This window comes from Actinoplanes sp. NPDC049599, from assembly GCF_044465625.1.
Classification (GTDB): domain Bacteria; phylum Actinomycetota; class Actinomycetes; order Mycobacteriales; family Micromonosporaceae; genus Actinoplanes.
In genome coordinates this window covers 43,761-155,593 of record NZ_JBITLX010000020.1, presented here as the reverse complement: position 1 = coordinate 155,593, position 111,833 = coordinate 43,761, and the positions used below count along the sequence as shown (strand labels likewise).

The 111,833-nt window shown below is 74.0% G+C and carries 108 protein-coding genes, 1 pseudogene and 1 riboswitch (1 of these 110 only partly in view); of the genes and pseudogenes, 51 read left to right on the top strand and 58 right to left on the bottom strand.

Translation table 11 applies throughout. The annotated features are described in order from the left end of the window. From mycP to ACIBQZ_RS29830, 6 genes are all read left to right on the top strand, one after another. A protein-coding gene (gene mycP / locus ACIBQZ_RS29855; RefSeq protein WP_396092136.1) for a type VII secretion-associated serine protease mycosin crosses the window boundary here: on the top strand, nt 1-1,128 show its 3' portion. Its footprint begins 78 nt before the window's first position; 1,128 of the gene's 1,206 nt are visible here — the last part of the coding sequence; the start codon falls outside the window, past its left edge; its stop codon occupies nt 1,126-1,128. Between the two features lie 130 nt (nt 1,129-1,258). Next, entirely contained in the window at nt 1,259-1,714 is a 456-nt protein-coding gene (locus tag ACIBQZ_RS29850) for a DUF6817 domain-containing protein (RefSeq protein ID WP_396092166.1), read from the top strand. A gap of 63 nt (nt 1,715-1,777) precedes the next feature. Then, nucleotides 1,778-2,728, top strand: coding sequence for a GlxA family transcriptional regulator (locus ACIBQZ_RS29845; protein ID WP_396092135.1), 951 nt, complete (start codon nt 1,778-1,780; stop codon nt 2,726-2,728). Between the two features lie 4 nt (nt 2,729-2,732). Then, on the top strand, nt 2,733-3,350 hold the full coding sequence (locus tag ACIBQZ_RS29840) for a DJ-1/PfpI family protein (RefSeq protein WP_396092134.1): 618 nt from the start codon (nt 2,733-2,735) through the stop codon (nt 3,348-3,350). 81 nt (nt 3,351-3,431) lie between these two features. Then, nucleotides 3,432-4,610 carry an FIST signal transduction protein gene (locus tag ACIBQZ_RS29835; protein ID WP_396092133.1) on the top strand — a complete coding sequence of 393 codons (1,179 nt, stop codon included), beginning with the start codon at nt 3,432-3,434 and terminating at the stop codon, nt 4,608-4,610. A 9-nt stretch (nt 4,611-4,619) separates the two neighbouring features. Next, a complete protein-coding gene (locus ACIBQZ_RS29830; protein WP_396092132.1) occupies nt 4,620-6,836 on the top strand; it encodes a putative bifunctional diguanylate cyclase/phosphodiesterase in 2,217 nt (738 codons plus the stop codon). 728 nt (nt 6,837-7,564) lie between these two features. Here ACIBQZ_RS29830 and ACIBQZ_RS29825 read toward each other — a convergent pair. Further along, the gene (locus tag ACIBQZ_RS29825) at nt 7,565-8,473 is read right to left on the bottom strand and encodes a dihydrodipicolinate synthase family protein (protein WP_396092131.1); all 909 of its coding nucleotides are present in this window, start codon (nt 8,471-8,473) and stop codon (nt 7,565-7,567) included. A gap of 71 nt (nt 8,474-8,544) precedes the next feature. On the opposite strand from ACIBQZ_RS29825, the gene ACIBQZ_RS29820 reads away from it, so the two are divergent. Beyond that, a complete protein-coding gene (locus ACIBQZ_RS29820) occupies nt 8,545-9,489 on the top strand; it encodes a LysR family transcriptional regulator (RefSeq protein WP_396092130.1) in 945 nt (314 codons plus the stop codon). A 260-nt stretch (nt 9,490-9,749) separates the two neighbouring features. Here the strand turns inward: ACIBQZ_RS29820 and ACIBQZ_RS29815 are convergent, their stop codons facing one another. The 5 genes from ACIBQZ_RS29815 to rox all read right to left on the bottom strand — a co-directional run bounded on the left by ACIBQZ_RS29815 (nt 9,750) and on the right by rox (nt 14,099). Continuing rightward, a complete protein-coding gene (locus ACIBQZ_RS29815) occupies nt 9,750-10,136 on the bottom strand; it encodes a hypothetical protein (protein WP_396092129.1) in 387 nt (128 codons plus the stop codon). A gap of 185 nt (nt 10,137-10,321) precedes the next feature. Next, nucleotides 10,322-10,741 (bottom strand): hypothetical protein, encoded by a 420-nt coding sequence (locus ACIBQZ_RS29810; protein WP_396092128.1) that lies wholly within the window; start codon nt 10,739-10,741, stop codon nt 10,322-10,324. A 4-nt stretch (nt 10,742-10,745) separates the two neighbouring features. Further along, a complete protein-coding gene (locus ACIBQZ_RS29805) occupies nt 10,746-11,645 on the bottom strand; it encodes an MBL fold metallo-hydrolase (protein ID WP_396092127.1) in 900 nt (299 codons plus the stop codon). Nucleotides 11,646-12,008: 363 nt separating this feature from the next. Continuing rightward, nucleotides 12,009-12,554, bottom strand: a complete 546-nt coding sequence (locus tag ACIBQZ_RS29800; protein WP_396092126.1) for a MarR family winged helix-turn-helix transcriptional regulator — start codon at nt 12,552-12,554, stop codon at nt 12,009-12,011. Between the two features lie 105 nt (nt 12,555-12,659). Next, a complete protein-coding gene (gene rox / locus ACIBQZ_RS29795; RefSeq protein ID WP_396092125.1) occupies nt 12,660-14,099 on the bottom strand; it encodes a rifampin monooxygenase in 1,440 nt (479 codons plus the stop codon). 264 nt (nt 14,100-14,363) lie between these two features. On the opposite strand from rox, the gene ACIBQZ_RS29790 reads away from it, so the two are divergent. The 3 genes from ACIBQZ_RS29790 to ACIBQZ_RS29780 are packed head-to-tail and all read left to right on the top strand — an operon-like array spanning nt 14,364 to nt 15,350. Beyond that, nucleotides 14,364-14,690 carry a PadR family transcriptional regulator gene (locus ACIBQZ_RS29790; RefSeq protein ID WP_396092124.1) on the top strand — a complete coding sequence of 109 codons (327 nt, stop codon included), beginning with the start codon at nt 14,364-14,366 and terminating at the stop codon, nt 14,688-14,690. Continuing rightward, nucleotides 14,687-15,043, top strand: a complete 357-nt coding sequence (locus ACIBQZ_RS29785; RefSeq protein ID WP_396092123.1) for a DUF1048 domain-containing protein — start codon at nt 14,687-14,689, stop codon at nt 15,041-15,043. The genes ACIBQZ_RS29790 and ACIBQZ_RS29785 overlap by 4 nt, the downstream gene beginning before the upstream one ends. Before the next feature lies 1 nt (nt 15,044). After that, a complete protein-coding gene (locus tag ACIBQZ_RS29780) occupies nt 15,045-15,350 on the top strand; it encodes a DUF1048 domain-containing protein (RefSeq protein WP_396092122.1) in 306 nt (101 codons plus the stop codon). Between the two features lie 11 nt (nt 15,351-15,361). Here ACIBQZ_RS29780 and ACIBQZ_RS29775 read toward each other — a convergent pair whose 3' ends face one another. Beyond that, a complete protein-coding gene (locus ACIBQZ_RS29775; RefSeq protein WP_396092121.1) occupies nt 15,362-16,126 on the bottom strand; it encodes a maleylpyruvate isomerase family mycothiol-dependent enzyme in 765 nt (254 codons plus the stop codon). Nucleotides 16,127-16,179: 53 nt separating this feature from the next. After that, a complete protein-coding gene (locus ACIBQZ_RS29770; protein ID WP_396092120.1) occupies nt 16,180-16,509 on the bottom strand; it encodes an ArsR/SmtB family transcription factor in 330 nt (109 codons plus the stop codon). A 146-nt stretch (nt 16,510-16,655) separates the two neighbouring features. On the opposite strand from ACIBQZ_RS29770, the gene ACIBQZ_RS29765 reads away from it, so the two are divergent. Beyond that, nucleotides 16,656-18,560: a SulP family inorganic anion transporter gene (locus tag ACIBQZ_RS29765; protein ID WP_396092119.1), complete on the top strand. Its 1,905-nt coding sequence runs from the start codon at nt 16,656-16,658 to the stop codon at nt 18,558-18,560. Here ACIBQZ_RS29765 and thrS read toward each other — a convergent pair. Then, nucleotides 18,551-19,795 (bottom strand): threonine--tRNA ligase, encoded by a 1,245-nt coding sequence (gene thrS, locus ACIBQZ_RS29760; protein ID WP_396092118.1) that lies wholly within the window; start codon nt 19,793-19,795, stop codon nt 18,551-18,553. The genes ACIBQZ_RS29765 and thrS overlap by 10 nt on opposite strands. Before the next feature lie 305 nt (nt 19,796-20,100). On the opposite strand from thrS, the gene ACIBQZ_RS29755 reads away from it, so the two are divergent. Then, nucleotides 20,101-21,813: a sulfatase-like hydrolase/transferase gene (locus ACIBQZ_RS29755; RefSeq protein WP_396092117.1), complete on the top strand. Its 1,713-nt coding sequence runs from the start codon at nt 20,101-20,103 to the stop codon at nt 21,811-21,813. Between the two features lie 41 nt (nt 21,814-21,854). Further along, complete coding sequence (locus ACIBQZ_RS29750) at nt 21,855-22,211, top strand: DUF6204 family protein (RefSeq protein ID WP_396092116.1); 357 nt, start codon at nt 21,855-21,857, stop codon at nt 22,209-22,211. A gap of 636 nt (nt 22,212-22,847) precedes the next feature. Here the strand turns inward: ACIBQZ_RS29750 and ACIBQZ_RS29745 are convergent. The 3 genes and pseudogenes from ACIBQZ_RS29745 to ACIBQZ_RS29735 all read right to left on the bottom strand — a co-directional run. Next, entirely contained in the window at nt 22,848-23,723 is an 876-nt protein-coding gene (locus tag ACIBQZ_RS29745; RefSeq protein WP_396092115.1) for an aldo/keto reductase, read from the bottom strand. A gap of 23 nt (nt 23,724-23,746) precedes the next feature. Then, nucleotides 23,747-24,760, bottom strand: coding sequence for a beta-ketoacyl-ACP synthase 3 (locus ACIBQZ_RS29740; protein ID WP_396092114.1), 1,014 nt, complete (start codon nt 24,758-24,760; stop codon nt 23,747-23,749). A 238-nt stretch (nt 24,761-24,998) separates the two neighbouring features. Beyond that, nucleotides 24,999-25,109 (bottom strand): annotated as a pseudogene (locus ACIBQZ_RS29735) (VOC family protein); the annotation flags it as partial. Between the two features lie 142 nt (nt 25,110-25,251). Between ACIBQZ_RS29735 and ACIBQZ_RS29730 the strand changes: the two are divergent. Further along, nucleotides 25,252-27,117 (top strand): GTP-binding protein, encoded by a 1,866-nt coding sequence (locus ACIBQZ_RS29730; protein ID WP_396092113.1) that lies wholly within the window; start codon nt 25,252-25,254, stop codon nt 27,115-27,117. A 3-nt stretch (nt 27,118-27,120) separates the two neighbouring features. Here ACIBQZ_RS29730 and ACIBQZ_RS29725 read toward each other — a convergent pair whose 3' ends face one another. Continuing rightward, nucleotides 27,121-27,588 carry a heme-degrading domain-containing protein gene (locus tag ACIBQZ_RS29725; RefSeq protein WP_396092112.1) on the bottom strand — a complete coding sequence of 156 codons (468 nt, stop codon included), beginning with the start codon at nt 27,586-27,588 and terminating at the stop codon, nt 27,121-27,123. A 148-nt stretch (nt 27,589-27,736) separates the two neighbouring features. Here ACIBQZ_RS29725 and ACIBQZ_RS29720 point away from each other — a divergent pair, with 148 nt between their 5' ends. Further along, entirely contained in the window at nt 27,737-28,528 is a 792-nt protein-coding gene (locus tag ACIBQZ_RS29720) for an endonuclease/exonuclease/phosphatase family protein (protein ID WP_396092111.1), read from the top strand. 9 nt (nt 28,529-28,537) lie between these two features. On the opposite strand, the gene ACIBQZ_RS29715 is transcribed toward ACIBQZ_RS29720, so the two are convergent. Then, nucleotides 28,538-29,032, bottom strand: coding sequence for a GNAT family N-acetyltransferase (locus ACIBQZ_RS29715; protein ID WP_396092110.1), 495 nt, complete (start codon nt 29,030-29,032; stop codon nt 28,538-28,540). Between the two features lie 76 nt (nt 29,033-29,108). On the opposite strand from ACIBQZ_RS29715, the gene ACIBQZ_RS29710 reads away from it, so the two are divergent. From ACIBQZ_RS29710 to ACIBQZ_RS29700, 3 genes are read left to right on the top strand one after another with little or no spacing between them, the layout of a single operon-like run. Continuing rightward, nucleotides 29,109-29,558 carry a MarR family winged helix-turn-helix transcriptional regulator gene (locus tag ACIBQZ_RS29710; RefSeq protein ID WP_396092109.1) on the top strand — a complete coding sequence of 150 codons (450 nt, stop codon included), beginning with the start codon at nt 29,109-29,111 and terminating at the stop codon, nt 29,556-29,558. A gap of 16 nt (nt 29,559-29,574) precedes the next feature. Further along, nucleotides 29,575-29,994 (top strand): organic hydroperoxide resistance protein, encoded by a 420-nt coding sequence (locus ACIBQZ_RS29705; protein WP_396092108.1) that lies wholly within the window; start codon nt 29,575-29,577, stop codon nt 29,992-29,994. A gap of 13 nt (nt 29,995-30,007) precedes the next feature. Beyond that, nucleotides 30,008-30,829 carry an alpha/beta fold hydrolase gene (locus ACIBQZ_RS29700; protein WP_396092107.1) on the top strand — a complete coding sequence of 274 codons (822 nt, stop codon included), beginning with the start codon at nt 30,008-30,010 and terminating at the stop codon, nt 30,827-30,829. On the opposite strand, the gene ACIBQZ_RS29695 is transcribed toward ACIBQZ_RS29700, so the two are convergent. The 4 genes from ACIBQZ_RS29695 to ACIBQZ_RS29680 form a co-directional block, all read right to left on the bottom strand. Next, the gene (locus ACIBQZ_RS29695) at nt 30,826-31,782 is read right to left on the bottom strand and encodes a tyrosine-type recombinase/integrase (RefSeq protein ID WP_396092106.1); all 957 of its coding nucleotides are present in this window, start codon (nt 31,780-31,782) and stop codon (nt 30,826-30,828) included. The genes ACIBQZ_RS29700 and ACIBQZ_RS29695 overlap by 4 nt on opposite strands. Nucleotides 31,783-31,887: 105 nt before the next feature. Continuing rightward, a complete protein-coding gene (locus ACIBQZ_RS29690) occupies nt 31,888-33,186 on the bottom strand; it encodes a methyl-accepting chemotaxis protein (protein ID WP_396092105.1) in 1,299 nt (432 codons plus the stop codon). Between the two features lie 122 nt (nt 33,187-33,308). Next, nucleotides 33,309-33,719, bottom strand: a complete 411-nt coding sequence (locus ACIBQZ_RS29685; protein WP_396092104.1) for a VOC family protein — start codon at nt 33,717-33,719, stop codon at nt 33,309-33,311. Between the two features lie 5 nt (nt 33,720-33,724). Continuing rightward, nucleotides 33,725-34,174, bottom strand: coding sequence for a helix-turn-helix transcriptional regulator (locus tag ACIBQZ_RS29680; RefSeq protein ID WP_396092103.1), 450 nt, complete (start codon nt 34,172-34,174; stop codon nt 33,725-33,727). Nucleotides 34,175-34,281: 107 nt separating this feature from the next. On the opposite strand from ACIBQZ_RS29680, the gene ACIBQZ_RS29675 reads away from it, so the two are divergent. From ACIBQZ_RS29675 to ACIBQZ_RS29665, 3 genes are read left to right on the top strand one after another with little or no spacing between them, the layout of a single operon-like run. Next, nucleotides 34,282-34,704 (top strand): MarR family winged helix-turn-helix transcriptional regulator, encoded by a 423-nt coding sequence (locus ACIBQZ_RS29675; RefSeq protein ID WP_396092102.1) that lies wholly within the window; start codon nt 34,282-34,284, stop codon nt 34,702-34,704. A 32-nt stretch (nt 34,705-34,736) separates the two neighbouring features. Then, complete coding sequence (locus tag ACIBQZ_RS29670) at nt 34,737-37,073, top strand: ATP-binding protein (protein ID WP_396092101.1); 2,337 nt, start codon at nt 34,737-34,739, stop codon at nt 37,071-37,073. After that, entirely contained in the window at nt 37,073-37,765 is a 693-nt protein-coding gene (locus ACIBQZ_RS29665) for a VOC family protein (protein ID WP_396092100.1), read from the top strand. The genes ACIBQZ_RS29670 and ACIBQZ_RS29665 overlap by 1 nt, the downstream gene beginning before the upstream one ends. A gap of 12 nt (nt 37,766-37,777) precedes the next feature. Here the strand turns inward: ACIBQZ_RS29665 and ACIBQZ_RS29660 are convergent, their stop codons facing one another. Together ACIBQZ_RS29660 and ACIBQZ_RS29655 are read right to left on the bottom strand one after the other, a co-directional pair. After that, the gene (locus tag ACIBQZ_RS29660) at nt 37,778-38,308 is read right to left on the bottom strand and encodes a SigE family RNA polymerase sigma factor (protein ID WP_396092099.1); all 531 of its coding nucleotides are present in this window, start codon (nt 38,306-38,308) and stop codon (nt 37,778-37,780) included. Further along, nucleotides 38,305-38,895: a permease-like cell division protein FtsX gene (locus ACIBQZ_RS29655; RefSeq protein WP_396092098.1), complete on the bottom strand. Its 591-nt coding sequence runs from the start codon at nt 38,893-38,895 to the stop codon at nt 38,305-38,307. Before ACIBQZ_RS29655 ends, ACIBQZ_RS29660 begins: the two co-directional genes overlap by 4 nt. A 195-nt stretch (nt 38,896-39,090) precedes the next feature. Between ACIBQZ_RS29655 and ACIBQZ_RS29650 the strand changes: the two genes are divergently transcribed. Continuing rightward, nucleotides 39,091-39,789, top strand: coding sequence for a hypothetical protein (locus tag ACIBQZ_RS29650; RefSeq protein WP_396092165.1), 699 nt, complete (start codon nt 39,091-39,093; stop codon nt 39,787-39,789). Between the two features lie 38 nt (nt 39,790-39,827). Further along, nucleotides 39,828-40,634, top strand: a complete 807-nt coding sequence (locus tag ACIBQZ_RS29645) for a lysophospholipid acyltransferase family protein (RefSeq protein ID WP_396092097.1) — start codon at nt 39,828-39,830, stop codon at nt 40,632-40,634. Here the strand turns inward: ACIBQZ_RS29645 and ACIBQZ_RS29640 are convergent. After that, nucleotides 40,621-41,448: a M55 family metallopeptidase gene (locus tag ACIBQZ_RS29640; protein ID WP_396092096.1), complete on the bottom strand. Its 828-nt coding sequence runs from the start codon at nt 41,446-41,448 to the stop codon at nt 40,621-40,623. The two genes, ACIBQZ_RS29645 and ACIBQZ_RS29640, sit on opposite strands and share 14 nt — an antisense overlap. A gap of 72 nt (nt 41,449-41,520) precedes the next feature. On the opposite strand from ACIBQZ_RS29640, the gene ACIBQZ_RS29635 reads away from it, so the two are divergent. Next, entirely contained in the window at nt 41,521-42,042 is a 522-nt protein-coding gene (locus ACIBQZ_RS29635) for a hypothetical protein (RefSeq protein WP_396092095.1), read from the top strand. A gap of 30 nt (nt 42,043-42,072) precedes the next feature. Here the strand turns inward: ACIBQZ_RS29635 and ACIBQZ_RS29630 are convergent, their stop codons facing one another. Continuing rightward, entirely contained in the window at nt 42,073-42,618 is a 546-nt protein-coding gene (locus ACIBQZ_RS29630) for a LuxR family transcriptional regulator (RefSeq protein WP_396092094.1), read from the bottom strand. Next, complete coding sequence (locus ACIBQZ_RS29625) at nt 42,615-45,620, bottom strand: LuxR C-terminal-related transcriptional regulator (protein WP_396092093.1); 3,006 nt, start codon at nt 45,618-45,620, stop codon at nt 42,615-42,617. Before ACIBQZ_RS29625 ends, ACIBQZ_RS29630 begins: the two co-directional genes overlap by 4 nt. A gap of 199 nt (nt 45,621-45,819) precedes the next feature. Here ACIBQZ_RS29625 and ACIBQZ_RS29620 point away from each other — a divergent pair, with 199 nt between their 5' ends. The 5 genes from ACIBQZ_RS29620 (at nt 45,820) to ACIBQZ_RS29600 (ending at nt 51,857) form a co-directional block, all read left to right on the top strand. Then, nucleotides 45,820-47,514 (top strand): dynamin family protein, encoded by a 1,695-nt coding sequence (locus ACIBQZ_RS29620; protein ID WP_396092092.1) that lies wholly within the window; start codon nt 45,820-45,822, stop codon nt 47,512-47,514. After that, entirely contained in the window at nt 47,511-49,346 is a 1,836-nt protein-coding gene (locus ACIBQZ_RS29615) for a dynamin family protein (protein WP_396092091.1), read from the top strand. The genes ACIBQZ_RS29620 and ACIBQZ_RS29615 overlap by 4 nt, the downstream gene beginning before the upstream one ends. 43 nt (nt 49,347-49,389) lie before the next feature. Continuing rightward, nucleotides 49,390-50,016: a hypothetical protein gene (locus tag ACIBQZ_RS29610; RefSeq protein ID WP_396092090.1), complete on the top strand. Its 627-nt coding sequence runs from the start codon at nt 49,390-49,392 to the stop codon at nt 50,014-50,016. 87 nt (nt 50,017-50,103) lie between these two features. Next, nucleotides 50,104-51,477, top strand: a complete 1,374-nt coding sequence (locus ACIBQZ_RS29605) for an MFS transporter (protein ID WP_396092089.1) — start codon at nt 50,104-50,106, stop codon at nt 51,475-51,477. 17 nt (nt 51,478-51,494) lie between these two features. Continuing rightward, entirely contained in the window at nt 51,495-51,857 is a 363-nt protein-coding gene (locus ACIBQZ_RS29600; RefSeq protein ID WP_396092088.1) for a GntR family transcriptional regulator, read from the top strand. Nucleotides 51,858-51,920: 63 nt separating this feature from the next. Here ACIBQZ_RS29600 and ACIBQZ_RS29595 read toward each other — a convergent pair whose 3' ends face one another. The 8 genes from ACIBQZ_RS29595 to ACIBQZ_RS29560 form a co-directional block, all read right to left on the bottom strand. Next, on the bottom strand, nt 51,921-52,124 hold the full coding sequence (locus ACIBQZ_RS29595) for a ferredoxin (protein ID WP_396092087.1): 204 nt from the start codon (nt 52,122-52,124) through the stop codon (nt 51,921-51,923). Continuing rightward, nucleotides 52,121-53,329, bottom strand: a complete 1,209-nt coding sequence (locus tag ACIBQZ_RS29590) for a cytochrome P450 (protein WP_396092086.1) — start codon at nt 53,327-53,329, stop codon at nt 52,121-52,123. Before ACIBQZ_RS29590 ends, ACIBQZ_RS29595 begins: the two co-directional genes overlap by 4 nt. An 85-nt stretch (nt 53,330-53,414) precedes the next feature. Continuing rightward, nucleotides 53,415-53,840 carry a DUF3626 domain-containing protein gene (locus tag ACIBQZ_RS29585; protein ID WP_396092085.1) on the bottom strand — a complete coding sequence of 142 codons (426 nt, stop codon included), beginning with the start codon at nt 53,838-53,840 and terminating at the stop codon, nt 53,415-53,417. After that, nucleotides 53,794-53,997, bottom strand: a complete 204-nt coding sequence (locus tag ACIBQZ_RS29580; protein ID WP_396092084.1) for a hypothetical protein — start codon at nt 53,995-53,997, stop codon at nt 53,794-53,796. The genes ACIBQZ_RS29585 and ACIBQZ_RS29580 overlap by 47 nt, the downstream gene beginning before the upstream one ends. Beyond that, a complete protein-coding gene (locus ACIBQZ_RS29575; protein WP_396092083.1) occupies nt 53,994-54,839 on the bottom strand; it encodes an undecaprenyl-diphosphate phosphatase in 846 nt (281 codons plus the stop codon). The genes ACIBQZ_RS29580 and ACIBQZ_RS29575 overlap by 4 nt, the downstream gene beginning before the upstream one ends. 55 nt (nt 54,840-54,894) lie before the next feature. Then, nucleotides 54,895-55,866 (bottom strand): tyrosine-type recombinase/integrase, encoded by a 972-nt coding sequence (locus ACIBQZ_RS29570; protein ID WP_396092082.1) that lies wholly within the window; start codon nt 55,864-55,866, stop codon nt 54,895-54,897. A 13-nt stretch (nt 55,867-55,879) separates the two neighbouring features. Beyond that, the gene (locus tag ACIBQZ_RS29565; RefSeq protein ID WP_396092081.1) at nt 55,880-57,472 is read right to left on the bottom strand and encodes an ABC-F family ATP-binding cassette domain-containing protein; all 1,593 of its coding nucleotides are present in this window, start codon (nt 57,470-57,472) and stop codon (nt 55,880-55,882) included. A gap of 184 nt (nt 57,473-57,656) precedes the next feature. After that, entirely contained in the window at nt 57,657-58,520 is an 864-nt protein-coding gene (locus tag ACIBQZ_RS29560; protein WP_396092080.1) for a sigma-70 family RNA polymerase sigma factor, read from the bottom strand. A 318-nt stretch (nt 58,521-58,838) separates the two neighbouring features. Between ACIBQZ_RS29560 and ACIBQZ_RS29555 the strand changes: the two genes are divergently transcribed. Further along, nucleotides 58,839-59,363: a 2'-5' RNA ligase family protein gene (locus ACIBQZ_RS29555; protein WP_396092079.1), complete on the top strand. Its 525-nt coding sequence runs from the start codon at nt 58,839-58,841 to the stop codon at nt 59,361-59,363. Between the two features lie 21 nt (nt 59,364-59,384). Here ACIBQZ_RS29555 and ACIBQZ_RS29550 read toward each other — a convergent pair whose 3' ends face one another. Then, a complete protein-coding gene (locus tag ACIBQZ_RS29550; RefSeq protein WP_396092078.1) occupies nt 59,385-59,807 on the bottom strand; it encodes a VOC family protein in 423 nt (140 codons plus the stop codon). Nucleotides 59,808-59,876: 69 nt separating this feature from the next. Between ACIBQZ_RS29550 and ACIBQZ_RS29545 the strand changes: the two genes are divergently transcribed. The 6 genes from ACIBQZ_RS29545 to ACIBQZ_RS29520 all read left to right on the top strand — a co-directional run bounded on the left by ACIBQZ_RS29545 (nt 59,877) and on the right by ACIBQZ_RS29520 (nt 66,498). Continuing rightward, on the top strand, nt 59,877-60,878 hold the full coding sequence (locus ACIBQZ_RS29545) for an NAD-dependent epimerase/dehydratase family protein (RefSeq protein ID WP_396092077.1): 1,002 nt from the start codon (nt 59,877-59,879) through the stop codon (nt 60,876-60,878). Next, nucleotides 60,875-61,498 carry a class I SAM-dependent methyltransferase gene (locus ACIBQZ_RS29540; protein ID WP_396092076.1) on the top strand — a complete coding sequence of 208 codons (624 nt, stop codon included), beginning with the start codon at nt 60,875-60,877 and terminating at the stop codon, nt 61,496-61,498. Before ACIBQZ_RS29545 ends, ACIBQZ_RS29540 begins: the two co-directional genes overlap by 4 nt. A gap of 187 nt (nt 61,499-61,685) precedes the next feature. Further along, a complete protein-coding gene (locus ACIBQZ_RS29535; protein WP_396092075.1) occupies nt 61,686-63,278 on the top strand; it encodes an IucA/IucC family protein in 1,593 nt (530 codons plus the stop codon). After that, nucleotides 63,275-64,894, top strand: coding sequence for an IucA/IucC family protein (locus tag ACIBQZ_RS29530; protein WP_396092074.1), 1,620 nt, complete (start codon nt 63,275-63,277; stop codon nt 64,892-64,894). Before ACIBQZ_RS29535 ends, ACIBQZ_RS29530 begins: the two co-directional genes overlap by 4 nt. Continuing rightward, the gene (locus tag ACIBQZ_RS29525; RefSeq protein ID WP_396092073.1) at nt 64,881-66,038 is read left to right on the top strand and encodes an alanine racemase; all 1,158 of its coding nucleotides are present in this window, start codon (nt 64,881-64,883) and stop codon (nt 66,036-66,038) included. Before ACIBQZ_RS29530 ends, ACIBQZ_RS29525 begins: the two co-directional genes overlap by 14 nt. A 1-nt stretch (nt 66,039) precedes the next feature. Further along, nucleotides 66,040-66,498, top strand: coding sequence for an NUDIX hydrolase (locus tag ACIBQZ_RS29520; RefSeq protein ID WP_396092072.1), 459 nt, complete (start codon nt 66,040-66,042; stop codon nt 66,496-66,498). Here ACIBQZ_RS29520 and ACIBQZ_RS29515 read toward each other — a convergent pair. The 3 genes from ACIBQZ_RS29515 to ACIBQZ_RS29505 all read right to left on the bottom strand — a co-directional run bounded on the left by ACIBQZ_RS29515 (nt 66,461) and on the right by ACIBQZ_RS29505 (nt 69,074). Further along, a complete protein-coding gene (locus tag ACIBQZ_RS29515) occupies nt 66,461-67,219 on the bottom strand; it encodes a class I SAM-dependent methyltransferase (RefSeq protein ID WP_396092071.1) in 759 nt (252 codons plus the stop codon). The two genes, ACIBQZ_RS29520 and ACIBQZ_RS29515, sit on opposite strands and share 38 nt — an antisense overlap. Then, on the bottom strand, nt 67,216-67,713 hold the full coding sequence (locus tag ACIBQZ_RS29510) for a peptide deformylase (RefSeq protein WP_396092070.1): 498 nt from the start codon (nt 67,711-67,713) through the stop codon (nt 67,216-67,218). The genes ACIBQZ_RS29515 and ACIBQZ_RS29510 overlap by 4 nt, the downstream gene beginning before the upstream one ends. A 107-nt stretch (nt 67,714-67,820) precedes the next feature. Beyond that, nucleotides 67,821-69,074, bottom strand: coding sequence for a chorismate-binding protein (locus tag ACIBQZ_RS29505; RefSeq protein WP_396092069.1), 1,254 nt, complete (start codon nt 69,072-69,074; stop codon nt 67,821-67,823). 121 nt (nt 69,075-69,195) lie between these two features. Here ACIBQZ_RS29505 and ACIBQZ_RS29500 point away from each other — a divergent pair, with 121 nt between their 5' ends. Further along, on the top strand, nt 69,196-69,396 hold the full coding sequence (locus tag ACIBQZ_RS29500; RefSeq protein WP_212986528.1) for a DUF5999 family protein: 201 nt from the start codon (nt 69,196-69,198) through the stop codon (nt 69,394-69,396). Between the two features lie 52 nt (nt 69,397-69,448). On the opposite strand, the gene gcvP is transcribed toward ACIBQZ_RS29500, so the two are convergent. Next, nucleotides 69,449-72,250 carry an aminomethyl-transferring glycine dehydrogenase gene (gcvP, locus tag ACIBQZ_RS29495; protein WP_396092068.1) on the bottom strand — a complete coding sequence of 934 codons (2,802 nt, stop codon included), beginning with the start codon at nt 72,248-72,250 and terminating at the stop codon, nt 69,449-69,451. Nucleotides 72,251-72,327: 77 nt separating this feature from the next. Next, a riboswitch (glycine riboswitch) is annotated at nt 72,328-72,415 on the bottom strand. Between the two features lie 59 nt (nt 72,416-72,474). Between gcvP and mgrA the strand changes: the two genes are divergently transcribed. From mgrA to ACIBQZ_RS29465, 6 genes are all read left to right on the top strand, one after another. Further along, entirely contained in the window at nt 72,475-73,485 is a 1,011-nt protein-coding gene (gene mgrA / locus ACIBQZ_RS29490; protein WP_396092067.1) for an L-glyceraldehyde 3-phosphate reductase, read from the top strand. Beyond that, on the top strand, nt 73,482-74,156 hold the full coding sequence (locus tag ACIBQZ_RS29485) for a DNA polymerase beta superfamily protein (protein WP_396092066.1): 675 nt from the start codon (nt 73,482-73,484) through the stop codon (nt 74,154-74,156). The genes mgrA and ACIBQZ_RS29485 overlap by 4 nt, the downstream gene beginning before the upstream one ends. Continuing rightward, nucleotides 74,153-74,902 carry a DNA polymerase beta superfamily protein gene (locus ACIBQZ_RS29480; RefSeq protein ID WP_396092065.1) on the top strand — a complete coding sequence of 250 codons (750 nt, stop codon included), beginning with the start codon at nt 74,153-74,155 and terminating at the stop codon, nt 74,900-74,902. The genes ACIBQZ_RS29485 and ACIBQZ_RS29480 overlap by 4 nt, the downstream gene beginning before the upstream one ends. Nucleotides 74,903-75,016: 114 nt before the next feature. After that, nucleotides 75,017-75,364: a hypothetical protein gene (locus ACIBQZ_RS29475; protein ID WP_396092064.1), complete on the top strand. Its 348-nt coding sequence runs from the start codon at nt 75,017-75,019 to the stop codon at nt 75,362-75,364. A 26-nt stretch (nt 75,365-75,390) separates the two neighbouring features. After that, nucleotides 75,391-76,035, top strand: coding sequence for a nucleotidyl transferase AbiEii/AbiGii toxin family protein (locus tag ACIBQZ_RS29470; protein WP_396092063.1), 645 nt, complete (start codon nt 75,391-75,393; stop codon nt 76,033-76,035). Between the two features lie 141 nt (nt 76,036-76,176). Further along, complete coding sequence (locus ACIBQZ_RS29465) at nt 76,177-76,626, top strand: DUF1203 domain-containing protein (protein WP_396092062.1); 450 nt, start codon at nt 76,177-76,179, stop codon at nt 76,624-76,626. Here the strand turns inward: ACIBQZ_RS29465 and ACIBQZ_RS29460 are convergent. After that, the gene (locus ACIBQZ_RS29460; protein ID WP_396092061.1) at nt 76,593-77,162 is read right to left on the bottom strand and encodes a hypothetical protein; all 570 of its coding nucleotides are present in this window, start codon (nt 77,160-77,162) and stop codon (nt 76,593-76,595) included. The two genes, ACIBQZ_RS29465 and ACIBQZ_RS29460, sit on opposite strands and share 34 nt — an antisense overlap. Before the next feature lie 333 nt (nt 77,163-77,495). On the opposite strand from ACIBQZ_RS29460, the gene ACIBQZ_RS29455 reads away from it, so the two are divergent. Then, nucleotides 77,496-79,994, top strand: a complete 2,499-nt coding sequence (locus tag ACIBQZ_RS29455; RefSeq protein ID WP_396092060.1) for a DEAD/DEAH box helicase — start codon at nt 77,496-77,498, stop codon at nt 79,992-79,994. Here ACIBQZ_RS29455 and ACIBQZ_RS29450 read toward each other — a convergent pair. Further along, complete coding sequence (locus ACIBQZ_RS29450; RefSeq protein ID WP_396092059.1) at nt 79,972-81,738, bottom strand: sensor histidine kinase; 1,767 nt, start codon at nt 81,736-81,738, stop codon at nt 79,972-79,974. The two genes, ACIBQZ_RS29455 and ACIBQZ_RS29450, sit on opposite strands and share 23 nt — an antisense overlap. Next, entirely contained in the window at nt 81,735-82,430 is a 696-nt protein-coding gene (locus ACIBQZ_RS29445; RefSeq protein ID WP_396092164.1) for a response regulator transcription factor, read from the bottom strand. The genes ACIBQZ_RS29450 and ACIBQZ_RS29445 overlap by 4 nt, the downstream gene beginning before the upstream one ends. A 157-nt stretch (nt 82,431-82,587) precedes the next feature. On the opposite strand from ACIBQZ_RS29445, the gene asnB reads away from it, so the two are divergent. After that, complete coding sequence (gene asnB, locus ACIBQZ_RS29440) at nt 82,588-84,507, top strand: asparagine synthase (glutamine-hydrolyzing) (RefSeq protein ID WP_396092058.1); 1,920 nt, start codon at nt 82,588-82,590, stop codon at nt 84,505-84,507. A gap of 36 nt (nt 84,508-84,543) precedes the next feature. Beyond that, on the top strand, nt 84,544-84,876 hold the full coding sequence (locus ACIBQZ_RS29435) for a cold-shock protein (protein WP_396092057.1): 333 nt from the start codon (nt 84,544-84,546) through the stop codon (nt 84,874-84,876). Between the two features lie 120 nt (nt 84,877-84,996). On the opposite strand, the gene ACIBQZ_RS29430 is transcribed toward ACIBQZ_RS29435, so the two are convergent. Further along, the gene (locus ACIBQZ_RS29430; RefSeq protein WP_396092056.1) at nt 84,997-85,878 is read right to left on the bottom strand and encodes an EamA family transporter; all 882 of its coding nucleotides are present in this window, start codon (nt 85,876-85,878) and stop codon (nt 84,997-84,999) included. Nucleotides 85,879-85,960: 82 nt separating this feature from the next. Between ACIBQZ_RS29430 and ACIBQZ_RS29425 the strand changes: the two genes are divergently transcribed. Beyond that, nucleotides 85,961-86,824: a LysR family transcriptional regulator gene (locus tag ACIBQZ_RS29425; RefSeq protein ID WP_396092055.1), complete on the top strand. Its 864-nt coding sequence runs from the start codon at nt 85,961-85,963 to the stop codon at nt 86,822-86,824. A gap of 78 nt (nt 86,825-86,902) precedes the next feature. Here the strand turns inward: ACIBQZ_RS29425 and ACIBQZ_RS29420 are convergent, their stop codons facing one another. The 15 genes from ACIBQZ_RS29420 to ACIBQZ_RS29350 form a co-directional block, all read right to left on the bottom strand. After that, nucleotides 86,903-88,489, bottom strand: a complete 1,587-nt coding sequence (locus ACIBQZ_RS29420) for a PP2C family protein-serine/threonine phosphatase (RefSeq protein WP_396092054.1) — start codon at nt 88,487-88,489, stop codon at nt 86,903-86,905. A gap of 28 nt (nt 88,490-88,517) precedes the next feature. After that, nucleotides 88,518-89,138: a class I SAM-dependent methyltransferase gene (locus ACIBQZ_RS29415; RefSeq protein WP_396092053.1), complete on the bottom strand. Its 621-nt coding sequence runs from the start codon at nt 89,136-89,138 to the stop codon at nt 88,518-88,520. A 62-nt stretch (nt 89,139-89,200) separates the two neighbouring features. After that, on the bottom strand, nt 89,201-89,590 hold the full coding sequence (locus tag ACIBQZ_RS29410) for a response regulator (protein ID WP_396092052.1): 390 nt from the start codon (nt 89,588-89,590) through the stop codon (nt 89,201-89,203). 12 nt (nt 89,591-89,602) lie between these two features. Beyond that, nucleotides 89,603-92,044, bottom strand: a complete 2,442-nt coding sequence (locus ACIBQZ_RS29405) for a sensor histidine kinase (protein WP_396092051.1) — start codon at nt 92,042-92,044, stop codon at nt 89,603-89,605. 206 nt (nt 92,045-92,250) lie between these two features. Then, the gene (locus ACIBQZ_RS29400) at nt 92,251-92,808 is read right to left on the bottom strand and encodes a MerR family transcriptional regulator (protein WP_396092050.1); all 558 of its coding nucleotides are present in this window, start codon (nt 92,806-92,808) and stop codon (nt 92,251-92,253) included. Nucleotides 92,809-92,946: 138 nt separating this feature from the next. Next, nucleotides 92,947-93,411, bottom strand: a complete 465-nt coding sequence (locus tag ACIBQZ_RS29395) for a bifunctional nuclease family protein (RefSeq protein WP_396092049.1) — start codon at nt 93,409-93,411, stop codon at nt 92,947-92,949. A gap of 163 nt (nt 93,412-93,574) precedes the next feature. Continuing rightward, nucleotides 93,575-94,255, bottom strand: a complete 681-nt coding sequence (locus ACIBQZ_RS29390; protein WP_396092048.1) for a MerR family transcriptional regulator — start codon at nt 94,253-94,255, stop codon at nt 93,575-93,577. Nucleotides 94,256-94,317: 62 nt separating this feature from the next. Further along, on the bottom strand, nt 94,318-94,770 hold the full coding sequence (locus ACIBQZ_RS29385; RefSeq protein ID WP_023362861.1) for an FHA domain-containing protein: 453 nt from the start codon (nt 94,768-94,770) through the stop codon (nt 94,318-94,320). 201 nt (nt 94,771-94,971) lie between these two features. Then, the gene (gcvH, locus tag ACIBQZ_RS29380; protein WP_396092047.1) at nt 94,972-95,352 is read right to left on the bottom strand and encodes a glycine cleavage system protein GcvH; all 381 of its coding nucleotides are present in this window, start codon (nt 95,350-95,352) and stop codon (nt 94,972-94,974) included. Nucleotides 95,353-95,380: 28 nt separating this feature from the next. Further along, the gene (locus ACIBQZ_RS29375; RefSeq protein WP_396092163.1) at nt 95,381-96,259 is read right to left on the bottom strand and encodes a DUF881 domain-containing protein; all 879 of its coding nucleotides are present in this window, start codon (nt 96,257-96,259) and stop codon (nt 95,381-95,383) included. 996 nt (nt 96,260-97,255) lie between these two features. Further along, entirely contained in the window at nt 97,256-97,588 is a 333-nt protein-coding gene (locus ACIBQZ_RS29370; protein ID WP_184994733.1) for a small basic family protein, read from the bottom strand. Further along, nucleotides 97,588-98,484 carry a DUF881 domain-containing protein gene (locus ACIBQZ_RS29365; RefSeq protein WP_396092046.1) on the bottom strand — a complete coding sequence of 299 codons (897 nt, stop codon included), beginning with the start codon at nt 98,482-98,484 and terminating at the stop codon, nt 97,588-97,590. Before ACIBQZ_RS29365 ends, ACIBQZ_RS29370 begins: the two co-directional genes overlap by 1 nt. Then, a complete protein-coding gene (locus tag ACIBQZ_RS29360; RefSeq protein ID WP_396092045.1) occupies nt 98,481-99,137 on the bottom strand; it encodes a CDP-alcohol phosphatidyltransferase family protein in 657 nt (218 codons plus the stop codon). Before ACIBQZ_RS29360 ends, ACIBQZ_RS29365 begins: the two co-directional genes overlap by 4 nt. A 239-nt stretch (nt 99,138-99,376) precedes the next feature. Then, a complete protein-coding gene (locus tag ACIBQZ_RS29355) occupies nt 99,377-101,338 on the bottom strand; it encodes a VWA domain-containing protein (protein WP_396092044.1) in 1,962 nt (653 codons plus the stop codon). 63 nt (nt 101,339-101,401) lie between these two features. Continuing rightward, nucleotides 101,402-102,826, bottom strand: coding sequence for a magnesium chelatase (locus ACIBQZ_RS29350; protein WP_396092043.1), 1,425 nt, complete (start codon nt 102,824-102,826; stop codon nt 101,402-101,404). Between the two features lie 101 nt (nt 102,827-102,927). Here ACIBQZ_RS29350 and ACIBQZ_RS29345 point away from each other — a divergent pair, with 101 nt between their 5' ends. Together ACIBQZ_RS29345 and ACIBQZ_RS29340 are read left to right on the top strand one after the other, a co-directional pair. Further along, nucleotides 102,928-103,743, top strand: a complete 816-nt coding sequence (locus ACIBQZ_RS29345) for a PhzF family phenazine biosynthesis protein (RefSeq protein WP_396092162.1) — start codon at nt 102,928-102,930, stop codon at nt 103,741-103,743. A gap of 23 nt (nt 103,744-103,766) precedes the next feature. Continuing rightward, on the top strand, nt 103,767-105,401 hold the full coding sequence (locus ACIBQZ_RS29340) for an ABC-F family ATP-binding cassette domain-containing protein (RefSeq protein WP_396092042.1): 1,635 nt from the start codon (nt 103,767-103,769) through the stop codon (nt 105,399-105,401). Here ACIBQZ_RS29340 and ACIBQZ_RS29335 read toward each other — a convergent pair. Continuing rightward, complete coding sequence (locus ACIBQZ_RS29335; protein ID WP_396092041.1) at nt 105,391-107,010, bottom strand: glycoside hydrolase family 10 protein; 1,620 nt, start codon at nt 107,008-107,010, stop codon at nt 105,391-105,393. The two genes, ACIBQZ_RS29340 and ACIBQZ_RS29335, sit on opposite strands and share 11 nt — an antisense overlap. Nucleotides 107,011-107,042: 32 nt before the next feature. Between ACIBQZ_RS29335 and ACIBQZ_RS29330 the strand changes: the two genes are divergently transcribed. Next, nucleotides 107,043-107,945: an NAD(P)/FAD-dependent oxidoreductase gene (locus tag ACIBQZ_RS29330; RefSeq protein WP_396092040.1), complete on the top strand. Its 903-nt coding sequence runs from the start codon at nt 107,043-107,045 to the stop codon at nt 107,943-107,945. On the opposite strand, the gene glgA is transcribed toward ACIBQZ_RS29330, so the two are convergent. Continuing rightward, nucleotides 107,927-109,150 (bottom strand): glycogen synthase, encoded by a 1,224-nt coding sequence (gene glgA / locus ACIBQZ_RS29325; RefSeq protein ID WP_396092039.1) that lies wholly within the window; start codon nt 109,148-109,150, stop codon nt 107,927-107,929. The genes ACIBQZ_RS29330 and glgA overlap by 19 nt on opposite strands. Before the next feature lie 29 nt (nt 109,151-109,179). Next, entirely contained in the window at nt 109,180-109,557 is a 378-nt protein-coding gene (locus tag ACIBQZ_RS29320; RefSeq protein WP_396092038.1) for a sigma factor-like helix-turn-helix DNA-binding protein, read from the bottom strand. A 180-nt stretch (nt 109,558-109,737) separates the two neighbouring features. Here ACIBQZ_RS29320 and glgC point away from each other — a divergent pair, with 180 nt between their 5' ends. Beyond that, nucleotides 109,738-110,970 (top strand): glucose-1-phosphate adenylyltransferase, encoded by a 1,233-nt coding sequence (glgC, locus tag ACIBQZ_RS29315; protein ID WP_396092037.1) that lies wholly within the window; start codon nt 109,738-109,740, stop codon nt 110,968-110,970. The last annotated feature ends 863 nt before the right edge of the window (nt 110,971-111,833 follow it).

Genomic DNA, 111,833 nt, shown 5'->3' with positions numbered 1-111,833 from the left:
GCCTTCGCCTGCCAGAGCCTGCCCGCCCCGGCCAAGGTCAGCGCGGCGGTGCCGTACGAGACGCAGCTGTTCGCCCCCGAGCGGCTGGCACCGTTCGCCACCGGCGCCGGTATCCGCATCGCGGTCGTCGACTCCGGCGTGGACGCCGGCCACCCGCAGCTCGACGGCCAGGTCGCCGCCGGCCGCGACTTCCTGCACGGCAACGCCACCGGCCGGCAGGACTGCGTCGGGCACGGCACCGCCGTGGCAAGCGTCATCGCCGCCCGGCCCGTCGCCGGCGCGGGCCTGCGCGGGCTGGCGCCCGGCGCCACCATCGTGCCGGTGCGGGTCAGCGAGCAGACCGACACCGAGCAGCAGAACGGCGAGCCGGCCAGCCCGGCCAGGTTCGCCACCGCGATCGACTGGGCGGTCGACGAGGGCGGCGCCGACGTGATCAACATGTCGCTGGTGATGACCGACGACGACGACCGGGTGCGGGCGGCGGTCGCCCGCGCGACCGCCGCCGGGGTGATCGTGGTGGCCGCGGCCGGCAACCACGGCCGGCCCGACGAGGCCAACCCGCGGCCGTACCCGGCGTCCTATCCGGACGTGATCGGGGTCGGCGCGATCGGCCCGGACGGGGTGGCCGGCGACTTCTCCCAGCACGGCGACTATGTGGACGTGGTGGCGCCGGGGGTCGGTGTCACCCTCGCGGCGCGCGGCGAGGGGCACACCCGGGGCGACGGCACCAGCTACGCGGCGCCGTTCGTGGCGGCCACCGCGGCGCTGGTCAAGCAGCGGTTCCCGGCGCTGACCCCGGCCCAGGTGGCCCGGCGGATCTTCGCCACCGCCGACCCGGCACCCGGCGGGCGGCGCAGCGAGCGGTACGGCTTCGGGGTGCTGAACCCGTACCGGGCGCTGACCGAGACGCTCGGGCCGGAGACCCGCCCGGCGCCCGCGCCGGCAGTCATGCACACCGAGGACCCGGCGGCCGTCGCGCTGGCCGCCCGGCGCGACCACGCCCGCGACATGTCCCTGCTGGCCGCCGCGATCGGCGCCGGCGTGGTGCTGCTGGTGGTGCTGGTCACCGCCGCGCTGCGCCGGGGCCGGCGCCGCGGCTGGCGCCCGCCCGACCCCGAGCTGCCCTGACCGCGCTGCCCCCTGCGAGGTGATCATGTCCGTCCTGACCCGGGAGCAGACATCATGAGCACCGCCCAGACGGTCCGGGCCTGGCTGCGCGAGCGCGGCGCCGAGCGGATCGCGCACCCCCGGCGGCACCCTGTACGCCCACCTGGGCCGGGTCCACGACCGGCTGGGCGCGCTCGGCCACGACCCGCAGGTGCGGCTGGCCGGGCTGGCCCACGCCGCCTACGGCACCGACGGCTTCGACCGGAGCCTGCTCGAGGTCGCCGACCGGCACCTGCTGCGCGCGCTGGTCGGCGACCGGGCCGAGGCGCTGATCTACCTGTACGGCGCCTGCGACCGGTCCCGCACCTGGCGGGCGCTGCCGCAGACCGGCCGGGTCCGGGACCGCTTCACCGGCGCCGAGCACACCCTGGCCCCGGAGCAGCTCGGCCCGTTCACCGATCTGAGCATCGTCAACGAGCTGGACGTGGCCGAGCACGACCCGGGCTTCGTCACCCGGCACGGCGACTACTTCCGCGACCTGTTCGCCACCTGGGCGCCGCTGGCCTCGCCGCCGGTGCTCGCCGAGGCCCGCCGCGTGCTGGGGTGATGGCAGGAATCGTCATGGTTGTGGCCTGGACGCCACCACGGCCGGCCCGCCAGCATCGAGGTCATGGGGGACCGCCGGATCGTCGCCGTCGTCTACGACGGCTTTCAGCTGCTCGACCTGGCCGGCCCGGCCGACGTGTTCGCCACCGCGGCGCTGATCGCCCGGGGCGGCTACCGGCTGGAGGTGGCCGCCGCCGCGCCCGGAGCGGTCCGCGCCCACAACGGCGTCAGCACCACCGCGGTCGGCTTCGACGAGCTCACCGACATCGACACGCTGCTGGTCACCGGCGGGCTGTCCGCGCCCCGGCAGCTGCACCTGGCCGGCCCGATCGCCGCCCTGGCCCGCCGCGCCCGGCGGGTCGCCTCGGTGTGCAACGGCGCGCTGCTGCTGGCCGAGGCCGGCCTGCTGGACGGCCGCCGCGCCACCACCCACTGGCTGATCGCCGGGGACCTCGCCGCGCAGTACCCGCGGGTGCGCGTCGACCCGGACCCGATCTACCTGCGCGACGGTCCGGTGTGGACCTCCGCCGGGGTCACCGCGGGCATCGACCTGGCGCTGGCGCTGGTAGCCGCGGACCACGGCGCCGCGCTGGCCGCCGACGTGGCCCGCGGCCTGGTCGTCTACCTGCACCGCCCGGGCGGGCAGAGCCAGTTCAGCACCCCGATGCGCGCCGCCGCACCGAGCAGCGAGACGCTGCGCGAGCTGCAGGCCTACATCGACGCCAACCCGGCCGCCGACCTGTCGGTGCCGGCGCTGGCCCGGCGCACCGCGATGAGCGAACGGCACTTCTCCCGCATCTTCACCCGCCAGGTCGGCATGTCCCCCGGCCGCTACGTCGAGCACAGCCGCGCCGACGCCGCCCGCCGGCTGCTGGAGTCCACCGACGCGCCGCTGGCCCGGATCGCCCGCGACTGCGGCCTCGGGCTGCCCGAGACGCTGTACCGCACGTTCCGCCGGCGCTGGCGGGTCTCACCGGCCGACTACCGCCGCCGTTTCCAGCAGAGAGAGGCCTGAGGCCATGCACGTCGCGATCCCGCTGTACCCCCGGTTCACCGCCCTGGACGCTGTCGGGCCCTACACGGTGCTCGGCTTCGCCCCCGGGATCACCGTGACGTTCGTGGCCGCGGCGCCCGGCCCGGTGACCGACGACCTGGGCAGCCTGACGCTGACCGCGACCGCCGGCTACGCCGCGCTGGCGCACCCGGACGTGATCGTGGTGCCCGGCGGCCCCGGCACCGCCGAGGCGATGGCCGACACCGGGCTGCGGGACTGGCTGGTGGCCGCCCGCGCGCGCTGGACGACCTCGGTGTGCAGCGGCTCGTTCCTGCTGGCGGGCGCCGGTCTGCTGGCCGGGCGCCGGGCCACCAGCCACTGGGGGTGGCGCGACGGGCTCGCCGCGTTCGGGGCGCAGCCGGTCGAGGAGCGGGTCGTGATCGACGGCCCGGTCATCACCGCGGCCGGCGTCTCGGCCGGCATCGACATGGCGCTGACCCTGCTCGCCCGGCTGCGCGACGACAACACCGCCCGGGCCGTGCAGCTGGCCATGGAGTACGACCCCGACCCGCCGTTCGCCGCGGGCTCGCCGCGCTGCGCGCCGCCCGGGCTGGCCGAGCGGGCGCTCGCGCTGATCCGCTGACCGGCGGCGGGCACGCTCATGCCCGGGGCCCGGCTGCCGATAGGAGTCATGACCACTGTCCGGCGAGCAGAAGGAGCGGCCATGCACGAGTCCCGGGAACGCTGGTTCGGCGTCGGGCGCAGCCTGCTGAGCGACCCCGCCGCCGCCGGTGCCGCCGCCGCCCGGGACGCCGTCGCCGACCGGCGGGCCACGCTGCTGGTGGTCTTCGCCTCGCTGCCGTACGCGACCCAGGCGATGGCCGAGGCCGCGCACCGGGCCGCCGGCGGCGACGTGCCGATGATCGGCTGCTCCACCGCCGGCGAGTTCAGCCCCGACGGGCGCGGCGAGACCGTGGTCGTGCTGGCGTTCGGCGGCACCGGCTTCGTCACCTCCGTACGGGCCGTGCCGGAGGGCTCGTGCGACCTGCGCGAGGCCGGCATGCGCGCGGCCAGCTGCCTCGACGACATCGACCGGGAGTTCCGGACCGTGCTGCTGCTCGGCGACGGGCGCAGCAGCGACCAGCAGGAGATGGTCCGGGGCGCGTACGCGGTCGCCGGCGCCGGCGTCCCGCTGATCGGCGCCTGCGCGGCCGACGGGCTCACCCAGACCTCGACCCGGCACTTCTTCAGCGACGGCACCGGCGTGCAGGTGCTGACCAACGGGGTGCTGGCCGCCGCGCTGGGCTCCGACGCGCCACTGGGCCTGGGCCTGGCGCACGGCTGGCGCAAGACCGGCGAGCCGATGGTGGTCACCCGCAGCCACCAGGGCAAGATCTTCGAGCTGGACGGCGAACGCGCGCTGGACGTCTACGTGCGGCGCAGCGGGGCGAGCCCGGACCTGCTCACCGACCCGGCCGCGTTCTTCGGCTTCGCCACCGTGCACCCGCTCGGGCTGTCCCGGCGCACCGGTGAGGACCTGCGGGTGATCTTCGCCGCGGACGTCGAGGAGGGCTCGATCTCCGGGCTCGCCGACACCCCCGAGGGGGCGATGGCCTGGTACATGGAGGCCGACCCGGACGCGGTGACCGGCGCGGCGGCCGCGGCCGCCACCGCAGCCGTCGACGCCCTCGGCGGCGCCGACCCGCTCGGCGTGTTCGTCTTCGACTGCTGCGTGCGCGGCCTCGCGCTGGGCCCGGAGGGTACGGACGCCGCCGGCAAGCAGCTCGCCGAGGCGCTCGGCGACGTGCCGTTCGGCGGCTTCTACAGCAACGGCGAGATCGTCCGGACCACCGGCGCCAAGGGCATGCACCATCTGACCGTCGCCGCGCTCGCCGTCAGCTGATCGCCGGGCATGGGCAGCAACTGGTCGACGCTCCAGCTGACCGAGTTCTTCAGCGCCATCACCCGGGCCGGCGACGAGGCCGGCGCCGCCCAGCTGGCCGTGGAACGCGCCGCCGAGGCCACCGAGGCGGAGATCGCCGCCGTGCTGTCCGGCGGTGAGCTGCTCGCCTGCCTCGGGCTGGGCCGGCAGACCCGCACCGACACCCTCAGCGGCGTCACCCCGGCCGTCGAGACCCTCACCGTGCCCGGCCTGGGCACCTTCCACAGCACCGTGCACCCGCTCGGCGGCGACACCGACGGCCAGCTGATGCTCGGCCGCCGCGAGGGCGGCTTCGAGGCCGAGGAACGCCAGATGCTGCAGGGCATGGCCCGGGTGCTCGGGCTGGCGCTGCGCGGGCTGCGCACCCTGGCCGCCGAGCGTGACCTGCGCCGCGACCGCGAGCAGCAGGCCGAGGCCCGGCTGGTGCTGGTCACCGCCCTGGAAAAACGCGAGCAGCTGCTCGAGACGCTGCTGCAGATCCAGCGGGCGGTCAGCCAGCGCGCGCCGCTGCAGGAGATCCTCGACTCGGTGACCCGGGGCGCCTCCGCGGTGGCCGACGGGGCACCGGCCGCGCTGGTGCTGCGCGACGCCGACAACCCGGGCGAGACGCTGGTCGCGTCGCTGACCCCGGGACACGAGCACGCCCGGCACGACCCGGTGGTGCTGGGCGCGGCGCTGCGGGCGATGCGCAAGGACCACCCGGTCGACCAGGACGCGGTGCTCGCCGCGCCGGTGCACGTCGGCGGGGACGTGGCGGGCAGCCTGGTGCTCGGCCCGGTGGCGGCCACGGTCCGGGCCCAGGAACGCCGCGACGTGCTGGCCGCGTTCGCCGAGCAGGCCAGCCTGGCGCTGACCGGCGCGCACTCGATCGCCGCGGTCCGGCAGGCGTACCACGACGGGCTCACCGGGCTGCCGAACCGGACGCTGTTCCTGGAACGGCTGGACCGGGCGCTGGACGTGAGCGCCCGCTCGCGCGCCCGGATCGCCGTCCTGTTCCTCGATCTGGACCTGTTCAAGCAGGTCAACGACACGCTCGGGCACGCCGCCGGCGACGAGCTGCTGCGCGGGGTGGCCGGCCGGCTGCGCGCCGCGGTCCGCGGCGGCGACATGGCCGCCCGGCTCGGCGGGGACGAGTTCGCGATCCTGCTGGAGCCGGTCGACGACCCCGCCCAGGCCGGCGAGATCGCCGAGCGGATCAGCGCGGCGGTCGCGCAGCCGTTCACGATCGCCGGCAAGGAGGTGCTGACCCGGGCCAGCATCGGCATCGCGCTCAGCGACCCGGGCACCGCCGCCGGCGACGACCTGGTCCAGGACGCCGACGTGGCCATGTACCGGGCCAAGAAGAGCCGACCGGGCAGCTACCTGCTGTTCGAGCCGGGCATGCGCAGCGAACTGCTGCGCCGGATGGAACTGACCGCCGAGGCGGCCCGGGCGTTCGAGGCCGGCGAGTTCCGGCTGGCCTACCAGCCGATCGTGGCGCTGCCGGACGCCCGCCCGGTCGCCGTGGAGGCCCTGCTGCGCTGGACCCACCCGCGCCTGGGCGCGATCCCGCCGGCCACGTTCGTCCCGCTGGCCGAACAGAGCGGCCTGATCGTCGCACTGGGCCGCTGGGTGCTGCGCGAGGCGTGCCGGGAGCTGGCCGGCTGGCGCGCGCACGGGCTGCCGGAGCTCACCGTCAGCGTCAACGTCTCCGGCCGGCAGCTGGCCGACGAGCGGCTGGTCGCCGACGTGCTGGCGGTGCTGGCCGAGACCGGCCTGCCGCCGGCGTCGGTGACCCTGGAGGTCACCGAGACCGCGCTGATGCGCGACCCGGGCCAGGCGCTGCGGCGGCTGCGGGCCCTGCACCGCACGGGCGTACGGCTGGCCGTCGACGACTTCGGCAGCGGCGCCTCGTCGCTGGCCCACCTGGGCCGGCTCCCGATCGACCAGCTGAAGATCGACAAGTCGTTCATCGACGGGCTGACCGGCGACCGGCGCCGGCTGGCCATCGTGCGCAGCGTGCTGGAGCTCGGCAGCACGCTGGAGCTGCAGACCGTGGCCGAAGGGGTCGAGGACCCGGCGCAGCTGGCGGCGCTGTGCGGGCTGCCGTGCGACCTGGCCCAGGGTTTCCTGTTCGCCGAGCCGATGCCGGCCGCCGAGATCCCCCGCTTCGCCGCCCGGCACCGGCTGCTCGGCGCGGCCCGCTGACCCGAGCAGCCGATCCCCCACGGAGCTCAGTAACCGTTCGCCGCGGCACCCCCGACGGGATCTTGTCAGGCACCACCCGGTCGACCTTCGCCATTAGCTGCCGTCGCAGCCTCAGCGGCGGCATTCCTGCAGATCTTGATGAGCTAGAACGTTCCAGAAGTCTTTTGCGTGGTTGGTGTATCGGGCGATGGCAATAGCCCGCCGGAGTGACGTGGGCCGCGCGCCGACCGCCACCGACGCGCAAGATTTCGATCTTGTTGATGTGGGGTGAGCTCCGAACCTTAAGTCCACAAGATCGACAATTCACTGCCCGCTTCGTGACTTTTACGCCCTTTGTTCCCTTAGGAGTTCTGCGATGTGAGAATCCTGCTCAATATGTGGGCCAGTGCTGCGGGTCCGGCGGTGGGCAGGCCTCCGGCAATGCTTGGCGCGGCCGTTTCGGCGCGGCAGAAGCGTGTCGCCCGTCCGGGGGATGGCGATCGATCATCACAACAGCCATGCAAAAGACTCCCAGCCACACCACACGGCTCCAAGGTCCACCAATTGCGCCCCTTTCCTCCTGAGATGAACTCGGCAACGGGGGACCGTGATCCAGAAATGGCGAAAGTGGGGCACCCGCAGGTCGGTGCTGTTGTGCATGGACATGCAGCTGGCGCCGGCCCGCTGGACGCGTACGTCAGCGTGCGGTAACCATCTGCGCCGGCTGCGCCTAGCCGACGCCGGCCCGATCAGCCGATCTGCGCCGGCTGCGCCCGGCCGACGCCGGCCCCGATCAGCGGCCGGTCGAGTTGCTCCAGGGCCGCCCGGACGCTTCCGGCCGCGGCCGGGAGCAGCGGCAGGCGCACCGCCGGGGTCGGGATCCGGCCCCGGGCGTGCAGCACCCCCTTGATCACGGTCGGGTTGGGCTCGGCGAAGGCCGCCAGCGCCAGCCCGGTGAGCGGGCCACCCAGCGCCCGGGCCCGTACCGGATCGTCGGCCTGCCAGGCCCGCACCAGCGCGACGAACCGCTCGGTCGCCAGCTGCGCCGAGGCCAGGATGCCGCCGTGCGCGCCCAGCGCGAGCAGCGGCGAGACGAACGCGTCGTCGCCGCCGAGCACCGCGAACCCGGGCGGCGGGTCCGCCAGCAGCTCGACCGTGGCGGCGTCGATGCCGCCGGCGGCCAGCTTGATCCCGGCCACCCCCGGGATCGCGGCGAGCCGCCGCAGCGTCGCCGCCGACAACGGCTGCCCGGTCCGGTACGGCACGTGGTAGACGATGACCGGCACCGGGCCGGCCGCGGCCAGGGCCGAGAAGTACGCGACGACCCCCTCCTCGCCGGGCCGCAGGAACGGCGGCACCAGGCTCAGCACCGCCCGCACCCCGGCCCGCGCCGGCACCGCCCGCACGGCGTCGACGGTGTTTGCGCCGAGCACCAGCGGGGCGTCGTGCTCCCGGCACACCCGCGCGACGACGTCCACGACCGACCGCTGCTCGGCCGGGGTCAGCGCGGCCGGCTCACCGGTGGTGCCCAGCGCCACCAGACCGGCCGCGCCGCCCGCCAGCACGTCGTGCGCCAGGGCCGCCAGGGCGTCCAGCGCCACCGCGCCGGCCGCGTCGAACGGGGTGATCAGCGGTACGTACACACCGGAGAACGTCATGACCTCAGCCTGTGCCCATTCATGTCATAAGGTCCAGTTCCTATTGCTGCACCAAACCGTAAGCTCAGCTGATGCTGGAAGTCCGGCGCCTCCGCCTGCTCTGCGACCTCGCCCGCCTCGGCACGATCGCCGCCGTCGCGCAGGCCCACACGTACACCCCGTCCGCGGTCTCCCAGCAGCTGTCGGCGCTGGAACGCGAGGCCGGCCTGCCGCTGCTCGAACGCACCGGCCGCGGCGTCACCCTGACCCCCGCCGGCCGGGTCCTGGTCCAGCACGGCGAGACCGTGCTGGCCGCTCTGGAACAGACGACGACCGCGCTCGCGGCCCTGGCCACCGGCCTGTCCGGCCCGCTGCGCATCGGCGCGTTCCCCACCGCGGTCCGCACCCTGCTGCCGGCCACCCTGGTCGCGCTGGCCGCCCGGCACCCCGGGCTGGAGCTGATGGTCACCGAGCTGGACCCGGCGGCGGTCCCGGACGCCCTGCGCGAGCACCGCCTCGACGTGGGCCTGGTGCACGACTACGACATCGTCCCGGTCCGGCCCGACCCGATGATCGACACGGTGGCGCTGCTGGACGAGACGGTCTACCTGGCCCTGCCCGCGACCGGCAGCGGCTCGTTGCGCGAGCAGCGCGACGCCGACTGGATCCTGGCCAGCCCCGGCACCCTGTGCCACGAGGTCACCCTGAACGTGTGCCGGGCGGCGGGCTACACCCCGCGGGCCCGGCACCAGGCCGACGACTTCACCACGGTGCTGGCCCTGGTCGCCGCCGGCCAGGGCGTGGCGCTGGTGCCGGAACTGGCGACGGTCAAACCGCCGCCGGGGGTGTGGCTGGTGCCGCTGCCGACGCGGCGGCGCACCCGGATCGCGTACCGGCAGGGCGCGGCGGCCCACCCGGCGGTGGCCGCGTTCATCACCGAGATCCGCACCGCGAGCAGCGCGTACGGGTTGCCTCCGGCACTGCCGGGCACGAGGATCACCCCGAACAACTCCCGCCGGTCCGGAGAGCCGCGGTGAGCCTCCGCGGGCCCCGCTTCCCGGCGTAGGTCCGGGCGACGTCGGCCTCGCGCCTCGGCCGACCCCAGGTGCGGGCACAGTGATCACCGTGCGCAGCAGCCGCGACCGGGTCACGCCGCCTGTCGGGTCCGCTGAGCGACGCGAGCCGGTCCACCGGGCCCGGCTGGGCCTGGCGACGCCGTCTGCCAGGTCCGCAGCAGGCGCGTCCGGGCCGACCACAACGTCTGCCGCGGCCGGTCAGCGGCGCGCGCCGGTCATACCTAGGCCGCGCCGCTGATCAGCTGCTCCGCCCAGGGTGGCCGGAGCAGGGCGATCAGGATGAGGGCGGCATCGATGGCGATCCCGGCCACCAGCGCGTTGTTCCAGAACGCCACCAGCAGCGCCGCCGACAGCAGGCCGCCCACCACGGTGAGCACGGGCCAGGCGGCGGACAGGCCGGGAACGCCCCAGACCGCCAGAGCGACCAGGGCGAAGCCCGCGACGCTCGCCGCCACCAGCGCCAGCCCGAGCGGGCGGCGGGCCGCCTCCGGAACCAGCCACGGCCGGTCGAAGGTGAACTCGGGCACGTCGGGGGCGAGGTAGAGCAGGTGCACCAGCCCGTGCGCCAGCAGCACGATCCCGATCGAGACACGGACGAAGACGATCATCGAGGCCTCCTCTGGGACGTCGACCCGCTCAGCCGCCAGCCGACCACCGCCGGGCACGCGCGGACAGAGGATGAGGTCCCGGATCGGGCATCCGTTCGGATAATTACCGTATTGCCATTACCGGTAATCCATTAATCCGCCCGCACCTCCGAAACGGACAAAACGCCGGTACATCATAATGACAGTTATGGTGTAGTCCGCGGGGCCGACGACGAGGGATCGGCTGAGCGGCGCACGGCCTCCATCGCCAATGAGGTGTAGGGCTGCCCGAGGTAGGCGGTGAGCAGCACCATCAGCTCGGTGAGGGCTTCCTCGTCCAGCCCGGTGCGGTGGGCCAGCGAAAGGTAGGTGGACAGGCGCACGTCGGTCACGTTCTGGGCGACCAGCGCGGTGATGACGGCGATGCTGCGGTCCCGGTCGGTCAGGTGATGCCCCTGCCAGCCGGGGCCTCCGGCGGCTTCGAACGCTTCCCGGGTGTACGCGGCGCCGGCGTGCTCATTCATGACGCGTTCGGCCTCGGCCGGAACCATGCCGAAGTTGCGGGCGTAGACCTCCCGTCCGGCGGCGGCGCGAGCGCTCATTTCGTGCGCGGGAACGGTCGGCATGGCGTCAACTTTCTGTCGTGGTGGTCGGTGCGGTCCGAGGCCGGTCGGGTTGTCCGGCCGCCCGTGCCGACAGCAGTGGGATTCCCCGGTAGGAGTCGAGGTCGTGGGCGGGGACGACCTGCATCAGCCCGGCGACGGCGATCATGCGCAGGAGGCCTTGCCGGAGCTGTTCGGGATCGCTGTCGGCGAGTTTGCTCAGCAACCAGGGGCGTTCGACGCGACGGCGGATGCCGTCGATCTGCCAGGTGAGGTCGCCGACAAAGGCATACCTCTGCGCGGTGGGCAGGGTGACGAAGACGATGACCGAGCCGGTGGTGTGGCCACCGGCGAGGGCGATGACCACCGAGCCGTCGCCGTACACGTCGTAGCTCGACGCGAAACCCAGGTACGGCCCGTCGTCGAACCCGTACTCGTGAATCTCGTGACCCTGCGACACGCTGCGGTAGACCTTGCCGTCCGGATCGGTGGCCGCATATCGGCGCTCGGGGGCGTTCATCCAGATGGGCGTGCCGTGCAGGCCGTCGAGCCCGCTGACGTGGTCCCAGTGGGAGTGGGTCGGCAGCACACCGAGCAGTCGATGACGGTCGTAGCCGATGGCGTCCAGCTGACTGCTGACCGTCAGACCCGGTTGGTGCGGGGCGCGGACGAAGCGCGGCAGCATCGCGATGTGCGCGGCGACGCCGGCGCCGAAGCCCGCATCGATCAGCAGGTCACCGCGGGGGTGCTGCACCAGCACCGCCGACGAGGCGAAGTGCCGTTTGTCGCCGAACGACCCGCCCTTGAAGGCGAAGGCCGCGCGAGTCAGGTAGGTGCCGGTCGGCAGGTGGTGGATGGCCAGTTCCGCCGGCGGGGAGGCAGCGGGCAGCGGCTGTGGCCACGGGCCGGGTTCGGGAAGAGGAGGCATGCCGAAACCCTACGAGGTGAGATCATCTGAGTCAAGAATATCTCTGCCCAGACGATTACCTGGCCCGCCTGACCGGCCGTCACCCCCGTCGGTGCCACGATCCGGTGATCCGCCCGAGGGCCGGCGGCCACCGAGGCGCGCGGGCCTCGCACCCGGACGAAATACGCCGCGGCGAGCAGGAACACCACGAGCGCCGTGAAGACGTTGATACGTACCCCGCGAATGGTGTTCGCGGGGTCGATGCGCAGCGTTTCTATCCACAGTCGCGTCACGGGACTGGGGATGGCGGCCAGGGTCACGGCCGGCATTCTCGATCGTGAAGCTGCCGCGCGCCGTGCGATGAGCCGGCCGACCTGCAGGCCGTCACAGGCAGGAGCCCCGGTCCTCGCTGTCGCCGATGATGGCGAAGAGCATCTGGCGCAGCGACGCGATGTGCTCCTGGCTGAAGCCGTCGAGCACCGAAGCCTCGACGGCGGCGCTGGCCTCGGCGACCGTGGCGCGGAGGGCTTCGCCGTTCTCGGTGATCTCCGGGATGCGGAGACGGCGGTCACCGGGGGCGTTGCGGCGAACCACCAGGCTTCTGCGCTCGAGCCGGTCGAGCTGGCTCATCAGGGTGGTCTTGTCCAGGCTCAGCGACTTGCCGAGCTCTCCCTGGGTGAGGCCGGGGGTCTTGTCAAGTGCGCTCAGCACGATGTATTCGCGCAGCGTGAGTCCGTGCCTCTCGGCCTGTTCGCCGGTGGCGTTGTGCATGTGCTGAGCTGCTCGGTGCAGCAGCCAGGTGAGCTCGGAGTCGAGCGATGGTCTGGGCCCTGGGGCTTCTGCGTCACTAACCGTCAATGCGATCTCCCAGAAACTCGAAGCGCTGTCAGGAGCCGGGGTGGCGGCGACCTCCGTGCCGAAAGTTATCATGCAAGAAATTCTCGGGCAAGACGTTCTTGTTTGGGACGTTTGGTGCCGCCTGGCCCGTCCGGGGAGTTGAACATCTGCCGGTCTCACGGAGCCAGGACACCGACGTCAGGTGGCGGGCCGGCCGAACCAGCGGCCGAGCTGGCCGTTCAGGTCCTGCTGATCGTCACCGATCCAGGCGACGTGGCCGTCCGGGCGCAGCAGCACCCCCGGAGCCTCCAGCTCGGCGGTGGGATCCGCCAGGTGATCCACCCGGTCCGACCAGCCGCCGACGGTCAGGCGTCCGGTGCGGTCCAGCAGCAGGCCGCGGCCGCGGTGCAGCAGGTCGTACAGGTGGCCCTGTTTGATCTTGATGTCGCGCAGGCGGCGGCCGAGCAGGTCCGGGCCCGCGCCGAAGTCGTAGCGGATGCCGATCGCGGTGATCTTCTCGAGCAGGCGGCGGTTCACCTCGTTGAGGTCCATCAGGTCGGTGAGCAGCCGGCGCACCGCCCGCGGGCCCGGTTCGGGGGAGAGCAGTTCCATCTGGGCGCGGGTGTTGTCCAGCACGTCCGCGGCGACCGGATGGCGTTCGGCCTGGTAGGTGTCCAGCAGGGTGGCCGGCGCCCAGCCGCGGATCTGCGCGGCCAGCTTCCAGCCGAGGTTGAACGCGTCCTGGACGCCCAGGTTGAGGCCCTGTCCGCCGATGGGTGGATGGATGTGTGCCGCGTCGCCGGCCAGCAGCACCCGCCCCACCCGGTAGCGGTCGGCCAGCCGGGTGGCGTCGCCGAAGCGGGACAGCCAGCGCGGGGAGTGCACGCCGAAATCGGTGCCGGCGACGGCGCGCAACCGGTGCTGGAAGTCCTCCAGGGTGGGCGGTCGCGCGCGGTCGCTGACGCCCGCGGCGGGCACGACGACGGTGTAGCGCCCGGCGCCGGCGGGCCGGAGCCAGAACCGCTGATGGGTCTCGCGGACCTCGGCCACCGTGGCGGCGATCTCCTCCGGCGGCACGCCGACTGCCATCTCGCCCATCAGCGTCTCGGTCCGGGCGGGCTCGCCGGGGAAGCCGACGCCGAGCAGCTTGCGCACCGTGCTGCGGGCGCCGTCGCAGCCGACCAGGTAGCGCGTCCGCAGTTGTTCCCCGTCGGCCAGCGCGATGGTCACGCCGTTGTCGTCCTGTGCGAAACCGGCCACCGTGCAGCCGCGCCGGACCTGCGCGCCCAGGGTGATCGCGTGGTTTTCGAGCAGGTCGACGATGACCGGCTGCGGGATCCCGAGCAGATAGGCGTGCGCGGAGTCCAGGCCCTCGGGCACGGGTTTGGTGATGGCGGCGAAGAAGCCGGCGGCCGGGCGCCGGCGTCCGCGTTCGAGAACGCGCTCCAGCAGCCCGCGCATGGCCATCAGCTCGATGCTGCGGATGTGCAGTCCGACGATGCGGACGAACGACGCGGGCTCGGTGTCCTTCTCCAGGACGAGGACCCGTACGTCGTGCCGCCGCAGTTCGGCGGCCAGCATCGCGCCGGTCGGCCCGCAGCCGGCGATGATCACGTCGAAGGTGAGGGGGAGGGGCATGGCGTTGCCTTTCGGGAGTGCCGCGTTTCGGGCGCTCCCGGCGACACCTACGTCAGTCGCCCGACCGTGACGGCCTGGGGGAGCACCCACATCGATCCAGCGGTCATGGGTCTCACCTCCTCGGGCGGCGTCTCGGTCACCGGCAAGCTACAAGCCCGGGCATCCCCACGTCCACCAAATTTCCCGGCCCGAATGTCGGTACTCGGTGGTACCGTATACCGGTACTCGGTGGTACGAGGTACCACGGACCGGCGAGGAGCGGTGATGGACGACCTGACGGAGATGCTCAAGGGCACACTCGAAGGCTGCGTGCTCCAGATCATCGACCGCGAGCAGACCTACGGCTACGCCATCACCCGCCGGCTCAACGAGCTCGGCTTCGCCGACGTCATCGAGGGCACGGTCTACACCATCCTGCTGCGGCTGGAGCGCAACGGGCTCGTCCAGGTGACCAGACGGCCGTCCGAGGTGGGCCCGCCGCGCAAGTTCTACGCGCTCACCGACGCCGGCCGGAAGCACCTCGCGACGTTCTGGACGAAATGGCAGTACGTCTCGGCACGCATCAACCAGCTCAAGGAGGGCGGGAGATGAGCTTCTGGGAAACCATCACCGGCAGCGACCTCACCAGGCAATGGCACCGGTTCGACGCCCGGGCGCGGGCACTGCCGGCCGATCATCAGGCGGCGTGGGAACAGATCACGGTCCACCTCTACCCGTACGCGGACTTCACCGGCCGCAACCTCACCCCGATCCTCGACGCCGCCCTGAGCCTGCTCGAAGAGGCGGCGGCGGACGGCCAGAGCGCCCACGAGGTGTTCGGCGACGACATCGCGGGATTCTGCACGGCGCTGGCCGGCGGGGCGGGCGCCCGGACCTATCGCGACCGGTGGCGCGAGCAGTTGAACAGCAATGTCGCCCGGAAACTGGGCCGGCTAGGAGGCTGACATGAGCATCCAGGACATCATCGAGGGCAAGAAGCAATGGCGGGCGCACGTGGCCCGGGTCAAGGCACTGCCGCCGGACTACCGGATCGTCTACCACGAGATGCAGAAGTACCTGTTCAAGGTCGGGCCGGTCGAGCTGGCCGACGGGCGCCTGCTGCCCGGGATCGTCGACTTCTTCGCCGAGGGCGTCGCGGCCGGCAAGGGCGTGCTCGAACTCGTCGGCACCGACGTGGCCGCCTTCTGCGACGACCTGATCAAGGACTCGCCCACCTACGCGGATGCGTTCCAGGAATCCCTCAAGAGGTAGCCCGGCGTGTCCTACGCGCCGGGGTCCCAGGCGATCAGCTGGTCGAAGATGCGCGTGTCGCCGTCGATCTTCACGGCGTCCGGCCCCAGCCGGCCGTAGCAGAACAGGACCAGATCGCTGGCCGGGCCCGTGGCGGAGACGTCCGCGCCGGCTGTGGGCGCGGACAGCCGGGTGACCCGGGCGCCGTCGGCCGACAGCGACAACCGCCACGAGCGGCCCTCGGTGGCGTGGTAGTCGACCACTGCGGGCTGGTGGGGCCACGCCGCCGTGGTGGCGCAGCAGGTGAACTGGAAATCCTCGACCCCGTCGAGCGCCACCGGTGCGGGCAGCGGCTGCGGGTCGCCCAGGGCCAGCTGCGCGTCGTACGTGTGCACCGCGATCTCCTGGAGCTGGTGCCGGGCGACGGCGCCGCAGGTGCGCGGCGACTGCGACCGCCTCCACCAGGCCCAGCTGCCGCGCTCCGGGCCGGCCTCGCGCAGCGCGTCCAGCATCGCCTGCGTCGCCGTGGCCAGCCAGGCCAGCAGGGCGTCGCGCTCCTGCGGCGCGGGCGTGCCCTTCTCGGTGGACTTCGTCGCGGTGTCGGGGCCGGCGGCGATGGTGGCGGCCCAGGCGTGGCGGCCCTCGCCGATGTGCCGGGCCAGGTCGGCCAGCGTCCATCCCGGGCAGCTCGGCACCGGCACGTCGAGGTCGGGCGCGGCGGCGATCGCGGCGCGGAACGCGGTGGACCGTTCGTCGATCAGCTGCAGCAGCTCGGGGAACTCCAGGTTCGTGTGCACCCCGGATGTCTATCACCGCCGTGCGACATCGGACAGCAATAAACCCCGGGCGCTCAGCCGGCGTGCAGGTCGCGCAGCAGCTCGGCCTGGCCGCTGAGCACACCGGACAGGATCCGCCGGGCCACCGCCAGCAGCTCCGCGACGTGCGGGCTGGTCAGGGCGTAGTAGACGGTGGAGCCCTGCTTGCGCGTGACGACGACCAGGTTGGCCCGGCGCAGCACGGCGAGCTGCTGGGACAGGTGGGCCGGCTCGATGCCGACCTCGGGCAGCATCTCGGCCACGGAGTGCTCCCGGTCGCTGAGCAGTTCCAGCACCCGGATGCGCGACGGATGGCCGAGTGTCTTGAAGAACTCGGCCTTCAGCTGGTACAGCGGCGTGCTCACCGTCACCCCCTCGGTCGTCCCATGCTGCCAGGCGGGCGAGTGAGGGATCGCACCCGGTCGGCGCCCGCGCCAACGACTGCGGAGTTGCTAATCTTCGCAAGTAGTAAAGTCTAGTGCGGTGAACGCCTCCCAGGAAGGAACCTCCGGTGGTGGGTGCACGGATCGCCGGTCTGCTGCCGCAGCGCAGCGACTGGTCGGCGGTACGCCGTTCCCCGCGCGGTGACCTGATCGCCGGGCTGACGGTGGCCGTGGTGGCGCTGCCGCTGGCCCTGGCGTTCGGCGTGACCTCCGGGCTGGGCGCGCAGGCCGGCCTGGTCACCGCGGTCGTGGCCGGCGCGGTGGCCGCGGTCTTCGGCGGCTCCAACCTGCAGGTGTCCGGGCCCACCGGGGCGATGACCGTGGTGCTGGTCCCGGTCGTGCAGCGCTTCGGCGCCCGCGGGGTGCTCATGGTCGGCGCGATGGCCGGGCTGGTCCTGATCGGCCTCGCCGTCGCCCGCCTCGGCCGCTACGTGCGGTATCTGCCCACGCCCGTGCTCGAAGGCTTCACCGCCGGCATCGCCGTGGTCATCGCCCTGCAGCAGCTGCCCGCCGCGCTCGGCGTCACCGGCGCGCACGGCGACAAGGTATGGGCGGTCGCCTTCGACGCGGTCGTGCGCTTCGCCGGCGAGCCGCATCCCGCCCCGGTCGCGGTCGCGCTGGGCGTCGCGGCCCTGATGCTCCTCGGCGCACGCTGGCGTCCCGGGCTGCCGTTCTCCCTGCTCGGCGTCGCCGCCGCGACCGTCGTCGCGGAGGCCCTGCCGCTCGGGCTGGCCCGGATCGGCAGCCTGCCCTCGGCGGTTCCGTCGCCCTCGCTGAGCTTCATCGACGTCCACGCCGTGCGCACGCTGCTGCCGGCCGCGCTGGCGGTCGCCGCGCTGGCGGCGCTGGAGAGCCTGCTGTCGGCCACCGTCGCCGACGCGATGAGCGTCAACGAACAGCACGACCCCGACCGGGAACTGTTCGGCCAGGGCCTGGCCAACCTCGCCGCGCCGGTGTTCGGCGGCATCCCGGCCACCGCCGCGATCGCCCGCACCGCGGTCAACGTGCGTGCCGGGGCCCGGTCCAAACTCGCGTCGCTGACCCACGCGGTGGCACTGGCGGTGATCGTGCTGGCCTTCGGGCCCCTGGTCGGGCACATCCCGCTCGCCGCGCTGGCCGGGGTGCTGCTGGCCACCACGGTGCGCATGGTCGAGGCCGGCTCCCTGCTGGCGCTGGCCCGCGCCACCCGCGGCGACGCGCTCGTGCTGATCCTGACCTTCACCGTGACCGTCGCCCTGGACCTGGTCACCGCCGTCGCGGTCGGCATCGGGGTGGCGATCGTGCTGGCCCTGCGCGCCGTGGCCCGCACCGCCCGGCTCGAACAGGTGCCGCTCGAGCCGGGCGACCACAGCGCCGAGGAACACGCGCTGCTCGCCGAGCACATCGTCGCGTACCGGCTGGACGGGCCGCTGTTCTTCGCCGCCGCGCACACCTTCCTGCTCCAGCTGTCCGAGATCGCCGACGTGCGGGTGGTCATCCTGCGCATGTCGCGGGTCTCGACGGTGGACGCGACCGGGGCGCACGTGCTCGGCGACGCGATCAACCGGCTGCGCCGCCGCGGCATCACCGTGCTGCTGTCCGGCATCGCCCCCGGCCACGAGGAGATCCTCGACGCCCTCGGCGTCGCCGAGCAGCTGCGCCGCGACGGCCAGGTCTTCACCGACACCCCCTCGGCCATCCGGTACGCCCGCAGCCACGTCCTGCACCACCACGGCCCCGACCGGCCCCCGCCCCCGGCCACCACCCACCACCAGGGCCCCGACAGTCCCCCGCCCCCGGCCCCCGCGCATCACCAGGACCCCGACGGTCCCCCGCCCTCGGCCCCCACCCACCCCGAAGGCGCCAACGGGTCCCCGCCCCCGGCCCCCGCGCACCCCGAGGACGACAACGGGTCCACGCCGCGCCGCTGGGAGCCGCAGACCGCCCCGTTCCGGCCCCCGGCGCCCGGCACGTCCCCCCGCGACTACTGCTGATCCGCCCCGGCCGGCAGCAACTCGTGGCAGCGCGCCGCCACCACCGCACCGACCAGCGCGATCGCCTCCCCGTACGGCATCGCCGGCAGCTGCCAGCCGTCGCGCAGCCGCAGCGCCACCCGCCCGTCCGGCGCCTCCCGCGGCCCGATCACCGCCACGTACGGGATCTTGCGCTGGGCCGCGTCCCGGATCCGCGCCCCGAGCGAGCCGTCCGGCGCGACCTCCACCCGCAGCCCGGCGCCGACCGCCTGCCGGGCGAACGCCGCGGCGGCCCCGGCCTGCTCCGCGCCGACCGGCACCGCGCTGATCTGCACCGGCGCGTACCAGACCGGGAACGCCCCGGCGTGGCACTCCAGCAGCGCCGCGAACAGCCGTTCCATCGAGCCCACCAGGCTGCGGTGCACCATCACCGGCACCGATCGCGCGCCGGCGGCGTCGGCGTAGGACAGGCCGAACCGGGCTGGCTGGAGGAAGTCGATCTGGATGGTCGCCAGCGACAGCTCACGCCCGGCCGGGTCGGCGACCTGCACGTCGATCTTCGGGCCGTAGAACGCGGCCTCGCCGGCGACCGCGGCGTAGTCCACCCCGGCGTCGTCCAGGGCCTGCCGCAGCATCCGTTCCGCCAGCTCCCAGGCGTCGTCGTCGCCGGCGTACTTGCCGCCGGCGCCGCGCAGCGACAGCTGGTAGGACGACACCGGCAGGCCCAGCGCGGCGTGCGCCCGGCGCATCAGCTCCAGCACCGCGGCGACCTCCCGGCCGACCTGCCCGGCCGGGCAGAAGATGTGCGCGTCGTTGAGCTGGATCGACCGCACCCGGCTCAGGCCGCCGAGCACCCCGGAGCGCTCGGCGCGGTACATGCCGCCGAGCTCGGCGATCCGCAACGGCAGGTCCCGGTACGACCGCGACCGCGACTTGAAGATCAACGCGTGATGCGGGCACAGGCTGGGCCGCAGCACCAGCGCGTCGCCGTCGTCGTCGCCCAGCGCCATCGGCGGGAACATGTCGTCGGCGAAGTTGCGCCAGTGCCCGGACAGCTCGTACATCTGGCGTTTGCCCAGCACCGGCGAGTAGACGTGCTGGTAGCCCGCGCGGCGCTCGAGCTCGTGCAGATAGCACTCGACCTCGTAGCGGGCCGCGGCGCCGGCCGGCAGCCAGAGCGGCAGCCCGGCGCCGATCAGCGGGTCGGAGTCGAAGATGGCCAGCTCGCGGCCGAGCTTGCGGTGGTCGACGGACATCGGTACCTCCTGGTTCGGGCCCGGCAACCACCCAGGACGCCAAACGGCCCCGGGCAGACGCCCGGGGCCGTTTGATGCGCTGGGATCGGATCAGCGCGACAGCTCGCCGGGACACCCCGGCGTCGTCGTGACAGATCCGCGAGAAGACATGCGATCACGGTACGGACGCCGCGCGCGCACCGGCAAAGCGTTTTCCGCGGCCCGGCGGCCCCGGGTCCGTGATCCGACAGCCGGCACTGTCAGATCCGGTGGGTACAGTGCGGTTCATCAGGGGGTCACACCGCAGCCGGTAAGGATTCGTCGGGTTGTCGTTCTTCACGCGCTTTCGCCGCAGGCCGGAGGCACCGGGCAGCGTGCGCCGCGCCGCCGCCGCGGCGCTGTCCGTCCTGGCCGCGGTCCTGGTCTTCCTGGCCCTGGTCGTGCCCGACCAGATCACCCGGCTGCCGGCCGGCTCGTCGGTCCCGGCCGCTTTCGTACGCCTGCCGATCGAGGCGCTCGCCGCCCTGGCACTGCTGCTGGTGCTGCCCGCCCGCGCCCGCGGCGTCGTCGCGGGCGTCCTCGGCGCCGCGCTGGGCCTGCTGACCGTCGTCAAGGTCATCAACATGGGGTTCTTCACGGTCCTGGCCCGCCAGTTCGACCCGGTGCTGGACTGGCCGCTGTTCGCCGACGGCTACCGCTTCGTCAAGAGCTCGGTCGGCCGGCCCGGCGCGCTCGCCGCGGTCGCCGGCGTGATCCTGCTGGCCGTCGCCGTCGTGGTGCTGATGACCCTGGCGGTGCGCCGGCTGGCCAGGGTCGCAGCCGCGCACCGCACCGCCGGGGTCCGCGGCGTCGCCGGGGTCTCGGTGGCCTGGCTGGCGGTCGCGGCGCTGGGCACCTCGTTCGTGCCGGGGGTCTACGTCGCCTCCGACACCGCGGCCGTGCTCGCCTACGACAACGTCCTGAAGGTGCCCGCCGCGGTGCAGGACCGGCGCGAGTTCGCCGCCGAGGCCGCCGCCGACGCGTTCCGCGACGTGCCCGCCCCGGAGCTGCTGACCGGGCTGCGCGGCAAGGACGTCGTGTTCGCCTTCATCGAGAGCTACGGGCGCTCCGCGATCGAGGATCCGAAAATCAACCAGCGGGTCACCGCGACCCTGGCCGACGGCACCCGCCGGCTCACCGCGTCCGGCTTCTCCGCCCGCAGCGGCTTCCTGACCTCGCCGACCAGCGGCGGCGGCAGCTGGCTGGCCCACTCGACGTTCCAGTCCGGCGTGTGGATCAACAACGAGCAGCGCTATCGCAGCCTGGTCTCCGGCGACCGGCTGACGCTGACCAGCGCGTTCCGCAAGGCCACCGGCTGGCAGACCGTCGGCGTCGAGCCCGGCATCACCTACGCCTGGCCGGAGGGCCGGTTCTACGGCTTCGACCGCATCTACGACTCGCACACCCTGGGCTACCACGGCCCGGCGTACGGCTGGGCGACCATGCCCGACCAGTTCACCCTCAAGTCGTTCACCGACCAGGAGTACACCCGCCCGGAACGCGACCCGCTGATGGCCGAGCTCACCTTCGTGTCCAGCCACACCCCGTGGGCGCCGATCCCGGCCCTGCTCGACTGGGACGAGATCGGCGACGGCTCGGTCTACACCGCCCAGCAGCGCGGCGCGGCGTCGGCGGGCGAGGTCTGGCAGGACGCGGCCCGGGTCCGCGCCGAGTACGCGAAGTCCGTCAAGTACTCGGTCGACAGCCTGGTCTCCTGGGTCCAGGAGTACGGCGACGACAACCTGGTCCTGGTCTTCCTCGGTGACCACCAGCCGGCCCCGATCGTGGTCGGCGCCGGCGCGAGCCACGACGTGCCGATCTCGATCGTCGCCCGCGACCCGGCGGTGCTGGACCGGGTGGCCGGCTGGGGCTGGACCGCCGGCATCCAGCCCGGCCCGCAGGCGCCGGTCTGGCCGATGCAGGCGTTCCGCGACAAGTTCCTGACCGCGTTCGGCCCGCAGAACGACCCGCCCCGCCCGCAGTCCCCGCCGAAACGCTAAACCGCTGGAACCGGCACCGGCCCGGCGTCTACGGTCGCCCGATGAGCACTCGCCCCATCCGGATCACCGTCCGTGGCGCCTTCGCCGGCCTCACCGCCGAGCAACGCGCCGACCTGCTGTCGCGGGCCGCCGAGCACGACATCGCCACTGCCGCGTACACCCCGGAGGGCTCGCTGACCTACGACGTCGCGACCCGGCCGTTCTTCACCTTCCGCTTCGCCGACACGGTGGCCGGGGAACAGGACATCCCGGCCGCGGTGACCCGCGCGCAGGCCACGGCCGCCGCCCGGCTGACCGGGCGCGGGCTGGGCTTCAAGAACCTCACCTCGCACGCGGTGGACATGTCCCAGGTGCCCCTGGGCAAACGCGGCCGCAGACTCGCCGCCCGCACCGACTGACCCGGGCCGCGGCAGGCCTGCGGGGCTTGCGGTGTTCGCGAGCTGCACCCGCCGCGACAGTTGAAGCGTCGGGCGCCGGCCGTCCAGCGGGGACGGGTCCAGCCCCGCGCCGAGTCGGTGATCCAGAGACTTCTCAGCGCTGCCGGCCCGGCGAGCAAGGACAGATCAGCGCTGCCGGCCCGGCGAGCAAGGACAGATCAGCGCTGCCGGCCCGGCGAGCGGGGACAGATCGGACCGGTGCGTCTTGTTGCCGACCACGGAGACGGCCGGCGGGCTCGCCGCAGCCCGACAGGGACAGCCGGTTCAGGTCGTGCAGCGCACCGGGCAGCGCCGGGTCCCACGAGGGTCACCTGGGTGGTCTTGCCGGAGCCGGCGTCCCGCGCAACAGCACCCGCGCGGCGTCGCCGAGGGCCGGCTCGGCCCGGACCGAGGGGCTGTCATCACCGTCGTCCTGGCGCAGCCCGCGCGGGCTGCCAGCGGAACACCCCGCGGCGCAGCTCATTCAGCCCGGCGCGGTGCGCGATCCCGGGCATCTGCCGGCGCCGGCGGGTGGCCATCAGCGCGGGGCTGACCTCGTCGGCGAACACCGCCGCGTGTCGCAGCCGGCCGGAAGACGGAACCGCGCGAGGGTCCCGGTCACAGGGTCGCGAGCTGCTCCGGGCTCAGGCGCAGCCCGGCCGCGGCGACGTTCTGCTCCAGGTGGGTCACGCTGCCGGTGCCGGGGATCACCAGCACGTGCGGTCCCTGGTGCAGCGCCCAGGCCAGCCGTACCTGCTGGGCGGTGGCCCCGTGCGCGGCCGCGACCGCCTGCACCGCCTCGTTGCGCTCCGGGCCGGCGCCCTTCTCCCGGGCGTCGCCCGCCAGGGTGAAGAACGGGACGAACGCGATGCCGCGCTCGCCGCAGGCGCGCACCAGTTCGTCGTGGCCGCGGCGGTAGTCCAGGCCGTAGCTGTTCTGCACGCACACCACCGGGGCGATGGCCTGCGCCTCGTCCAGGTGCGCGAGCGTGGCCGCCGACAGGCCCAGGTGCCGGATCAGGCCCTGCTCGCGCAGTGCCGCCAGCGCGGCGAACTCCGCCGCGCAGCTGCCGTGCCCGGGCCCGCGCAGCCGCAGGTTGACCAGGTCGAGGTGGTCGCGGCCGAGCCGGCGCAGGTTCTCCTCGACCTGGGCGCGCAGCTGCGCCGCGCCGCGCGCCCAGCCTTCCTCGCCCGGCCCGACCTTGGTGGCGATCAGCAGATCATCCGGGTACGGCCACAGCGCCGCCCGGATCAGCTCGGTGGCGTACCGCTTGTCCCCGGCGCCGACGCCCAGCGTGCCGCCGGGGGAGACGTAGAACGCGGCCGTGTCGAGGTGGTTGACGCCCAGCTCCACCGCCCGGCGCAGCACCCGGACCGCGGGCCGCGGGTCCGGGTCGACGGTCAGGCGCATCGAGCCGAAGCCCAGCCGCCGGACGGTGTGCCCGCCCAGCGTCCACGTCCCGGCCGCGCCGGCGTCGATCTTGTCGGTGGGCATCGCGCCAACCTAGCGAAGGCCGGCTACTCGGTGGCGACCACGTCCAGCTGCGGCCAGGTCAGCAGCGCCGAGCCCCAGGTCAGGCCGCCGCCGAACGAGGTCGCCAGCAGCCGGTGGCCGGCCTGCAGCGCGTCGGTGCGGCAGGCGTCGCCCAGCGCGAGCGGGATGGACGCCGCGCCGGTGTTGCCGACCGTGGCCACGTTGCCCAGGCACCGGTCGGCCGGCACCGCGAGCTGCTCGGCGACCCGGTCCAGGATCCGCTGGTTGGCCTGGTGCGCCACGAACCGGTCCACGTCGTTGACGGTGCGCCCGGCGGCGGCGAGCACCTTCAGCGACGAGGCGGTCATGTGCTCGACCGCGCGCCGGTACACCTCCTGGCCGGAGATGCTCCAGTGCACCCCGTCGGAGCCCGGTGCGGTGCGGGCCCGCTGCCGGCAGCCGCCGGCCTCGATCCGGATCAGGTCCGCGGCGGCGCCGTCGCTGCCCAGGTCGAACGGCCCGATCGCGCCGGGCTCGCCGGCCTCACCGGCGCGCAGCACGACCGCGCCGGCCCCGTCGCCGAACAGGATCGCCGGGCCGCGGGTCTCCGGGGTGTGCTCCAGGAAGTACGAGTTGGTCTCCGCGCCGATCAGCAGCACCTTCTCGGCGATCCCGGCGGCGATCAGCCCGGCGCAGGTGGCCAGGCCGTACACGAAGCCGCTGCACACCGCGGCCAGGTCGAACGCGGCGGCCGGGGCGACACCGACGCGCCAGGCGACCTCCGGGGCGGTGGCCGGGCTGAGCCGGTCCGGGGTGGTGGTGGCCACCACGACCGCGTCCACCGCGTCGGTCTGCGCGGACTTGAGCGCGTTGCGGCCCGCGGCGGTGGCCAGGTCCGCCGTGGTGGTGCCCGGGTCCACGATCCGGCGCTGGGCGATGCCGGTGCGCCGGCGGATCCACTCGTCGCTGACGCCGAGGGCCGGCGCCAGCTCGGCGTTGGACACCGTGCGACCGGGCACCACGGTGCCCAGCCCTTGCAGTACGGCGACTCTGCTCACTTCTCTCCTTCGCGGGGCGGTCCCTGGCGGTGGCGCGACATTCAGCATCGGCTCCGTCGGGCAGTACCCGCGTCCCACCGCCGCACACCGCCCGGGAAATCCGTCGTTCGGGTGCCCGGCCGCGGTTGCGCAGCACCGCTGTCACCGTATGTCGAAGGGCCGTGACCAGCACAGGCTCTACTCGGCGGTAGCAATGCCAACGTGGGCAGCGCCACCCTTTCCGGGCCCGCGGCGGCGGTTACCCGGCGGTAAGGCCGCGCTCGGCGGCGCTGCGCTCGACGCAGAACTCCTTGCCCTCCGGGTCACACAGGGTGACCCAGCCGCCGCCGCACGGTCTCGTCGCGGGTGCCGGGGCGAAAACCGGTGGCCGGCCCGGCCGGGCGCGCCGATGATGGGCCGGACAAGTCCCACGTCCCGAGGAGACAGAGCCATGCGAGCTGCGTCGGCGTCCCGACCCGCCCCCGTCACTCTGCCGAAGGACCCGACGCGCCTTGTCCCTGCTCAATCTCGCCATCCTCGCCCACGTCGACGCCGGTAAGACCAGCCTGACCGAGCGGCTGCTCTACGACGCCGGGGTCATCAACCGGGTCGGCAGCGTCGACGCCGGCACCACCCGCACCGACACCCTGGAGCTGGAACGCCGCCGCGGCATCACGATCCGGGCCGCCGTGGTCGCGTTCCCGGTCGGCGACCTGACCGTGCACCTCATCGACACCCCCGGGCACCCCGACTTCATCGCCGAGGTGGAACGCGTGCTCGGCGTGCTCGACGGCGCCGTGCTGGTGGTCTCCGCCGTCGAGGGCGTGCAGGCGCAGACCCGGATCCTGTACCGGACGCTGACCCGGCTGCGGATCCCCACCCTGATCTTCGTCAACAAGATCGACCGGCGGGGCGCGCGGACCGGCGCCCTGCTCACCGAGCTGGCCCGGCGGCTCACCCCGGCGCTGGCCGCCATGGGCACGGTCCGCGCCGCGGGCACCCGTACCGCCGAGGTCGTCGCCGGGCCGGACCCCGCACTGGCCGAGCTGCTCGCCGAGCGCGACGACCAGCTGCTGGCGGCCCTGGTCGACGGCCGGGCCGTCGCGGCCGGCGAGCTGCAGCAGCGGCTCGCCGAGCAGACCCGCCGGGGCCTGATCCATCCGGTCTTCTTCGGCTCGGCCGCCACCGGCGCCGGCGTCGCCGAGCTGCGCGCGGGCCTGTCCACGCTGCTGCCGGCCGCCGGCGGCGACCCGGCCGGCCCGCTGTCCGGCACCGTCTTCAAGGTCGACCGCGGCCCGGCCGGTGAGAAGGTCGCCCACGCCCGGCTGTTCTCCGGCACCCTGCGCGTGCGCGACCGGCCCGGCGCCGACCCGGCCCAGAAGGTCACCGCCATTGACGTCGTCACCGCCGGCGGCACCGCCCGCCGCCCGGAGGTCACCGCCGGGCACATCGCCCAGCTGCGCGGGCTGTCCGCGATCCGGATCGGCGACCCGATCGGGCTCGCCCCGCCCGGCGCCGGACGGCAGTTCCCGCCGCCCACCCTGGCCACGGTCGTCGAGCCCGAGGACCCCCGCCGGCGCGGCGCCGTGCACGCCGCGCTGGCCCGGCTGGCCGAACAGGACCCGCTGATCGGGCTGCGCCCGGACCTGTCGCTCACGCTCTACGGCGAGGTGCAGAAGGAGGTCATCGAGGCCACCCTGGCCGAGGAGCACGGACTGCGGGTGCGCTTCCAGCCGAGCACCATCATCTGCACCGAGCAGCTCACCGGCGCCGGCGCGGCCGCCGCCCTGCTCGGCGAGGACGGCAACCCGTTCCTGGCCACCGTCGGGCTGCGGGTCGCCCCCGGTACGCCCGGCAGCGGCACCACCTTCACCCTCGGCGTCGAGTTGGGCTCGATGCCGCCGGCGTTCTTCACCGCCGTCGAGGACAGCGTCCACGAAGGCCTGACCCGCGGCCCGCACGGCTGGCGGGTCACCGACTGCGCCGTCACCATGACCCACGCCGGCTACCTGGCCCGGCAGAGCCACGCCCACGGCACCTTCGACAAGAGCATGTCCAGCACCGCCGGGGACTTCCGGCAGCTCACCACCGTGGTGCTGGGACAGGCGCTGCGCCGCGCCGGCACCCGGGTGTGCGAGCCGATCCACCGGTTCACCCTGGAGCTGCCCACCGACACCCTCGGCGTGGTGCTGCCGGTGCTGGGCGGGATGCGCGGCGTACCGCTGCTGACCGAGCCGGACGGCCCGGTCTGCCTCGTCGAGGGTGAGCTGCCCGCAGCCCGCGTCCACGAGCTGCGGCTCCGGCTGCCCGGGCTGACCCGCGGCGAAGGCGTCCTGGACGCCGCCTTCGACCACTACGCCCCGGTCACCGGGAGGTGAGGCTCACAGGTCCAGAAAGGTCTCGATCGCCTCCACCACCAGGGCGTGGTCGTCGGCCTGCGGCAGCCCCGAGACCGTCACCACCCCGACCACGCCCACATCGGGCACCCGCACCGGGAACGCCCCGCCGTGCGCGGCATAGTCGGCCGGGTCCACTCCGTACCTGGCGTCCAGCACGTCGCCCTTGGCCGCCAGCCGGCGCCCCACCAGGTACGACGACGCGGCGAAGCGTTCCACCACGCGTACCTTGCGGGCGATCCACACGTCGTTGTCGGCGGTGCTGCCCGGCAGGGCCGCGTGGAACAGCTGCTGGGTGCCCCGGCGGATGTCCACCGCCACCGGCAGGTCCCGGGTGGTCGCCAGGTCGACCAGCAGGCTGCCCAGATGCCAGGCGTCCGCGTTGTCGAACCGGGCGAACGTCAGGCGCCGCTCGTGCTCCTCGAGCGCTGGGATGAGATCGTCGTCGGTCATGGCGCCATTGTCCCGGCAAAGATCACCCGCGACCACGGCTACGCCGTAACCAGATCCCCAGCGCGCCCAGGATCACGAACACCGTCACCGCACAGCAGACCGCTTTGAACACCGCCACCACCGTCCATCCGGGTTAAGGTCTTACCCCGTGCGCCTGGCCACCTTCAACCTGCTGCACGGCAGGTCCCTGTCCGACGGCAACGTACACGCCGAGCGGGTCGCCGCCGCCGTCGCCGACCTGGACGCCGACATCCTCGGCCTGCAGGAGGTCGACCGCGCCCAGCCCCGCAGCGGCCTGCTCGACCTGACCGCCATCGCCGCCGAGGCGATGGGCGCCCCGGTGCACCGCTTCGCCGCCGCGGTCGTCGGCACGCCGGGGGAGACCTGGCAGCCCTGGCGCTCCGACGACGACAACGCCCACCCCCTGTACGGCATCGCCCTGGTCAGCCGCTGGCCGGTGCTGCGCTGGCAGATCACCCAGCTGCCCGCCGCGCCGGTCCGCTCGCCGGTGTGGATCCCCGGGCCCAACGGCGGGCTGATGATGCTCAAGGACGAGCCCCGGGTGCTGATCGCCGCGGTCGTCGACGCGCCCACCGGCCCGATGACGGTGGCCAACACCCACCTGTCGTTCGTGCCCGGCTGGAACGTGCGCCAGCTGCGCGCCGCCGTCCGGGCCCTGCGCGCGCTGCCCGCGCCGCGGATCCTGCTCGGCGACCTCAACATGCCCTCGGGCCCGGTCCGGGCGTTCTCCGGCTGGCGGCCGCTGGCCCGCAAGGCGACCTTTCCCAGCCCGTCACCGCGCGCCCAGCTCGACCACATCCTGGCCGACCCGCGCGGCGCCGGCCTGCTCGGCCCGGTGCTGCAGGTCCGTACCCCGGCCGTCGGCGTCTCCGACCACCGGCCGCTGGTCGTGCACCTGGACCCGCCACCGGCCGGCTGAGCGCGGCCGTCAGGCGGAGCGCTCGAAGAGCAGCTCCAGGCCGTCCTCGTCGTCCCACTGCTCACCGACCCGCACGAACCCGAAGCCCGCGATCGTCGCCAGCGACGCCACATTTTCCGGGCTGATGCTCGCCCGGATCACCTTGACGGCCGGCTCGGCCTGCGCCCGCTCGATCAGCGCCGCCAGCATCGCCCGGGCGTGCCCCTGCCGCCGGTGCGCCGGATCCACCGAGTACGCGACCTCCACCATCCCGTCGGCGTTCGGCGGCCCGTGGAAGCCGCCGTGGCCGACGACCACCGCACCCGGCTCCGCCACCGCCGCCCGGGCGATCCACTCGGCACTGGCCGGGTCCCGGGCGATCTGGTCGCGGCGGATCTCCCACAGCCAGCTCTCCGAGACCAGGTAGTCGCTGAGCGGATGACCGGCGGCGGCGCCGGCGCCCGCCAGGTCGCCGGCGATGAGCGCGTCGAGCGCGGCGGGCGGCAGTTCCACGAAACGGATCACCCCGCGATCCTAGGCGCCGCTGTGTCGCCCGCCACTTCAGTTGTGCACAACTGAATCGTGCACTAGCGTTCTCCGCATGGCAGGCACCGACGACACCACCGGACTCGAGCAGATGATCTGCTTCGAGCTGCACGCCGCCTCCCGCGCCATGACCGGCCTCTACCGGCCCGCGCTGGAAGCCCTCGGCCTGACCTACCCGCAATACCTCGCCCTGCGGGTCATCTGGCACCGCGGCCGGCTCACCGTCCGCGACCTCGGCGCCGCCCTGCACCTCGACAGCGGCACCCTGTCACCCCTGCTCAAACGCCTCGAAGCCCAGGGCCTGATCCACCGCACCCGCGGCACCGACGACGAACGCACCGTCTGGATCAGCACCACCCCGGCCGGCACCGCCCTGCAGCAACACGTCACCGACCTGCCGCAACGCCTCGCCTGCGCCCTCGACCTCAGCATCGAGGAGTTCACCCAGCTGCACCACCTGCTCACCCGCATCCGCGGCGCGGCAGCCACCGCCAGCACCATCTGACACGAGGAGACCCACCATGAGCGTCGTCTACACCGCCTCGGCCACCGCCACCGGCGACGGACGCGGCGGACACACCCGCTCCAGCGACGGCGTCCTCGACCTCGACCTGGCCGTACCCAAGGAGATGGGCGGCCCCGGCGGCCACCTGTCCAACCCCGAGCAGCTCTTCGCCGCCGGCTACGCCGCCTGCTTCCACAGCGCCCTCAAACTGGTCGCCGGCAAGCAGAAGATCACCCTGACCGACACGGCCATCACCGTCGACGTCGGCATCGGCCCCAACGGCCAGGGCGGCTTCGGCCTCACCGTCGCCATCGAGGCCGAGCTGCCCGGCCTGGACCAGGCCACCGCCCAGGGCCTCATCGAGGCAGCCCACCAGGTCTGCCCCTACAGCAACGCCACCCGTGGCAACGTCGACGTCAACCTCACCATCGCCTGATCGGGAGACCACCATGCCCACCGTCACCGTCAGCACCGGCATCGAGCTGCACTACGACGACTACGGCACCGGCGCACCCGTCGTGCTCATCCACGGCTGGCCGCTGTCCAGCCGCAGCTGGGAAGCCCAGATCCCGGCCCTGGTCGCCGACGGCCACCGGGTCGTCACCTACGACCGCCGCGGCTTCGGCCACAGCAGCCAACCCTGGCACGGCTACGACTACGACACCTTCGCCGCCGACCTCGACGCCCTGCTGCGCCACCTCGACCTGCGCGAGGTCACCCTCGTCGGCTTCTCCATGGGCGGCGGGGAAGTGGCCCGCTACCTCGGCACCTACGGCAGCGACCGGATCGCCAGGGCGGTCTTCGCCGGCGCCGTCCCGCCATACCTCTACCGCAGCGCCGACAACCCCGACGGCGCCCTCGACGACGCCACCATCACGGCGTTCCAGCAGGGCGTCACCACCGACCGGATCGCCTTCGTCGACGGCTTCGCCACCAGCTTCTTCACCGCCGGCGACACCCTCAAGGTCAGCGACAGCCAGGTCCGCTACGCCCAGGAACTCGCCCACATCGCCTCACCCAAGGCCACCCTGGACTGCATCACCGCGTTCGGGCGCACCGACTTCCGCGGCGATCTCGCCAAGATCGACGTACCGACCCTGGTGATCCACGGCGACAGCGACGCCATCTTGCCGCTCGCGCACAGCGGCAAGCGCACCCACGAAGCCATCGCGGGCAGCCGGCTGGTCGTCATCACCGACGGCCCGCACGGCATCAACGCCTCGCACCCCACCGAGTTCAACGAGGCCCTGCTGGACTTCCTGCACAGCTAGGTCGCCAGCTCACCCAGCGCGCGGTTGGTGCGGTTCGCCCGCACCGCCGCGCGCTGCTGCGCCGCCGTCACCTCGATGTAGCCCTGCGACGTGGTCAGCGACGCGTGCCCCAGCAACCGCATGATCTCCGACGCGTTCGCGCCGTCCTCGGCCAGCCGCGTCGCGAACGTGTGCCGCAGCGCGTGCAACTGCGCACCCCGCGGCACCCGGTCGGTGATACCCGCCCGCCGGTAACAGGACTCCACCAGATACTGCAGGCCACCACGCTTGAGCGGCGCACCCCGGCGGTCCAGCAGCAACGGATCACCCGGGCGCAACCGGCCGAACCGGACCCGCCGGCTGTCCAGGTAGCGCTCCACGACCGCATCCAGCTCCGGCTCGATCGGCACCGTCCGCGGCCGGCCACCCTTGCCCGCCACCTCCACCCGGCGCTCACCCGGGCGGCCCAGCACCGAACCCGCCGTCAGCGCCAGCAGCTCGGACAACCGCAGCCCGGCGCACAACGCCAGCGCCAGCACCGCCACGTCCCGCTCCGGCCACGGGTCCCGCTGGCGCTCGTCGGGCTGGTTGACCGCCTGCAACAGCTGCTCGGGGGTGTCCTCGCCGCGCAGCGGCTTGGGGGAGGGCACCGCCATCCGCGGCTTGCCCACCGCGGGCATCGGGTTGCCCGCGACGATGCCGTCGACCACCAGGAAGCCGAAGAACGAGTTCCAGCTGGACCAGGCCCGGTAGACCGAGGCGGGGGCCCGGCCGGCGGCGAAGGTGGCGAAGGCGGCCCGCAGGGACCTGGGGGAGAGGTCACGCAGAGTGACATCCTCGCCGATGAGCCGCAGGACGGAAGTCAGGTCCCGGCGGTACGCCATGAGGGTGTGCACGGACGGCTTCCGGACCGCCCTTGCGCCCAGGAAGTCTTCTATAAGAGTTTCTACCCTGATGTCTTGTTCGTCCTGCATAAGGAATATTATGCAGGAGTTTCCTCCATCCGCCACCTCAGGCACCGAAGCCGGGCGGCAGCACCGTCGGCCTCCGCCGGGCGGTCCGACCCGCCCGGCGGGAGGTCAGGATGCGCTCGCCGTGGCGATGAGCCCGTCGAGGCCGGTGAGGATCTCCTGCGACGCGGCGGTGGCGGTGGAGAGCTGGCGGGTGACCTCGGCCAGGACGATCGCCTGTTCCTCGACCGACGAGGCGATCTCGATCTGGAGCGCGTGGATCTCGGACACGACCTCGGCGGTCGAGACGAAGCTGCGGGCCACCTCACCGGTCTCACCGGTGATCGCGGCGATCACCGCGTCCACCTTCTCCACCGACGACGACGTCTCGGTCGCCAGTTGTTTGACCTCGCCGGCCACCACCGCGAAGCCCTTGCCGAGTTCTCCCGCGCGGGCGGCCTCGATGGTCGCGTTGAGCGACAGCAGGTTGGTCTGGGCGGCCAACTTGGCGATCAGCGCGTTCACGTCGGCGATCTCGCCCACCGACTGTTCCAGCTTCCGGACCTTGTCAGCGGCGCCCTGCACGGTGCTCTGCCCGCCGGATGCGGTGCCCGCGGCCTGGCTGGAGCGCTGCGCGATGTCCTGCACGGCGCTGGTCAGCATCGCCAGTTCCCGGTCGACGGCGCCGACCGCTTCGATCGCCGCCCGAGCGCCGCTCCCGATCGTCGCCGCGTCCGCGGCGACGCGGGCGGCCCGGTCGACGACGGCGGCAGCGGCGGCGCGCTCACGCTCGACCGCGCTGGCACGGTCTTGTTCCTCCGCGGCCGCGCGGCGCACCCGGTCCTGTTCGACGGACGCCGAGAGGGTTTCGGCCTCGTGCTCGGTCTGTTCGGCGAAATGCCAGAAAAAGATGATCGCGATGACCTCCACGACGGCGAGCCCGGCGTGCAGCGCGACCATGGTGAGCGCGTCGCCGAACGACATGGACATGCCGAACACCCGTTCCGGGGCGACGAGCCCCAGCACGCCGTGGTGGACCAGGATGGCGACGACCGCCCAGATCAGTGGCATCCACTGCTGGTACAGGGCGATGAACACGAGCATCGTGTACAGGTGGATGTGCCAGCTCATCGTTGCCATCGTGCCGCCGGACAGGTCGATCAGGGCGAACGTGCACCCGATGAGTCCGAGACTGGTCAGGCCCGCCTGGGTGCGCCGTTTCGAGGCCGCGCGGGCGGCGACGGCGAGCAGGACGACGGCGAGCGGCCATGCCCAGAGCTCCCAGCGCGCGGCGTGACCGGACACTCCGACGAGCAGCAGCAACGGCACGTGCAGCCACAGCACCACCGTCAGGATCCGATGCCGGGCTGCCCAGGAGGCGTCGGACAAACGGGCGCCCCGCGGGAGTTGCCCGCCCATATTGGTCATGGTCGCATCATCCGCCTGCACTGTCCGCGCCATGCGGCTTTCCCGAAAAGCTGGCCCGGCGGCCGGCCGGACCGGGCCAGCTTTACATAATGTCAATTATCGACCAACCGGGCGACGCGCGTTCAGCGCCGCTCCTGGATCCGGATCAGGTTGCCCGCGGGATCACGCACAGCGCAGTCGCGCACCCCGTACGGCTGATCCGTCGGCTCCTGGACGACCTCGGCGTCGCCGGCCTGCACCCGCTCGAAGGCCTTGTCGAGGTCGGGGGTGGCCAGCACGATGCCGGCGTAGGTGCCCTTGGCCATCATCTCGACGATGGTGCGGCGCTCGTCGTCGGTGATGCCGGGGTCGACCGCCGGCGGGTGCAGCACGATGGCGGTGTCCGGCTGCCCGGGCGGGCCGACCGTGATCCAGCGCATGCCGTTGTAGCCGACGTCCTGGCGGACCTCGAAGCCGAGGGTGTCGCGGTAGAAGGCCAGCGCGGCCTCCGGATCGTCCTGGGGCAGGAAACTCGAGTAGATGCTGATGTCCATACCGGTCACGCTAGATGCGCCGCGGCGGGCCGCGCTTCTCGATTCCTGATCGGTCGGGTCACCTGTTTCTCCACGCACGACGGCATGCCCTCGGTGGTCGAGGCCGTCCGGGCGCGGTAGGCGCTGGGCGGCATCCCGACCAACTCGGTGAAGCGGGTGCTGAAGGTGCCCAGCGACGAGCAGCCGACGGTGAAGCAGACGTCGGTGACGCTCAGGTCGCCGCGGCGCAGCAGGGCCATGGCGCGTTCGATGCGCCGGGTCATCAGGTAGGAGTACGGGGCTTCGCCGTAGGCGCGGCGGAACTCGCGGCTGAGGTGCCCGGCGGACATGTGCACCCCGCGGGCCAGCGCCTCGACGTCGAGCGGCTGGGCGTACTCGCGGTCGATCCGGTCGCGGACGCGGCGCAGCCGCGCGAGGTCGCGCAGGTGCTGCTCGGTGGCGGGGCTGCCGGTCACCTGGGAAATCGTGCCACGCCGGGGCCGGGTTGCCCAGCCTCTCCCCTGGTTCGCCGGGGTGGTGGCTTCCGGGGAAGTTGCTTCCGGGGCAGCGTTAGGGTGGGCGGGTGACGGACCTGCGGCGGCTGTTCGACGACCTGGTGGGGCTGGAGATCGCGGTGTGGGAGGCCGTGGACGCCCGGCTGCGGCGGGACTCCTCGGTGGCGCTGGGGCTGTTCCTGCCGATGCGGGTGATGGCGGCGACGCCGGGGTGCCGGGTGCAGGACGTGTCGGTGCGGCTGCAGATCACCGTGGGTGCGGCGAGCAAGGTCGTGGACCGGGTGGAGGCGGCGGGGCTGTGCGTGCGGCGGGCGAATCCGCGGGACCGGCGGTCGTCGTTGCTGGAGCTGACGCCCGCGGGGGTGGCGGCGCTGGGCGCGGCCGATGTGGTGTTCGAGCGGGGGCTGCGGGAGTTGCTGGGTGGGGTCCTCTCCCCCGCGGCGCTGGCGACGTTCGCGGGCACGCTGGGCGAGGTGCGTGCCGCGCTCTGACCGTTCAGTGATGGACATGTATGTTTTCGGTCATGATGCGGCATCGGGTCGTGCCGTTGCTGGTCGTGACGTCGGGGTTGTTCTCGGTGCTGCTGGCGGTGGCCGTGAACGTGGCCACGGGTGGGGAGCTGCCCGGGGCGCTGCGGCCGTACGCGTGGCTGGCCTGGCCGCTGGTGGGTCTGCTGGCCGTGGTGGGCGTGGCGCTGGGGTGGTGGCAGCAGCGGCTGGCCCAGCCGGAGCCGGCCGAGCTGGTGGTGGCGGCGCCGCGTCCGGGTGAGCTGCCGGCGGCGCCGGTGCTGGTCGGGCGGGACGAGGAGCTGGCCGCGGTGCAGGCGGCGGTCGCGGGTGGCGCGCAGCTGCTGGTGATCGCGGCGGCGCCGGGCACCGGGAAGTCGGCGCTGGCGTTGCGGGCCGCGCAGGATGCCCGGGACAGCTATCCGGACGGTCAGTTGTTCGCCGCGTTGCGGGGCGCCTCGGCCGATCCGGTGCCGCCGGAGGCGGTGCTGGTGCGGTTCCTGCGGGTGCTGGGGCGGCCGGACGACGAGCTGCGCGGTGACGTGGTGGAGCTGGCGGCGCGGTTCCGGTCGGTGGTGGCCGACCGGCGGATGCTGGTGCTGCTCGACGACGCCCGCGACGCCGCTCAGGTGCGGTATCTGCTGCCCGGTGGGGCGCACAGCCTGGTGTTGGTGACGAGCCGGCGGCTGCTGTCGGATCTGCTGGGCGCCTCGGTGCTGACGCTGGGCGGGTTGACGCCGGCGGCGGCGCTGGAGCTGCTGGCGACCGCGGCGGGCCCGGGCCGGGTGGCGGCCGATCCGGCGGGTGCGCGGCGGCTGGTGCAGCTGTGCGGCGGGTTGCCGCTGGCGGTGCGGATCGTCGGTGGGCGGCTGCGGGTGCGGGCGCAGTGGTCGGCGTCGGCGCTGGCGGACCGGCTGGCCGACGAGGGGCGGCGGCTGGACGAGATGCGGCTGGCCGACCGGGCGGTGCGTTCGACGCTGCGGGCGGTCCACGACGAGCTGGGTCCGGGTGAGCGGTTGGTGTTGCGCCGGGTGGGTGGTTATCCGGGTACGTCGGTGGGGCTGGCCGCGGCGGCGGCCCGGTGTGCGCTGGACGAGCACGTGGTGGCGGAGGCGTTGGAGCGGCTGGCGGACGCGTTCCTGGTGGAGTCGCCGGCGCCGGACCGGTACCGGCTGCATGATCTGGTGCGGTTGTTCGCCCGGGAGCTGGCCGAGGACGGTGACGAGGGCGTGGAGTGCCTGCGCCGGCACCTGCGCTGGCTGGCGGTGCGGGCGCGGCCAGGTCAGTGGCTGGCGCTGGAGCGGGAGAACGTGCTGGCGGCGGTGCACGCGGCGGTCGGTGCGGGGCTGGCCGGCGAGGCGCGGGCGGTGATCGCGGCGGTGCATCCGCTGGTGACCGGGGAGGCGGAGCATCCGTACCGGTTGCGGTTGTGGCTGGCCGCGGTGGCGGTGGCGGGGGCGCTGGGTGATGAGGCGTACCGGGCGCGGGCGTTGCGGTGGGTGTCGCACTCGTACGGGATGGCGGGTCTGGTCGAGCTCGAGCTGCCGGCGGCGCTGCAGGCGCTGGAGGTGGCCGAGCGGTTGGGCACCGACGTCCGGGAGATCGCGCTGGCGGTGTGGCGCGTCGGTGACGCCTACCGGGCGCAGGACCGGTTCGTCGAGGCGCAGGCGGCGTTGCTGCGGGCGTTGGAGCTGCTGATCGGGCTGGGTGCGGTGGCGGACGAGATCGAGGTGCGGTTGTCGCTGGGCACGCTGTACAACACGTTCCTGCGCCCGGAGCTGAGTGTGCCGGTGCTGACCCGGGCGGTGGAGCTGCTGCCGGAGCGGGAGGCGCCGGAGCGTGGCTGGGCGGTGCTGGGGCTGGGGTTGGCGTCGGAGATCGGCGGGCAGGTGGAGCGGGCCCGGGAGCTGGTGGCGGAGGCGCTGGTGATCGCCGAGCGGATCGGTGACGACTCGCTGCGCGGCTACTGCCTGCAGGAGCGGGGCTGGCTGTACGTGCGGCACGGGGCGCTGGAGCACGCCGAACGCGACTTCCGGGCGATGCTGGCGATCTTCACCCGGTTGCGGGCGGGTCACGGCGTCGGCGGGGCGCACGGGGCGCTGGGTGAGATCGCCGACCTGCGCGGGCGTCCGGAGGTGGCGCTGGCCGAGTACGGCCTGGCGGTGGCGGAGTACGGGCGGCTGGGGCTGCGGGTGCGGCTGGGTGAGATGCTCGTACGCCGGGCGGCGGTGCTGCGCGGGCTGGGCCGGGCCGAGGAGGCCGACGCCGATCAGGCCCGGGGCCGGGAGCTGATCGGCGATGCCCCGGTGCACCGGGGTCCGGGGCTGGAACGGCGATCGAGCGGGGAGACGTGATGGGCGTGCGGTGGACGACGGGGTTCCTGGACTCCCCGTCGCGGGTGGCGGAGCCGTTCTGGCAGGCGGTGACCGGGTCGGGGCTGTCGCCGCGGCGGGGCCCGGGCGGGGCGTTCGCGACGCTGTTGCCGGCCGGTGGGGACGCGTACCTGAGGGTGCAGGTCGTCGCGGACGGCCCGGCGCGGGCGCACCTGGATCTGCACGTCGAGCAGGTGCCGGCGCAGGCGCGCCGGGCGGTGGGGCTGGGTGCGGCGGTGGTCGCCGACGAGGGTGAGCTGGTGGTGCTGCGGTCCCCGGCGGGGTTGCTGTTCTGCCTGGTGGCGTGGGCGGGCGAGGCGGTGCGGCCGGTCGGTGGGCGCAGCCTGGTGGATCAGATGTGCCTGGACGTTCCGCGGGCGGGCTTCGACGTGGAGGCCGATTTCTGGGCGGCGCTGACCGGCTGGCAGCGCCGGGCGGGCTCGTTGCCGGAGTTCGACGTGCTGGTGCGGCCGCCGGCGATGCCGTTGCGGTTGCTGCTGCAGCGGGTGGACGGGCCGGCGGGGATGCACCTGGACCTGGCGTGCGGGGACCGGGCGGCGGAGGTGGCGGGGCACGTCGCGCTGGGGGCCGAGGTGGTCGCGGTGCGCGAGCGGTGGACCACGCTGCGGGATCCGGCCGGCCGTGCGTACTGCGTCACGGACCGGCCGGTCTGACCCGCGGGCGGTTCACTGCCGGGCGAAGTCCTCGCCGAGCAGTTCCCGCAGCCGGCCCAGGGCGCGCATGCTCTGCATCTTCACCACCGAGGCGGACACGCCGAGGATCTCCGCGACGGTGTCGACGCTCTGGTCCTCGTAGTGCCGCAGCACCACGATGGCCTGGTCGCGTACCGGCAGGGTGGCCAGGGCGTCCATCAGCGTGACGTGCAGCTCCGCGGCGGGTGCGGGCCCGGCCCGGTCCGGCAGGGCGGCCAGGACCAGCTCGGAGCCGCTGCGCCGGTTGCGCTGGTCGAAGACGGCGTTCATCAGGACCCGGCGGCTGTAGGCCGCCAGGTCGGCGGTGCGCCAGATCCGGGCCCAGGAGGCGTACATCTTCGCCAGGGTCAGCTGCGTGAGGTCCTGGGCCAGGTGCCAGTCGCGGCACATCAGGTACGCGGTGCGGCGCAGCCGCGGCGTGGCCGCCGCGACGAACAGGGTGAACTCCTCGTCACGGGCGGCGCGCTCACGCCGGGCGGTGCCGGGCGAGGCGAGGAAGGTCACTTGCGTGCTCCCCGGCAGGAGCGGCCGACGAGATCCTCGACGCCGGAGCGGTCCCGGAACGTCTCGGCCAGCCGCCGGAAGTCCGCCGGGTCGGCCAGCGCCAGCCGGAAGGACTCGGGCAGCTGCGCGGGGCCGACCTGGGCGAGGAAGTCCGGCGAGTCCTGCCACAGCTCGGCGAATTTCTGGTACGCCTCCTCGCGGCTTTCGAACCGCAGGTCCCGCACGGCGGGGTCGGCGCGCAGCGCGTCGTGCAACGCGGTCCGCTGGGCGTCGGTGATCGAGTCGGCGAGGAAGATCGACACGTCGGAGGCGTCGTCGCGGACCGGCCAGGTGCAGGCGGGATCGCGGGGCATCGCGGCGGCGGCGGCGGCCGACACGGTGGGTGGCGGGGCGTCGGGTGACACGGCCAGGTTCACCCCGAGCATCGTGGCGGCCACGGCCGCGGCTGTCACGCCGCCGACGAGCAGGCCGCGGCGCCGGCGGATCCGCCGGCCGTGGTGCATGGCCCGTGCGGCGGAGTCGCCGGGCGGGGGCGGGGGTTCACCGTCGAGGGCCCGTTCGAACAGGTCTTGCAGGTTCTGCTGCACTGCCGGCGCTCCTGGGGTCGGGGGTGGCTTCTGCCCTATCTGACGGGGTGGGCACCCGGATCGGTCACTGTCCGCGCGGTGGCGGTGTGGCGATAATGCGGGCGCGCCTGCCAGGAATGTCGGTGGGGCCTGGTAGAACTACGCGTTGAAACACGCGTTCGAACAGCAGTACTGGTGACCGACGAAGGGACGACCATGGCAGCGGCGGCACGCACCGGGGTGCGAGGGCTCAGCACGGACGAGCTGCAGGTGATCCGCGGGGGGCTGGCCGCGGGGCGCCGGCCGCGGGTGATGTTCACCGACTCCGCGGGGCAGATCGCCGGGCAGGTGGGCCAGGTGGTGGCCCTGACCGACCCGGCCGAGTCCGACGAGTGGGTGGTGGTCCGGTTCGGCCGCGACGAGCTGCCGTTCTCCCCCGGTGACCTGCAGATGGCCCCGAAGGGCCCGGTGAAGAAGGCGGCTCCCGCACCGCCGGAGCCGGCCAAGCCGATGCCGGAGTTCGTGATCGACAAGCCGCTGCCCGCTCCCGCTCCCCCGCCCCCGGCCGCCCCGGCGGCCGAGCCCGCGGCGCCGCCGGCGCCCGCACCCCGCAAGGCACCGGCCAAGGCGGCGCGACCGAAGCCGCCGCCGGGCCTGACGGTGACCCTGGCCTACACCGACGGCGAATGGACGATCGCGGCCAACCAGGGCTCCAAAGCGCTGGCCAAGCCGTACGTGGTGAAGCCGTCGGAGGCGATGAAGATCGTGCAGCTGGTCGACGTGCCGGGGGTGCAGGAGGCGGTGGAACAGATCGTGTCGGTGGAGCGCGCCGAGGTGGAACAGCAGGCGGAGCGGCTGCGCGCGGAGCTGGCGGAGATCGAGGCCCGGCTGGCGGAGTTGCGCGACGCGGGCTGAGCGGGGGCTTCGGTGGGGCATGCGATCATTTCCGGTTGATGGATGCTTACTGGCGGGTGCCGTGGGTGTGGCGGGCGTTGTTGCGCCTGTCGCGGCTGGTCGTGCCGTTGCTCTGCCGGCTGCGGGTCTCCGGTGCGGTCCCGGACGATCTGCGGCACGGCCCGCTGATCCTGGCGGCCAACCATGTCAGCCCGGTCGACCCGCTGATGCTGATGGCGGCGTGCAGCCGGGCCGGGATCGCGCCGCGGTTCATGGCCACCGCCGGGTTGTTCAAGGCACCGGTGGTCGGGTCGATCATGCGGGCCTGCGGGCATCTGCGGGTCGACCGGCGCACCGCCGAGGTGGCGCAGGCGTTGCCCGCGGCCGCGGCGGCGTTGCAGGCCGGTTCCGTGGTGCTGGTCTACCCGGAGGGCCGGATCGGGCTGGACCCGTGGATGTGGCCGGAGCGCGGCAAGACCGGGGTGGCCCGGATGGCGGCGCTGTCCGGCGCGCCGGTGATCCCGGTCGCGCAGTGGGACGCCCACCGGGTGCTGCCGTATGCGGCGCCGGCCGGGCTGATCGGCTCGCTGGCCCGCGCGATCCGCCGGCGGCCGGTCGTGCACGTGCGCTTCGGTGAGCCGGTGGACCTGTCCGGGCTGACCGGCACGGCGGGCGCGCAGGCGATGCGCGCGACGGACCTGATCGTCGAGGGGATCGCCCGGACCCTGGTCCCGCTGCGCGCCGACGAGCTGCAGGTGCCGCACCACGTGGACCCCACCCGCCCGCCGGACCTGAGCCGGGTGCGCCGGCACCGCGCCGCCGGCACCACGCCGCCGTCGTACGGTGCGGGGACTATCCCGGCTTGATCTGGGCCAGTTGGGTCACCAGCTGCACCAGCCGGTACGCCTCACCCACATCCGCCGCGGTGAACGTCACCGTGCGCGCGCCCGGGGCCCGGCCGACCCCGGGGATGAGCGTAGCCAGGTCCACTGTGTACGGCCCGGACAGGTCGATCTCGACCTTGAGCGGTCCCGGCAGGGTGAGCAGCGGCACCCGGTCGTGCCGCCGGATCGCCTTGGCCGCCACCCGGTGCAGCTGCTCGCGGGCCTCGTCGGGGTGCAGGGCGATCGCCGCGGCCTGGCCCAGCGCCTGCTTGACCGCCACCGTCGCCGCGCCGGGCACCAGCTCGAGCAGCTCGGCGCAGGCCGCGTCGTCGCCGCTGAGCAGCACCACCGGCGCGCCGTGGAAGCCGGCCAGGGCCGCGTTCAGGCCGATCTCGCCCACCGGACGGCCGTTGAGCCGCACGTCGAGCACCGCGTCGCTGATCGTGTGGGCCAGCACGGCCGGGCCGGCGCCGGAGCGGGCGTGGTAGCCGACGAACAGCACCGCGTCGGTCTGGTCGTCGAGCCCGGCGAGCATGCCCAGCGGTCGCGGCCTGCCCCGGACCAGCCGCACCCGCCGGTCCAGTTCCTCGGGCAGCAGGTTCCGGAACGGCCCGTGCGCGTCGGCGACCAGCACCTCGGCGCCGGGCATCGCCTCCAGCACCCCGGCTATCGCGGCGTTGACCTCGGCGGTCATCAGGGCCCGGCCGCGTTCGTAGTCGTAGCCGCCCGGGTTGGTCTCGGTGGGATGCACGACCCCGGAGATGCCCTCCAGGTCGGCGGAGATCAATACCTTCATCGCCCAGCACCCTACGCGGGGCCGGGTGACCCGGCGCCGGCCCCTGACCGCGACGACCGTGACAATGGCGCGATGCACACCCCCTTCACCGGCCTGCTCCTGCTGCCGTTGACCTCCCCGCTCCGGCGCACCGTCACGGTGACCTTCCCGGACGGTTCCCCGGTCGCCGTCATCGGCCGCAAGTTCGTGTCCGACCGGCACCGGTTCAGGATTCTCGACGCGACCGCCACGACGCTGCTGGCCACCGGTGCCGCCACCAGCTTCGACAACGACCAGTACCGGCTGCTCGGTCCCCGGTCCGAGCCGATCCTGGACCTCGCGATCGACTACTCCGGCCGGAGACGGTCGACGGTGACCCTGGCGGACGGCCGGACCTTCACCACCGACGGCAACGCGAGCGCCACCGACTACACCGTCGTCGACAGCGCCGGCTGCCTGGTCGCCCGGCTGGTGACCGTCGGCGACGCGTGGTCGATGCGTTCACCTGACCTGACGCTGGAGGTCGGGGTGCCGGCGGTGTCGCTGCTGCAGGCGATCGGCCTGGCCCAATGCCTGCTCACGCTGAACGGCTCACGCCGGCGAAACGGCAACTGAGCTGACCGGCCACGACCGCCGCGGCAAGAGTCAGCTCGGGGTGCGGCGCTGACGCAGGTACGCCAGCACGGCCTCCCGGGTGGTCCGGACGCCGAACAGGGCCCGCGCCTCGGCGATCCGCCGGTTCGCGGTGCGCAGCGACAGGAACTCCGCCGCCGCGGCCGCCGCGATCGTGTCGCCGGCCGCGAGCCGGTCCAGCAGGGCCCGCTGTTCCGGCACCAGCTCCGCGACCGTGTCGCCCGGTTCGGCCGGGGCCGGCTGACCGCCCGGGCCGAGCTGGACCGCGCCGAGCCGGCTGAGGTCGTCGACCAGTGCCCGGCCCACCGGCGTGTCGGCGTCGCAGACCGCCACGATGCCCGCGCCCCGGGCCGCCGCCAGCACCGCCAGCTGCAGGTTCTCCCGGTCGGCGACCCGGCCGTGCAGGATCAGCCGGGCCGCGGTGACGTCCCAGGCCGGGTCGGGCAACGCGAAACCCTCCCGGACGGTCCAGCCGTCGCGGGCCAGGCGCCGGACCACGGACTCGGCGTCGGCGCCGGAGGCGACGACGTGGCGGGGAGCGTCGGGTTGTCGGGTCACCGGCCCTCCTCACGGTCGGCCGAGCCGGACCGGTCCGCCTCGATCTGGGTCAGCGCCAGCGCTGCCGCCTCGGTCCGGGTACGCGCGCCGAGCTTGCGCATTCCCGCGCGGATGTGGGTGTCCACGGTCTCGGCGGAGATGCCGAGCTGACCGGCGATCCGCCGGGTCGGCTCCCCCGCCGCGACCAGCCGCAGCACGTCGGTCTCCCGGCGGGTGAGCTGCGAACCCGACCGTGGGCTGCGGGTGTCCCGGTGCACGTGGTGGCGGCGCAGCCCGCGCCGGGCCCGCCCGCCGAGCACCACCAGCCCGGCGGTGTCGGCCAGGTGCTCGGCCTCCAGCAGCGCGGCGACGGCCCGTTCCGGATCCAGGTCGTGCAGGCCCGCCGCGAGCAGGCAGCGGATCTGCTCCCGCAGCGCGACACCGGCCCAGCCCTGCGCGGCCGCGACGAAGCCGGTGCCGGTCGCCCAGGCGGTCAGGGTCCGCCGGGCGGCGGCCGGCAGCCCGGCGGGGATCGCGGGCGCGGGACCGTCCATTTCGAACGCGGACGCGAACGCGGCCCGGGCCGCGGCACCGGAGTCGTAGGCGGCCCACCGGGCGGTGATGTGCCGCAGCCCGGTGAGCAGCCCGGCGGGACCGGCGTCGGGCGGCTGAACGGCCCGGTCGGGCTGCCCGTCGAGCCAGGCGGCCTCGCGGGCGACCCACGCGGTGGCGGGGTGGCCGTCGGGCGTGCCGAGACGGCCGCGGGCGGCGGCGAGCAGGCCGGTGTCGGCCTCGATCAGCGCGGTGGCGGCGACGGCGTAACCGCGCGCGTCGGCGGGCAGGGCCCGGTCGGTGAGATCGGCGGCCCGCCGCACGGCCCGGTCCGCCGCGTCACGAGCGGCGTCGTGCTCTCCGGACGACGCCGCGGCGGCGGCCGCTGCGGCCGGGGACTGCACACCGGCCGGAGGGTGGGCACCGGGAAGTGCGGAGGATTGCGCGCCGGCAAGGCCGGTCGGAGCCGGCGGGCGAGCGGCGGGCGAGCCGGTGGCGGCCGCCGCAGAGTGAGCATCGGAACTGCCGGCCGTCGACGCGGACCCGGCACCGGGAAGACCCGGAGGCGCCAGGGGGTCAGGAGGCGTCAGGGGGACGCGGAGGGAATCCCGGCCGTCAGTCGGCCCGGCCGGCCGGCCGTAGACCGCGCCGCTGCCGGCGGGCCGGCCATAGACCGCACCCGCCTCCGCGCCAGACCCGGGCCTGCCACCGCTAAGCGCCGCCGAGCTGCCGGTCGACGCCGAGCCACCACCGATCGAGCTGACCGCACCAGCCGCACCAGCCGCACCAGCCGCACCAGCCGCACCAGCCGCACCAGCCGCACCAGCCGACGATGCCACGGAGCCAGGCTGTGGGCCACCACCCACACCGGTCACCAACGGCCCCTGCAGCACGTCGTTCCAGTCGGCCACCGCCAGGAAGCGGGTCTGCCAGCTGTACGCCAGATCCGCCCCGCACGCCGTCGCCGCCCGGCGGGCCGCCGTCGCCGCCTCGGTCAGCCGGCCGTCCGCCGCCAGGTGTTCCACCAGCAGCCACGCGCTCCACCGCCCGGTCAGCGGGTCGGTGCCCTCGGCCGCCGCAGCCGCCAGCGCCGTGTCCCAGCCCGGCGCCCGGTGTGCCGCCCGTACCGCTGCCAGCGCCGCCGCCACCGCGGCCGGGGGCACCGGGTAGCGGGCGGCGATCTTCTCCGCCGTGTCGATGGCGCCGGCCGGGTCGGTGGCGAGCTCGGCCAGCAGCAGGATGCGGTCGCGGGCGGCCACGACCGTGCCCCCGGCCGCGTCCGGCACCGGGCGGACCGCCGCCCGGGCGCCCGCCGGGTCTCCGGACTGCAGCAGGGCCTCGCCGCGCAGCACGTCCGCTTCCACGCCCAGCGGGCCGGTTGTGGTCAGCACCCGCGCCGCCGGGTGCGGGCGGCCCGCGGCCAGCAGCGCGTCCGCCGCCGCGATCCGGACCCGGGGGTCGACGGTGACGCCGGGCAGTTCGCACGCGAACTGCAGCAGCTCCGCGCGGTCACCGCCGGTGACGCGGTCGGCGGCGGTCAGCACCCGCCGGTACGCCCCCGCGTGGTCGCCGGCCGCGGCCAGGTGCCGGGCCGCCTCGGCGTCGGGGGTCAGCTCCGCCAGCGCGCGGTGCAGATCCGTGCGGGCGGCCGCGTCGAGCAGCCCGGCGGCGGTCTCGGCGAAGTAGGCCGACACCGGCAGCAGCCCGGCCGGGTCCTCGGTGACCAGGCCGGCGGCGCGCAGGTCCTCGGCGCCGGGCCCGAGCAGCGCCGCCGGGGCGGGCCGGCCGAGCAGGCCCAGCGCGGCCAGCGCGGTGCGGGCGGTGCGGGGCAGGTCGGCCAGGGCCGTGGCGATCGCGTACGCGACCTGGTCGATGTCGGTGTCCGGGCCGCCGCGGCCCGCGCCGGCCTGCCGGGCCAGCGCGGTGATCGCCAGGGGGTTGCCGCCGGCCCGGTCCACGACCGCGGCCAGGGCGGCGTCGCCGAGCTGCCCGCCCACCCGCCGGGCCAGCTCCCGGGCGGCCTCCGGGGTCAGCGGCGCCACGGTCAGCCAGGCCGTGGCCGCCTCGCGCAGCGCCGCGACGGTCTCCGCGGGCAGCCGGTGCGGGGTGCGCAGCGCGACGACCACCCGTACGTGCGCGGCCAGGTGCGGCAGCGCGGCCAGGGTGGCCGGGTCGGCGTACTGCAGGTCGTCCAGGACCAGCAGGCCGCCGCGGACCCGCGAGCGCACGGCCTCGGCCAGCAGCGGCACGTCGTGGGCGGGCAGGCGGGCTTTCAGGGCCCTGGACAGCGCCAGCGCGGGCACGGCGGCCAGCATCGCCAGCCCGCCACCGGCGTGCACCGGCCCGGGCGCCGCGGCGGACACCTTGCGCAGCAGCGTGGACCGGCCGGCCCCGGGCGCGCCGGTGAGCACGACGAGGCCGGGACGGCGCAGGTGGGCAGCGGCGAGCCCGGCCAGGTCCTGCTGTGCCACCCGCAACCCCCGTTTCCCTGTCGGCCCGGTGTCCGTGCCCGGCTGGCACGAACACGGGAGCTACGTCGTCGCATGCTTCCGTAGTCTGTGGTGCGGCAGGCGTCCCGCCCTGCCCGCGAACGGGAAGGGTGGCGACTGTGTCTTCGACGCCGGCCGCGGTCAGCACATTCTCCCTGACGGTGTGCTCGGCTGACGAGTCATGACCGTCGGACCCCTCTGCGCCCGGGTGGCCGCGCTGTGTGACGAAATCGTCGCGCAGGTCGGCCCGGAGGCCGGTGGCCAGGCAATTCAGGTACGCGAACGGCTCTCGGAGCCGCTGCGCGTGGCGATCGCCGGGCGGCTGAAAGCCGGAAAGTCGACACTCGTCAACGCGCTGATCGGCCGCCGGGTGGCGCCCACCGCGGTCGGCGAGTGCACCCGGGTGGTCACCCGCTTCCGGTACGGGCCCGCCGACCGGGTCGATGTGGTGCTGCGCGACGGCACCCGGTCGAGTCTGCCGCTGGGCGACGACGGCATGATTCCGCGGCGTCTCGGGGTGCCGCCGGCCCGGGTCGCCTATGTGGACGTTTCGCTGACCAGCGACAAACTGCGCGAGCTGACCGTGGTCGACACCCCCGGGCTGGCGTCGACCGACACCCGGGTCAGCGCCCGCGCGGCGGCCGAGATCGGCGAGAGCACGGCGCCGTTCGACGCCGACATCGACGCCGACTCCGCCTCCGAGGTCGCCGCGGCCGAGGCGGTCGTCTACGTGTTCACCCAGGCGGTCCGCGCCGACGACGTGCAGGCCCTGGAGGCGTTCCGGACGGCGTCGGCCCGGCTGGCGAGCAGCCCGATCAACGCGCTGGGGGTGTTCGGCAAGGTCGACACCCTGGTCGGCGGGGCCGGGGACCCGTGGCCGGTGGCCGGCCCGCTCGCCGAGCAGCAGGCGCTGCTGCTGGCCCGTACCGTCTCCGAGGTGGTGCCGGTGGTCGGCCTGCTGGCCGAGACCGGCGAGGCCGGGCGGCTGACGGCCGCCGACTGCGCCACCCTCAAGGAGCTGTCCGTGCTGCCCGCCGCCGAGCTGCGGGTGCTGCTGGCCTCGGTCGACCTGTTCCGCACCCGCCCGGCCCCGGTCAGCGTGCTGCGGCGCGAGCGGCTGCTGGGCCTGCTCGACCTGTACGGCATCGGCTTCGCCCTGGCCGAGCTGGCCGCGGACCCGCAGCTGGGCACCGGCGAGCTGGTCCGCCGGCTGGTCCGGGCGTCGGGCTTCCCGCGGCTGCGCGACACCCTGGAGCAGACGCTGCGCTGGCGGGCCGACGCCATCAAGGCCGGCTGGGCGCTGTCGCGGCTGGAACGCGTCGCCGGGCACACCAGCGACCGCCGCGACCGCGAGGCCCTGCGCGACGCCATCGAACGGCTGCTGCGCGAGCCCGCCTACCACCGGCTGCGGCTGCTGGAGGTCGCCCAGCGCGTCACGACCGGGGCGGTGCCGCTGCCGGTGGCCTGGGAGCAGGAGCTGGTGCGGCTGGCGACCTCCGACGACGCCCGGTGGATCCTGCGGCTGCCGCAGGCGCAGGGCCCGGAGCTGGCGGCGGCCGCGGTGGAGGCGGCGAACCGATGGCGGGTGTACGCGGTCGCCGGCGCGGGGCCGGCGCAGTCGCGGGTGGCGCAGGTCGCGCACCGCGGGTTCCACCTGCTGGCCCAGGCGGTCCGTGAGCAGACCGTTACCCCGGAGCAGACCGACCGGACCCAGACCCTGCAGAGCCGGCCGGCGCAGGGCGAGGCGGTGCAGGGCCCGGCCGGACCAGGCCAGGCGGGACCTGTCACGAGCCAGACGCGATCCGCTCAGGCCGGGCCGTCCGCGGGCGGCGCGTCTTCGGGGCCGCTTGCGGGTGGGGCGGGGTGGTCGCGGTGAGTCTGGCCAAGGATCTTGATCTGGCCGTCCGGGACGCGCTGGCCGCCGTGCGCGCCGCCGACGCCGATGCCGGCGCCGAGCTGGCCGAGTTGCGGCGGGGGCAGCTCACCCGGCCCTCGGTGGTGCTCGTCGGTGAGACCAAGCGGGGCAAGAGTTCACTGCTCAACGCGCTGCTCGGGGTGCCCGGGCTGTCGCCGGTGGATGCCGCCGTGGCCACCGCCACCTACCTGCACTTCTCCCCCGGGCCGGTGGCCGCCACCGCCTACGTGCCCGGCGCGCCCGAGCCGGTCGAGATCGACCCGGCGCAGCTGAGCGCCTGGGCCACCGGCCGGGACGTGCCCGGCGGTGGGCGGGCCCCGCGCCGTATCGAGGTCAGCCATCCCGCGCCGCTGCTGCAGTACGTGTCCCTGCTGGACACCCCCGGCGTCGGTGGGCTGGACCCGGCGCACACCACCGTCGCGCTCGACGCGGTCGAGCGGGCCACCGCGCTGCTGTTCGTCGCCGACGCCTCCGCGCCGCTGTCGCAGCCCGAGCTGGATTTCCTGGTCGCCGCCAGCGCGCGGGTCGACGCCGTGGTGTTCGCGCTGACCAAGGTCGACGCGTTTGCGGGGTGGCGGCGCATCGCCGACGACAACCGGGCGCTGTTGCGGGCGCGGGCGCCGCGGTTCGCCGACGCCCCCTGGTTCCCGGTCTCCGCGCGGCTGGCCGAGCTGGCCCGTACGCTGCCCGCCGGGGAGCAGGCGGCGCTGGTGGACGCCTCCCGGATCGCCGAGCTGCAGCACGCGCTGGTGGAGCTGGCCGGGCGCGGGCACCAGCTGCAGCTGGCCAACGTGCTGCGGGCCACGCGCGGGGAACTGGCCCGGCTGGAGGCCGCCGCGGTGGCCCGGGTGCAGGCCAGCGAGGCCGATCCGGTGCAGGTCGCCCGGGTGCGCGCGCAGCGCTCGGCGCTGGCCGCCCGCAAACGCACCGAGTCGCGGCAGTGGACGTTGCTGCTGAGCACCGAGACGCAGCGGGCCCGGGTGGAGGTCGTCGGGCTGCTGCGGACCCGGATCACCGCCGTGCAGCAGGATTTCGGCGCCCGCATCGACGCCGCCCGGGGCGCCGCCCTGGACGCCCTGCCCGATCAGCTCGACGCCGAGCTGCAGGCGGTCGCGGTGCGGCTGTCCGACGATCTGCAGGCGACGTTCCGGCAGGTCGGTGAGCGGATCCTGGCGCAGGTCTTCGACGCCGACGAGCTCGCCGCGGTGCTGGACCGGCTCAACGCCACGCTGCGGCACGCGCTGGCCGGCAGCCCGCCGCGCGACGGTGCCGGCGACAACCTGATGGTCGCGTTGTCGGCCGGCGGGATCGCCTTCATGGCCGGGCGGGGCGCGATGTTCGGCGCGTCGGTGCTCGGGGTCGGCGGGGCCGTCGCCGGCGGGCTGCTGATCCCGGTCGCCGGGCTCGGCCTGGGGCTGGCCGCCGGCGGGTACGTGCTCTACCGGCGCCGGGTGCAGAGCGACCGGCAGCAGGCCCGGACGTGGCTGCGCGACGTGCTCGGCGAGGCCCGCGCGGCGCTGTCGGACGAGATCTCGTACCGGTTCACCGACCTGCAGTACGCGCTCAGCGTGGCCGTCGACGACGCGGTCGAGCGGCGGCTGCGCGAGCTCGACGCGCACATCGCCGACATCGACGCGGCCGCGGCCGAGGACGCCGCCGGCCGGGCCAGACGGCGCGCCCAGGCGACCGCGGACCTGCACGCGGTCCGCGCCCAGATCAGGCAGGTCGACGAGGTGCTCACCCTGGCGCGGGCGCTGACGCCCGCGCCCGCCAACGACCAGGAGACGGCATGAACGAGCTGGGACCATCGGTGACGGCGGCGACGGAGGTGATGGCATGAGCGACGAGCACGGCTGGCCGGACTTCTCGCACGCCGACGGCCACGACGAGCACGCCGGGCCCGACGCCGGCGCCCATGACGAGCCGCTGGACAGCCCGGACAGCCCGTTCCACGACGGCCTGTTCGACGACCACGGCGCGGAGGCCGACCTCGACACCGACCTGGAGGTCGACGCCGACCTCGGCACCGGGCACGACCTGGACGCCGCGGAGTCGGCCTGGGACGACCAGTACGAGCCGGGCACCGGCCACGACGACGAGGCCGGGCACACCGTGGTCGACGTGACCGACGGGCACGGCATGGGCCCGGTCGGCGCCGACCCGGACGCGGCGCCGGACGCCGACCAGGTCAGCCTCTTCCCGCCGGTGGTCGACGTCGGGCCGCTGCCCGAGCCGGTCGACGGCTTCCCGTGGATCGACACCGGCAGCCTCGGGCTCTACCACGCCGGGCTGCTCGAGCCGCCGGCCGGCGAGCCGGTCGACGCGCAGCCGGTGCCGGCCGAGGACCTGGCCGCCTACGCCGCCGAGGACCTGCCGCCGGGTGTCGACCCGTGGGCGGCGCTGGCCGACTCCGAGGACCCGGCCACCAGCGCCCTGGCCAAGTGGTGGCAGCCGGGCGGGTAACCCTTGCGAGGTGGCCGTATCCGGTGCGGGCCCCGAGGTGGCATCATCAGCGCGCCATCGCTGCGACCCCCCGCCTGGAGCCACCCCATGACCGCCGCCACCGCCACCGCCCCGGTGAGCAACCGTCGTGAACGTACCGGCTGGTACTTCTACGACTGGGCGAATTCCGCCTTCTCCACCACCGTCATCACGGTCTTCCTCGGCCCGTTCCTGACCACCGTCACCGAGCAGGCCGCCGGCTGCGCGCTCGGCGCCGACGAGTGCGACGGGCGGGTGCATCCGTTCGGCCTGAGCATCGCGGCCGGTTCCTACTTCCCGTACCTGGTGTCGCTGTCGGTGCTGCTGACCGTGTTCGTGCTGCCGGTGATGGGCGCCGTCGCCGACCGGGCCGAGCGCAAGAAGCCGCTGCTGGCCGCCGCGGCGTTCCTGGGCGCCGGGGCGACGGTCGCGATGGCGTTCGTGACCGGCGAGCGGTACCTGCTGGGCGGGCTGCTGTTCGTCGTGGCCAACATCGCCTTCGGCGCGTCGGTGGTGGTCTACAACTCGTTCCTGCCGCGGCTGGCCGGGCCCGACGAACGCGACAAGGTGTCCAGCCGCGGCTGGGCGCTGGGTTATCTCGGCGGCGGGGTGCTGCTGCTGCTGAACCTGGTGGTGGTCACCTGGCTCAGCGTCGACGGTGACGACCAGCGCACCCTGGACCTGGCGCGCTGGTGCATCGTGTCGGCCGGTGTCTGGTGGGGGGTGTTCACCCTGGTGCCGTTGCGCTGGCTGCGTGAGCACCCCGGCGCCGAGGCGGGCGCGGCGCGCGGCAACGTGCTCACCGACGGGTTCCGCCAGCTCGGGCAGACCATCCGCAGCCTGCGGGCGTACCCGCTGACGTTGTTCTTCCTGGTCGCGTACCTGATCTACAACGACGGCATCCAGACGGTGATCTCGCTGGCCAGCCAGTTCGGCACCGAGGAGCTGCACCTGGAGCAGAGCGCGCTGATCATCACGATCCTGATCGTGCAGTTCCTGGCGTTCGGCGGCGCGCTGCTGCTGGGCGGGCTGGCCACCCGCATCGGCGCCCGCAAGACGGTGCTGATCGCCCTGGTCGGCTGGCTCGGGGTGGTGCTGGCGGCGTTCTGGCTGCCGGAGGGCGAGCCGGTGCCGTTCATGCTGCTGGGGGTCGCCATCGGCCTGGTCATGGGTGGCAGCCAGGCGCTGAGCCGCTCGCTGTTCAGCCAGCTGATCCCGGACGGCCGCGAGGGCGAGTACTACGGTTTCTACGAGATCAGCGACAAGGGCACCAGCTGGCTGGGGCCGCTGGCGTTCGGGCTGGTGTTCCAGCTGACCAACAGTTACCGGATCGGGCTCGTGTCGCTGGTGGTGTTCTTCATCGTCGGTGGCATCCTGCTGGCGATGGTGCCGATGCGCCGGGCCATCGTCGCGGCCGGCAACACCCCGCCGCGGCTGCTCTGAGCCGCCCGGGGGCCCCGATGGACATCGTGATCGACGCGGACTCGGCGGTCCCGCCGTACGAGCAGGTGCGGCTGCGGATCGCCGAGCTGGCCGCCGGCGGGGTGCTGGCGGCCGGCGCGAAGCTGCCGCCGGTGCGGCAGCTCGCCGGCGAGCTGGGCCTGGCCGCGAACACCGTGGCCCGGGCCTACCGGGAGCTGGAACAGGCCGGGCTGGTCGAGACCCGGGGCCGGGCCGGCACGGTGGTCACCGCGCGGGCGGCCCGGACCCCGGCCGCGGCCCAGCAGGCCGCCCAGCGCTACGCCGAGCAGGTCCGCGCGCTCGGCATCACCCCGCAGGCCGCGCTGGACCTGGCCCGCGCCGCCCTGAACCTGCCCGGCTGACCCGCCCGGCCGGCACCGCGGGAGGCGACGCCGCCGGCCGGCGCCTCACCGGCGGCCGCCGGCTCACCGCGGGGTGGTGCTGATCGCGCCGGCCGGGCACCGCTCGACCGCCCGCGCCACCAGCTCGGCCGACTCCGCCGGCGGGTCCGCGTCGAGCAGCACCACCAGGCCCTCGTCCTCGTCCTGGTCGAAGACCGCCGGCAGGGTCAGCACGCAGTTGCCGGCGCCGATGCACCGGTCCCGGTCCGCCACGACGTGCGGGCTCACCAGGTCACCGGCAGTTCGGCCAGGCCGTACACGATGGAGCTGTCCCGGGTCGCCGGCTTGGCCGGGTCCGCGGCCAGGGCCAGCCCGGGCAGGCGCCGGGCCAGCCGGGCCAGCGCGACCCGCAGCTCGGCGCGGGCCAGCGGCTGGCCGATGCACTGGTGCACGCCGAAGCCGAACGCCAGGTGCTGATGGGCCTGCCGGTACGGGTCGAAACCCGCCCCGCCGGCGAACACCTCGTCGTCGCGGTTGGCCAGCGACAGCAGCGCGATGGCCGGTTCACCGGCCCGGATCGGATGCCCGCCGATCTCCACGTCGCGGGTGGCCAGCCGGGGCAGCCCGGTCCGCACGATGGTCAGGTAGCGCAGCAGCTCCTCGACCAGGCCGTCGGCGAGGTCCTCGTCGGCGCGCAGCGCGGCCAGGTGCCCGGGGTGCTGCAGCAGCAACAGCACGCTCAGGCCGATCATGTTGGCGGTGGTCTCGTGCCCGGCGATCAGCAGCAGCAGGGCCATCCCGACCAGTTCGTCGGCCTCCAGCTCGCCGGTGGCGACCCGTTCGGTGGTCAACCGGCTGATCAGGTCGTCGCCGGGGCGGGCCCGCCGGGTCTCGACCAGCTCGCCCAGGTAGGCGCGCAGCTCGGTGGCCGCGGCACGCACCTGCGGCGGCGGGGCGTCGCGGTCGAGCAGGATCCCGCTGCGGACCTGGAAGAACTCGTGGTCGGCGTACGGCACGCCGAGCAGGTGGCAGATGACCAGCGACGGCACCGGCAGCGCGAACCCGGCGACCAGGTCGGCGGGCGGCCCGGCGGCCTGCAGGGCGTCCAGCGCGCCGTCGACCACGTCGTCGATCAGCGGCGCGATCCGGGCGATGTTGCGGATCATGAACTCGGCGGTCAGCATCCGCCGCAGCCGCAGATGGGCCTGGCCATCCATCCGGATGAAGCTGCCGCGGCGGTTCTGCGGGCTGCTCGGGGACATCTTGCGCAGCACCGGGAAGCCGGGGGCGTCCAGGTCGGCGCTGAACGCGTCCGAGCGCAGCATCTCCTTGACGTCGGCGTGCCGGGTGACCAGCCAGGTCCAGCCGCCGGTGGGCAGCCGCACCGCGGTCACCGGCCCGTCGAGGCGGGCCCGGTCGGCGGCGGTGACCGGGGTGAACGGGTCGTCGTCGGGGCTGCGGAACGGGAACAGCGGCAGGTCTTCGGTGCGCACAGGCGCCCCCTCGGTCGCGTAGCGTGCTGCTTTCAACGCGCTACGTTAACGCCCGGGGCGGTAGAGAACAACAACCGTCGATGCGTCAGGGCTGTCGGGGCCGGCCGCGCAGCACCAGGATGTGCCACAGGTACTTGAGCAGCTGCCGGGTGCCGGCGTCCGCGGTGCGGGCGGCGTGCCCGAGCACGGCGGCGTCGACCGGCTCCGGGCCCAGCCGGCGGGCCAGGGCGGCCGCCTCGGGCCCGCGCAGCTCGGCGGGGAACGCCTCGGCCGCCAGCACAAAACCGGGGTGGTACAGCAGCGGGGCGATCGCCGCCAGCTGCGCGGCGGTGGGCGTACCGGCGAAGCAGGGGTCGGCGACCAGGCCCAGCGCCGATCCGGTACGCGCCACCTGCGCCAGCAGCGCCGCCCAGATCCCGCCGAAGCTGTCCGCGGTGCCGACCACGGCCGGCTCGGTCACGCTGTCACCGTGGCTGAACGTGGCCCGCCGGTTCGCCCCGGCCCGCAGCACCAAACAGCAGCTGCCGAACCGCGGCGACGCTGCGCCCGTCGGCCAGCAGCCGGTCCGGGTGGAAGCTGACGGTGATCCGGGCCCGCGGCACCGGCAGTTCGCCGGCGGCGCCGAGCCCGCGCACGTGCGCGAGGGCCCGGGCCGCCGGCTCGCTCACTTCGGCTCGATGACGTTGGTGGCCAGCAGCACCAGCAGCACCGAGCCCAGCACCAGCCGGTAGCCGATGAACACGCTGTAGGAGTGCCGGGCGATGAACTTCAGCAGCCACGACACCGCGAACCAGCCGACCACGAAGCTGACCAGGGTCGCCACGATCGTGGGCAGCCAGCCGACCCCGCCGTTGTCGGCGGAGATGCCGTCGTACTCGGTGACCGTCTGCAGCACGCTGGCCGCCAGCAGCGCCGGGATGCTCAGGAAGAACGACAGCTTGGTCACCGTCACCCGGTCGAGGTCACGCAGCAGGCCCGCGGACATCGTCGCACCCGAACGGGACACGCCGGGGATCAGCGACAGGCACTGCACCACCCCGATGATCAGCGTGTCCTTCCAGGTCACGTCCTCCTCGTGGCGCACCTGGGTGGCGGCGTGGTCGGCGAAGGCCATCACCGCGCTCCACAGGATCAGCGCACCGGCGACGAACCACAGGCTGCGCAGCGTGGACTCGATCGTGTCCTGGAACAGCAGCCCGACGATGCCGATCGGGATCGAGCCCAGGATGACCGCCCAGCCGAAGCGGTAGTCGGCGTGCCCGCGGTGCTCACGGTCCCGCACGCCGCGCAGCCAGCCGGTGACGATCCGGATGAGGTCCTTCCGCAGGAAGATCACCGTGGCGATGACCGCGCCGGACTGGATGATCGCGGTGAAGGCGGTGATGTCCGGGGCGTCGATCTGATAGCCGAGCAGCTTCTCCAGGATGGTCAGGTGTCCCGTGCTGGAGATGGGCAGGAACTCGGTGAAGCCCTCCACCGCACCCAGCAGAACCGCTTCGAAGATGTTCAACCCGACCTCGTCCCTTGATCCGTTACCCGACCGCCGGTCGAGGATAGGGGGTCGGTCAACCGCCGCTGCGCCTGACCCGCGCGGCGGCGATCGTGTACGCGGGGTCGCGGTCCAGGTTGTGCCGGTCCCGGTCGTAGCGGCGGGTGGTCCGCGGGTCGGCGTGGCCCATCGCGTCCTGCACGTCCTCCAGCGGCACCCCCTCGGCCCGGGCGGTGGTGGCGAACGCGTGCCGCAACGAGTGCGGCGACAGCCGCGCCCAGCCCGCGATGCCGGCGTCACGGGCCAGCCGGCGCACCAGCCGGAACATCGCATGCCGGTCGATCCGGGCGCCGGTCGCCGAGACCAGCAGCGGCCCGTCGAGCCGGTCGGCGGTGGTGCCCTCAGCCGCCGCACGATGCTCCAGGTACGCGTCCAGGGCCGCAGCCGCGTACGGCGTCAGCGCCCGCCGGCGCGGCTTGCCGCCCTTGCCGACGAACCGCACGCTGCGGTGCCCCCGCTCGGTCCCCACGTCGGCGACGTCCAGGCCGACCAGCTCACCGACCCGCAGCCCCAGGTCGGCCAGCAACGCCAGCGCCGCCCGGTGCCGCACCGCCGCCGGGCCGGTCTCCGCCTGCACCGCCGCCAGCAGCGCGTCGACCTCCTCCGGCGACAACCCCACCGTGGCGGAGTGGTCCCGCGCCACCGGCGGGCGGTCCGCGCCACCGACCGGGTTCGCCGCCACCGCGCGCAGCTTGACCAGGAAGTCGTACCAGCTGGACAACCCGGACAGCTTGCGCGCCACGGTGGCCGGCGCCAGCGACCGGGCCTCCAGCCCGCGGGCGTACGCGTTGACGTCCAAGAACGACGCCCCCAGCGGCTCCACCTCCCGCTGGGCGCACCAGGCCAGCCAGGCCGCGACGTCGCGCCGGTACGCGTCGCGGGTGTGCACGGACAGCCGCCGGTTGGCCAGCCACGCCTCGGTGACCTGCTCGGCGCTGCCACCGACGGCGAGCGCGCCACCGGGCTGCCGGGGGATCAGCGTGGACATGCACCCCATCGTGTCAGCTCCGGCACACCCGGCCGTCCGCGACATGCCAGGTGCGGTCATGGCCGACCGCGGCGGCGAAGTACCGGTCGTGGGTGACCGTCACCAGCGTCCCCCGGAACGCGCGCAGCGCCTGCTCGACGACCTCCAACGCGTCGAAGTCGAGGAAGTTGGTCGGCTCGTCGAGCAGCAGGATCCGCGCCGGGCTGTTGACCATCACGGCCAGCAGCAGCCGGCGCAGCTCCCCCGCGGACAGGCTGCGCAGCGTCGCGTCCCACTGGTCCGGCCCGAACTGGTGCCCGGCCAGCAGCCGTTCGGCGTCCTCGGCGTAGACCGGCACCCGGGAGCGGAAGAAGTCCACCACCGTGGTCGCGTCGCGCAGCCCGTCGGAGGTCTGCGGCAGCACCGCCACCTGCGGCCCGCCACGCTCGGCCAGCGCCCGCAGCAGCGTGGTCTTGCCGGCGCCGTTCCGCCCGGTGATCAGCACCCGGTCCCCGCGCCGCAGATCAAGATCAACCCCGTCGAGCACCGTACGGTCACCGAGCTTGACCGTCAGGTCGCGCACGGCCAGCACGACCTCGCCCGCGGCCGCGGTGTCGGCCGGGAAGGCCAGGGTCAGCGGCGGGCGGGTCCGCGGCTCGGCGACCCACCGGGCGGACTCCATCTGCCGGCGCAGCCGCCGCTCCCGGACCTTGGCCTTCTTCGCGACCTTCTTGGCGATCCGGCGCAGGTGCGGCGCCTCGATGCCGGAGCGCACCGTCGTCTCGACCGAGCGGGCCTGCCGCTTGATCAGCTCGATGTCCTGCTCCCAGCGGATCCGGTCCTTCTCCTGCGCCTCGTAGTCCAGCAGCAGCCGCTGCCACCGGCGGGTCTTCTCGGCCCGGTAGACGGTGAAACCGCCGCCGGGATAGTCCTGCGGCTCGTCGTGGATGCCGTCGAGCTCGACGATCCGGGTGACGGTGGCGTCCAGGAACGCCCGGTCGTGACTGACCGCCAGCACCCCGCCGGGGAAGTCGGCCAGCCAGCCGGCCAGCCACGCCGCACCCTCGGCGTCCAGGTGGTTGGTGGGCTCGTCGAGCAGCAGCAGCCCGGGAGCCGTCAGCAGGGCCCGGGCCAGCAGCAGCCGGGCCTGCTCACCACCGCTGACCTCGCCCAGCGCCAGGCCGTCGGGCAGGTGGTCGATGTCCAGGCGCTGGCGGATCTCGGTGAGCCGGGTCTGCCCGGTCCAGCCCTCCAGGGCGGTCCAGCGTTCCTGCACCCGGCCGTACTCGGCGAGCACGTCGGCACCGCGCTCGAGCGCCGACTCCAGCTCCCGCAGCCGGCCGGTGACCCCCGCCAGCTCGCCCAGCCCGCCGGTGAGGAACTCCCCCACGGTGCCGTGCGGGTCGGGGACCTGCTGCGGCACGTGACCGACCCGGGCGCCGGGGGCCCGGGACACGGTGCCGGAGGTGGGCGCGAGCTCGCCGGCCAGCACCCGCAGCAGCGAGGACTTGCCGGCCCCGTTCGGGCCGACCACGCCGACCCGGTCGCCGGGGTTCAGGATCAGATCAAGACCGGAAAAGAGCAGATCACCGTCGTGGGCGACGCTCAGCGCGGCAGCTTTCAGCAAGGAAGTCCTCCGGGACCGAAACCGACAGGGGTACGGCGACCCGCACGCCCCCGGTCAACGGCGGCGCGTCCACGGGTCAGGTCGGTATCACACGGAGAAGTCGGCTCCTCGATCTCGGCGACAGGTGCCGCGACCACTGTGCCGCGGTCCACGGTCGCCCGCAACCGGAATACCCCACGCTACGTCAGGCGGCGTACGCCACCGCGGTCTGCTGACCCTGCACGTCGGTCACGGCCAGCCGCGAGGCCATCGTGCTGCGCGCCGCGATCTGCGCCGCGTACGCCGCCCGGCGCCGCGCCACACACCCGTCACCCTTGGCCGCGCCGTTGTCCTGCTGCTCCATGTGCGTACCCAGCCCGTCCCTGAGCAGCGCCAACGCCTCGGTGCGCAGCTGCGAGACCCGCGACTCGGTGACACCCAGCTCCCCGGCGACCTCCGCCAGCGGCCGCTCCTGCAGGAACGACGCCTCGACCACGAACCGCAGCCGCTCCGGCAGCACCGCCACCGCGTCGTGCAGGTAACCCATCCGCTCGCGGTGCAGCAGCGTCTCCTCCGGGTTCATCGAGTCCTCGGTGACCATGTCCTCGGCCGCGCCGGCGGTGAAACCCTGCAGCGACAGCACCGCCGCACGCTGCACGTCGTCATCGACGTGGGCCAGCTCACTGACCCCGACCCCGAGCAGCTCGGCCAGCTCCGCCGGGCTCGGCATGCGGCCCAGCCGCGCAGTCAGCTCCTGGCGCGCCACGTCGGCCCGCCGGGCCCGGGCCCGCACCGAACGGCTCGCCCAGTCCATGCTGCGCAGCTCGTCCAGCAGCGCGCCCCGGACCCGGACGGCGGCGAACCGGCCGAACGGGATGCCCCGGCCGGTGTCGAACGCCCGCGCGGCGGTGACCAGCGCCGCGTACCCGGCCGAGGCCAGGTCGTCACGGTGCACGTGGGCGGGAACCTTGAACAACATCTCCCGGACCAGGTGACCCACCAGCGGCATGTTCTGACGGATCAAGAGCTCCAGCTCGCGGCTGACGGTCTGCGTCTTCGCTGCGGACATCGTGTGTTCCCCCTCGTATGTGTCGCCCGGTTCGGCTCACCGGCTGACAAGAGGGAACTTTTCGGTGCGCGGGGTGCAGCGAGTGGTCACGTTCGGTTGCCACTCGGTTGCCGTGGAAAAAAGCCTAAGATCGGGACGTCAGCCGCGGTTACGCCAGCAGCCGGCCGTTGCCGACGGCCACCCGGACCACCTGGCCCGGGTCCGCGCCCCGGTCACGCCGATCGCCGACGACAGGTGATCGCGCACTGCGCCGCATCGGCTGCCCCCGGGCGGTCAAGGGGCGGAAAATCGGTGGCGGCGCTGGGTGATGATCGGCCCATGGCCGCGACCCACACCGCCCTGATCGCCGTGATCCCCGCCGCCGAGGCCGCCGTCGGTGACCACCGGGCCGTTCTCGACCGCGCCGCCTCCTGGGGCGTGCCCGCCCACATCACCCTGGTCTTCCCCTTCCTGCCCCCGGAATCGGTCGACCCCGCCGTGCTGGCCGCGCTGCGCGGGATCGCCGCCGCCGAACCCCGCTTCGACCTCACCCTGGACCGCGTCGGCTGGTTCGGCGACACCGTGGTGTGGCTCGCCCCGAACCCCGCCCGGCCCTTCATCACCCTCACCGAGGCCCTGGCCGCACGCTTCCCCCAGGCGCAGCCCTACGCCGGCGCCTTCGACGAGGTGGTCCCCCACCTCACCATCGGCCACGACCACCCCCGCACCGACCTCGCCGCAGCCGCCGCGGCGGTCACCGCGCACCTGCCGATCCGCACCACCGTCACCTCGATCCGCCTGATCGCGGGCGCCCGCGAACCCGGCGACTCCTGGGAAACCGTCGCCGACTTCCCCCTCGGCTGACACCCGCAGCGCCCGCCGCGGTCAACCGGCCACGCAGAACTCGTTGCCCTCCGGATCGGCCATCACCACGTGGTGCGTCCCGGCCACCGTCAGCACCACCGCCCCGGCACCCACCAGCTGCGCCACCTTCGCCTCGACGCGCTCCCACACCTGCCCCGGCGGGCCCTGACCGCCCACCCGCACGTCGATGTGCAGCCTGTTCTTCGCCACCTTCGGCTCCGGCACCTCCAGGAACACCAGCCGCGGGCCGACACCCGCCGGATCGCGCAGCCACGCCCCGTCACCCTCGTCCGGCTCCGGCGGGCCGAACGACGCCGCCCACTCCTCCCGCGACCGGAACGGCGCCGGCGGCGGCTCGTCCTCGTAGCCCAGCGCCACCTTCCAGAACTCCGCGAGCGCCACCGCACCCGCACAGTCGAACGTCAGATCCACCCGTAACGCCATGTCGCCCCCGTTCCGCTGTCAGCGATCACATCTTCCGCCGGGGGTACGACAAAAGGCATCGTCCAGCAGATGAAGCTGCTCGTGCTCGGAGGAACCGGATTCGTCGGCCCCGCCGTCCTCGGCGAGGCCCACGCCCGCGGCCACCGGATCACCGTCCTCAACCGCGGCCACCAGCCGGCCCCGGCCGGCACCACCGCCCTGACCGGCGACCGCAGCACCCCCGAGGGCCTCACCGCCCTCGCCGGCGGCACCTGGGACGCCGTCATCGACACCTGGTCCGGCCGCCCCACCGCGGTCCGCGACGCCGCCCGCGCCCTGAGCGGACACGCCGGGCACTACACGTACGTCTCCAGCCGCAGCGTCTACGCCGACGGCGCACCCGCCCCGCTGACCGAACACGCCCCGGTCGTCGATGCCACACCGGACTCCACCGACGACACCGACTACGCCAGGGCCAAGCGCGGCGCGGAACTCGCCGCCGAGCAGAACTTCACCGGCACCGTCCTGCACGCCCGCGCCGGCCTGATCCTCGGCCCGCACGAGAACATCGGCCGGCTGCCCTGGTGGCTCACCCGCCTGGCCCGCGGCGGACCGACCCTGGCACCCGGGCCCCGCGACCTGCCCCTGCAGTACATCGACGTCCGCGACCTGGCCACCTGGCTGCTCGACACCGCCGAACAGGGCCGCACCGGCGCCTACAACGTGGTCAGCCCGCCCGGCCACACCACCATGGGCGACCTCCTGGACACCGCGAACGCCGTCACCGGCGGCCACGCCGACCTGCGCTGGACCGACCCGCAGGCGATCCTCGACGCGGGCATCGAACCCTGGACGGAACTGCCGATCTGGATCGCCCCCGGCCCCGACCACGCCTACCTCCACGACGGCGACGTCACCAAGGCCCGGCACGCCGGCCTGGAGAACCGCCCGGTGACCGAGACCGTCGCGGACACCTGGACCTGGCTGCAACAGATCGGCGGCACGGCACCCCAGCGCCCCGACCGCCCCACCGTCGGCCTCGACCCGGCCCGCGAGGCAGCCTTCCTCGCCCACGCCCGGTCAACGCCGTGAACGCCCGCTACGACGCCGTCCTCGACCCGCTGCGCCGGGCCTACGACGCGCGCGCGGCCTGGCGCGACGGGCTCACCAAGGACCCGTGGAAACGCGCGGAGCGGCAGGCGTTCCGCGACCGGCTCACCGCGGGCACGCGGCTGCTGGAGGTCGGCGCCGGCACCGGACACGACAGCGCGTTCTTCCAGCAGGAGGGCCTTGCCGTCGTCGCGGCCGACCTCTCGCCCGCGATGGTGGAGCGTTGCCGGGCCAAGGGCATCGAGGCACACGTCCGCGACTTCCTGCGCCTGGACTTCCCGGCCGGTGCGTTCGACGCGGTGTACGCGATGAACTGCCTGCTGCACGTCCCCGACGGTGACCTGCCCGCCGTCCTCGCCGCGATCCGGGCGGTCCTGCGCCCCGGCGGCCTGTTCTTCCTCGGCGTGTACGGCGACGCCGAGAACAGCGAAGGCATCCTCGCCGACGATCAGCACGAGCCGCCCCGGTTCTTCTCCTGGCGCACCGACGAGCATCTGCTCGCCTTCGCCGCCGCCGCACTCTTCGACGTCGTGGACTTCCACGGCGTCGACACCGGTCACGGCCACCGGTTCCAGTCCCTGACCTTGCGCCGCCCGGCCTGACGATCGACCGCACCCGCCGCGCACCAGCAACCGCCGGCAGAGCCGAAATCAAATCAGGTGGTGTCGTTGATTCCTTTTTGTCCTTGGGTTCGGGGTGCGCCCGTGGCGGAGCGCACCCCGCGTAGAGCGTCCTAGGATGTTAGGGGTGAGCGGGGACCGGCGGGCCGTCTGCCGGAGAATGGGCGCCGTGCCGACTCCGCCGACGAACGTACCGCCATCAAGGCACACGGCCGGTCCCGTCGGCACCCGGGCCGACCTGCGGATCCACCGGCCCGACCTGGTCGCGGGCTACGACGCGGCGCTGCCCGGCGCCCGCGCGGCCATCCTGGCCCGGGTGCTGCACGCCCTGCACCACGAGTCGCTGCCCGGCGTGACCCGCCGGCCACCCGGCGTGGACCTCGCCGACGGCCGCACCCTCACCGCGCCCCCGGCGGCGACCCGCCCCTTCGCCACCCCCGCCCCGGGCCTGACCGCCCACCTCTCCCCCGCACCCGGCCACGGCGACCCGGCCGGCGGACGGCGCCAGGCCCACGACGACCCCGGCACCCTGCTGCGCGCCCTCGACCTGGGCCCGCACACCAACCGCTTCGCCACCGAGGTCGACAACAGCGTCGCCAACCTCGCCCTCGCCCACGCCGCCCGGCCACCCGGACCCCCACCCACCCCGGACGGCCTCGCCGGTGACCCCGACGGCCCCGCCCGCCTGGAGCAGCAGGTCCTCGACGGCCACCCGCTGCACCCCTGCTGCCGCACCCGCGGCGGCATGACCGTCGCCGACGTCCTGGCCTACGCCCCCGAGCACCGCCCGGTCATCCGCCTGCGCCGGCTCGCCGTCCCGCCCGCCCGCTGGTACGGCGACACCCCGCCGCTCCTCTACGCCCACCCCTGGCAGGCCGACCGCCTGCTCGACCGCTACCCGTGGCTCGGCGACGCCGGCCAGACCGGGCCGGTCCGGCCGCTGATGTCGCTGCGCACCGTCGCGCCGCTCTCCGGTGGCGAGCACCTCAAGACCGCCGTCGACATCCAGATGACCTCGGCCGTGCGCACCGTCTCGCCCGCCGCGGTCCACAACGGACCGCGGCTGTCCCGCCTGCTCGCCGGGCTGACCGCCGACCTGCCGCTGACCGTGCTGCGCGAGACCGGCGCGGGCGCGGTGCTCGTCGACGGCGTCCCGCAGCGCCACCTCGCCTACCTGCGCCGCCAGGCCCCGCGGCTCGGGCCGGGCGAGACGGCCCTGCCACTGGGTGCGCTCGCGCCGCTGCTGCCCGGCCTCGCCGCCGACCCGTACGCGTGGTGGCGCGACCTGGCGCGGCTGCTGTTCCCGCCGCTGGTCACCGTGCTGGACCGCGGCGTCGCGTTGGAGGCGCACGGCCAGAACACCCTGCTGGTGCTGCACGGCGCCCGCCCGGTCCGGATCCTCTACCGCGACCTGGGCGGCGTCCGGGTCAGCGCCCGGCGCCTGCACGCCGCCGGCGTCGAGGCGCCCCCGGTCGAGGGTGACCTGCCCACCGACGACCCGGACGCGCTGCGCACCAAGCTCGCCGCCGCCGTGCTGGGCACCGTCGCCGGTCAGCTCATCGCCGTGCTGGCCGGCGCGGGCGCCGAGCCGGGCCGGTTGTGGGCGACGACCGCCGCGGCGATCCGCAGCACCGGCACCGCCGACGCCGCCCGGCTGCTCAGCGATCCGCTGCCGGTCAAGGCGACCACCGCGATGCGCCTGGCCGATCGGCCGCTGGACGACCTCTGGACCCATCTCGACAACCCGATGGCGGGGGCATGACACGCATCCTGACGGCCCGGCGGCTGGCCTTCGCCGCCGCGCACACCGGCGCCGCCCTCGCCGTGCACGCCCCGGAGCTGACCGCGGAGTTCACCGCGGCGCTGCCCGAGGCCGCCGACGTGGTCGGGCGGCGGCTGCGCGGCGCGCTGGTCCGCGAGGGGCTGACCCCGGCCGGGCCGGGCGACCGGATGCACGCGTTCCGCCGGGTCGAGTACCCCGCCGCGGGCGCCGACGACCCCGCCGACCTGCTGCCCGACCGGCTGCCGGGCAACGCCGACGGGTTCGCCGCCGAGCTGCGCAACGCCGTGGTCAACCTGGCCGTCGCGATGGCCCGCCGCGCGCGGGTGCCGGCCGGCGACCCGGACCACGCCGCGGTCGCCGGGGAACGGCTCGCCGTGGCCGGGCACAACCTGCACCCGTGCGGACGGACCCGGCTCGGCTGGGACACCAGCGACGTGCTCGCCCACGACCTGGAGGCCGGCCGGACCCGGCTGGGCTTCGTCGCCGTCCGCGACGAGCTGCACCTGGGCGACGACGTCGGCGCCGCCCTGCGGCAGGTGTACCCGCAGGTGCCGGCGGCCCCGCCGGGCTTCCGGGTGCAGCCGGTGCACGCCTGGCAGCGCGACGCCGTGCTGCCGGTGCGCTACCGCGAGCTGCTCGCCGGCGACGCGCTGCGGATCCTCGACGACGAGCTCGAGGCGATCCCGACCGCCGCGCTGCGGACCCTGCTGCTGCCGGTCGCCGCCGACGGCACCCGCCGCTACGTCAAGGTGTCGCTGGACATCCAGGTCACCTCGACCCGGCGCAGCATCAGCGTCGCCAGCACCCGCAACGGCCCGGCGGTCTCCGCGCTGCTGCACCGGCTGGTCGCCGAGGACCCGGCCGCGGACCGGCTGCTGCTGCTGGCCGAGACCGCCGGCGCGGCCGTGCCGGTGGGCTCCGGGCGGGACCTGGGGGCGATCGTGCGCGACGGGCTCACCGGCCGGCTGCGCCCCGGCGAGCGGGCGGTGCCCGGCGGCGCGCTGCCGTTCGTCGCCGCCGGGCTGGTCGCCGAGTTCGCCGCGAGCACCGGACGGCGCGACGACGCGGGCGCCGCGGCGGCGTTCCTGGACGCGTACGCCCGGCTGGTCCTGCCGCCGCTGCTGCGGCTGACCCTGCGCGGGGTCGCGCTGGAGGCGCACCTGCAGAACTGCCTGCCGACGTTCACCGCCGGGGTGCCGCAGCGCCTGGCGGTGCGCGACTTCGCCGGGCTGCGCCTGCACCCGGGCCGGCTCGCCGCGGCCGGCCACGAGCTGGCGCTCTGGCCCGGTTCGGTGGTCGCCACGACCGACCCGGCCGTGCTCCGCGCCAAGATCGGCTACACGGTGTTCCAGGCGCACCTGGGCGAGCTGGTGATCCGGCTCGGCGAGTCGCACGCGCTGGCCGAGGACGCCGCCTGGCGGATCGTGCGGGCCGTGGTCGACGAGACCTACGCCGGGCCGGGTGCGCCGGCCGCGCAGGACCACGCCGCGTTCACCGCGCCGACCGTGCCGCACAAGGCGCTGGTGCGGATGCGGCTGGCCGGGGCCGGCGACGCGTACCTGCCGGTGGAGAACCCGCTGCATGCGCCCGCCTGAGCGGGTCGCCGCCGCGCTGCGGGCGCTGCCGGCGCCGGTCTGCGCCTACGTCTACGACACGGCGGCGCTGCGCACCCGGGCCGCCGAGGTGCGGGCCGCGCTGCCACCGGCAACCACCCTGCTGTACGCGGTGAAGGCCAACGGGCACCCGGCGGTGGTCCGCACCCTCGCCGGGGTCTGCGACGGCCTGGAGGTCGCCTCAGGCGGTGAGCTGGCGCTGGCGGTCGCGGCCGGCGCCCGCCGGATCGTCTTCGGCGGGCCGGCCAAGACCGACGCCGAGCTGGCCGCCGCCGTGGCCGCGGGCGCGCAGGTCAACGTCGAGAGCGGCCACGAGCTGCGGCGGCTGGACCGGGCCGCCCGGGCGGCCGGCACGGTCGTGGACGCGGCGATCCGGGTCAACCGCGCGGGGGCCGCGCTGCCCGGCAGCCACGCCATGACCGGTACGCCCACCCCGTTCGGCGTCGACGAGCCGGAGCTGGCCCGGGTGCTGGCGCTGCCGCTGACCTCGGTGCGGATCACCGGCTTCCACCTGCACGCGGTGTCGAACAACCTGGACGCCGCCGCGCACGCCCGGTTCGTCGCCGACGCGCTGGACTGGTCGGTGGCCACCGCCGCGCGGCACGGGCTCACCCTGCGGCTGGTCAACACCGGCGGCGGCCTGGGCGTGGACCACCTCGGCACGGCCACCATCGACCTCGCGGCGCTGCGGGCGCGCCTGGCCGGGCTCGCCGTGCCGGCCGGGGTGGACCTGATCGTCGAGCCGGGCCGGATCCTGGCCGCCGACGCCGGCTGGTACGCCGCCGAGGTCATCGACCTCAAGCACACCCACGGCCGCTGGTTCGCGGTGCTGCGCGGCGGCACCCACCACTTCCGGCTGCCCGCCGCCTGGGGCTACAGCCACCCGTTCACCGTGCTGGAGACCGGCACCTGGCCGTACCCGTGGCCGCGCCCGCAGGTCACCGACGTGGCCGTGGACGCGGTCGGCGAGCTGTGCACCCCGCGCGACGTGCTGGCCCGCGACCGGCCGGTGTCCCGGCTGCGGATCGGCGACGTGCTGGTCTTCGGCCGCGCCGGCGCGTACGGCTGGGACATCTCCCACCACGACTTCCTGCGCCACCCGCCGCCGCGCTTCGAGGTGCTCTGACATGGCACCGGTCCACCGCCCCGCCGCCCGGGTCGTCTGCCTGGACGCCGACGACCGGGTGCTGCTGCTGTGCTGGCGCGACCCCGTCGAGCAGAACCTGGTCTGGGAGCCGCCCGGCGGCGGGGTCGAGCCCGGCGAGTCGTTCCTGGCCGCGGCCCGCCGCGAGCTGGCCGAGGAGACCGGCCTGGACCCGGCCGCGGTCCGCGGGCCCTCGGTGACCGTCGACCGCGACACCCGGTGGCGGGGGCGGCGCCTCGTCGGGCCGGAGGCGTTCTTCCTGGCCCGCTACGACACCGCCCGGCCGGCGCTCGGCCGGGCCGGCCTCCTGCCCGACGAGCAGCAGACCCTCACCGGCTACGCCTGGCTGACCCCGGCCGAGCTGGCCACGCTGCCCGGCCTGCAACCGCCGGAGCTGCCGGCGGTCATCCGGCGGCTCGGAACTCCGCCCGCCACCGCCTGATCAGCGGGTCCCCGGCGTCGGTGAGCTCGGCGACCAGCACCGGCGTCAGGCCGGGACCGGCGAACGCGTTGATCTCGGCGCGGGTCAGCGGCCACGGCGGCCCACCGGCGTCCGCGCCCGTGGTCGCGGCCGCGGCTGCGGCTGCGGTGTCGTCGGTGGCCGCGCCGGCACCGGTGGCCGCGGCGGCGTCAGCGGCCACGGCGGTGCCGGTGCCGATGGCCGCGACGGCCACCACCAGCAGGGTGCCGCCCGGGGCGACCAGCGGGCCGACGTTGGCGATCGCCCGGTCCCGGGCCGGCTTCGGCAGCGCCTGCACGTTGTTGCTCTCCACCACCAGGTCGAAGCCGCCGCGCCAGGACGCCGGCGGGTCCAGCAGGTCCGCGACCACGTACTCGACCGGGGAGTCCGGGTGGCGTTCGCGGGCGGTGCGGACCGCGGTGGCGGCGATGTCGAAGCCGGTCGTGACAAAGCCCAGCGCGGCCAGGAACTCCGCGTCGCGGCCCAGCCCGCACCCGACCACCAGGGCGCTGCGGCCACCGCCGACGACCGCGCCGGTGCGGGCCCACTCGATGAGCAGGCTGCTGGGCCGGGGCACGTCCCACGGCACCTCGGCGGTGCCCGCGCCGGCCTCGGCGTACAGCTGCTCGAACCAGCCGGTGGGATCACCGGCCGCGAGCGAGGCCGCGGCCAGCCGGGTGGTGTCCGGCACCGGGCCGGTCACGCCCCGGCCGCCCGGGGCCCGCGGCGCAGCTCGCGCAGCGCCTGCCGGCGCACGTCACCGGTCAGCGTGTCGATGTAGAGCCGCCCGTCCAGGTGGTCGGTCTCGTGCTGCAGCGCCCGGGCCAGCAGCCCGGTCCCGGTGATCGTCACCGGCTCGCCGAACCGGTCGACCCCGGTCGCGGTCACCGCCCAGGCCCGCACCGTCGGATACTCCATGCCGGGCAGCGACAGGCAGCCCTCCTCGTCGTCCTGCTCGCCGTCGAGGTCCGTGAGCACCGGGTTGATCAGGTGCCCGACGACGCCGCCGACGTTGTAGGAGAACGCCCGCAGGCCGACGCCGATCTGCGGCGCGGCCACCCCGGCCCGGCCGGGCTCCCGGACGGAGTCCTCCAGGTCGGTGATCAGGTCGCGCAGGTCGGCGTCGAAGACCACGACGGGCTCCGCCGGGGTACGCAGCACAGGGTCGCCGAACAGGCGGATGGGTCGCACAGTCATAGCCACAACCTAGGCGAAAAGGGCGAGCTGGTCCTCGGCCAGGACCACCCGCAGCTGACAAGAGCTGGTGACACCGGCCGGGGCCACCGCCGCGGCAGCCCCGGCCGCTAAGCCGTGCCGGGGCGGGCGGTTGGTGACATCGGCCGGCCGGCCAGCGCGGCGCGCATCGGTGCCGCCTTCGCCGCGGCCTCGTCGACCTCCGCCTCCGGGTCGCTGTCGATGGTGATGCCGCCGCCGGCCCACAGGTGCACCCGTTCGCCGTCCACGGCCGCCGTGCGGATGCTCAGGCCCAGGTCGACGTGGTCGGTGCCGACCCAGCCCAGCGCGCCCATCGCCACCCCCCGGCCGACCGGCTCCAGCCGGGCGATCACCTCCAGCGCGGCCCGCTTGGGCGCGCCGGTCACCGAGCCGCCCGGGCACAGCGCCCGCAGCAGCTCCGCCAGGCCGACCGGGCGCTCGATCGGCGCGGACACCACCGACTCGGCCTGCCACAGCCCGCACCAGCGGCGCACCGCGAACAGCTCGTCCACCCGGACCGGGCCCACGCCGAGCCGGGCCAGGTCGTTGCGCTCCAGGTCGACGATCATCACGTGCTCGGCGCGTTCCTTCGCCGAGGCCAGCAGCTCCCGGCGGCCCCGGGCGGTGGCCGGGCGGGTGCCCTTGATCGGGCGGGTGATGATCCGGCCACCGCGCACCTCGACCAGCGTCTCCGGCGAGGCCGTGGCGATCGCCCAGCCGGCGCCGCTGAGCACCCCGCCGTACCGGGCGCCGGGCAGCCCGGCCACCCGGGCCAGGGCCGGCCCCGGATCGCCGGTGTACGGCGCCGAGGCGTGCCCCACCACGTTGACCTGATAGACGTCGCCGCGGGCGATGGCGGCCCGGACCGCGGTCACCGCGGCGGCGTGCTCGGCGCGGCTCCAGCTGTCGGAGAACGGACCCAACCGCCATTCGCCGCCGCCATTCGCACACGCTCCCATGACGGAGAGTGACGGTTCGGTCGGGGCTGCATGGCGGTGCACGACGGCCACCACGTCGGGGATGCCGGGGACCGGCGAGGGCGCCCCAGGGGGTCCTCCGGCCATCACCGAACCGGCGGAGGCGGACACGTACAGTGCCGCTCCACAGGGGGTACCCTCGCCGGTCGGGTGGAATTGGTTGGCCGTTCGGCCCATGTCTCGCACCGGCAGTCCGTTGCCGGAGAGGAACGCCGCGACAAGCTCTGCGGGGTCACCACCAGCACCGACCGACCACTCGAAACGGCATGACTCACGGTGACGGCCCTGGCAGGACGCCGGAGAACCCGGTTTCCGACCGCGGCCAGATGTCGGAAAGTGGTCGTCGGTGGCCCTGCCGTGGACCATCAGAAGCGTGGATTCTGTCAAGGGGACGTCGTTACTCACGAGATCCGGATTCGTTCGGATGGGAGTAGTGTTCCGCCCCGTTGATGTGAAGCACGACACAACCCCCTACCGGAGACACCCGATGTGCCAGCACCAGAAGTCCTGCCCCTCTGCCGAAGCCGTCGACCGCGAAGCGGCCCGGATCGTGGCGACCTTCCCCGAGCAGGGTTGGAGCCTGCTCTGCAACGGTGTCATCGTTTTTGAGGACACCGGCGAGCTGTTGCCCGACGGCAGGACGATCGCACCCCACCGCGGACCCGCCGTGCACGCCCTGGCGGCCTGAGCGACCAACGGACGGCGGGCCGACCGGAGACCGGCCGACCCGCGGGAACCGCTCACTCCTCGAACGCCTCCGGCGACGGGCACGAGCAGACCAGGTTCCGGTCACCGTAGGCCCCGTCGATGCGACGCACCGGCGGCCAGTACTTCGCGGTCCGGTCCACCCCGGCCGGGAAACCCGCCAGCGACCGCGGGTACGCGTGCGACCACTCGTCCGCCGTCACCGCCGCCGCCGTGTGCGGGGCGTGGTGCAGCGGGTTGTCGTCGCGGGGCCACTCCCCCGCCGCCACCCGGTCGATCTCGCCCTTGATCGCGATCATCGCGGCGCAGAACCTGTCCAGCTCGGCCAGGTCCTCGCTCTCGGTCGGCTCCACCATCAGCGTGCCGGCCACCGGGAACGACATCGTCGGCGCGTGGAAGCCGTAGTCGATCAGCCGCTTCGCCACGTCGTCGACCGACACGCCGGTCGCCTTGGTCAGCGGTCGCAGGTCCAGGATGCACTCGTGCGCGACCAGGCCCTCGTTGCCCGCGTACAGCACCGGGAAGTGCTCGCGCAGCCGCGCCGCCACGTAGTTGGCCGTCAGCACCGCCACGCCGGTCGCCGCCGCCAGCCCGTCCGGGCCCATCATCCGCAGGTACGCCCACGAGATCGGCAGGATGCCCGCCGAGCCGTGCGCCGCCGCCGACACCGCGTGGTGCTCACCCGGCTCCAGGGGGTCGCCCGGCAGGAACTCCGCCAGGTGCGCGCGCACCGCGACCGGGCCCACGCCGGGACCGCCGCCGCCGTGCGGGATGCAGAACGTCTTGTGCAGGTTCAGGTGCGACACGTCCGCGCCGAACTTGCCCGGCCGGGCGTAGCCGACCAGCGCGTTCAGGTTCGCCCCGTCGACGTACACCTGGCCGCCGGCGTCGTGCACCGCGCCGCACAGCTCCGCGATGCCCTTCTCGTAGACGCCGTGCGTCGACGGGTACGTCACCATGATCGCGGCCAGCGCGTCCGCGTGCTTGGCGATCTTCGCGGCCAGGTCGGCCAGGTCCACGTTGCCGTTGTCGTCGCAGGCCACCACGACCACCCGCATGCCCGCCATGACCGCGCTGGCCGCGTTCGTGCCGTGCGCGCTCGACGGGATCAGGCACACGTCCCGGTGCGTCTCGCCCCGCGAACGGTGGTAACCGCGGATCGCCAGCAGCCCGGCCAGCTCACCCTGCGAGCCCGCGTTCGGCTGCACGCTCACCGCGTCGTAGCCGGTCACCTCGGCCAGCCACTGCTCCAGCTGCGCCACCAGGGCCTCGTAGCCCGCGGTCTGCGACGCCGGCGCGTACGGGTGGATGTTCGCGAACTCCGCCCAGCTCACCGGCTCCATCTCGGTGGTCGCGTTCAGCTTCATCGTGCACGAGCCCAGCGGGATCATGCCCCGGTCCAGCGCGTAGTCGCGGTCCGACAGCTTGCGCAGGTAGCGCAGCATCGCCGTCTCCGAGTGGTGGGTGTGGAACACCGGGTGGGTCAGGTACTCGGTGGTGCGCACCGGCAGCGCGCCCACCGGGAAGCTCCCGCCGGCCGGCACCCCGAAGGCCGCCAGCACCGCGGCCACGTGCGCCTCCGTCGTGGTCTCGTCGCACGCCACCGACACCCGGTCGGCGTCCACCAGCCGCAGGTTGACCCCCGCGCCCTCGGCCGCCGCCACGACCGCCGCGGCCCGGCCCGGCACCACCGCGGTCACCGTGTCGAAGAACGTCCCGCTCACCAGCTCGACGCCGGCCCCGGTCAACGCGCCCGCGATCGTGGACGCCTGCCGGTGGGCGTGCTCGGCGATCCGCCGCAGCCCGGCCGGGCCGTGGTAGACCGCGTACATGCCGGCCATCACCGCCAGCAGGACCTGGGCGGTGCAGATGTTGCTGGTCGCCCGCTCCCGGCGGATGTGCTGCTCGCGGGTCTGCAACGCCAGCCGGTAGGCCGGCGCGCCGGCCGCGTCCCGCGAGACCCCGACCAGGCGCCCGGGCAGCGACCGCTCCAGCCCGGCGCGCACGGCCAGGTAACCGGCGTGCGGGCCACCGAAACCCAGCGGTACGCCGAACCGCTGCGTCGTGCCCGCGGCGATGTCCGCGCCGATCTCCCCCGGCGACCGCAGCAGCGTCAACGCCAGCAGGTCCGCCGCGACCGTCACCAGCGCACCCACCGCGTGCGCGGCCTCCACCAGGCCCGCGTGGTCGCGCACCGCACCGGAAGCGCCCGGATACTGCAGATGCAGCCCGAAGAACTCGGCCGGCAGCGCGTCACCCGCGTCGAGATCCACCAGCTTCAGCTCGATGCCCAGCGGCTCGGCCCGGGTCCGCAGGATCGCCAGCGTCTGCGGCAGCGTGTCCGCGTCCACCACGTACACCTTGCTCTTGCTCTTGCTCGACCGGCGGGCCAGCGTCATCGCCTCGGCGACCGCCGTGCCCTCGTCCAGCATCGAGGCGTTCGCCGTGGTCAACCCGGTCAGGTCGGTCACCATCGTCTGGAAGTTCAGCAGCGCCTCCAGCCGGCCCTGGCTGATCTCCGGCTGGTACGGCGTGTACGCCGTGTACCAGGCCGGGTTCTCCAGCACGTTGCGCCGGATCACCGCCGGGGTGATGGTGCCGTAGTAGCCCAGCCCGATCATCGAGGTGGCGACCGTGTTGCGCCCCGCGATCTCGCGCAGCTCCGCGATCGCCTCCTCCTCGGAGGCCGCCGCCGGCAGGTTCAGCGTCCCGTGCCAGCGGATCACCTCGGGGATCGCGGCGTCCATCAGCGCGTCCAGCGACGCGTACCCGATCGCCTTGAGCATCTGGGTCTGCGCGTCGGCATCCGGGCCGATGTGGCGGTCAGCGAACGTCATGGCAGCTCCTGCGGGGAGAAAGAGGTCGACGGAGGCAACCTCCCCCTCTGTCATACCCACCGGGCACTCCAGAGCAGCCTGCCCACGCGGTCCTTTTGCCTGAGAGGTTCCGGGGAGGATTTGCCCCTTCGGCGCCACCGGGATGGTCTCTCCCGCGCGGGTGTACGGCTGCCTAGAACCTACCAGCGGGAACGTTTCGATCTTGTATCCCTAAGGTGTGGTGTGTGACCTACTCTGAGCCTGCCTTTTCGGCTGCGCCTGACCGCTACGAGACCATGACCTACCGCCGCGCCGGGCGCAGCGGCCTCCAGCTGCCCGCCATCAGCCTCGGCCTCTGGCACAACTTCGGCGACGCCCGCCCGATCGAACGCCAGCGGGCCATCACCCGCCGCGCCTTCGACCTCGGCGTCACCCACTTCGACCTGGCCAACAACTACGGCCCGCCGCCCGGCAGCGCCGAGGAGAACTTCGGCCGCATCCTGGCCACCGACTTCCGGCGGCACCGCGACGAGCTGGTCGTCTCCACCAAGGCCGGCTACCACATGTGGAACGGCCCGTACGGCGAGTGGGGCTCCCGCAAGTACCTGGTCTCGTCGCTGGACCAGTCGCTGCGGCGGCTCGGCCTCGACTACGTCGACATCTTCTACCACCACCGCCCCGACCCGGACACCCCGCTCGAAGAGACCATGAGCGCCCTGGACGCCGTCGTCCGCAGCGGCAAGGCCCTCTACGTCGGCATCAGCAACTACAGCGCCGAGCAGACCGCCCGCGCCGCCGCGATCCTGCAGGAACTCGGCACCCCGCTGCTGATCCACCAGCCGTCGTACTCGATCCTCAACCGCTGGATCGAACGCGACCACCTGCTCGACACGCTCGAGGCGGTCGGCGCCGGCTGCATCGCCTTCAGCCCGCTGCAGCAGGGCCTGCTCACCGACCGCTACCTCGGCGGCATCCCGGCCGACTCCCGGGTGCGCACCAGCGTCTTCCTGAACGAGAGCGACCTGGACCCGGCGACCATGGGCCGGATCCACAGCCTCAACGACATCGCCAAGCAGCGCGGGCAGTCGCTGGCCCAGCTCGCCCTGGCCTGGGCGCTGCGGGACCGGCGGATGACCAGCCTGATCATCGGCGCCAGCAGCGTCGAGCAGCTGGAGACCAACGTCGCCGCCCTGGACAACCTGGCCCTCGGCGAGGACGAGCTGCAGGCGATCGACGGCACCAGCCTGGACCTGTGACCGACCTCGTCAGCGAGCACACGATCCTGGCGGTCGTGGTCGGCTCCCGCGCGTACGGCCTCGCCGTGCCGGGCTCCGACCACGACCGCCGGGGCGTCTACGCGGCGCCCACCCGGCTGTTCTGGCACCTGGACAAGCCGCCGACGCACCTCGACGGGCCGGCCGAGGAACAGTTCTCCTGGGAGCTGGAACGCTTCTGCATCCTGGCGCTGCAGGCCAACCCGACGGTGCTGGAGGTGCTGTGGTCGCCGCTGGTCACCGCGCTCACCGCCGACGGTGAACACCTGCTGGCCACCCGGCGGGCGTTCCTGTCCCGCCGGCTCGCCGACACCTACGGCGCGTACGCCCGTGACCAGCTCAAACGCGTCGCCACCCGGCGCGCACGCACCGGCGCGACCAACCACAAGCAGGCCATGCACATGATCCGGCTGCTGCTGGCCGGCGCGCACGTGTTGCGCACCGGCGACATCCTGGTCGACGTGACCCCGCTGCGCGACCGGCTGCTGGCCGTCAAGCACGGGGAGGTGCCGTGGCAGGCGGTGGCCGGCTGGGCGGACGAGCTGCTTGACGACCTGGCCGCGGCGGAACGCGCCACCACCCTGCCGACCGAGCCCGACCGGGCTGCGGTTGATCAGCTGCTCTACGCCGTACGGGAAAGGGGTCTGCGGTGACCATCGAGGTGCCGAGCTGGGCCGACCAGGTCGTCCACGACCTGGCCTATCCGCTGATCTTCGCCACCGTCAGCGGCGCCCACCTGTACGGCTTCGCGTCGGCCGACTCGGACCTGGACCTGCGCGCCGCCCACCTGCTGCCGGCGGCCGAGGTCGTCGGGCTGCGCACCGGCCCGGAGACGCTGCAGTCCGACGGCTGGCGCGACGGCGTGGAGCTGGACGTGGTCAGCCACGACCTGCTCAAGTTCGCGCGCCTGCTGCACAGCCGCAACGGCTACGTGCTGGAACAGCTGCTGTCGCCGCTGGTGGTGACCACCTCGCCGGTGCACGCCGAGCTGATCGCGCTGGCCCCGGCGCTGGTCACCCGGCACCACGCCCATCACTACCTGGGCTTCGCCGCCACCCAGGAACGGCTCTTCGAGCGCACCGGTGAGCTGAAGCCCGCGCTCTACACGCTCCGGGTGCTGCTCACCGGGCTGCACCTGATGCGGACCGGCCTGCTGGAGACCGACCTCGGGGTGCTCGGCGCCGGCCTGCCGTACGTGCCCGAGCTGATCGGCCGCAAGCGCGAGGCGGAACACGGCCCGTTCCCCTCGGCGATCCGCGCCGACCTGGCCCGCGACGTGCCCCGGCTGCGCGCCGAGCTGGAGGCGGCCCGGGACGCGTCCGCCCTCCCCGAGCAGGCCGACCGCGGCGCTGTGGAGGCCCTGCACCAGCTCGTGGTGCGCACCCGCCTGTCTTGTTGAGCCCGCCGGAGGCGGTCGTTTCTGTGTTCTGGTGCGGCTTGCCGCACTGCCCCTAGGGCATCCTAGGACTCTAGGAGTTATCCGTCCGGGAGCTAGGCGGTCTACCCTGGTCCCATGCCCACCCGCACGCTCGACGCCGCAGCGGTCCACCTGGCCCGCCCGCACCGGCCGGTGCTCGTGGCGGGGACCCTCGGCGAGCTGACCGGCCCGGCCCACGGCCTGGTCGAGCTGCCGCTGCGGCTGTGGTGGAACCCGGTCCGCGCGTTCGACCTGGACGAGCCCACCATGCTGCTGTGGATGTACGAGAACGTGCTCCGCGAGGCCGTCCGCGTGGATGAGCTGCGCAGCTATCTGCACGGCCCGACGCTGGTGCGGGTCTGGCCGGAGCTGAACCTCCCCCGCGGCGTCCGCGCGGCCTGGGAGGCCCGGCACGCCCCGCTGCGCCGCGTCGCCGCGGTCTGAGCTCCCCGGTCGGCTAGCGTCGCGGCGTGAGCGGGAACATCGACGACTTCTATCGCGACGTCGCCACCATCGCCCTGACCGTCGGCGAGAAGCACGGCTTCGTGCTCGGCGGCGGCGTGGCCTGGCTGGTCAACGGCCTGGTGCAGCGCCCCACCGAGGACATCGACCTGTTCACCGACACCGCCGGCGCGGTCGGCGCGGCCGCCGGCCAGGTCACCGCGGCGCTGACCACGGCCGGCTACCAGGTGTTCCGCGAGGTGGCCGACGAGCTGTTCGCGGGCATGGACGAGGACCTGCGCGAGTACCACGTGGCCGACGGCGCCCGGGCGCTGCGGCTGACCCTGACCCGCCTGGACCGCCGCCGGGCCCCGGTGGTGATGGACGTCGGCCCGGTCATGCACCTGGACGACCTGGTCGCCTCGAAGGTGGCGGCGCTGGTCAACCGCCGCGAGGTCCGCGACTACATCGACGTGGCGGCGGCGCTGGAGCGGTACCCGCTCCAGCGGGTGCTGGAGCTGGCCCGGGCGCTGGAACCCGGCCTGGACGACGACGAGGTGGCCGACGCGGGCCGCTACCTCGACCGGCTGGACGACGCGCGCTTCGCGGTGTACGGGCTGAGCCCGGAGCAGGTGCGCGCCCTCCGCGAACGCCTGGCCTCCTGGCCCCGCTGAGGTTCGCCACGACCACGTATCCGGCCTATCGGGCGTGAGCCGGCACGCCGAGGCACCGCTGCTGGAGATCGTCCTGAGGGTCGCCGATGCGGCGTCCGAATCCCGCCAGACCCGGGGTGGGTGCGGCGGCACGATGACGGTATGACATTCACGATCGTCGCCCTGCCGCCGTCCGCGCTCGACGAGGTCCGCGCGGCCGGCACCGCCGAGCGTTGGGTGGCCGAAGGCGGTGAGCTGCTCCGCTGCTGCCTGCGGGGGGCCCGCCCGGATGAGCGCCTGCTGCTGTTCACCTACGAGCCCCCGCTGCCGCCCAGCCCCTACCGCGAGGTCGGCCCGGTCTTCGCGCACGCCGAGCCCTGCGGCGGCCGGCCCGACGGGCCGGACTACCCCGCCGACTGGTACGGCCGCCCGCAGGTGCTCCGCGCGTACGACAGCCGGGGCTGGATCCACCCGGCCAGCCGCCAGCATGACGGCAGCGACCCGGTCGGTGCGCTGCGCGCCGTGCTGGCCGAGCCCGGTGTCGTGCTGGTGCACAGCCGCAACGTGGTCTACGGCTGCTACATGTTCGCCGCGGTGCCCGCCGCCGGCTGAAGCGTCGCGGTCACGTCGTCCACGTCGAAGGTGGTCACCCCGCCGCCCGCGGTCTCGCTGGCCACGAAGGCGATCGTCGCGGTGCGCTCGGTGGCGGCCGGCGCGGTGACGGCGCCGTACTGCTGCCACTCGCGCGCCATGTCGAAGGCGAACGAGTAGCGGGTCTTCGGCGGGATCCCGGTCACCGCCAGGCCCATGTTGAGGTAGTCGCCGCGGCTGGTCTCGGTGGAGCTCGCCCGGCCGAAGAAGCGTACGTCCAGCCCGCAGCCGGCCGGGATCGTGACGGTGGCGCGCAGCACGTCGGTCCGGGTGACGTCGAGGCCGGCGAAGGTCGCGTACGCCCGGCCGGTGTGCGCGGGCCGGTCGGGCCCGGCCAGCACGACCATCCGGGGGCCGGCGGTCCAGCCGGCCGGGCCGGCCTCGAAGCTCGGGTTGACCTGCACCTGCCCGGCGCAGGGTGCGGGCTCGGACGGGGCTTGTGCCTGGGCGCTGCCGGCGGTGAGCAGCAGGGCGGCGACGACGGCGAGGGTTCTCACGGTACCTCCAAGGCATTGAATGTAGTCGATACATTCTGCAACCTGCCGGCAACCGTCGGTGTCCCGTCCTGCACCTTGGGCGGCGAATTCTCTTGTCTGCGAGGCCACCACCGCAGCAGAGGAGCTCCCGCCATGCGCGTCCGTATCGGTTCCACCATCGCCGTCGTCGCGACCGTCATCGGCCTCGCGGGCAGCGTCGCCGGCCCGATCTACTCGGCGTTCGGCGCCTAGCAGGTCATCAGCAACTCCACAGCAGGGTCCCTTCCGTGGCCGGGCGCTCCGCGCGCCCGGCCACGGTGCTGGGCAAACGCGGCGGATAGGCTGGGGCGCATCATGACGCTGACCGAACGCCTGCCCGGCACCGCCGCACCCGACGCCGTCTTCGACGCCTTCCAGACCTGGGTGTCCGAGCAGGGCCTGACGCTGTACTCGCATCAGGAGGAGGCGCTCATCGAGATCGCCACCGGGGCGAACGTCATCCTGAACACCCCGACCGGCTCGGGCAAGAGCCTGGTGGCCACCGGCGCGCACTTCGCCGCGCTGGCCGACAAGCGCACCACCTTCTACACCGCGCCGATCAAGGCGCTGGTCAGCGAGAAGTTCTTCGCCCTCTGCAAGGTCTTCGGCGCCGAGAACGTCGGCATGCTCACCGGCGACGCCAGCGTCAACGCGGACGCGCCGATCATCTGCTGCACCGCGGAGATCCTGGCCAACCTGGCGCTGCGCGAGGGCGCCGACGCCGACGTCGGCCAGGTCGTGATGGACGAGTTCCACTTCTACGCCGAGCCGGACCGCGGCTGGGCCTGGCAGGTGCCGCTGATCGAGCTGCCCCAGGCGCAGTTCATCCTCATGTCGGCGACCCTCGGCGACACCACCCGCTTCGTCGACGACCTCAGCCGGCGCACCGGCCGGGACACGGCCGTGATCAGCAACACCGAGCGGCCGGTCCCGCTGATCTTCCAGTACGCGATGACGCCGCTGCACGAGACCATCGAGGAGCTGCTCACCACCCACCAGGCGCCGGTCTACATCGTGCACTTCACCCAGGCCGCCGCCCTGGAACGTGCCCAGTCGCTGATGAGCATCAACATGTGCAGCCGCGCCGAGAAGGACGCCATCGCCGCGGCCATCGGCAGCTTCCGGTTCACCGCCGGCTTCGGCCGGACGCTGAGCCGGCTGGTCCGGCACGGCATCGGCGTGCACCACGCCGGCATGCTGCCGAAGTACCGCCGGCTGGTGGAGACGCTCGCGCAGGCGGGCCTGCTCAAGGTCATCTGCGGTACGGACACCCTCGGCGTGGGCATCAACGTGCCGATCCGCACCGTGCTGTTCACCGGGCTGAGCAAGTACGACGGGGTCCGCACCCGGCTGCTGAAGGCCCGCGAGTTCCACCAGATCGCCGGCCGGGCCGGGCGGGCCGGCTTCGACACCCTCGGCACGGTCATCGTGCAGGCCCCCGAGCACGTGATCGACAACGAGCGGATGCTGGCCAAGGCCGGCGACGACCCGAAGAAGCGCCGCAAGGTGGTCCGCAAGAAGCCGCAGGAGGGCACCATCGGCTGGGGCCAGCCCACCTTCGACCGGCTGGTCGGCGCCGACCCGGAGCCGCTGACCTCGTCGTTCCAGGTGTCCCATGCGATGCTGCTCAACGTGCTGGTCCGCGGCGGCGACCCGTTCACCGCGATGCGGCACCTGCTGACCGACAACCACGAGGAGCCGGCCGCGCAGCGCCGGCACATCCGCCGGGCGCTCGCCATCGCCCGGGCGCTGCTGGCCGGCGGCGTGATCGAGCGGCACGAGACCGGCGACGGCATCCGCTACCGGCTCACCGAGGACCTGCAGATCGACTTCGCGCTCAACCAGGCGCTGTCACCGTTCGCGCTGGCCTGCCTGGAGCTGCTCGACCGGGAGTCGCCGGAATACCCGCTCGACGTGGTCTCGGTGATCGAGGCGACCCTGGAGGACCCGCGCCAGGTGCTGTCCGCCCAGCTGTTCAAGGCCAAGGGCGAGGCGGTCAACGCGATGAAGGCCGAGGGCATCGAGTACGACCAGCGGATGGAGCTGCTCGAGGAGGTCACCTACCCCAAGCCGCTGCTGCCGCTGCTGGAGGGCGCGTACGAGACCTACCGCGGCGGGCACCCGTGGGTGGCCGACCACGAGATCAAGCCCAAGGCCGTGGTCCGCGACATGTACGAGCGCGCGATGACCTTCACCGAGTACGTCTCGTTCTACGGGCTGTCCCGCTCCGAGGGCCTGGTCCTGCGCTACCTGGCCGACGCCTTCCGGGCGCTGCGCCAGACCGTGCCCGAGGACGCCCGCACCGAGGAGCTCACCGACCTGATCGAGTGGCTGGGCGAGCTGGTCCGCCAGGTCGACTCCAGCCTGCTCGACGAGTGGGAGCGGCTGCGCAACCCGGGCGCCGAGATCGTCGAGGTGTCCCCGCTGGACGACAAGCCGCCGGCGGTCACCCGCAACGTGCGCGCGTTCCGGGTGCTGGTCCGCAACGCGATGTTCCGCCGGGTGGAGCTGTTCGCCCTGCGCCGCGCCGAGGACCTGGGCGAGCTGGACGCCGAGTCCGGCTGGGGCACCGACGAGTGGATCGAGGCGCTGGAGGACTACTACGCCGAGTACCCGCTGGTCGGCACCGGGCCGTCGGCACGCGGGCCGGCGCTGCTGCACATCGAGATCACGCCGACCATGTGGAAGGTGCGGCAGGTCTTCGAGGACCCCGAGGGCGACCACGACTGGGGCATCGAGGCCGAGGTGGATCTCGCGGCCAGCGACGAGCTCGGCGCGGCGGCGATCCGGATCACGGCGGTGGGACCGCACTGACGGTGGCCCGCGCGGACAGCGGCAGGTGCACCGAGAAGGTCGTGCCGTCGCCCGGCTCGCTGGTGACGGTGATCCGGCCCTGGTGGTCGCGGACGATCCGCTGGGCGATGGTCAGGCCCAGCCCGGTGCCGCCGGTGGCGCGCTGCCGGGCCGGGTCGGCGCGCCAGAAGCGGTCGAAGACCCGGGCCAGGTCGGCCGGGCTCATCCCGACCCCGGTGTCCCGGACGGTGAGCACGGCCGCGCCGTCCACCTCGCGGACCCGGACCAGCACGTGGCCGCCCGCGTCGGTGTAGCGGAGGGCGTTGGTCAGCAGGTTGCCCAGCACCTGGCGCAGCCGGTCCGGGTCGGCCTCGACCCAGACCGGCGCCGGCACGTCCACGGTCAGCGCGATGCCGGCCTCCGCCGCGACCGCCCGGTGCACGATGGCGCCCGCGCCGACCAGGTCCGCGAGGTCGGCCGGCGCCCGGTTGTAGCGCAGGTCGCCGGCCTCGGCCAGGGCCAGCACCTGCAGGTCGTCCAGGATGCGCCGCTGCAGCATGGTCTCCTCGTGCAGCGAGGCGAACAGCTCGCGGCTGGGCTCGACCACCCCGTCGGAGAGCCCTTCGAGGTAGCCGCGCAGGTTCGACAGCGGCGTCCGCATCTCGTGCGCCACGTCGGCGACCAGCCGGCGCTGGCGTTCCTCGCTGTGCTGCACCGCCTCGGCCATGGAGTTGAAGCTCGCCGAGAGCCGGGCCAGCTCGCCGCGGCCGGCGGCGGGCACCCGCACGTCCAGCCGGCCGGCGGCCAGCTGGCGGGAGGCGTCGGTGAGCCGGCGCACCGGCCGGCTGACCACTCGCGCGATCCACGCCGTACCGATCAGCGTCACCAGGATCAGGCCGGCCACCCCGAGGATCGCGGGCCGGCCGAGCCGGCCCACGTCGGCGTCGGCGGTCACGCCGAGGTAGAGCTGCAGCGGCACGGCCGCGTCCACGCCGGCCCGGTCGGCGAAGGCGGTCGCGGCGCATTCGGTGTCCGCCTTCGGCAGGCCCGGCTCGCTGCACTGCCGGTACGTCACCAGGTCGAGCTCCAGGCGCTTGGTGTTGGCCCGCACCACCGACGCCGCCCGCCGCACGCAGGCCGGGTGCTCCCGCCGCTGGGCGGCGGTCAGGTACGGCACCTCGTCGGTCTGCAGCGCGGGCGTGGCGCCGGGCACCTCGTCGGCGATGCAGCGCACGGTGACCAGCGCGGCCCGGTACTGGGCGAGCTGGAGCAGCATCTGCGCCGCCCGGGTGGCCTGCAGGCGGTCCTCCGGCACCGGCGCGAACAGGTTCGCCGGCAGCAGCGCGGCCGCCGGGATCCCCTTCGCCGCCAGGATGTTCGGCGTCGCGTCGACGGGCCGGCCGACCCAGTCGCCGGTGTCCGGCCGCGGATCGATCAGCATCGGGCCGGGGCGCACCTGGCCGACCGGGCGCCCGGCCAGGTTGTCGCTGTCCGCCAGCACCGTCTGGTCCAGGGCGGCCAGCCGGATGTGCAGGCCGGTCCGCTGCGACAGGTCCGCGACCAGCACGTCCACCCCGGGCCACCGGCCGTGCAGCCGGCCGAAGCGGGAGATCTCGTCGGCGATCTCGTAGCGGTGCCGGTCGGCGGCGGCCTGCGACTCGTTGATCTCCCGGGAGGTCAGGCTCAGGGTCAGCCAGGCGGTCGCCCCGATCGCGGTCACCGCCACCACCATGACCAGCAGGAAGATCCGCAGCCGGAAGCTCACTGCTCGGCCATCCGGTAGCCGCGGCCGTAGACCGTCTGCACGTACCGGGGCTCGGCCGGATCGGTCTCGATCTTGCGGCGCAGGTTGACCACGTGGGCGTCCACCGTCCGCTCGGAGACCTCCTGCTCGAAGCCGAACGTCTTGTCGATGATCTGGCCCCGGGTGAAGACCCGGCCCGGCTCGCGCGCCAGCAGCTCGACGATGCCGAACTCCTTGGCCGTGAGGTTGACCGGCGCGCCGCCGACCCGCACCTCGAAGCGCCCCGCGTCCACCTCGAGGTCGCCGACCCGCAGGGTGGCGGCCTGGGCGCCGGCGGTCCCGGTGCGGCGCAGCAGGGCCCGGACCCGCGCGGTGAGCTCCCGCGGGCTGACCGGCTTGGCCAGGTAGTCGTCGGCCCCGATGTCCAGGCCCAGCAGCATGTCGTTCTCGGTCGCGCGGGCGGTGACCAGCAGGATCGCCACCGACGACGACTCGGCCCGCAGGATGCGGCAGACGTCGAGGCCGTCCACCAGCGGCATCATGATGTCCAGCACCACCAGGTCCGGCCGGCGGGCGCGGGCCTGCTCCAGCGCCGCCCGCCCGTCACCGACGGTGAGCACCTGGTGGCCCTCGCGCTCCAGGTAGAGGCGGATGAGCTGGGCATGCTTGGGGTCGTCGTCGGCGATCAGGATCCTGGCGGTCACGCCCGAGATTCTGACCCAGCCGGTCAACCGGGTCGAGAAATGTCAGATTCCGATGAAGATCCGGACCGGTTCCGGTGCCGTGCCGGATCTCGGCCGCTTCCTCACAAGTTCTTCATAGCGCGCTCCCTACGGTGCAGACCCGCTCGTTACCTGAGGGAGTCCTGCCATGTGTGGTCTGAGCGTGTTCGTGAGCAGCCGGGCGAACGCCGGTGTCCCCGACCCCGCGTCGGCCGCCGCCTTCGAGGCGGCGCTGGCCACCATGCACCACCGCGGCCCGGACGACACCCAGGTCGAGTACGGCGACGGCCTGGCCTTCGGCTTCCAGCGGCTGGCCATCGTCGACGTGGCGGAGAGCCGCCAGCCGGCCCACTACCCGTGCGAGGGTCCGCAGGCAGGCCGCTGGACGGTGGTGTTCAACGGCGAGATCTACAACTACCGGGAGCTGCGCGCCGACCTGGTCCGCGAGCACGGGGCCACGTTCGCCACCCGGGGCGACACCGAGGTGCTGGCGGCGGCGTTCCACCACTGGGGCGCGGCGGCGCTGCCCCGGCTGCGCGGGATGTTCGCGTTCGTCGCGTACGACCACTGGACCGGCACGGTGCACGCGGCCCGGGACCCGTTCGGGATCAAGCCGCTGTACCTGCTGGAGACCGCGGACGGGCTGTTCCTGGCGAGCGAGCGCAAGGCGCTGCTGCCGTTCAGCGGCGACTCGGGGGCGGCGCTGGACACCGACGCGCTGGCCCACTACCTGACCCTGCAGTACGTGCCGGACCCGATGACCCTGCACCGGCACGTCCGGCGGCTGCCGCCGGGGCACCGGATGACCTGGACGCCCGGCGGCGGCCAGCGCCTGCACCGCTACTTCCGGCCGTCGCTGCGCCCGCTGCACGTGCGGCCGGACGTGGCGATCCACGCGATCCGCGACGCCCTGCGCGACAGCGTCCGCAAGCACCTGCACGCCGAGGTGCCGGTGGGCGCGTTCCTGTCCAGCGGGGTCGACTCGTCCGCGATCGTGGCGCTGGCCGCCGAGGTCAAGCCGGACCTGCACGCGTTCACCGCGGGCTTCGCGCACGAGGGCTACTCCGAGATCGAGATCGCCCAGGACACCGCGGACCAGCTCGGCGTGCGGCTGACCCCGACGGTGGTCACCGAGGACGACGTGATCCGCGAGCTGCCCCGGATCGTGCAGCTGCTGGACGACCCGGTCGCGGACCCCTCGCTGGTGCCGCTGTACTTCCTGGCCGGCACCGCGGCCCGGCACGTCACCGTGGTGCTCAGCGGCGAGGGCTCGGACGAGCTGTTCGGCGGCTACACGATCTACCGCGAGCCGATGTCGCTGGCCGGCATCGAGCGGCTGCCCGCCGGGATGAAGCGCGGCCTGCGCAACCTCTCCAAGGTCATCCCGGAGGGAGTGAAGGGCCACAGCTTCCTGGAACGGGGCACCACGCCGATCGAGGAGCGCTACTACGGCAACGCCCGGATCTTCTCCCCGGCCGAGAAGGCGGAGCTGATGCGCTTCACGGCCGACCCGCACACCGTCATCACCGGTTCCCTGTACGCCGAGACCGCCGACGTGGACGACGTCGCCTCGATGCAGTACGTGGACCTGCACACCTGGCTGCCCGGCGACATCCTGACCAAGGCCGACCGGATGTCCATGGCCCACTCGCTGGAGCTGCGCGTGCCGTTCCTGGACCAGGCCGTGTACGCCGCCGCGGCGGGCCTGCCGACCGCGCTGAAGCTCCCCCCGGGCAGCCGCACCACCAAGCACGCCCTGCGCGAGGCGATGCGCGGGATCGTCCCGGAATCCGTCCGCGACCGCCGCAAGCTGGGCTTCCCCACCCCGACCCGGATCTGGCTCAAGGGCGCGATCGGCGACTGGGTGGCCGAGCTGATGGCCCGCTCGCAGACCGGGCACCTGCTCGACCTCGGCTACGCCCAGCGCCTGCTGGCCGACCACCGGGCCGGCGTGGCGGACAACTCCCGCAAGGTCTGGACGGTGGCGATGTTCTGCCTGTGGCACGCGATCACCGTGGAACGCACCCTGGACCCGTCACCCGCCCGCCCCACCGCCACGGCGGCGTGACCCCCATCTGACCTGACCGGCTGGCACAGTGGACCGATGACACTGCACGGGACGGTCCGGGAGTACCACGCCGACGAGGGCTGGGGCGTCATCGACGCGGCGGAAACGCCGGGCGGCTGCTGGGTGCACTTCTCGGCGATCGCCGAGCCCGGTTACCGGGCCCTGTCGCCCGGGCAGGCGGTGAGCTTCCGCGCCGCGCCCGCCCACCAGGACGGGTACGCCCACGTCGCGGTCAAGGTCTGGACCGGTGACGAGGAACCGCCGGAGGTGGTCCCCGAGGCCGTCCGCAGCGTGGCGTACGAGAGCACGCTGACCCTCACCCTCGACGCCGGCCCCCGGACCGGGCCGGGTGGCGGCACCGCGGCGTAGACCCCGGCCGCCGGCCGTGCTCAGGGGTGCGGGTGGCGGGCGACATGGACCGCGAACGGTGCGAGTCCGGCCGACCCGCGGCGGGCGTCCATGCCGTCCGGTCGCCGGAACGGGCCCGGTTCACACCGTGGCAGGCACGGGAGCCTCGCGGCGGTCCGCCTCCGCGGGCGCGCGGGCGCCGGTGCGCTCGGCGCCGATGCCGGCCGCCACCACGAACGCGATGCCGGCCAGCGGAGCCCAGCCCGGCACCTGGCCCAGCAGCAGCAGGCCGATCACCACCGCGAAGGCCGGCTCCAGGCTCATCAGCGTGCCGAACGCCGCCGTGGTCAGCCGGCGCAGCGCCAGCATCTCCAGGGCGAACGGCACCACCGGCAGCACCAGGGCCAGGCCCAGGCCGATCGCCAGCAGCTCCCAGCTCAGCGCGCCGAACACCGCCGGGCCCGCGACCAGGCTCGCCACCAGCGCCGCGACCGGCATCGACACGGCCAGGCCCTGCAGGCCCGGCACGCCGTCGCCGACCCGCTGGGTGAGCAGGATGTACGCCGCCCAGCAGACCGCCGCGGCCAGCGCGTAGCCGACGCCGACCAGGTCGACGGTGCCCTGCCAGGGCTCGGTCAGCAGCAGCACGCCGACCGCCGCCAGGGCCGGCCACACCTTGGTGCCCTGCCGGCCGCGGACGACGGCCACGCCGAGCGGGCCGAGGAACTCCAGCGCGCTGGCCGTGCCGAGCGGCAGCCGGGCCACCGCCGCCATGAACAGGATGGTGATGCCGGCGGTGACCACGCCCAGCGCGACCGTGGTCAGCAGGCTCGCCCGGGTGAACGAGCTCCGCCGCGGCCGGACCAGCACCAGCAGGATCACGCCGGCCCAGGACAGCCGCAGCCAGGCCGCGCCCTCGGGGCCGATCCGGTCGAGCAGGCCGACGGAGGCCGCGAGGCCCAGCTGGACGAGGACCATCGACGCGAGCGCCATCGTCGTGCCGGTCCGTGCTTGTGAACGCATCGCCCCAGTACAGCCGGGGAAACCGTTAACGTCCACGTGCCGATGATGGACACACCGTTCGGGTTTGCCGGACAATGGCGCGATGGAGACGCGCCGCCTGCGGCTGCTCGTGGAACTGTCCCGGCTCGGCTCGATGCGCGCCGTCGCGGACGAGTTGCACATCACCACCTCGACGGTCTCGCAGCAGCTCGCCGTGCTGGCCCGGGAGGCCGGCGCCACCCTGGTCGAGCCGGACGGCCGGCGGGTCCGGCTCACCCCGGCCGGGCAGCGCCTGGCCCGGCACGGGCTGACCATCCTGGCCGCGGTCGAGGCGGCCCGGCTGGACCTGGACCCCGACGCCGAACCCGCCGGGGCGCTGCGGGTGGCGGGCTTCGCCACGGCGGTACGCCGGTCGTTGCTGCCGATCGCGGCCACGCTGGCCGCGACCACGCCCCGGGTGCGGCTGCTGATCCACGAGCACGAGCCGTTCGAGGCGTTCGAGCTGCTCGCCATGGACGCCATGGACCTGGCCCTGACCTACGACTACAACCTGGCCCCGGCGGCGTTCGACCCGGCGCTGGAGACGGTGCCGCTCTGGGAGGTGCCGTGGGGCCTGGGGGTGCCCAGCGACGCCCCGGCGGTCACCTTCGCCGGGTACGCCGACGACGACTGGATCGTCAACTCCCGCAACACCGCCGATGAGGACGTGGTCCGCGCGGTCGCGTCGCTGGAGGGGTTCACCCCGCGGATCGTGCACCGGGCGGACAGCCTCGACCTGGTGCAGGACATGATCGTCGCGGGGCTGGGGGTGGGGCTGCTGCCGATGGACGAGACCACCCTGCCCGGGGTCCGGCTGCTGGCGATGACCGCGGCCGAGGTCCGGCTGCGGTGCTACGCGGTGACCCGGCGCGGCCGGGCCGGCTGGCCCCCGCTGGCGCTGCTCCTCCGCCTCCTCACCGGCGGCTGATCACGCGCCGGGCGAAGGGCGCCGCGCGCACGCCGGGCGGGCCCGGCCGCGGGACGGCGCCGGGAACCGGCGCGCGGTTCAGTCGCGGGCGCGGACCACGGCCAGCACCACGTCGTCCTCGGTGCTCCCCGCGAAGCACGCCAGCAGGTGGTCGCAGATCTCCTCGGCGGTCATCGCCGCGCAGCCGTCCAGCACCCGGGTCAGCTCCGCCAGCCCGTCGTCCAGCGTCGCGTCGCGCCGCTCCACCAGCCCGTCGGTGTAGAAGATCACGCTGGTGCCGGGCGTGAGCTCGACCGTGTGGTCGGTGCGGGCGACCCGGCCCCGGGTGCCCAGCAGCGTCTCGGCCCGGGTCTCCAGCAGCCGCACCGTGCCGTCCGGGGCGATCAGCACCGGCGGCGGGTGGCCCGCGTTGGACCAGCGCAGCCGGCGGGTGCCGTGCTCCGCGCGCTCGATCTGGGCCAGCACCACGGTGGCGAAGACGTCCACGGCGAAGCCCTGCAACGCCTCCTGGAGCCCGGTCAGGACCAGCGCCGGGGGCTTGAGCAGCGCGTACGAGATGCCCCGCAGCAGGCTGCGGATCTCGCTCATCGCCGCCGCGGCCCGCCGGTCGTGCCCGGTCACGTCGCCGACCACGACCGTCAGCCGGCCGTCGGGCAGGGTGAACGCGTCGTACCAGTCGCCGCCGATGTGCGCGCCCTCGTGGGCCGGCTGGTAGCGCACCGCCACCTCGGTGTGTTCCGGCTGGGCCGGCGCGGCCAGCAGGCTGCGCTGCAGGGCCTCGGCCAGCTCCCGTTCCATGGCGGTGGCGCGCCGCTCCGCCTGGCGGGTGCGGGCCCGGTGCAGGCCCTGCGCGAGCGCGGCGCCGATCAGCCGGAAGAAGCCCAGGTACTCCTCGTCGACGGCGAGGTGCGGGTTGATCCGGGTGACCAGCACGGCGTCGGCGCGGCTCGGTTCCGCCCCGGTCAGCCGGATCCGGGCGATCCGGCCGGCCGGGGTGGACTCGACGGCCACGTCGCGGTCCAGCGGCGCGGGCCAGGCCGCGGTCGGCGCCTGCGTGCCGGGCAGCAGGATGTCGACGCCCGGCAGGTCGTCGGTGGCCGCGCGGAGCACCGGCAGCGCCCGGTCGAGCAGCTGGTCGACGTCCGCGACGTCGGTGAGCCGGTCGTTGAGCCGGCTGAGCAGGGCCAGCCGGCGCCGGCCGAGCACCTGCGCGGTGGTCTCGGAGGCGATGTCGATGGCCCCGGCGATGCTGCCGTCGGCGTGGTGCACCGCGGAGTAGGAGAACGTGAAGAAGGTCTCCTCCAGGAAACCCCGGCGGTTCATCAGCAGCCGCAGGTCCTCGACCCAGATGGCGCCGTCGCCCGCGTGCACCGTGGCGAGCATCGGGCCGATGGTGTCCCAGATCTCGGCGAAGACCTGGCCGGCCGGGGCGCCCAGCGCGGCCGGGTGCTTGTCGCCGATCATCGGCGCGTACGCCTCGTTGTAGATCAGCACGTCGTCCGGGCCCCAGAACAGCGTGACCGGCGCCCGGGTGTGCAGCATCAGGTCCACGGCGGCGAGCAGCGCCGGGCTCCAGGTCGCGGCCGGGCCGATCGAGGTGGCCGCCCAGTCGACCCGCCGGTACGCGTCCCGCAGCGTGCCGGCGGCGGCGAAGGGATCGGTCACCCGGTGAATGTAGCCTGGCCGGATTCGCTCATCGCGGCAGGCGGCGCACCTTGATCGTGCTGTCCGTCCGGTGCGCCGGCACGCCGTCCGGGCCGTTCTGCAGCCGGTCGTGGGTCTCGCAGCGCAGCACCTCCCACTCCCCCTCGGCGAGCCGCAGGCCGGCGAGCACCTCGGCCGGCACCGGGAAGCTGATGTCGCCGTGCGAGCGGTGCTGCTCGGCGAACGGCCCGAAGTCCTGGTGGCCCTCGATCAGCAGGATGCCGCCGGGGGCGACCGCGGCGGCCGCCGCCAGCAGGATCTGCTCCCGGGGCACGTCGCCGCGCGGGTAGAGGAACTGGGCGGACACCAGGTCGTAGGTGCCGGCCGGGAACGAGGCGCCCAGGTCGTGGCGCTGGAAGTCCACGGTGACCCCGGCCTCGGCGGCGTGCGCGGCGGCCTTGTCCAGCGCGACCGCGGAGATGTCGGTCGCGGTGACGGTCCAGCCGTGCCGGGCCAGCCAGATGGCGTCGCCGCCCTCGCCGCAGCCCAGGTCCAGGGCGGTGCCCGGGGTCAGGTCGCCGACCTCGTGCACGAGCGCGGCGTTGGCGTCGCCGCTCCAGACCGCGGTGCTCTCGGCGTAGCGGGTGTCCCAGTAGGTCGCGTCAGTCATGCTCGCAGCCTGCGCCTGCCCGCCGGAGCCCGGCAAACATTCTTGCCGTTCCGGCAATCAGGTCACCCGCCCCGCGGGACGTTCTCCGCGAGCAGCCGCGCCACGAAGTCCGGCAGGGTACGCCCGTCGATGGGCTTACTGACGTACGCGTCGCACCCGGCGTCAAGGGCCGTCTGATCGTCGCCCTTCATCGCGGACCCCGTGACCGCGACGATCAGAATCTCCCGCGTCGACGGGTCGGCCTTGAGCCGCCGCGCCAGTTCCAGGCCGCCCATCCCCGGCATGTTGAGGTCGAGCAGGATCATCCGCGGCCGCCAGTCCCGCAGCACGACGAGCGCCTCCTCGGCATCGGCCGCGGTACGGATCTCGTAGCCCTTCCGGGCCAGCACGAAGTCCAGCAGCTTCAGGTTGACGGCAAGGTCATCGACCACGAGCAGGGGCTCACCTGGCATCGGTCCCACCCTTCAGTTCCGGTTCGAAGCAGCTCGGTAGGAGTGCCCGGGCTCCGCCTGTCCGACAATCGGGCTGTGCCGCGGGAAGACCGCGTAAAAGAGGCTCCCCCTGCCGAGCTCGCTGGTGACCCCGACCGCACCACCCTGCGCCTCGACGAGCCGCTTGGTGAGCGCAAGCCCGAGACCGGTGCCGCCGGGCGCGTGATCGTTGCCGGAGTCCAGCTGGACGAACTCCGTGAACAGCCGCGCGATGTCGTCGGGTGCGATCCCGACGCCGGTGTCCTCCACCTCCAGGCGGAGGCGATCCAGGCCCTCGGCGCGGACCCGGACCACCACGCGCCCCCCTTCCGCCGAGTGCTTCAGGGCGTTGGACACGTAGTTGAAGAGCACCTGCTTGAAGCGGGCAGGATCCAGCGTCGCGTCGAGACCGGGCTCGACCTCCGCCTCGACCCGGACGCGTTCCTCGGCGGCACCCGCCCGCGCGATGCCGCACACCTCGCCGACGACCGCGCCGACATCCATGCGCTCGGGCCGGAACACCCACCCGCCGGCCTCGATCTTCGACAGGTCGAGGATGTCGTTGACGAGTTCCAGCAGGTGGTGCCCGCTCGCCAGGATGTCGCCCAGGAATTCCTTCGCCTGCGGTGACGAGGGATCAACCTGGCCGTCGTGGAGGATCGCCCCGAAGCCGATGATCGCGTTCAGGGGAGTCCGGAGCTCATGGGACATCTGCGCGAGAAAGGTCGACTTGATCCGGTCGGCCGACTCCGCGTGTGCCGTGGCGATCTGCAGCTCGAGGGTACGTTCGGCGACCTTGTGTTCGAGGCCGTCGTTCAACTCCCGCACGGCGCGCTCCGCATGCTGGCGCCGCTTCACCTCGTCGTTGAGATCGTCGAAGGACCGCTGCAGTCGTTCGGCCATGTCATTGAAGGAGCCGGCCAGACTGTCCAGTTCCGCCAGGCGGCTGCCGGGTACCCGCTGCTGCAGATCTCCCAGCGCCAGCAACCGCGTGGCGGTCGAGAGTCTCTGCAGCCGCGCGGTCAACGTGGCCGCCAGCACCGCGGACAACGCGAGCGACAGGAGCAGCGCCAGCGCGAACCCCATGGCCGAGCGGCGGCTGCCCGCCTGCGCGCCGGCCCGGTAGTACGACTCCGGCATCACCGTGAGCACCAGCCAGCCGCTACCGGTCCGCGAATCCTCATACGCGGTGGCACGCGCCAGCCAGGTCTCCCGATGCAGCGGCTGGGGAACGACATGCACGAAGCGATACTGAAAGCCCGTGCGGAAACGGTCCGGATCCGAGAGCGCCCTGCCGAGCCCGGCGACCGCCTTCGCCGCCACCGGGTCCCCGGGCCGCGTCGACGAGCCGATCACGTTCCCCGAGCGATCGACGACAAGCGCCACGCCGTCCCGCGCCACCGGCAGGCTCCGCAGCAGACCGCTGATGTCGCCGTCGGTGCCCGCCGGACGCCCGGCGAGGCGGAGCCGGATGGTGGCCGAGATCTCCTCCTGCAACCGGGACGCGAGCTTGTTCGAATCCTCCCCCGCGCTCCGGAGCGTGACGTATGAGGTCGCACCCACCATGACCAGCACAAGGGTCATGAACGGCGTGAGGAGCACCATCCGGAGGGGCCAGACGTCGCCCGTGGCAGTCGCTGCCGGATTGCCGGTGCCGGTGCCCGCACCGGCTTCCCAGACCCACTCCCCGCGCCCCAGCGCCCGTTCCCGGACGTGGCCGGGGATCTCCGCCCAGAACAGTCCGAACCTCCGCGCGGCCGGCAACGCGGCGAGCATCGCCGCCGGCGCCAGGATCCAGGTGACGCCCGTGGTGAAGAACAGCGCGGAGCTGACGCTCTGGTAGGAGACCGCGGAGGTGAACTTCCCCGCGGCGATGTGGCCCCACAGCATCGGCTCGACGGCCAGGAACGACGCGATGAACAGCAGGTACCGCCGCCAGGTCCGGAGCCGGCGGAAGTCGGGGTCACGGCCGACCAGGAGATAGGCGATCCAGAAGCACGCGGGGTTGATGAAGTAACCCGGCAGCCAGTCCAGCACGAATCCGGGAGGCACGCCTTCGATCAGGTCGGACAACGCATACGCGAACGGCACCGTGAGAAGGGCGGGATATCCGAACAGCAGGACACAGACGAGGACGGTCAGATCCTTCAGCGACTCGAAGGTCTGCGCTTCGGGAACGAGCACGACGAAGGACCCGAGATAGCCGGACACGACGATCGGGATGAACGTCAACGGGATGCTGAGGACGGCCTTCGCGTCCCAGGCCTGCCGTTCTCTTCCCAGCCTCCAGCGCCCGCCGGGCCGGAAGGTGAAGCCGCCGAACGCCACGATCGCCAGCACGATCCCGACGAGGTACGCCAGCCTCCCCCAGACCTCGAGGACCCCGAGCGGCACGGCGGCGACTGCGCCATCGATCCATTGAATGATCGCGTTCACGCCGTCCCCTCGGCCCGTGTCGGGGCGACCCGATAGACGACGTCGAGGTCCGGACGGCGGCTCGCCGCAATGAAGTCGGTGCGCGGCTCTCGGACCGCACCCGCATTACCACCACCCTGACACTCCCCAGCGCGAATTTCTGGGTATCCGGTCAGATGTGCTGGTGCAGTGGCATTCCCGGGCGGTCGGCGACGTGGGCCGCGGGATCAGCCGGCGCGACGACGGGCGCGGCGGGCCGCGAGCTCGTCACCGGCGGCGGCCTGCTCCGGCAGGCCGGTGCCCACGGGCTGGGGGCCGGCGGCCGGCTCGGCGGGCAGGTGCGACAGCGAGCCCTGGATCTCCTTGAAGGCGCCGCCGATGGCGATGCCGAAGACACCCTGGCCGCCCTGGAGCAGATCAACGACCTCCTCCGGCGAGCGGCACTCGTAGACCGTGGTGCCGTCGGAGATCAAGGTGATGCCCGCCAGGTCGTCGACGCCGCGCGAGCGCAGCGTCTCGATCGCCTTGCGGATGTTCTGCAGGGAGACGCCGGCGTCCAGCAGGCGCTTGACCACCTTGAGCACGACCAGGTCGCGGAACGAGTAGAGCCGCTGCGTGCCGGAACCGGAGGCGTCCCGGATGCTGGGCACCACGAGCGTCGTCCGCGCCCAGTAGTCGAGCTGGCGGTAACTGATGCCGACCGCCTGACAAGCCGTCACTCCGCGATAACCCGTATCGCCGTCCTCGCCGACAAGCGGACCCTCAACAGAGTCTGACTCGTGCACGCGACTACCTCCCCGCTGCGCGGTGCCGCTTCACCTGGACCTCACGAGCGTATAACTCAGCGCGCCACGAAACAGGGAGGTAATGCCGCGACACGCCGCGTACGGACGACCGGACCTCCGGTGATCGTCGATGCGCGGTCAGCCCGCGAAGTCCTCCGGGCGCACCTGGTCGAGGAACTCGCGGAACTTCTCCACCTCGTCCTCCTGCTCGTCGGGGATGACGATGCCCGCCTCCGTCAGCACCTGATCGGCACAGCGGATCGGCGCCCCCACGCGCAGGGCCAGGGCGATCGAGTCGCTCGGCCGGGCGGAGACCCGCAGATCGTCACCGATCAGCAGATCCGCGTAGAACACGTTCTCCTTGAGTTCGGTGATCTCCACGGCCTTCAGCGGCGCCTTGAGCGCCGCGAGGATGTCCCGTAACAGATCATGGGTCAACGGCCGGGCGGGCTTCACGCCCTGCTGCTCGTACGCGATGGCAGTCGCCTCCACCGCGCCGATCCAGATCGGCAGGTACCGATCGCCGTCGACCTCCCTGAGCAGGACGATCGGCTGGTTACTGGGCAGCTCCACCCGAACCCCGACCACGCTCAGCTCGCGCACCGCACGCCTCCGTGTCGCATGTCTTAGCCGCCCCGTACGGCCATCGCCGCCCCGGAGGGCAACGCGACCATCAGGCTGTTTCCCGCCTATCCTGCACGGTACACGGACGCTCGGTACCGGGCGCGACACGATGCCCGTGTCCTGAGGGGGATGACCCCACGCCTCAGCGGCCGAGGGTGTCCCGCAGTCCCGCCCGTACCAGCGCCGCGTGCAGCCGCTGCGAGAGCGCCTGCAGCTCGCGTGCCGTCTCCGCGGCCCGGGCCCGCGCCGCCGGGTCGTGCTGGCGCATCAGCGGCGTCAGCAGCTGCGCGAACAGCCCGACCTCGCGGTCCGCGCCGGTCCGGAACGCGCGCAGGTGCCGCAGCTCCAGGCCGTGCCGGACCAGGCCGACCACGGCCTCGACGATCACCACGGCGTCGCCGTCGTACCAGCCCGGCGGCCGCGAGGCCACCAGGCCGATCTGCTCCAGCTCGGTGAGCATCTGCTCGGCGATGCCGGTGCGCTCCACCAGGTCGGCCCGGGACACCCGGGTGTCGGCGGCGTCCGCCGGCACCTCGGCCGCCGAGCCCACCGCGACCAGCGACGGCCGCCGGTGCTCCAGCGGGTCGTCACCGCGTTCCTGCGCCTCGAGCTGCTCGCGGATGACGCGCAGCGGGAGGTACTGGTCCCGCTGCGCGGTCAGGACGAAGCGCAGCCGCGCCACGTCGTTCCACGAGTACTTCCGGTATCCGGAGGCGGTGCGCTGCGGGTCCACCAGCCCCTCCGCCTCCAGGAACCGGAGCTTGGAGATCGTGGTGTCCGGGAACTCGGTACGCAGCTGGGCCAGCACCTCCCCGATGCTCATCAGCGCAGCGTCACGGCCCTGGGCCCGCGGGCCCTGGTCGTGCGCGGCCGCCCCCGACGGGTTCACGCCCCGCTTCCCTCGCCCTCCGGCCGGGGACCGGCGATGAAGACCAGCCGGAACTTGCCGATCTGGACCTCGTCCCCGTTGCTCAAGGTGGCCGATTCGACCCGCTCCCGGTTCACGTACGTGCCGTTGAGCGAGCCCACGTCGCGCACCGTGAAGGTGCCGCCGTCGCGGTGGAACTCGGCGTGCCGGCGCGAGACCGTCACGTCGTCCAGGAAGATGTCGCTGTCGGGGTGCCGACCGCTTGTTGTCACGTCATGGTCCAGCAGGAACCGCGCACCCGCGTTGGGGCCGCGGCGCACGACCAGCAGCGCCATCCCCGGGGGCAGCGAACCGGACATCCGGCTCGGCACCACGTCGGTCTCGGGGCCCTCGAGCACCTCGTCGAGCGCACCGAGGTTCAGCGTGGACGTGACGTCGAGTGGGGGGAACTCGTCGTCTGGGCGCGTCATCGGACCACCTCACGGATCTGTTTCGGTCGCCGCCCGACGACACGGGGTGAGCGAGCCGGACCCGGGTCCGGCTCGCAGCGCCCCCCGCCGCTGCCCGGAGGTCCGGACGGCACGATATCGGTTTCGAAGTAATAACAGTTCTGCATGTGCCCCGCGAGCCTAGTCAGCGCCGAAATGGCGAGCAACAAGACGCGCGGACGATCAGCCGTCGGTCAGTGCCTTGTATGCTTCCGCGTCCAGCAGCCCGGCGAGCGCCGCCGGGTCCGCCGGGGCGATCTCCACGAGCCAGCCGGCCGCGTACGGCTCGGCGTTGATCAGCTCGGGCTCGTCGGCGAGGCTGCCGTTGCGGGCCACCACGGTGCCGGCGATCGGGGCGTAGATCTCCGAGACGCTCTTGGTCGACTCGATCTCGCCGAGCTGGTCGCCGGCCTCCACCACGGTGCCCTCGTCGGGCAGCTGCACGTAGACGATGTCGCCGAGCGCGTCCTGCGCGAAGTGGGTGATGCCCACCCGCACGGGCGCGGTGCCGTCACCGGACACCCACTCGTGCTCGGCCGTGTACCGCAGGTCCTCAGGGATCACACGTTCCTCCGTTGACAAGCGCGCCCGCTCAGGAGACCGGGCGCGCGTACTGCAGGCTGGTGGGCTGACGCACCGCGGCCACCTCGACCGTGCTGCGTTGCTCCATGGTCACGTTACCGCCGGCCTGGCTCACCGAAGCGACCACCCCACCGGGGATCTGCAGCGCCGTCTGCATGGTCGACGGCACCCCGATCACCCACAGCGTGTAGGGCCCGCTGAGCTGCTTGCCGTCGACGAGCACCTGGCCGCCGTCGGCGTCGACGAAATAGGACGAGGCCACGATCCGCACGGCGACCCCGTTGTCCCCGATGATCTCCATCACCTCACCGCCGGCGCCGCGCAGCTCCTGCACGGCGTTGAGGATGGCGGAGGCCTTGATCGGCTGGCCCCGGGGGTCGATCGAGATCTTCAGCCCGGGCCCGCGCGCGGGCAGCGTGCCGGAGAGCAGCCCCAGCTCGTCGGCGCGCTTGCCGGCCTCGGCGAGCGCGGCCTGCCGCCCGGCGACCCCGGAGGTCAGCTGCCGCTGGCTCTCCTCCAGAGCGTTGATCTCCTGCTGCAGCCGCTGGTCCCGGGCCTCGAGGTCGCTGAGGATGCCGACCAGGTCCTCCTGGCGGGCGGTGGCCAGCCCGGCGTCGTCGTCGTTGCTCTGCAGCTGCACCACCAGGGTGAACCCGAGCAGCGCCAGCAGAACCCAGATCAGCGCGCCCGCCGACGAGAACCGCCGGCCGGGTGCGGCCTTGTCCGGTACGCCCGCAGCCCGCTCCCGCATCGGCACCACGCCGGGTGACGCCGCCTCACCGCCGGGGCCGTCGTCAGCACGATCCAGCACGTCCGCAACCGCCGGCGGGGCGTCGGGCCGCTCCGGCACGTCCGCAACCGCCTGCGGGGCGTCGGGCCGCTCTAGCACGTCCGCAACCGCCGGCCGGGCGTCGGGTCGCTCCGGAGCCGGGTCGTCCCGCCACGGCGCCGTGCGCTGCGGCTGGTCCGGCGCGTCGTCCGCCGGGTCCCGGTGGGGCTCCTGCCGGTCCGGGACCGGGGTGGCCCGCGGAGTCCTGGTCGTGCCGGGCGCGAAGAACGGAGGCTGCAACCGCATGGTCGCGCCGCCGTCGAGCGTGCGCGGCTTCGCGGCCGGCTCCCGGTCGGCCGCCGCGGGCGGCGTCAGCAGCGTGGTGGGCTCGTCGCCGGGCCCGACGGTGCCGGACAGCACGGTGGGCTCGTCACCGTCCGCAGCGGCCTCGTCAGCCGGCTCGGCCTCGTCTCCCCCGCGCGGGTCGTCCTCCGCGAGCTCCGGCACCGCGCCGGAGAGCCGGACGGTCGGCCCGTCCGCCGAAAGCGGCGCATGCGGATCCAGCGGCACCTCCCCACCCACGCCGGACGGCTCCGCGCCGGGCCAAGGGCCGGCCTCCGAGACGGGCCGCGTGGCGGCGTCCGACCCAGGCCAGAGGTCGGCCTCCGGGCCCGGCTGCACGGCGGCCTCGGAACCGGGCCGGGAGTCGGCCTCCCCGCCGGGCCCGGCGGCGGCATCCGCGCCAGGCCACGAACCGGCATCCGGGCCGGGCCGCGCGGCGGCATCCGGATCGGGCCACGGACCGGCATCCGGGCCGGGCCGCGCGGCGGCATCCGGATCGGGCCACGGACCGGCATCCGGGCCGGGCCGGGCCGCGGCATCCGGGCCGGGCCGGGCCGCGGCATCCGGGCCGGGCCGCGCGGCGGCATCCGGGCCGGGCCGGGAGTCAGCCTCCGGGTCAGGTCGGGAGTCAGCCTCCGGGCCGGGGCGGCGGCCCGCGGACGGCATCCCGGGGTCGCCGAGCGTCGCCGGCCGCGTGCGGTCGGCGGGTGCGGGCGCCGGGGTGCGGCCCGGCTGCTGGTCGCCGTTCATCTCGTCGTCGGTCATCCGCCGCCCCTACGCCCGGAAGAGGTGCCGGCGGATCGCCGCCACATTGCCGAAGATCCGGACACCGAGCACCACCACGACGCCGATGGAGAGCTGGCCGCCCACCCCCAGCTGGTCACCCAGGTAGACGATGATGCCCGCGACCAGCACGTTGGAGATGAACGACACCACGAACTGCTTGTCGTCGAAGATCCCGTCGAGCTTGGCGCGCACGCCGCCGAAGACCGCGTCCAGCGCGGCCACGACCGCGATGGGCAGGTACGGCTGCAACGCCGGCGGCACCGTCGGATGGAACACGATGCCGAGCACAACACCGGCGATCAGGGCGAGTACGGCGATCATCAGCCGCCTTTCGACGCTTTGCTGGACGGGGTCGGTACGCCGGCGGACGCGGCCGGCGAGGTGGCGGGCACGGCCTGCCGCAGGTTCGGCTCGGTGGCCGCCGCCAGCGTGACGGTGCCGATGCCGGCCACGTCGTAGGCGATGCCGAACTTGGTGTTCAGGGCCCGGAAGAAGCGGCCCGCCGCGCCGTCGCGGAACTTGTCGTCGAGGTTCTCCGGCCCGATCGCCACCACCTGGTACGGCGTGGTCACCGGCTGGAAGTCGACCAGGATCGCCTCGCCGGCCTGGCGGATCGTCGACGTGGCGGTCAGCCGCTGGCCGTTGACCGCGATCGCCTCCGCGCCGGCCGCCCACAGCGCGTTCGTGGCCACCTGCAGGTCGGTGTCGCGGACCCGGGCCTCACTCTTGCGTTCGCCGGTCAGCGGGTCGAGCGGCATCGGGCCGTCGCCGACGGTGACCCGGGCGCCGGCGCCGCGCACCGGGGCCAGCCCGGTCTCGGCCTCCATGTCCTTGAGCCGGGCCACCGCCGCGCCGCCGAGCTCCTTCTCCCGCAGGCCGGCGACCTCGGCGCGCAGCCGCTCGGCGCGCTCCTGCAGCTCGGCGGTGCCGCTGCGGCGGCTCTGCACCTGGTCGACCAGGGTGGCCCGGGCCTGGCTGCGGGCCGGCTCGTCGGCCATCGTCTGCTGGTAGGCCACCACCAGCAGGAAGCCCAGCGCCACCAGGGTGAGCGCGCTGACCCCGCTGACCACCCGCTTGGGCGTGCCGGTGCGGCCCTCGCCGCGGGCCTTGCGGGCCGCCGCGTCGGCGTAGCCGGGGTCCAGCGGGTTCTGGAACAGCTCGGTCAGGAAGTCCGGGGCGAACCGGCGCTGCCCGTCGCCGCCGTCGGGCGAGGTCATCCGGCAACTGCCCCGGCCCGGGCCCGGTCGGCCCGGTCGGCGCGCAGCATGGCGCGGGTCTGCGCGAGGTAGAGCACCGCCGCCGCCCAGTACAGGCCGAGCGCCCACCAGGCCAGCGCCCAGCCGATCGGCGAGGCGACCGCGTGGATCGACGGGACGGCCTCGGCGAGCAGCAGCACCGGGAACGCGCCGAGCAGCAGGAACGTGCCGGTCTTGCCGACGTAGTGCACCGGCGGCGGTCCGTAGCCGTGGCGGCGCAGCACCAGCAGGGCGACCGCCAGCACCGCCTCGCGCAGCACCAGGGCGGCGGTGAGCCACCAGGGCACCACCTCGCGCAGCGTGAAGCCGGCCAGCGTGGCCAGGATGTAGAGCCGGTCGGCGAACGGGTCGAGCAGCTCACCGAGCCGGCTGACCGAGTTCATCCGGCGCGCCACGTAGCCGTCGACCCAGTCGGTGGTGCCGCCCAGGGTCAGCACGATCACCGCGGCGACGTCGTGCTGGGGGCCGAGCAGCAGGTAGAGGAAGAGCGGCACGCCGAGCAGCCGGACGAAGCTGATGACGTTCGGGATGGTCCAGATCCGGTCGGAGGCGGTGATCGGCAGCCGGCCGGGCGTGGCCGAGCCGGGCGTCACCTGCGCAGGCTGCTGCGACATCGCGCCCCCTCTCCCCCTTGCCGGCCCCGGGACCCCACCCGGGGACGTCGTGGACAGCCGCCGGTGGGATCGTCCGTCGCCGACCCCCCGGTCGGCGCGCCGGACACACCGGGGGCCGGTCACTCGCGGAGCCACTATAACCAGCCTCGTCGTTGTCCCGGTTCACCCCGGGCCGGACCGTGCGAAGGCCGTTATCCGCGACACACCGCGTAAAGCATCCTAGGAAGAAGGGGCGCGGGTCAGCGTTTGCCGCGCCGGCTGCGTACGTAGTCGTCGACCACGTAGCGGCCCAGCTCGGCGACGTCCGGGCTGAACACCCGGCCGCCGCTGCGCTGGGCCACCGCGTCGACGAAGCGGCGCAGCCCCGGGTCCTCCCCCAGCATGAACACGTTCAGGGTGGCGCCGTACCGGGTGAGCAGGTCCACCTCGTGCACGGTGAGCTGCACCGTCTCGGGCCGGGTGGGCCAGTTGAAGTACGCCTCGCCGTCCTCCTCCAGGTGCGCGGTCGGCTCGCCGTCGGTAACCACCAGCACCACCGGCTCGGCGCCGGGGTGCCGGCGCAGGTGCCGGCCGGCCAGCTTGAGCGCGTGCTGCAGGTTGGTGCCCTTAACCATGTCCGGCTCGATCGCGGCCAGCTCGCCCTGCGACAGGCTCATCGCATACCGGCCGAAGCCGATGATCTGCAGCGAGTCCTGCGGGAACCGGGTGGCGACCAGGTGCGACAGGGCCAGCGCGGTCTGTTTCATCGGGCCCCAGCGGCCGTCGGCGAACATCGAATACGACAGGTCGACGCAGAGCGCCACCACCGCCGAGGCCCGCCGTTCGGTCTCGGCGACCTCGAAGTCCTCCGGCTCCAGCCGCACCGGCATCGTCCCGACGCCCGCGCCGGCGCGGCGGCGGATCGCGTTGCCGATGGTGCGGACCACGTCGAGCGGCTGCTCGTCGCCGAACCGCCAGCGCCGTGACGACCCGATCAGGTCGCCGGCCGCGCCCGCGTCGCGCAGGTCGTGCTGGCCGCGCTCGGCGCCGGACAGGTCGGAGAAGACCTGCGCCAGCGCGGTGCGGCCGAGCCTGCGCAGCGCCTTGGGCGACAGCGTGAGCCCGTCGTCGTCGCGGGTGACCCAGCCCTGCCGGCGCAGCTCCCGTTCGAGCTCGCGCAGCCGCCGGACGTCGTCGGCGGCGCCGCGGCCGAGCTGGCGCTCCACCGCCTCGACGTCGACGTCGTCCAGGGTCGCCCCGGGATGCTCCTGGCCCAGCTGTTCGAGGAGGTCGTCGAGCTCGCCCAGCTCGCCGAGCGCCGCGGTGGCGTCGCCGTAGCCGAGATCCTCGCCGCCGCGCATGCGTTCGCCGCGGTTCCAGGTCAGCTCGGGCCGCAGCGCGCGCAGGTTGTCGGTCAGCTCGGCCAGCTGCCCGCGCAGCGGGCCGTCGCCGAGCGCCTGGTCCATGAGCTGGGACAGCTCCTCGCGCTGCTGCGGGCTCAGCGACCGCAGCAGCCGTTCGGCCGCCGCGGCGCGCCGGGCCAGCGAGTCGATCAGCTCGTCCATGTTCTGCGGGTGGTCCGGGAAGAACTCGCCGTGCTCGGCCATGAACTGCTGGAACGCGTCGTCGGTGTCCTCGCCGCGGGCGTGCCTGCCGAGCAGCTCGTTGAGGTCGCCGAGCATCTCGGTGACCCGGGCGTTCGCCGCCGGGTCCTGGCCGCGCAGCGCGTCGCGCATGCCGGCGAAGCGCTGCTCGACCACCTCGCGCCGCAGGCCGTCGAGGATCTGCTGGTACGTGGCCCGGGCCTCGTCGCTGGCCCAGTCGTAGCCGGACAGCTCCTGCACGGCCTGGGCGGTGGAGCGGGGCAGGTTGTCCAGCACCGCCTCGGCGAACCGGGCGTCGTCGCCCTCCCGGCCGCGCAGCTCGTCGCGTTCGGCCGCGAGGGCCTGGTCGAGCAGCTGCTGCGCCCGGGTGACCGCGCCGTCGAGGTTGCCCCGGCGCAACGCCTCGCGGCGCATCCGGCGGGCCCGGGCCTCGAGGTCGTCGAGCCCCCGGCCGTCGCGGGGGCCACGGCGCAGCAGGTCACGCAGCGCGTCCCGGAGGCTGTCGCCGCCGAGCACCCGCTCCCCGACCTCGTCCACGGCCGCCCGCACGTCGTACGGCGGCGCGAGCGGATCGGGCCCGTCCCGCCAGGCGCCGTACCGGAATCGGTTACCAGCCACGGCCGGTCACCCCACCGGGTGCGCGGCCGGCGCCGGCCGCAGGGATGAGAAGGCACATGCCGATCAGCTCCCGTACAGGGTGCGGCCGTCGTCGGTCAGCTCCTTGGCCAGCCGGCGGGTGAGGTGCAGCCCCTCCAGGACGAACTCCACGCCGGACGCCGCCTGCCCGGGGCTGGGCGCGTCGCCGAGGCCGAGCCGGTCGAGCACCTTGGCCAGGCCGGGCACCGGGCCGATCTGGGCCAGCAGCTCCTCGGCCGGGACCAGGTCGCCGGTCTCGATGATGGCGCCCTCGGCGACCAGGTCGGTGAAGCTGGACAGGTCGATGCCGGCCAGCCGGGCCCGGAACGTCTCGGCGGTCGCCAGCCGCAGCAGGTGGCCGAGGATCTCGGTCTCCCGCCCCTCCTCGCCGCTCTCGAACTCGACCTTGCCCCGCAGCGTGCTGGTCACCGACACGGTGTCGCAGATCCGGGCCACGGCCTCGCGCTCGTTCCTCAGCCCGGAGCGGCGCAGCGCGGACGCGGCGACCGTCTCGGCCGCGGCGATGGCGAACCGGGCCGAGATGCCGGACCGGGAGTCGACCGCCGGCGACTCGCGCACCGCCCGGGTCCAGCGGGCCAGCACGTCGATCAGGTGGTCGGGCACGTGCGCGGCCAGCGCCGCCTCCTGCCGGATCAGCGCCGTCTCCAGCTCGATCTCCAGCGGGTAGTGGGTGCGGATCTCGGCGCCGAAGCGGTCCTTGAGCGGGGTGATGATCCGGCCCCGGTTGGTGTAGTCCTCCGGGTTGGCCGAGGCCACCAGGAACAGGTCGAGCGGCAGCCGCAGCTGGTAGCCACGGATCTGGATGTCGCGCTCCTCGAGCACGTTGAGCAGCGAGACCTGGATCCGCTCGGCCAGGTCGGGCAGCTCGTTGACCGCGAAGATGCCGCGGTTGGTGCGCGGGACCAGGCCGAAGTGAATGGTGTCGGGGTCGCCCAGGGCCCGGCCCTCGGCCACCTTGATCGGGTCGACGTCGCCGATCAGGTCGCCGACGCTGGTGTCGGGGGTGGCGAGCTTCTCGCCGTACCGCTCGGAGCGGTGCAGCCAGGAGATTCCCAGCAGGTCGCCGGCCTCGGCGGCCAGCCGCCGGGTGGCCGGGGTGATCGGCAGGTACGGGTGCTCGCGCAGCTCGGAGCCGGTGACGAACGGGGTCCACTCGTCGAGCAGGTCGATCAGCCCGCGGATGAGCCGGGTCTTGCCCTGGCCACGCTCGCCGAGCAGGACCATGTCGTGGCCGGCCAGCAGCGCCCGCTCGACCTCGGGCAGCACGGTGTCGTCGTAGCCGACGATGCCGGGGAAGCGTGGCGCGCCGCGGCGCAGCCGGTCCAGCAGGTTGTCGCGCAGCTCCTCTTTGACCGTGCGGAACTCGTGGCCGGAGGCGCGGAGCTCGCCCAGCGTGCGGGGCAGATCTGTCGGAGGTGTGGGGACGAGCTGTGTGGAAGCTTCAGTCACTTCCGGAACGCTACCCCGCGGGTGTGACAAGTGACCAAGGCCGCGGAATTGGCTCTGGCACCGGCCCGGCGTGCGGCGGGAGGCTGGGGACCATGAGTGACATCAGGATCCTCCGGTACGCGGCGTTCAGCGACGACCCGGCCGGCGGCAACCCGGCCGGCGTGGTGCTGGACGCGGGCACCCTGTCCGACGCCGAGATGCAGGCGGTCGCGGCCGACGTGGGCTACGCCGAGACGGCCTTCCTGACCGAGCGGCGCGGACCGGCGACCTACCGGGTGCGGTACTTCAGCCCGCTCGCCGAGGTGCCGTTCTGCGGGCACGCGACCGTGGGCACCGCGGTGGCGCTCGCCGACCGGGACGGCCCCGGCGCGCTCACCTTCGTGACCAACGTCGGCGCGGTTCCGGTGACCGTCGACGACCGGCGCCGGGCGACCCTGACCAGCGTCGGCGCGAGGGTGGCCGACCTCGCCGCGGACGACCTGACCGCGCTGCTGGCGGCGCTGCGCTGGCAGGCGGCGGACCTCGACCCGGCCCTGCCGCCGCGGGTCGCGTACGCGGGAGCTTTTCACCCGGTCATCGCGGCGGGGACCCGGCAGCGGCTCGCCGACCTGGACTATGACGTGCCCGCGCTCAAGGCCCTGATGCAGGCGCGGGAGTGGACCACGATCCAGCTCGTGTGGCGCGAGACGACGGACCGGTTCGAGGTGCGCAACCCGTTCCCGGTGGGCGGGCTCTACGAGGACCCGGCCACCGGCGCCGCCGCGGCCGCCCTCGGCGGATACCTGCGGGCGGAGGGTCTGGTGCCGGACGGCACGGTGGTGCACGTGGCGCAGGGTGGTGCCCGGATCACCGTCACGCTGACCCCGGGTGAGGACGGCGTACGGGTCAGCGGCACGGCGGTGCCGATCCCGGGGTGACCCGGCGATAGAGTCGGGCCCCGATGAGCGCCACGATGATCGTGAAGGACCTCGCCGCGGGGCACGGCGACCGCACCCTGTTCAGCTCCCTCGACCTGGTGGTCGCCCCGGGGGACGTGATCGGCCTGGTCGGCGTCAACGGCGCCGGCAAGACCACGCTGCTGCGTACGCTGGCCGGTCTGCTGCCGGTCGAGGCCGGCACGGTCACGCTGAGCCCGCCCACCGCCAACGTCGGTTATCTGCCGCAGGAGCGGGAGCGGCGGGCCGGTGAGACGGTCCGCGACTTCCTGGCCCGGCGCACCGGCGTCGGGCCGGCCCAGACCGCGATGGACGCCGCCGCCGAGGCGCTGGCCGCGGCCGCACCGGGCGCGGACGAGAGCTACGGCACCGCGCTGGAGCGCTGGCTCGACCTGGGCGGCGCCGACCTGGACGAGCGGGCCGGGCAGGTGGCCGCGGAGCTGGGCCTGGGCGTCGCGCTGGACCACCCGATGACCGCGCTCTCCGGCGGCCAGGCGGCCCGCGCCGGGATGGCGTCGCTGCTGCTCAGCCGCTTCGACATCGTGCTGCTCGACGAGCCCACCAACGACCTCGACCTGGCCGGCCTGGACCGCCTCGAGGGTTTCGTCACCTCGCTGCGGGCCGGCACCGTGCTGGTCAGCCACGACCGCGAGTTCCTCACCCGGACGGTCACCGCGGTGCTGGAGCTCGACCTGATCCAGCAGCAGGTCCGGCGCTACGGTGGCGGCTACGGCGCCTACCTGGAGGAACGTGACCGGGCCCGGCGGCACGCCCGGGAGGACTACGAGGAGTTCGCCGACAAGAAGGGCTCCCTGCTGGAGCGCGCGCAGATGCAGCGCGGCTGGCTGGAGAACGGGGTCCGCAACGCCCGCCGCAAGGCCAAGGACAACGACAAGATCGGCCGCAACGTCCGGGCCGAGTCGACCGAGAAGCAGGCCGCCAAGGCCCGGCAGACCCAGCGGATGATCGAGCGCCTGGAGGTCGTCGAGGAGCCGCGCAAGGAGTGGGAGCTGCGGATGGAGATCGCCGCCGCGCCCCGGGCCGGCGCGGTCGTGGCGACCCTGCGCGACGCCGTGGTGCGCCGCGGCGGCTTCACCCTCGGGCCGGTCACGCTGCAGATCGACTGGGCGGACCGGGTGGCGATCACCGGCGCGAACGGGGCCGGCAAGTCGACCCTGCTGGCCGCGCTGCTCGGCCGGCTGCCGCTGGAGTCCGGCGCGGCGCAGCTCGGCCCGGGGGTGGTCGTCGGCGAGGTGGACCAGGCCCGCGGGCTGTTCCTCGGCGACGAGCCGCTGATGGCCGCGTTCGGCGCGGCGGTGCCGGACCTGCCCGACGCGGAGGTGCGCACGCTGCTGGCCAAGTTCGGGCTGCGGGCCGCGCACGTCATGCGCCCGGCCGACACGCTGTCGCCGGGCGAGCGGACCCGGGCGGCGCTGGCGCTGCTGCAGGCCCGCGGGGTGAACCTGCTGGTGCTCGACGAGCCGACCAACCACCTGGACCTGGCCGCGATCGAGCAGCTGGAGTCCGCGCTGGCCGGCTACCCCGGCACGCTGCTGCTGGTCACCCACGACCGGCGGATGCTGGCCGCGGTGCACACCACCCGGCACCTCGACGTCAGCGGCGGCACCGTCACGGGCTGACCGCCCGCGCGGCGCTCAGCGGGCTCTCGTTGCCGGAGCGGTCCAGCCCGCTGAGGCAGTACGTCGCCGCCTCGGCGGCCGGCGCCGGATCCCGCACCTCGGCCCCGGCACGGCCGGTGGCGACCAGCTTCGCGGCGGCGCCCTCGACCCGGTACAGCGCCCAGCTCGCCGGCTCCGGGCCGGCGCCCGCCCGCCAGTCGACCTCGACCGGGCCGCCGGCGGCCCGGCGCGCGGCGATCAGTTGCGGCGCGGCCGGCGGCGCGGCGGGCAGCTGCGCCATCGGCGGCAGCAGTGCCGGGGCGGCATAGTGGTTCTTCCGGTAGCGGGTGACCGAGCCGAGCCGGTCCGCCCGGATCTGCTTGGCGCTGAAGTGCACGCTGCCCAGCACGCCGTACTTGTCGTTGAGGGCGAGCTGGCGGTCGATCTGGTCCGGCTGCTTCCACGGGCCCTTCTCACCCACCCGGTAGTCGCCCTGGCCGATGTAGAGCTGCACCTTCGTGCCCTTGACCAGCTTCGACCACCAGGGCAGGGCCTTGGTGTAGTCGGCCTTGTCGAAGCCGATCGCCCAGTACAGCTGCGGCACGACGTAGTCCAGCCAGCCCTCGCGCACCCACTTGCGGGTGTCGGCGTAGATCGAGTCGTAGCTCTGCAGCCCGCGGGTGTCCGAGCCGGCCGGGTCGGTCTGCTTGTTGCGCCAGATGCCGAACGGGCTGATCCCGAACTTCACCCACGGCTTGAGCTGCTTGATCCGCTGGTTCATCTCGCGGACCAGGGTGTCGACGTTGGCCCGGCGCCAGTCGCCGCGGCTCTGCGACTTGTCGGCACGCCGGGCGAAGCTGGCGTCGTCCTTGAAGTCGTTCCCGCCGCCCTCGGGGTAGGGGTAGAAGAAGTCGTCGAAGTGCACGCCGTCGACGTCGTACCGCTCGACCGCCTCGAGCATGGCGTCCTCGACGAACTTGCGGGCCGCCGGGATGCCCGGGTCGAAGTACAGCCGGGCGTTCTTGCCGTCCGGGTAGGAGATCGCCCAGTCCCGGTGCTTGAGCAGCGGATGGCCGGGCGCCAGCTTCGTGAAGTCGGCGCCGGGCCCGGACGGCGCCGGCTGGGTCCCCCGGTACGGGTTGAACCAGGCGTGGAACTCCAGGTTGCGGGCGTGCGCCTCGGCGATCATGAACTCCATCGGGTCCCAGCCGGGCGACCTGCCGTCCCGCTTGCCGGTCAGCCACTCCGACCAGGGCGCGTACGCCGACTCCCAGAACGCGTCGCCGCTGGGCCGGACGTGCACGAAGATCGCGTTGTGCCGCATCGACACGGCCAGGTCCAGCCAGGCCCGGTACTCGGCCTGCACCTTGGCCTTGCTCAGCCCGGGCCGGCTGGGCCAGTCGATGTTCATGACCGTGGTGAGCCACATGCCGCGCAGCTCCCGGGTGGCGCTGACCGGCACCCCCGCGCACCGGCCGGGCGTGCCGGCCGGGACAGCCACGCCGGCCGGCTCCCGGGCGGCGCCCGGCGGGTCGTAGGTGGCCGCCCTGAGCAGCCCGATGCCGAGCACCGACACTCCCAGGAGCACAGCGGCGACGATCAGGACGAGCCGGACGGGGGGACGGCGCATCGCCCCAGTGTGCCTGGTCCTAACCTCGAGACATGAACGTGGTCGTGGTGGGTGCGGGAATCGCGGGTCTGTCCTGCGCGCGGGAGCTCGCCGCCGGGGGCGCCGCCGTCCGGGTGCACGAGCGCGGCCGGGTGGTCGGCGGACGCCTGGCCAGCCGGCGCATCAACGGCCGGTACGCCGACCTCGGCGCGGCCTACTTCGTCGCCGACGACCCGGGCTTCGCGGCCCTCGCCGAGCGCTGGCAGGCCCGTGGGCTGGCCCAGCCCTGGACGGACACCCTCGCGGTGTTCCCCGGCGAGCCGACCACCGGGCCGATGCGCTGGGCGGCGCCGGGCGGGCTGCGGTCGCTGGCCACCGACCTGGCCGACGGGCTCGACGTCGAGCTGGGCAGCGAGCTGGGCACGGTCCCGCCGGACGCGGACGCCGTGGTGCTGGCCATGCCGGGCCCGCAGGCGCTGCGGCTCGACCCGCCCGCCGCCGTCGCCGACGCGGCCCGGGCGCAGGTGTGGGAGCCGGTGCTGGCGGCCGTCTGCACGTACCGGAGGCGCTCCTGGCCGGAGCTGCACGGCGCGTTCGTGAACGACCACCCGGTGCTGGCGACGATCTTCGACGACGGCGACCGGCGCGGCGACGGCGCGGCGGTGCTGGTCGCCCACTCCACGCCCGGCTTCGCCCGGCCCCGGCTGGCCGACCCGGGCGCCGCGGCCGGCGAGCTGGCCGGGGCGGTCGGCGAGGTGCTCGGGCTGACCGACCGGCCCGAGGTGCACGTGCACCGCTGGACCTACGCCCACCCGGCCCCCGGCACGCCCTCGTACGCCACGGACGGCCGGGTGTGGCTGGCCGGCGACGCCTTCGGCAAGCCCCGGGTGCAGACCGCCTGGCTCTCCGGCCGGGCGGTGGCCCGGGCGATCCTGGGTCAGAGCACCGAGCGGTAGACCTCCAGGGTGTCCACGGCGATCCGGGACCAGCTGAAGTGCTCCACCGCGCGGCGCCGCCCGGCCAGGCCCATCGCGGCGGCCCGGGCCGGGTCCTTGATCAGCTTGGTCATCGCGGCGGCCAGGTCGGCGATGAAGCGCTGCGGGTCGACCGGCGTGCCGGTGCCGTCGGTGACCTGCTCGATCGGGACCAGCAGCCCGGTCTCGCCGTCCGCGACGACCTCCGGGATGCCGCCGGTCGCGGTCGCGACCACCGCGGTCTCGCAGGCCATCGCCTCCAGGTTGACGATGCCCATGGGCTCGTAGACCGACGGGCAGACGAAGACCGTCGCGTGCGTGAGCACCTGCACGACCTCGTGCTTGGGCAGCATCTCCTGCACCCAGATCACGCCCTGCGGGTCGCGGGCGTCGCGCAGCCGGCTCGCCAGCTCCTCGACCTCGGCGGCGATCTCCTTGGTGTCGGGCGCGCCGGCCAGCAGCACGATCTGGGTCTCCGGCGGCAGGTCGTGGCAGGCCCGCATGAGGTACGGCAGGCCCTTCTGCCGGGTGATCCGGCCGACGAACACCACGCTGGGCCGGTTCAGGTCGATGCCGAGGCGCTCGATGACGTCGGTGCCGCGGTCCGGGGCGTACTGCTCGGTGTCGATGCCGTTGTAGACCACCCGGATCCGGTCCGGGTCGACGCCCGGGTACGCGGTCAGCACGTCCCGCTTCATCCCGCCGGAGACGGCCACGATCGCGTCGGCGCCCTCGATCGCGGTCCGCTCGCAGAACGACGAGAGGGCGTAGCCGCCGCCCAGCTGCTCGGCCTTCCACGGGCGCAGCGGCTCCAGGCTGTGCGTGGTGACCACGTGCGGGACGCCGTACAGCAGCTTGGCGGTGTGGCCGGCGAAGTTCGCGTACCAGGTGTGGCTGTGCACGATGTCGGTGCCGTCGCAGCCGGCCGCCATGGCGAGGTCGACACCCATGGTGCGCAGGGCGGCGTTCGCCCCGGCCAGCTCGGCGGACTCCGGGCACGCGGTCACGCCCGGCTCCGAGCGCGGGGCCCCGAAGCAGTGCACCCGGACGTCGGCCAGCGGGCGCAGGTCCCGGGCCAGGTACTCGACGTGGACGCCGGCGCCGCCGTACACCTCCGGCGGGTACTCCCGGGTGAGCAGGTCGACGCGCAGATCCGTGCCGCTGGAGGTCGAACGTGAGTCGGTCACGTGACGCAGAATAGTCCCCCGCGGCCCGCTCAGCCCGCCACCGCGACGCCCTCGCCGAACCGGATCAGCTCGTCCCCGCTGATCGGCACGTCCTGCTGGTTCACCTCGATGCTCAGCACCCGGCCGGTGCGCAGCCGGGCCAGGCCGCGGGCGGCGTGCACCCGTACCGTCGAGGTCGCGCACCGCAGCACCTCGCCGATCTGCCGGTCGTCCAGGTCCTCGTAGTAGCGCAGCACCAGGACCGCGCACTGGGCCCGGGTCAGCCGGTCCAGCCGCGACCACAGGTCGGGCCGCGCCGCGTGCTGATCGGCGAAGTCGGGCGCCGCCCCGCCCGGCGGCCCGGCGGCGAGCCGGCCCGGCCGTTCCCCGCTGGAGCGCCGGCGCAGCCAGGAGACGTGCGAACGCACCAGCGCGGTCCGCAGGTACCATGGCGCACTGCCCCGCTCGTCAAGTCCTGCCCTCAAAGGACGCCGTGACGGCCCGTTCCGCTTACCGGATTCCGGGAAATCCCGCTGAGCCGCACGCCACGCCCGGAGAATCGACGCTTCGACTGGCGCTGGGCCACCGGGAAAGTTAGCGTCACTCGCATGGCTGTCAAGGTGCTCGCGATCGTTCTGGCAGGTGGCGAGGGCAAACGCCTGATGCCCCTCACCGCGGACCGGGCCAAGCCCGGTGTCCCCTTCGGCGGCATCTACCGCATGATCGATTTTGTGCTGTCGAACCTCGCCAACGGCGGGTTCCTGAAGATCGTGGTGCTGACCCAGTACAAGTCGCACTCGCTCGACCGGCACATCACCAAGACGTGGCGGATGTCGACCCTGCTGGGCAACTATGTGACCCCCGTACCGGCCCAGCAGCGGCTCGGCCCGCGCTGGTTCGCCGGCTCGGCCGACGCGATCTATCAGAGCCTGAACCTGATCAACGACGAGAACCCCGACTACGTCATCGTCTTCGGCGCGGACCACATCTACCGCATGGACCCCAAGCAGATGGTCGACGACCACATCGCCTCGGGCGCGGCGGTCACCGTAGCCGGCATCCGCCAGCCGAAATCGATGTCGGACCAGTTCGGCGTCATCGACGTGGGCCCGGACGGCCGCCGGATCAGCGCCTTCCGCGAGAAGCCGGTCGACGTCGAAGGCCTCCCGGACGCCCCCGACGAGATCTTCGCATCGATGGGAAACTACGTCTTCACCACCCGCGCCCTGTGCGAAGCGGTCACCGCCGACGCGCAGAACCCGGACAGCAAGCACGACATGGGCGGCAACATCATCCCGATGCTGGTGGCCAAGGGCGAGGCGAACGTCTACGACTTCCGCGACAACGAGGTCCAGGGCAGCACCGAACGCGACCGCGGCTACTGGCGCGACGTGGGCACGCTCGACTCGTTCTACGACGCCCACATGGACCTGATCGCCACCCTGCCGGTCTTCAACCTCTACAACATGGACTGGCCCATCTTCACCAACTACGGCTCCTGGCCCCCGGCCAAATTCGTCCACGGCTTCGACGACCGCCAGGGCCGCGCGGTCGAATCGATGATCTCGCCGGGCGTGGTGGTCTCGGGCGGGCTGGTGGAACGCTCGGTGGTCTCCCCGAACGTCCGGGTGAACTCCTGGGCGCACGTGGAGGGTTCGGTATTGATGGAGGGCGTGCAGGTGGGCAGGCACGCGGTGGTCCGCAACGCGATCATCGACAAGAACGTGCTGATCCCGGAGGACGCGCAGATCGGGGTCGACCTCGAGCGGGACCGGAAGCGGTACACGGTGTCGGACAGCGGGATCGTGGTGATCGGCAAGGGCCAGCGGATCGATCCGTAGGTCTTGATCCCGGTCGTGCCTGGTTGCATGGCACTGACCGTCGCTCCCGCCGAACGCGGGCTGGTTGCATGGTTGTCTCCCGCTGCCGGCTGCGTGCATGGCCTTCGCTGCCGGCTGCGTGCACGGCCTTCGCTGCCGGCTGCGTGCATGGCCTTCGCTGCCGGCTGCGTGCACGGCCTTCGCTGCCGGCTGCGTGCACGGCCTTCGCTGCCGGCTGCGTGCACGGCCTTCGCTGCCGGCTGCGTGCATGGCCTTCGCTGCCGGCTGCGTGCATGGCCTTCGCTGCCGGCTGCGTGCATGGCCTTCGCTGCCGGCTGCGTGCATGGTGGGCTTGGGGGCGGGGATAACCCACTCCGGGCGGTCAGGCTTGGTCCCTGCGTGGGTCATCCCCGCCCCCAAGCCCGTTGTGGTCACCCTCGCTGCCCCACCGCCGGCCAGCGCCCCTGCCGCCGAGCGATCTCGTAACGCCCGGACGCCAGGCAAGCCGCAGCGTTACCGCCGCCCAGAGGTTCGGGCACCAGCGGCGCAGCATGCGCCTGCCGCCGCACCTTGCTTCGCCCCACCCCTCCTCCTGAGTGGCACCGCCCGCACCACATCGGGTCGTGGCCCGGAGCCGACAGCGCTACCTAAGGCCACCGACCGCTCCCGCCCGCCTCGCAACCAGCCCACACCACGCCGGCGCGGGCGCGGTTGTGACCACAGCTCTCTTGGGCCGCCGGAGTTCACGTCGACTTCCCGCCCGCGCTCCTCTCGCCAACCGCCCCGCCGCGCCCCGCCGCGCCCCGCCGCGCCCCGCCGCGCCCCGCCGCGCCCCGCCGCGCCCCGCCGCGCCCCGCCGCGCCCCGCCGCGCCCCGCCGCGCCC

Bases quoted from the DNA above. Each gene is read 5' to 3' on its own strand.
- ACIBQZ_RS29665 (WP_396092100.1), top strand. From the start codon at position 37,073: ATGGGCGTGCGGTGGACGACGGGGTTCCTGGACTCCCCGTCGCGGGTG.
- ACIBQZ_RS29330 (WP_396092040.1), top strand. From the start codon at position 107,043: ATGAACGTGGTCGTGGTGGGTGCGGGAATCGCGGGTCTGTCCTGCGCG.
- ACIBQZ_RS29705 (WP_396092108.1), top strand. From the start codon at position 29,575: ATGAGCGTCGTCTACACCGCCTCGGCCACCGCCACCGGCGACGGACGC.
- ACIBQZ_RS29525 (WP_396092073.1), top strand. From the start codon at position 64,881: ATGCGCCCGCCTGAGCGGGTCGCCGCCGCGCTGCGGGCGCTGCCGGCG.
- ACIBQZ_RS29685 (WP_396092104.1), bottom strand. From the start codon at position 33,719: ATGGACATCAGCATCTACTCGAGTTTCCTGCCCCAGGACGATCCGGAG.
- ACIBQZ_RS29570 (WP_396092082.1), bottom strand. From the start codon at position 55,866: ATGTCCACGCTGATCCCCCGGCAGCCCGGTGGCGCGCTCGCCGTCGGT.
- ACIBQZ_RS29785 (WP_396092123.1), top strand. From the start codon at position 14,687: ATGAGCTTCTGGGAAACCATCACCGGCAGCGACCTCACCAGGCAATGG.
- gcvP (WP_396092068.1), bottom strand. From the start codon at position 72,250: ATGACGTTCGCTGACCGCCACATCGGCCCGGATGCCGACGCGCAGACC.
- ACIBQZ_RS29815 (WP_396092129.1), bottom strand. From the start codon at position 10,136: ATGATCGTCTTCGTCCGTGTCTCGATCGGGATCGTGCTGCTGGCGCAC.
- ACIBQZ_RS29425 (WP_396092055.1), top strand. From the start codon at position 85,961: ATGGAGACGCGCCGCCTGCGGCTGCTCGTGGAACTGTCCCGGCTCGGC.
- ACIBQZ_RS29745 (WP_396092115.1), bottom strand. From the start codon at position 23,723: ATGCCCACCGACAAGATCGACGCCGGCGCGGCCGGGACGTGGACGCTG.
- ACIBQZ_RS29500 (WP_212986528.1), top strand. From the start codon at position 69,196: ATGTGCCAGCACCAGAAGTCCTGCCCCTCTGCCGAAGCCGTCGACCGC.
- ACIBQZ_RS29825 (WP_396092131.1), bottom strand. From the start codon at position 8,473: ATGACGTTCTCCGGTGTGTACGTACCGCTGATCACCCCGTTCGACGCG.
- ACIBQZ_RS29805 (WP_396092127.1), bottom strand. From the start codon at position 11,645: ATGCCTCCTCTTCCCGAACCCGGCCCGTGGCCACAGCCGCTGCCCGCT.
- ACIBQZ_RS29600 (WP_396092088.1), top strand. From the start codon at position 51,495: ATGGACATCGTGATCGACGCGGACTCGGCGGTCCCGCCGTACGAGCAG.
- ACIBQZ_RS29620 (WP_396092092.1), top strand. From the start codon at position 45,820: ATGACCGTCGGACCCCTCTGCGCCCGGGTGGCCGCGCTGTGTGACGAA.
- ACIBQZ_RS29365 (WP_396092046.1), bottom strand. From the start codon at position 98,484: ATGACCTCGCCCGACGGCGGCGACGGGCAGCGCCGGTTCGCCCCGGAC.
- ACIBQZ_RS29695 (WP_396092106.1), bottom strand. From the start codon at position 31,782: ATGCAGGACGAACAAGACATCAGGGTAGAAACTCTTATAGAAGACTTC.
- ACIBQZ_RS29410 (WP_396092052.1), bottom strand. From the start codon at position 89,590: ATGCCAGGTGAGCCCCTGCTCGTGGTCGATGACCTTGCCGTCAACCTG.
- ACIBQZ_RS29840 (WP_396092134.1), top strand. From the start codon at position 2,733: ATGCACGTCGCGATCCCGCTGTACCCCCGGTTCACCGCCCTGGACGCT.
- ACIBQZ_RS29635 (WP_396092095.1), top strand. From the start codon at position 41,521: ATGCACACCCCCTTCACCGGCCTGCTCCTGCTGCCGTTGACCTCCCCG.
- ACIBQZ_RS29475 (WP_396092064.1), top strand. From the start codon at position 75,017: ATGCCCACCCGCACGCTCGACGCCGCAGCGGTCCACCTGGCCCGCCCG.
- ACIBQZ_RS29335 (WP_396092041.1), bottom strand. From the start codon at position 107,010: ATGCGCCGTCCCCCCGTCCGGCTCGTCCTGATCGTCGCCGCTGTGCTC.
- ACIBQZ_RS29610 (WP_396092090.1), top strand. From the start codon at position 49,390: ATGAGCGACGAGCACGGCTGGCCGGACTTCTCGCACGCCGACGGCCAC.
- ACIBQZ_RS29555 (WP_396092079.1), top strand. From the start codon at position 58,839: ATGGCCGCGACCCACACCGCCCTGATCGCCGTGATCCCCGCCGCCGAG.
- ACIBQZ_RS29545 (WP_396092077.1), top strand. From the start codon at position 59,877: ATGAAGCTGCTCGTGCTCGGAGGAACCGGATTCGTCGGCCCCGCCGTC.
- ACIBQZ_RS29465 (WP_396092062.1), top strand. From the start codon at position 76,177: ATGACATTCACGATCGTCGCCCTGCCGCCGTCCGCGCTCGACGAGGTC.
- ACIBQZ_RS29845 (WP_396092135.1), top strand. From the start codon at position 1,778: ATGGGGGACCGCCGGATCGTCGCCGTCGTCTACGACGGCTTTCAGCTG.
- ACIBQZ_RS29780 (WP_396092122.1), top strand. From the start codon at position 15,045: ATGAGCATCCAGGACATCATCGAGGGCAAGAAGCAATGGCGGGCGCAC.
- ACIBQZ_RS29835 (WP_396092133.1), top strand. From the start codon at position 3,432: ATGCACGAGTCCCGGGAACGCTGGTTCGGCGTCGGGCGCAGCCTGCTG.
- ACIBQZ_RS29670 (WP_396092101.1), top strand. From the start codon at position 34,737: ATGATGCGGCATCGGGTCGTGCCGTTGCTGGTCGTGACGTCGGGGTTG.
- ACIBQZ_RS29415 (WP_396092053.1), bottom strand. From the start codon at position 89,138: ATGACTGACGCGACCTACTGGGACACCCGCTACGCCGAGAGCACCGCG.
- ACIBQZ_RS29810 (WP_396092128.1), bottom strand. From the start codon at position 10,741: ATGCCGACCGTTCCCGCGCACGAAATGAGCGCTCGCGCCGCCGCCGGA.
- ACIBQZ_RS29830 (WP_396092132.1), top strand. From the start codon at position 4,620: ATGGGCAGCAACTGGTCGACGCTCCAGCTGACCGAGTTCTTCAGCGCC.
- ACIBQZ_RS29605 (WP_396092089.1), top strand. From the start codon at position 50,104: ATGACCGCCGCCACCGCCACCGCCCCGGTGAGCAACCGTCGTGAACGT.
- ACIBQZ_RS29385 (WP_023362861.1), bottom strand. From the start codon at position 94,770: ATGACGCGCCCAGACGACGAGTTCCCCCCACTCGACGTCACGTCCACG.
- thrS (WP_396092118.1), bottom strand. From the start codon at position 19,795: ATGTCCGTCGACCACCGCAAGCTCGGCCGCGAGCTGGCCATCTTCGAC.
- ACIBQZ_RS29690 (WP_396092105.1), bottom strand. From the start codon at position 33,186: ATGACCAATATGGGCGGGCAACTCCCGCGGGGCGCCCGTTTGTCCGAC.
- ACIBQZ_RS29800 (WP_396092126.1), bottom strand. From the start codon at position 12,554: ATGATAACTTTCGGCACGGAGGTCGCCGCCACCCCGGCTCCTGACAGC.
- ACIBQZ_RS29505 (WP_396092069.1), bottom strand. From the start codon at position 69,074: ATGGTCCACGGCAGGGCCACCGACGACCACTTTCCGACATCTGGCCGC.
- ACIBQZ_RS29360 (WP_396092045.1), bottom strand. From the start codon at position 99,137: ATGTCGCAGCAGCCTGCGCAGGTGACGCCCGGCTCGGCCACGCCCGGC.
- ACIBQZ_RS29370 (WP_184994733.1), bottom strand. From the start codon at position 97,588: ATGATCGCCGTACTCGCCCTGATCGCCGGTGTTGTGCTCGGCATCGTG.
- ACIBQZ_RS29710 (WP_396092109.1), top strand. From the start codon at position 29,109: ATGGCAGGCACCGACGACACCACCGGACTCGAGCAGATGATCTGCTTC.
- ACIBQZ_RS29520 (WP_396092072.1), top strand. From the start codon at position 66,040: ATGGCACCGGTCCACCGCCCCGCCGCCCGGGTCGTCTGCCTGGACGCC.
- ACIBQZ_RS29455 (WP_396092060.1), top strand. From the start codon at position 77,496: ATGACGCTGACCGAACGCCTGCCCGGCACCGCCGCACCCGACGCCGTC.
- ACIBQZ_RS29820 (WP_396092130.1), top strand. From the start codon at position 8,545: ATGCTGGAAGTCCGGCGCCTCCGCCTGCTCTGCGACCTCGCCCGCCTC.
- ACIBQZ_RS29550 (WP_396092078.1), bottom strand. From the start codon at position 59,807: ATGGCGTTACGGGTGGATCTGACGTTCGACTGTGCGGGTGCGGTGGCG.
- ACIBQZ_RS29390 (WP_396092048.1), bottom strand. From the start codon at position 94,255: ATGAGCATCGGGGAGGTGCTGGCCCAGCTGCGTACCGAGTTCCCGGAC.
- ACIBQZ_RS29435 (WP_396092057.1), top strand. From the start codon at position 84,544: ATGACACTGCACGGGACGGTCCGGGAGTACCACGCCGACGAGGGCTGG.
- ACIBQZ_RS29790 (WP_396092124.1), top strand. From the start codon at position 14,364: ATGGACGACCTGACGGAGATGCTCAAGGGCACACTCGAAGGCTGCGTG.
- ACIBQZ_RS29640 (WP_396092096.1), bottom strand. From the start codon at position 41,448: ATGAAGGTATTGATCTCCGCCGACCTGGAGGGCATCTCCGGGGTCGTG.
- ACIBQZ_RS29645 (WP_396092097.1), top strand. From the start codon at position 39,828: ATGGATGCTTACTGGCGGGTGCCGTGGGTGTGGCGGGCGTTGTTGCGC.
- ACIBQZ_RS29750 (WP_396092116.1), top strand. From the start codon at position 21,855: ATGAGCACTCGCCCCATCCGGATCACCGTCCGTGGCGCCTTCGCCGGC.
- ACIBQZ_RS29530 (WP_396092074.1), top strand. From the start codon at position 63,275: ATGACACGCATCCTGACGGCCCGGCGGCTGGCCTTCGCCGCCGCGCAC.
- ACIBQZ_RS29430 (WP_396092056.1), bottom strand. From the start codon at position 85,878: ATGCGTTCACAAGCACGGACCGGCACGACGATGGCGCTCGCGTCGATG.
- ACIBQZ_RS29650 (WP_396092165.1), top strand. From the start codon at position 39,091: ATGGCAGCGGCGGCACGCACCGGGGTGCGAGGGCTCAGCACGGACGAG.
- ACIBQZ_RS29725 (WP_396092112.1), bottom strand. From the start codon at position 27,588: ATGACCGACGACGATCTCATCCCAGCGCTCGAGGAGCACGAGCGGCGC.
- ACIBQZ_RS29510 (WP_396092070.1), bottom strand. From the start codon at position 67,713: ATGACTGTGCGACCCATCCGCCTGTTCGGCGACCCTGTGCTGCGTACC.
- ACIBQZ_RS29340 (WP_396092042.1), top strand. From the start codon at position 103,767: ATGAGCGCCACGATGATCGTGAAGGACCTCGCCGCGGGGCACGGCGAC.
- glgC (WP_396092037.1), top strand. From the start codon at position 109,738: ATGGCTGTCAAGGTGCTCGCGATCGTTCTGGCAGGTGGCGAGGGCAAA.
- ACIBQZ_RS29560 (WP_396092080.1), bottom strand. From the start codon at position 58,520: ATGTCCGCAGCGAAGACGCAGACCGTCAGCCGCGAGCTGGAGCTCTTG.
- ACIBQZ_RS29700 (WP_396092107.1), top strand. From the start codon at position 30,008: ATGCCCACCGTCACCGTCAGCACCGGCATCGAGCTGCACTACGACGAC.
- asnB (WP_396092058.1), top strand. From the start codon at position 82,588: ATGTGTGGTCTGAGCGTGTTCGTGAGCAGCCGGGCGAACGCCGGTGTC.
- rox (WP_396092125.1), bottom strand. From the start codon at position 14,099: ATGCCCCTCCCCCTCACCTTCGACGTGATCATCGCCGGCTGCGGGCCG.